General features: G+C 48.4%; 104 protein-coding genes, 6 tRNA genes, 1 other RNA gene and 4 pseudogenes (2 of these 115 only partly in view). 50 read left to right on the forward strand and 65 right to left on the reverse strand.

The window, feature by feature from the left end; translation table 11 throughout:
- The 3 genes from A4G20_09220 to A4G20_09230 form a co-directional block, all read right to left on the reverse strand.
- Positions 1 to 1,616 carry the 5' portion of a membrane protein insertase YidC gene (locus A4G20_09220; GenBank protein QIW16503.1) on the reverse strand. The gene continues 16 nt to the left of window position 1, outside the view, so only the first 1,616 of its 1,632 coding nucleotides appear in the window; the start codon lies at positions 1,614 to 1,616; its stop codon lies beyond the left edge, outside the window.
- Positions 1,617 to 1,792: 176 nt separating this feature from the next.
- The gene (locus A4G20_09225) at positions 1,793 to 3,382 is read right to left on the reverse strand and encodes a bifunctional phosphoribosylaminoimidazolecarboxamide formyltransferase/IMP cyclohydrolase (GenBank protein ID QIW16504.1); all 1,590 of its coding nucleotides are present in this window, start codon (positions 3,380 to 3,382) and stop codon (positions 1,793 to 1,795) included.
- A 204-nt stretch (positions 3,383 to 3,586) separates the two neighbouring features.
- Complete coding sequence (locus A4G20_09230; protein QIW16505.1) at positions 3,587 to 4,765, reverse strand: permease; 1,179 nt, start codon at positions 4,763 to 4,765, stop codon at positions 3,587 to 3,589.
- A gap of 235 nt (positions 4,766 to 5,000) precedes the next feature.
- On the opposite strand from A4G20_09230, the gene A4G20_09235 reads away from it, so the two are divergent.
- Positions 5,001 to 6,341, forward strand: a complete 1,341-nt coding sequence (locus A4G20_09235) for a glutamate dehydrogenase (protein ID QIW16506.1) — start codon at positions 5,001 to 5,003, stop codon at positions 6,339 to 6,341.
- Between the two features lie 122 nt (positions 6,342 to 6,463).
- On the opposite strand, the gene A4G20_09240 is transcribed toward A4G20_09235, so the two are convergent.
- Positions 6,464 to 7,126 carry a pseudouridine synthase gene (locus A4G20_09240; GenBank protein QIW16507.1) on the reverse strand — a complete coding sequence of 221 codons (663 nt, stop codon included), beginning with the start codon at positions 7,124 to 7,126 and terminating at the stop codon, positions 6,464 to 6,466.
- A 167-nt stretch (positions 7,127 to 7,293) separates the two neighbouring features.
- Between A4G20_09240 and A4G20_09245 the strand changes: the two genes are divergently transcribed.
- Positions 7,294 to 7,920, forward strand: a complete 627-nt coding sequence (locus A4G20_09245) for a DNA-binding response regulator (protein QIW16508.1) — start codon at positions 7,294 to 7,296, stop codon at positions 7,918 to 7,920.
- Positions 7,921 to 7,956: 36 nt separating this feature from the next.
- On the opposite strand, the gene A4G20_09250 is transcribed toward A4G20_09245, so the two are convergent.
- The 7 genes from A4G20_09250 to A4G20_09280 form a co-directional block, all read right to left on the reverse strand.
- On the reverse strand, positions 7,957 to 8,316 hold the full coding sequence (locus tag A4G20_09250) for a TIGR00156 family protein (GenBank protein QIW16509.1): 360 nt from the start codon (positions 8,314 to 8,316) through the stop codon (positions 7,957 to 7,959).
- Positions 8,317 to 8,339: 23 nt separating this feature from the next.
- A complete protein-coding gene (locus A4G20_09255) occupies positions 8,340 to 8,690 on the reverse strand; it encodes a hypothetical protein (GenBank protein ID QIW16510.1) in 351 nt (116 codons plus the stop codon).
- A 93-nt stretch (positions 8,691 to 8,783) separates the two neighbouring features.
- The gene (locus A4G20_09260; protein ID QIW16511.1) at positions 8,784 to 9,422 is read right to left on the reverse strand and encodes a phosphoribosylglycinamide formyltransferase; all 639 of its coding nucleotides are present in this window, start codon (positions 9,420 to 9,422) and stop codon (positions 8,784 to 8,786) included.
- A gap of 88 nt (positions 9,423 to 9,510) precedes the next feature.
- Positions 9,511 to 10,545 carry a phosphoribosylformylglycinamidine cyclo-ligase gene (locus A4G20_09265; GenBank protein QIW16512.1) on the reverse strand — a complete coding sequence of 345 codons (1,035 nt, stop codon included), beginning with the start codon at positions 10,543 to 10,545 and terminating at the stop codon, positions 9,511 to 9,513.
- 119 nt (positions 10,546 to 10,664) lie between these two features.
- Positions 10,665 to 10,762: signal recognition particle sRNA small type (gene ffs / locus A4G20_09270), an RNA gene on the reverse strand.
- Positions 10,763 to 10,905: 143 nt separating this feature from the next.
- Complete coding sequence (locus tag A4G20_09275; protein ID QIW16513.1) at positions 10,906 to 11,799, reverse strand: LysR family transcriptional regulator; 894 nt, start codon at positions 11,797 to 11,799, stop codon at positions 10,906 to 10,908.
- 354 nt (positions 11,800 to 12,153) lie between these two features.
- A complete protein-coding gene (locus A4G20_09280; protein QIW16514.1) occupies positions 12,154 to 12,927 on the reverse strand; it encodes a hypothetical protein in 774 nt (257 codons plus the stop codon).
- 111 nt (positions 12,928 to 13,038) lie between these two features.
- Between A4G20_09280 and A4G20_09285 the strand changes: the two genes are divergently transcribed.
- Positions 13,039 to 14,436, forward strand: coding sequence for a DNA (cytosine-5-)-methyltransferase (locus A4G20_09285; GenBank protein ID QIW16515.1), 1,398 nt, complete (start codon positions 13,039 to 13,041; stop codon positions 14,434 to 14,436).
- Between the two features lie 32 nt (positions 14,437 to 14,468).
- Here the strand turns inward: A4G20_09285 and A4G20_09290 are convergent, their stop codons facing one another.
- Genes A4G20_09290 through A4G20_09300 form a run of 3 tightly spaced genes read right to left on the reverse strand, consistent with a single transcriptional unit; the run spans position 14,469 to position 16,541 of the window.
- The gene (locus A4G20_09290) at positions 14,469 to 15,338 is read right to left on the reverse strand and encodes a hypothetical protein (protein QIW16516.1); all 870 of its coding nucleotides are present in this window, start codon (positions 15,336 to 15,338) and stop codon (positions 14,469 to 14,471) included.
- Between the two features lies 1 nt (position 15,339).
- Complete coding sequence (locus A4G20_09295; GenBank protein ID QIW16517.1) at positions 15,340 to 15,684, reverse strand: hypothetical protein; 345 nt, start codon at positions 15,682 to 15,684, stop codon at positions 15,340 to 15,342.
- Positions 15,684 to 16,541, reverse strand: a complete 858-nt coding sequence (locus tag A4G20_09300) for a hypothetical protein (GenBank protein ID QIW16518.1) — start codon at positions 16,539 to 16,541, stop codon at positions 15,684 to 15,686. The genes A4G20_09295 and A4G20_09300 overlap by 1 nt, the downstream gene beginning before the upstream one ends.
- A 212-nt stretch (positions 16,542 to 16,753) precedes the next feature.
- Between A4G20_09300 and A4G20_09305 the strand changes: the two genes are divergently transcribed.
- The gene (locus A4G20_09305) at positions 16,754 to 17,965 is read left to right on the forward strand and encodes an ATPase (protein QIW16519.1); all 1,212 of its coding nucleotides are present in this window, start codon (positions 16,754 to 16,756) and stop codon (positions 17,963 to 17,965) included.
- On the forward strand, positions 17,966 to 18,427 hold the full coding sequence (locus tag A4G20_09310) for a hypothetical protein (GenBank protein QIW16520.1): 462 nt from the start codon (positions 17,966 to 17,968) through the stop codon (positions 18,425 to 18,427).
- Between the two features lie 59 nt (positions 18,428 to 18,486).
- Here the strand turns inward: A4G20_09310 and A4G20_09315 are convergent.
- Positions 18,487 to 19,632: pseudogene (locus tag A4G20_09315) on the reverse strand (NADH-dependent flavin oxidoreductase).
- Positions 19,633 to 19,826: 194 nt separating this feature from the next.
- On the opposite strand from A4G20_09315, the gene A4G20_09320 reads away from it, so the two are divergent.
- On the forward strand, positions 19,827 to 20,678 hold the full coding sequence (locus tag A4G20_09320; protein QIW16521.1) for an acyl-CoA thioesterase II: 852 nt from the start codon (positions 19,827 to 19,829) through the stop codon (positions 20,676 to 20,678).
- Between the two features lie 94 nt (positions 20,679 to 20,772).
- Here A4G20_09320 and A4G20_09325 read toward each other — a convergent pair whose 3' ends face one another.
- Complete coding sequence (locus A4G20_09325) at positions 20,773 to 21,489, reverse strand: two-component system response regulator ArcA (GenBank protein QIW16522.1); 717 nt, start codon at positions 21,487 to 21,489, stop codon at positions 20,773 to 20,775.
- 271 nt (positions 21,490 to 21,760) lie between these two features.
- Between A4G20_09325 and A4G20_09330 the strand changes: the two genes are divergently transcribed.
- Genes A4G20_09330 through A4G20_09340 form a run of 3 tightly spaced genes read left to right on the forward strand, consistent with a single transcriptional unit; the run spans position 21,761 to position 24,400 of the window.
- The gene (locus A4G20_09330) at positions 21,761 to 22,585 is read left to right on the forward strand and encodes a hemin ABC transporter substrate-binding protein (protein QIW16523.1); all 825 of its coding nucleotides are present in this window, start codon (positions 21,761 to 21,763) and stop codon (positions 22,583 to 22,585) included.
- A gap of 25 nt (positions 22,586 to 22,610) precedes the next feature.
- The gene (locus A4G20_09335; protein ID QIW16891.1) at positions 22,611 to 23,600 is read left to right on the forward strand and encodes an iron ABC transporter; all 990 of its coding nucleotides are present in this window, start codon (positions 22,611 to 22,613) and stop codon (positions 23,598 to 23,600) included.
- Positions 23,597 to 24,400, forward strand: a complete 804-nt coding sequence (locus tag A4G20_09340; protein ID QIW16524.1) for a heme ABC transporter ATP-binding protein — start codon at positions 23,597 to 23,599, stop codon at positions 24,398 to 24,400. Before A4G20_09335 ends, A4G20_09340 begins: the two co-directional genes overlap by 4 nt.
- A gap of 5 nt (positions 24,401 to 24,405) precedes the next feature.
- Here the strand turns inward: A4G20_09340 and A4G20_09345 are convergent, their stop codons facing one another.
- Together A4G20_09345 and A4G20_09350 are read right to left on the reverse strand one after the other, a co-directional pair.
- Positions 24,406 to 24,804, reverse strand: a complete 399-nt coding sequence (locus tag A4G20_09345) for a plasmid maintenance protein (GenBank protein QIW16525.1) — start codon at positions 24,802 to 24,804, stop codon at positions 24,406 to 24,408.
- 8 nt (positions 24,805 to 24,812) lie between these two features.
- A complete protein-coding gene (locus A4G20_09350; protein ID QIW16526.1) occupies positions 24,813 to 25,046 on the reverse strand; it encodes an antitoxin in 234 nt (77 codons plus the stop codon).
- Between the two features lie 200 nt (positions 25,047 to 25,246).
- Between A4G20_09350 and A4G20_09355 the strand changes: the two genes are divergently transcribed.
- The 5 genes from A4G20_09355 to A4G20_09375 all read left to right on the forward strand — a co-directional run bounded on the left by A4G20_09355 (position 25,247) and on the right by A4G20_09375 (position 30,051).
- Positions 25,247 to 25,444: a hypothetical protein gene (locus A4G20_09355; protein ID QIW16527.1), complete on the forward strand. Its 198-nt coding sequence runs from the start codon at positions 25,247 to 25,249 to the stop codon at positions 25,442 to 25,444.
- A gap of 294 nt (positions 25,445 to 25,738) precedes the next feature.
- On the forward strand, positions 25,739 to 27,187 hold the full coding sequence (locus tag A4G20_09360) for a glycerol-3-phosphate transporter (protein ID QIW16528.1): 1,449 nt from the start codon (positions 25,739 to 25,741) through the stop codon (positions 27,185 to 27,187).
- A 107-nt stretch (positions 27,188 to 27,294) separates the two neighbouring features.
- Entirely contained in the window at positions 27,295 to 28,356 is a 1,062-nt protein-coding gene (locus A4G20_09365; protein QIW16529.1) for a glycerophosphodiester phosphodiesterase, read from the forward strand.
- Positions 28,357 to 28,433: 77 nt separating this feature from the next.
- Positions 28,434 to 28,982, forward strand: coding sequence for an ADP compounds hydrolase NudE (locus A4G20_09370; protein ID QIW16530.1), 549 nt, complete (start codon positions 28,434 to 28,436; stop codon positions 28,980 to 28,982).
- A gap of 466 nt (positions 28,983 to 29,448) precedes the next feature.
- Positions 29,449 to 30,051: a transposase gene (locus A4G20_09375; GenBank protein ID QIW16892.1), complete on the forward strand. Its 603-nt coding sequence runs from the start codon at positions 29,449 to 29,451 to the stop codon at positions 30,049 to 30,051.
- 215 nt (positions 30,052 to 30,266) lie between these two features.
- On the opposite strand, the gene A4G20_09380 is transcribed toward A4G20_09375, so the two are convergent.
- From A4G20_09380 to A4G20_09410, 7 genes are all read right to left on the reverse strand, one after another.
- Entirely contained in the window at positions 30,267 to 31,466 is a 1,200-nt protein-coding gene (locus A4G20_09380; protein ID QIW16531.1) for an integrase, read from the reverse strand.
- A gap of 429 nt (positions 31,467 to 31,895) precedes the next feature.
- Complete coding sequence (locus tag A4G20_09385) at positions 31,896 to 32,099, reverse strand: hypothetical protein (GenBank protein ID QIW16532.1); 204 nt, start codon at positions 32,097 to 32,099, stop codon at positions 31,896 to 31,898.
- A 58-nt stretch (positions 32,100 to 32,157) separates the two neighbouring features.
- The gene (locus A4G20_09390; GenBank protein QIW16533.1) at positions 32,158 to 33,084 is read right to left on the reverse strand and encodes a hypothetical protein; all 927 of its coding nucleotides are present in this window, start codon (positions 33,082 to 33,084) and stop codon (positions 32,158 to 32,160) included.
- Between the two features lie 326 nt (positions 33,085 to 33,410).
- Positions 33,411 to 33,596: a hypothetical protein gene (locus A4G20_09395; protein ID QIW16534.1), complete on the reverse strand. Its 186-nt coding sequence runs from the start codon at positions 33,594 to 33,596 to the stop codon at positions 33,411 to 33,413.
- Positions 33,597 to 34,077: 481 nt separating this feature from the next.
- Positions 34,078 to 40,218 (reverse strand): hypothetical protein, encoded by a 6,141-nt coding sequence (locus tag A4G20_09400; protein QIW16535.1) that lies wholly within the window; start codon positions 40,216 to 40,218, stop codon positions 34,078 to 34,080.
- Between the two features lie 699 nt (positions 40,219 to 40,917).
- Positions 40,918 to 41,553 carry a nitroreductase gene (locus A4G20_09405; protein QIW16536.1) on the reverse strand — a complete coding sequence of 212 codons (636 nt, stop codon included), beginning with the start codon at positions 41,551 to 41,553 and terminating at the stop codon, positions 40,918 to 40,920.
- A gap of 10 nt (positions 41,554 to 41,563) precedes the next feature.
- Positions 41,564 to 42,835: a hypothetical protein gene (locus A4G20_09410; protein QIW16537.1), complete on the reverse strand. Its 1,272-nt coding sequence runs from the start codon at positions 42,833 to 42,835 to the stop codon at positions 41,564 to 41,566.
- A 138-nt stretch (positions 42,836 to 42,973) separates the two neighbouring features.
- Here A4G20_09410 and A4G20_09415 point away from each other — a divergent pair, with 138 nt between their 5' ends.
- Positions 42,974 to 44,188: an aminotransferase gene (locus A4G20_09415; protein ID QIW16538.1), complete on the forward strand. Its 1,215-nt coding sequence runs from the start codon at positions 42,974 to 42,976 to the stop codon at positions 44,186 to 44,188.
- Between the two features lie 27 nt (positions 44,189 to 44,215).
- Here the strand turns inward: A4G20_09415 and A4G20_09420 are convergent, their stop codons facing one another.
- Complete coding sequence (locus tag A4G20_09420) at positions 44,216 to 44,659, reverse strand: hypothetical protein (protein QIW16539.1); 444 nt, start codon at positions 44,657 to 44,659, stop codon at positions 44,216 to 44,218.
- 80 nt (positions 44,660 to 44,739) lie between these two features.
- Between A4G20_09420 and A4G20_09425 the strand changes: the two genes are divergently transcribed.
- The 4 genes from A4G20_09425 to A4G20_09440 all read left to right on the forward strand — a co-directional run bounded on the left by A4G20_09425 (position 44,740) and on the right by A4G20_09440 (position 50,139).
- Positions 44,740 to 45,639, forward strand: coding sequence for a permease (locus tag A4G20_09425; protein QIW16540.1), 900 nt, complete (start codon positions 44,740 to 44,742; stop codon positions 45,637 to 45,639).
- Entirely contained in the window at positions 45,636 to 47,846 is a 2,211-nt protein-coding gene (locus tag A4G20_09430; GenBank protein ID QIW16541.1) for a primosomal protein N', read from the forward strand. The genes A4G20_09425 and A4G20_09430 overlap by 4 nt, the downstream gene beginning before the upstream one ends.
- 114 nt (positions 47,847 to 47,960) lie before the next feature.
- Positions 47,961 to 49,598, forward strand: a complete 1,638-nt coding sequence (locus tag A4G20_09435) for a CTP synthase (GenBank protein ID QIW16542.1) — start codon at positions 47,961 to 47,963, stop codon at positions 49,596 to 49,598.
- A 214-nt stretch (positions 49,599 to 49,812) separates the two neighbouring features.
- Complete coding sequence (locus tag A4G20_09440; GenBank protein ID QIW16543.1) at positions 49,813 to 50,139, forward strand: monothiol glutaredoxin, Grx4 family; 327 nt, start codon at positions 49,813 to 49,815, stop codon at positions 50,137 to 50,139.
- 38 nt (positions 50,140 to 50,177) lie between these two features.
- On the opposite strand, the pseudogene A4G20_09445 reads toward A4G20_09440, so the two are convergent.
- Positions 50,178 to 51,646, reverse strand: a pseudogene (locus A4G20_09445) (hypothetical protein).
- A 164-nt stretch (positions 51,647 to 51,810) separates the two neighbouring features.
- On the opposite strand from A4G20_09445, the gene A4G20_09450 reads away from it, so the two are divergent.
- The 15 genes from A4G20_09450 to A4G20_09520 all read left to right on the forward strand — a co-directional run bounded on the left by A4G20_09450 (position 51,811) and on the right by A4G20_09520 (position 66,099).
- The gene (locus A4G20_09450; protein ID QIW16544.1) at positions 51,811 to 52,857 is read left to right on the forward strand and encodes a galactose-1-phosphate uridylyltransferase; all 1,047 of its coding nucleotides are present in this window, start codon (positions 51,811 to 51,813) and stop codon (positions 52,855 to 52,857) included.
- Between the two features lie 106 nt (positions 52,858 to 52,963).
- Positions 52,964 to 54,118, forward strand: coding sequence for a galactokinase (locus A4G20_09455; GenBank protein QIW16545.1), 1,155 nt, complete (start codon positions 52,964 to 52,966; stop codon positions 54,116 to 54,118).
- Between the two features lie 96 nt (positions 54,119 to 54,214).
- Positions 54,215 to 55,189: a galactose mutarotase gene (locus tag A4G20_09460; protein QIW16546.1), complete on the forward strand. Its 975-nt coding sequence runs from the start codon at positions 54,215 to 54,217 to the stop codon at positions 55,187 to 55,189.
- Between the two features lie 138 nt (positions 55,190 to 55,327).
- Positions 55,328 to 55,987, forward strand: a complete 660-nt coding sequence (locus A4G20_09465) for an RNA chaperone ProQ (protein ID QIW16547.1) — start codon at positions 55,328 to 55,330, stop codon at positions 55,985 to 55,987.
- A 17-nt stretch (positions 55,988 to 56,004) separates the two neighbouring features.
- Positions 56,005 to 57,996, forward strand: coding sequence for a C-terminal processing peptidase (locus A4G20_09470; protein ID QIW16548.1), 1,992 nt, complete (start codon positions 56,005 to 56,007; stop codon positions 57,994 to 57,996).
- Positions 57,997 to 58,082: 86 nt separating this feature from the next.
- Positions 58,083 to 59,699 carry a L,D-transpeptidase gene (locus A4G20_09475; GenBank protein QIW16549.1) on the forward strand — a complete coding sequence of 539 codons (1,617 nt, stop codon included), beginning with the start codon at positions 58,083 to 58,085 and terminating at the stop codon, positions 59,697 to 59,699.
- 191 nt (positions 59,700 to 59,890) lie between these two features.
- A complete protein-coding gene (locus A4G20_09480) occupies positions 59,891 to 60,451 on the forward strand; it encodes a hypothetical protein (protein QIW16550.1) in 561 nt (186 codons plus the stop codon).
- A gap of 16 nt (positions 60,452 to 60,467) precedes the next feature.
- The gene (locus A4G20_09485; GenBank protein ID QIW16551.1) at positions 60,468 to 61,097 is read left to right on the forward strand and encodes an MBL fold metallo-hydrolase; all 630 of its coding nucleotides are present in this window, start codon (positions 60,468 to 60,470) and stop codon (positions 61,095 to 61,097) included.
- 180 nt (positions 61,098 to 61,277) lie between these two features.
- Complete coding sequence (locus A4G20_09490; protein ID QIW16552.1) at positions 61,278 to 62,078, forward strand: ABC transporter ATP-binding protein; 801 nt, start codon at positions 61,278 to 61,280, stop codon at positions 62,076 to 62,078.
- The gene (locus A4G20_09495; GenBank protein QIW16553.1) at positions 62,075 to 62,851 is read left to right on the forward strand and encodes an ABC transporter permease; all 777 of its coding nucleotides are present in this window, start codon (positions 62,075 to 62,077) and stop codon (positions 62,849 to 62,851) included. Before A4G20_09490 ends, A4G20_09495 begins: the two co-directional genes overlap by 4 nt.
- 123 nt (positions 62,852 to 62,974) lie before the next feature.
- A complete protein-coding gene (locus tag A4G20_09500; protein ID QIW16554.1) occupies positions 62,975 to 63,487 on the forward strand; it encodes an outer membrane lipid asymmetry maintenance protein MlaD in 513 nt (170 codons plus the stop codon).
- Positions 63,488 to 63,508: 21 nt separating this feature from the next.
- Entirely contained in the window at positions 63,509 to 64,144 is a 636-nt protein-coding gene (locus A4G20_09505; protein ID QIW16555.1) for a hypothetical protein, read from the forward strand.
- A gap of 10 nt (positions 64,145 to 64,154) precedes the next feature.
- A complete protein-coding gene (locus tag A4G20_09510) occupies positions 64,155 to 64,502 on the forward strand; it encodes an NTP binding protein (Contains STAS domain) (protein ID QIW16556.1) in 348 nt (115 codons plus the stop codon).
- Positions 64,499 to 64,756, forward strand: a complete 258-nt coding sequence (locus tag A4G20_09515) for a BolA family transcriptional regulator (GenBank protein QIW16557.1) — start codon at positions 64,499 to 64,501, stop codon at positions 64,754 to 64,756. The genes A4G20_09510 and A4G20_09515 overlap by 4 nt, the downstream gene beginning before the upstream one ends.
- A 65-nt stretch (positions 64,757 to 64,821) precedes the next feature.
- Positions 64,822 to 66,099: a UDP-N-acetylglucosamine 1-carboxyvinyltransferase gene (locus A4G20_09520; protein ID QIW16558.1), complete on the forward strand. Its 1,278-nt coding sequence runs from the start codon at positions 64,822 to 64,824 to the stop codon at positions 66,097 to 66,099.
- A 44-nt stretch (positions 66,100 to 66,143) separates the two neighbouring features.
- Here the strand turns inward: A4G20_09520 and A4G20_09525 are convergent, their stop codons facing one another.
- Entirely contained in the window at positions 66,144 to 67,082 is a 939-nt protein-coding gene (locus A4G20_09525) for a cell division protein FtsX (protein QIW16559.1), read from the reverse strand.
- 9 nt (positions 67,083 to 67,091) lie between these two features.
- Positions 67,092 to 67,745, reverse strand: a complete 654-nt coding sequence (locus A4G20_09530; protein QIW16560.1) for a cell division ATP-binding protein FtsE — start codon at positions 67,743 to 67,745, stop codon at positions 67,092 to 67,094.
- Positions 67,746 to 67,971: 226 nt separating this feature from the next.
- Here A4G20_09530 and A4G20_09535 point away from each other — a divergent pair, with 226 nt between their 5' ends.
- Positions 67,972 to 68,295 (forward strand): thioredoxin, encoded by a 324-nt coding sequence (locus A4G20_09535; GenBank protein QIW16561.1) that lies wholly within the window; start codon positions 67,972 to 67,974, stop codon positions 68,293 to 68,295.
- A gap of 73 nt (positions 68,296 to 68,368) precedes the next feature.
- Here A4G20_09535 and A4G20_09540 read toward each other — a convergent pair whose 3' ends face one another.
- Positions 68,369 to 69,262 (reverse strand): geranyl transferase, encoded by an 894-nt coding sequence (locus A4G20_09540; protein ID QIW16562.1) that lies wholly within the window; start codon positions 69,260 to 69,262, stop codon positions 68,369 to 68,371.
- On the reverse strand, positions 69,262 to 69,486 hold the full coding sequence (locus A4G20_09545) for an exodeoxyribonuclease VII small subunit (GenBank protein ID QIW16563.1): 225 nt from the start codon (positions 69,484 to 69,486) through the stop codon (positions 69,262 to 69,264). Before A4G20_09545 ends, A4G20_09540 begins: the two co-directional genes overlap by 1 nt.
- 100 nt (positions 69,487 to 69,586) lie before the next feature.
- Between A4G20_09545 and A4G20_09550 the strand changes: the two genes are divergently transcribed.
- Positions 69,587 to 70,381, forward strand: a complete 795-nt coding sequence (locus A4G20_09550) for a Fe-S protein (GenBank protein QIW16893.1) — start codon at positions 69,587 to 69,589, stop codon at positions 70,379 to 70,381.
- Positions 70,382 to 70,485: 104 nt separating this feature from the next.
- On the opposite strand, the gene A4G20_09555 is transcribed toward A4G20_09550, so the two are convergent.
- From A4G20_09555 to A4G20_09565, 3 genes are all read right to left on the reverse strand, one after another.
- Positions 70,486 to 71,637 carry a tRNA 2-thiouridine(34) synthase MnmA gene (locus tag A4G20_09555; GenBank protein QIW16894.1) on the reverse strand — a complete coding sequence of 384 codons (1,152 nt, stop codon included), beginning with the start codon at positions 71,635 to 71,637 and terminating at the stop codon, positions 70,486 to 70,488.
- Positions 71,638 to 71,804: 167 nt separating this feature from the next.
- Positions 71,805 to 74,504 carry a preprotein translocase subunit SecA gene (locus A4G20_09560; protein ID QIW16564.1) on the reverse strand — a complete coding sequence of 900 codons (2,700 nt, stop codon included), beginning with the start codon at positions 74,502 to 74,504 and terminating at the stop codon, positions 71,805 to 71,807.
- 115 nt (positions 74,505 to 74,619) lie between these two features.
- The gene (locus A4G20_09565; GenBank protein QIW16565.1) at positions 74,620 to 74,931 is read right to left on the reverse strand and encodes a hypothetical protein; all 312 of its coding nucleotides are present in this window, start codon (positions 74,929 to 74,931) and stop codon (positions 74,620 to 74,622) included.
- Between the two features lie 95 nt (positions 74,932 to 75,026).
- Here A4G20_09565 and A4G20_09570 point away from each other — a divergent pair, with 95 nt between their 5' ends.
- Together A4G20_09570 and A4G20_09575 are read left to right on the forward strand one after the other, a co-directional pair.
- Positions 75,027 to 75,347 carry a hypothetical protein gene (locus tag A4G20_09570; protein QIW16566.1) on the forward strand — a complete coding sequence of 107 codons (321 nt, stop codon included), beginning with the start codon at positions 75,027 to 75,029 and terminating at the stop codon, positions 75,345 to 75,347.
- 1 nt (position 75,348) lies between these two features.
- Positions 75,349 to 75,726 carry a hypothetical protein gene (locus A4G20_09575; protein QIW16567.1) on the forward strand — a complete coding sequence of 126 codons (378 nt, stop codon included), beginning with the start codon at positions 75,349 to 75,351 and terminating at the stop codon, positions 75,724 to 75,726.
- Positions 75,727 to 75,760: 34 nt separating this feature from the next.
- Here A4G20_09575 and A4G20_09580 read toward each other — a convergent pair whose 3' ends face one another.
- A complete protein-coding gene (locus A4G20_09580; GenBank protein QIW16568.1) occupies positions 75,761 to 76,240 on the reverse strand; it encodes a hypothetical protein in 480 nt (159 codons plus the stop codon).
- A gap of 10 nt (positions 76,241 to 76,250) precedes the next feature.
- On the opposite strand from A4G20_09580, the gene A4G20_09585 reads away from it, so the two are divergent.
- Together A4G20_09585 and A4G20_09590 are read left to right on the forward strand one after the other, a co-directional pair.
- Positions 76,251 to 76,688: a hypothetical protein gene (locus tag A4G20_09585; GenBank protein QIW16569.1), complete on the forward strand. Its 438-nt coding sequence runs from the start codon at positions 76,251 to 76,253 to the stop codon at positions 76,686 to 76,688.
- Between the two features lie 3 nt (positions 76,689 to 76,691).
- On the forward strand, positions 76,692 to 78,092 hold the full coding sequence (locus A4G20_09590) for a hypothetical protein (protein ID QIW16570.1): 1,401 nt from the start codon (positions 76,692 to 76,694) through the stop codon (positions 78,090 to 78,092).
- A 25-nt stretch (positions 78,093 to 78,117) separates the two neighbouring features.
- Here A4G20_09590 and A4G20_09595 read toward each other — a convergent pair.
- From A4G20_09595 to A4G20_09610, 4 genes are all read right to left on the reverse strand, one after another.
- Positions 78,118 to 78,193: transfer RNA gene (locus tag A4G20_09595), tRNA-Val, on the reverse strand.
- 28 nt (positions 78,194 to 78,221) lie between these two features.
- Positions 78,222 to 78,297 (reverse strand) — tRNA-Val (locus tag A4G20_09600).
- 59 nt (positions 78,298 to 78,356) lie between these two features.
- Positions 78,357 to 78,432: transfer RNA gene (locus A4G20_09605), tRNA-Val, on the reverse strand.
- A 34-nt stretch (positions 78,433 to 78,466) separates the two neighbouring features.
- Positions 78,467 to 78,542 (reverse strand) — tRNA-Val (locus A4G20_09610).
- 173 nt (positions 78,543 to 78,715) lie between these two features.
- Here A4G20_09610 and A4G20_09615 point away from each other — a divergent pair.
- The 5 genes from A4G20_09615 (at position 78,716) to A4G20_09635 (ending at position 82,083) form a co-directional block, all read left to right on the forward strand.
- Positions 78,716 to 80,158 (forward strand): glutamate--tRNA ligase, encoded by a 1,443-nt coding sequence (locus A4G20_09615; GenBank protein ID QIW16571.1) that lies wholly within the window; start codon positions 78,716 to 78,718, stop codon positions 80,156 to 80,158.
- 80 nt (positions 80,159 to 80,238) lie between these two features.
- A tRNA-Ala gene (locus A4G20_09620) sits at positions 80,239 to 80,314 on the forward strand.
- A 77-nt stretch (positions 80,315 to 80,391) separates the two neighbouring features.
- A tRNA-Ala gene (locus tag A4G20_09625) sits at positions 80,392 to 80,467 on the forward strand.
- 156 nt (positions 80,468 to 80,623) lie between these two features.
- Complete coding sequence (locus A4G20_09630; GenBank protein ID QIW16572.1) at positions 80,624 to 81,388, forward strand: bifunctional demethylmenaquinone methyltransferase/2-methoxy-6-polyprenyl-1,4-benzoquinol methylase; 765 nt, start codon at positions 80,624 to 80,626, stop codon at positions 81,386 to 81,388.
- Between the two features lie 74 nt (positions 81,389 to 81,462).
- Entirely contained in the window at positions 81,463 to 82,083 is a 621-nt protein-coding gene (locus A4G20_09635; GenBank protein QIW16573.1) for a hypothetical protein, read from the forward strand.
- Here A4G20_09635 and A4G20_09640 read toward each other — a convergent pair.
- The 13 genes and pseudogenes from A4G20_09640 to A4G20_09700 all read right to left on the reverse strand — a co-directional run bounded on the left by A4G20_09640 (position 82,080) and on the right by A4G20_09700 (position 97,780).
- The gene (locus tag A4G20_09640; GenBank protein ID QIW16574.1) at positions 82,080 to 83,318 is read right to left on the reverse strand and encodes a hypothetical protein; all 1,239 of its coding nucleotides are present in this window, start codon (positions 83,316 to 83,318) and stop codon (positions 82,080 to 82,082) included. The two genes, A4G20_09635 and A4G20_09640, sit on opposite strands and share 4 nt — an antisense overlap.
- 162 nt (positions 83,319 to 83,480) lie before the next feature.
- Complete coding sequence (locus tag A4G20_09645) at positions 83,481 to 84,185, reverse strand: nicotinamide riboside transporter pnuC (GenBank protein QIW16575.1); 705 nt, start codon at positions 84,183 to 84,185, stop codon at positions 83,481 to 83,483.
- Between the two features lie 135 nt (positions 84,186 to 84,320).
- Positions 84,321 to 84,941: a hypothetical protein gene (locus A4G20_09650; GenBank protein ID QIW16576.1), complete on the reverse strand. Its 621-nt coding sequence runs from the start codon at positions 84,939 to 84,941 to the stop codon at positions 84,321 to 84,323.
- 10 nt (positions 84,942 to 84,951) lie between these two features.
- Entirely contained in the window at positions 84,952 to 86,229 is a 1,278-nt protein-coding gene (locus tag A4G20_09655) for a histidine--tRNA ligase (GenBank protein ID QIW16577.1), read from the reverse strand.
- Positions 86,230 to 86,417: 188 nt separating this feature from the next.
- On the reverse strand, positions 86,418 to 87,533 hold the full coding sequence (locus A4G20_09660) for a 4-hydroxy-3-methylbut-2-en-1-yl diphosphate synthase (protein QIW16578.1): 1,116 nt from the start codon (positions 87,531 to 87,533) through the stop codon (positions 86,418 to 86,420).
- Between the two features lie 15 nt (positions 87,534 to 87,548).
- A complete protein-coding gene (locus A4G20_09665) occupies positions 87,549 to 88,550 on the reverse strand; it encodes a hypothetical protein (protein QIW16579.1) in 1,002 nt (333 codons plus the stop codon).
- 131 nt (positions 88,551 to 88,681) lie between these two features.
- Complete coding sequence (locus A4G20_09670; protein QIW16580.1) at positions 88,682 to 89,719, reverse strand: ABC transporter; 1,038 nt, start codon at positions 89,717 to 89,719, stop codon at positions 88,682 to 88,684.
- A 1-nt stretch (position 89,720) separates the two neighbouring features.
- A pseudogene (locus A4G20_09675) lies at positions 89,721 to 91,371 on the reverse strand (iron ABC transporter permease).
- Positions 91,372 to 91,609: 238 nt separating this feature from the next.
- Positions 91,610 to 92,620 carry an iron ABC transporter substrate-binding protein gene (locus tag A4G20_09680; GenBank protein ID QIW16581.1) on the reverse strand — a complete coding sequence of 337 codons (1,011 nt, stop codon included), beginning with the start codon at positions 92,618 to 92,620 and terminating at the stop codon, positions 91,610 to 91,612.
- Between the two features lie 117 nt (positions 92,621 to 92,737).
- Entirely contained in the window at positions 92,738 to 94,498 is a 1,761-nt protein-coding gene (locus tag A4G20_09685) for a potassium transporter (protein ID QIW16582.1), read from the reverse strand.
- 86 nt (positions 94,499 to 94,584) lie between these two features.
- On the reverse strand, positions 94,585 to 95,559 hold the full coding sequence (locus tag A4G20_09690) for a protein-export membrane protein SecF (protein QIW16583.1): 975 nt from the start codon (positions 95,557 to 95,559) through the stop codon (positions 94,585 to 94,587).
- A gap of 13 nt (positions 95,560 to 95,572) precedes the next feature.
- Entirely contained in the window at positions 95,573 to 97,384 is a 1,812-nt protein-coding gene (locus A4G20_09695) for a protein-export membrane protein SecD (protein ID QIW16584.1), read from the reverse strand.
- A gap of 102 nt (positions 97,385 to 97,486) precedes the next feature.
- Positions 97,487 to 97,780 (reverse strand): preprotein translocase subunit YajC, encoded by a 294-nt coding sequence (locus A4G20_09700; protein QIW16585.1) that lies wholly within the window; start codon positions 97,778 to 97,780, stop codon positions 97,487 to 97,489.
- A gap of 219 nt (positions 97,781 to 97,999) precedes the next feature.
- Between A4G20_09700 and A4G20_09705 the strand changes: the two genes are divergently transcribed.
- Positions 98,000 to 98,560: a hypothetical protein gene (locus A4G20_09705; GenBank protein ID QIW16586.1), complete on the forward strand. Its 561-nt coding sequence runs from the start codon at positions 98,000 to 98,002 to the stop codon at positions 98,558 to 98,560.
- Positions 98,561 to 98,592: 32 nt separating this feature from the next.
- Here the strand turns inward: A4G20_09705 and A4G20_09710 are convergent, their stop codons facing one another.
- The 4 genes from A4G20_09710 to A4G20_09725 all read right to left on the reverse strand — a co-directional run bounded on the left by A4G20_09710 (position 98,593) and on the right by A4G20_09725 (position 102,236).
- Positions 98,593 to 99,318, reverse strand: a complete 726-nt coding sequence (locus A4G20_09710; protein ID QIW16587.1) for a DNA repair protein RecO — start codon at positions 99,316 to 99,318, stop codon at positions 98,593 to 98,595.
- 31 nt (positions 99,319 to 99,349) lie between these two features.
- Positions 99,350 to 100,474 carry an alanine racemase gene (locus A4G20_09715; protein ID QIW16588.1) on the reverse strand — a complete coding sequence of 375 codons (1,125 nt, stop codon included), beginning with the start codon at positions 100,472 to 100,474 and terminating at the stop codon, positions 99,350 to 99,352.
- A 67-nt stretch (positions 100,475 to 100,541) separates the two neighbouring features.
- The gene (locus A4G20_09720; protein QIW16589.1) at positions 100,542 to 101,702 is read right to left on the reverse strand and encodes a Fosmidomycin resistance protein; all 1,161 of its coding nucleotides are present in this window, start codon (positions 101,700 to 101,702) and stop codon (positions 100,542 to 100,544) included.
- Positions 101,703 to 101,756: 54 nt separating this feature from the next.
- The gene (locus tag A4G20_09725; GenBank protein QIW16590.1) at positions 101,757 to 102,236 is read right to left on the reverse strand and encodes a diamine acetyltransferase; all 480 of its coding nucleotides are present in this window, start codon (positions 102,234 to 102,236) and stop codon (positions 101,757 to 101,759) included.
- 249 nt (positions 102,237 to 102,485) lie between these two features.
- Between A4G20_09725 and A4G20_09730 the strand changes: the two genes are divergently transcribed.
- Positions 102,486 to 103,505 carry a type I glyceraldehyde-3-phosphate dehydrogenase gene (locus A4G20_09730; GenBank protein ID QIW16591.1) on the forward strand — a complete coding sequence of 340 codons (1,020 nt, stop codon included), beginning with the start codon at positions 102,486 to 102,488 and terminating at the stop codon, positions 103,503 to 103,505.
- A 96-nt stretch (positions 103,506 to 103,601) separates the two neighbouring features.
- On the opposite strand, the gene A4G20_09735 is transcribed toward A4G20_09730, so the two are convergent.
- From A4G20_09735 to A4G20_09750, 4 genes and pseudogenes are all read right to left on the reverse strand, one after another.
- The gene (locus A4G20_09735) at positions 103,602 to 104,408 is read right to left on the reverse strand and encodes a tryptophan synthase subunit alpha (GenBank protein QIW16592.1); all 807 of its coding nucleotides are present in this window, start codon (positions 104,406 to 104,408) and stop codon (positions 103,602 to 103,604) included.
- Positions 104,408 to 105,601, reverse strand: a complete 1,194-nt coding sequence (locus A4G20_09740) for a tryptophan synthase subunit beta (GenBank protein ID QIW16593.1) — start codon at positions 105,599 to 105,601, stop codon at positions 104,408 to 104,410. The genes A4G20_09735 and A4G20_09740 overlap by 1 nt, the downstream gene beginning before the upstream one ends.
- Before the next feature lie 132 nt (positions 105,602 to 105,733).
- Complete coding sequence (locus A4G20_09745; GenBank protein ID QIW16594.1) at positions 105,734 to 106,582, reverse strand: co-chaperone YbbN; 849 nt, start codon at positions 106,580 to 106,582, stop codon at positions 105,734 to 105,736.
- A 106-nt stretch (positions 106,583 to 106,688) separates the two neighbouring features.
- Positions 106,689 to 107,632: pseudogene (locus A4G20_09750) on the reverse strand (malate dehydrogenase).
- A 180-nt stretch (positions 107,633 to 107,812) separates the two neighbouring features.
- Here A4G20_09750 and A4G20_09755 point away from each other — a divergent pair.
- From A4G20_09755 to A4G20_09765, 3 genes are read left to right on the forward strand one after another with little or no spacing between them, the layout of a single operon-like run.
- Positions 107,813 to 108,274 carry an arginine repressor gene (locus tag A4G20_09755; GenBank protein QIW16595.1) on the forward strand — a complete coding sequence of 154 codons (462 nt, stop codon included), beginning with the start codon at positions 107,813 to 107,815 and terminating at the stop codon, positions 108,272 to 108,274.
- Positions 108,274 to 109,155, forward strand: coding sequence for a TIGR01777 family protein (locus A4G20_09760; GenBank protein QIW16596.1), 882 nt, complete (start codon positions 108,274 to 108,276; stop codon positions 109,153 to 109,155). The genes A4G20_09755 and A4G20_09760 overlap by 1 nt, the downstream gene beginning before the upstream one ends.
- A gap of 1 nt (position 109,156) precedes the next feature.
- Complete coding sequence (locus A4G20_09765) at positions 109,157 to 109,462, forward strand: hypothetical protein (GenBank protein QIW16597.1); 306 nt, start codon at positions 109,157 to 109,159, stop codon at positions 109,460 to 109,462.
- A 44-nt stretch (positions 109,463 to 109,506) separates the two neighbouring features.
- Here the strand turns inward: A4G20_09765 and A4G20_09770 are convergent, their stop codons facing one another.
- From A4G20_09770 to A4G20_09790, 5 genes are all read right to left on the reverse strand, one after another.
- Positions 109,507 to 110,199 (reverse strand): ribonuclease T, encoded by a 693-nt coding sequence (locus tag A4G20_09770; protein QIW16598.1) that lies wholly within the window; start codon positions 110,197 to 110,199, stop codon positions 109,507 to 109,509.
- 8 nt (positions 110,200 to 110,207) lie between these two features.
- Complete coding sequence (locus tag A4G20_09775; protein QIW16599.1) at positions 110,208 to 110,468, reverse strand: ferredoxin; 261 nt, start codon at positions 110,466 to 110,468, stop codon at positions 110,208 to 110,210.
- An 82-nt stretch (positions 110,469 to 110,550) separates the two neighbouring features.
- Positions 110,551 to 111,918 carry a phosphatidylserine synthase gene (gene pssA / locus A4G20_09780; GenBank protein ID QIW16600.1) on the reverse strand — a complete coding sequence of 456 codons (1,368 nt, stop codon included), beginning with the start codon at positions 111,916 to 111,918 and terminating at the stop codon, positions 110,551 to 110,553.
- Between the two features lie 87 nt (positions 111,919 to 112,005).
- On the reverse strand, positions 112,006 to 114,810 hold the full coding sequence (locus A4G20_09785; protein ID QIW16601.1) for an isoleucine--tRNA ligase: 2,805 nt from the start codon (positions 114,808 to 114,810) through the stop codon (positions 112,006 to 112,008).
- Between the two features lie 77 nt (positions 114,811 to 114,887).
- On the reverse strand, positions 114,888 to 115,343 hold the 3' portion of the coding sequence (locus A4G20_09790; protein ID QIW16602.1) for an antitoxin/toxin system zeta toxin, signal recognition particle GTPase. The gene runs 192 nt beyond the window's last position; 456 of the gene's 648 nt are visible here — the last part of the coding sequence; its start codon lies beyond the right edge, outside the window; its stop codon occupies positions 114,888 to 114,890.

The following is a 115,343-nucleotide window of genomic DNA, read 5'->3' on the forward strand; positions in this document are numbered from 1 at the left end:
TGTAAGCCCTTCTTCTCCAGATTACGGTAGATCAACCACTGTTGGGCGATGGTAATCAGGTTAGAAGTGAGCCAGTAAAGTACCAGGCCTGATGGGAACCAGAGAAAGAATACGGTAAAGAGAACCGGCATAAAGGTCATGACCTTTTGTTGCACTGGGTCTGCCACAGGGGTTGGCGACATCTTCTGAAGCAAGAACATAGACGCACCCATTAAAAGCGGCAGGATGTAATAAGGGTCTTGGGCAGACAGGTCTTGGATCCAGCCGAAGAACGGGGCGTGGCGGAGTTCCACCGCTTCCATGAAGGTCCAGTAAAGGGCGATGAAGATCGGCATTTGTAGGAGGATTGGCAAGCAACCGCCCATTGGATTGACCTTCTCTTCCTTATAGAGCTTCATCATTTCTTGGCTCATACGCTGGCGGTCGTCACCAAAACGCTCACGCATTTCGGTTAAACGTGGTTGCAACATCCGCATTTTGGCCATGGAGGTGTATTGGGCCTTGGTGAGTGGGTAAAGGATGGTTTTAACCACAATGGTAACCCCAATAATGGCCAAGCCCCAGTTGGTCACTATGCTTTGGATAAAGGTGAGCAACCAGAAAAGCGGTTTGGCAATAAACCAGGCCCAGCCGTAATCCACGGTTAGGTCTAAATGGTTGGCAACTTCAGCCATTTCTTTTTGATCTTTCGGGCCGGTCCAAAGTTGGCTTGGAAGTGTGGCTTGGGAGTTTGGAGCTACAGTCACGACTGCACCACGATAACCAATAGTGCCAACACCATTGCTGGTGCGGGTGTAGAGGTTGTTGTCAGCATCTTGGTTTGGCACCCAGGCAGAAACGAAATAGTGTTGCAGGATAGCCACCCAGCCAGCCTTGGTTGGAATATCTAGGTTGGCCTTTTGCATTTCATCAAAGCTATATTTTTTATAGTTGGTCTCAGATGAAGAATAGGCACCACCGGTGTAGGTTGGCATGGCGAAGTTGCCTGAGCTTTCAACCAGGGTATGTTTAAGCTGGCCATAAGGCTGAACTTCGAGGGTTTCGCCTGTTTGGTTGTTGATAACGAAGTTTACGCCCACGTTGTAGCTGCCACGTTTAAGCACAAATTCCTTGCGATAGGTTACGCCATCTTTCTCAAAAACAAGCGGCACAACCAATTCATTTTGGCCTTCTGGTAGCACAAATTTATCGGCAGTGACGCTATATTGCGGGCGGCCAGCCGGGGTATCAATCCCGTTTTTACCCACCAAACCACTTTGGGCCACATAGGTTTTGCCTGTATTGGTTAAGAGTTCAAAAGGTGTGTTTGAATCCAATTCTGCATTGTGTTTAAGCAGGTCAGAATCCACCACGTCACCGCCTAGGGTGTCGATGGTTAAACGCAAGACATCACTTTCCACAAGGATGGTTTTGCCCTGGGTGGCTTGCTCATTGATGGCTGACGTGCTGCTAGAAGCAGGCACATCGCTGTTTTGAGCGGCTTGCACTTGTTGGGCTTGCTGTTGAGCTTGTCGCTGGGCTTGGATTTCAGGGTTAAAATCCTGCTGCCATTGGGTGTAAATTAAAAATGACACCAGCAACAAACCGAGGAGGAGTAAACTACGATTTGAATTCATTGGTAGGCTCTCAAAGGTTGTCAAAAAAGTAAAGAAAATAAAGTCGTTATTCTATAATAGCTTGCTCCCAAGGCCAAACATCTTTTGCAGCAAGCGGGCAGATTTTTGCAAAAAATCGCAAATTTCTGCCCGCTTGTAATAAAAATAAGGGGCAAATGTAATTTGCCCCTATTAACTTAGTGTCTAAAATGTCTCATTCCTGTGAGCACCATAGCCATTCCGTGCTCATTGGCTGCGTCAATCACTTCCTGATCCCGCATTGAGCCACCTGGATGAATCACACAGGTAATGCCCACCTGGGCGGCAGCGTCAATCCCATCTCGGAAGGGGAAGAAGGCGTCAGAAGCCATCACACAGCCGGCCACCTGCAAGCCCTCGTCCTCGGCCTTAATGCCAGCAATCTTGGCCGAATAAACCCGGCTCATCTGGCCGGCCCCAATGCCGATGGTCTGCTTGTTCTTGGCATAGACAATGGCGTTGGATTTGACATACTTGGCCACCTTCCAGCAGAAGAGCAGGTCTTCCATCTCTTCCTTGGTTGGCTTGCGTTCAGACACAAATTCCAGATCTTCAATATCCACCTGGCCCTGGTCTGCGTCTTGTACTAAAAGGCCACCATTAACCCGCTTGAAGTCTAAGCGAGCCTGGGCTTCGCTAAAGTCGCCACATTCTAGCACCCGCACATTTTTCTTCTTGGCCAGGGCTTCCTTGGCCTCTGCTGATACACGAGGGGCGATAATCACCTCCACAAACTGGCGGTCGGCAATGGTTTGGGCGGTTTGGCCATCTAACTCACGGTTAAAGGCGATAATGCCGCCGAAGGCTGAAGTTGGGTCGGTTTGGTAGGCTCGGTTGTAGGCCTCCAAAATATCGGCTCCTAGGGCTACGCCACAAGGGTTGGCGTGTTTAACAATCACACAGGCCGGCTCTTTGAATTCTTTTACGCACTCAAGAGCCGCATCGGTATCGGCAATGTTATTGTAGGAAAGGGCCTTGCCTTGGAGCTGCTTAGCCGTCGCAACACTTGCCTCTTTCACTTCATTTTCCACATAGAAGGCGGCATTTTGGTGGCTGTTTTCGCCATAACGCATGGTCTGTTTGCGGATGAAATTGAGGTTGAGGGTGCGAGGGAACTGGCCGCAAGGCTGGCTCAGATCTTCCTCTTCCGCCCCTTGGTAAGGTGGGACTAGCTTGCCGAAGTAGTTGGCAATCATAGAATCATACTGGGCCGTATGCTCAAAGGCCTTGATGGCTAGGTTGAAACGGGTTTCCAGCGTCAGGCTATTTTGGTGGGCATCCATCTCAGCCAAAATGGCTTCAAAATCACCATTATTGACCACAATAGCCACATCTTTATGGTTTTTGGCCGCAGATCGCACCATAGTCGGCCCGCCAATATCAATGTTTTCTACCGCATCGGCCAGCGTGCAATCAGGCTTGGCCACTGTTTGAGCGAAGGGGTAAAGATTAACCACCACCATATCAATGCGTTCAATATTGTGCTGGGCCATCACTTCATCATCGGTGCCACGGCGGCCTAAAATCCCACCGTGTACCTTAGGGTGGAGGGTCTTAACCCGGCCGTCCATCATTTCAGGAAAGCCCGTATAGTCAGACACTTCCACCACCGGCAGGCCAGCTTCCGCCAATAATTTGGCCGTGCCACCGGTTGAAAGCAGTTTCACCCCACGTTGGTGTAGGCCCTGAGCAAATTCGACAATGCCTGTTTTATCAGACACACTGAGTAACGCTTGTTGAATGGTCATTATGGTTCCTTTTACCTAAGAAAATCAAACGGCGGACATTATAACGCAAACGTTTGCGGATGGCATTAAGATCTTGGCAAGCGGGAAAGAGTTGGCGATTTTTTGCAAAAACCCCTTCGCCCATCTTCGATGGCGCCAGCGTCCTCGCTGGTGCCACTTTGCTAGAGCAGCACCAGCGAGGACGCTGGCGCTATCATAGGAGAGTTATTCATACCTCAAAGCATCCGCTGGTTCAACCTTGGAGGCTCGATAGGCAGGATAAAGGGTGCAAGCCAGGGAAAGTAGGATGGAAACGGCCATAATCACCGCCACCTGGCTGCCGACAATCTCTGTTGGAAGCTGGACGCCACTAGGGTTAATCAGGCTAATCACATGGCCCAAATAATGGGTGGCCAAGAGCCCCAAGAGGCCGCCCAGCAGGGAGCCAATAATCCCCACCACTGAACCCTGCCACATAAAGATCTGCATAACCTGGCCCTTGGTCAAACCTTGGGTTTGGAGAATGGCTATCTCGCCTTGTTTGTCCACCACCATAAGACTCAAGGAAGTCACAATATTGGAAATGGCCACAATAATAATCAGGCTGATCAAAAGCCCCATCATGTTTTTTTCCATGCGAACGGCCTGGAAGAATTCGCCCTTTTGCTCCCGCCAATCACTGACCTGCCAGAGGTCAGGCTTAAAGTACAGATCTAATTCGGTCACTAAGAAAGGATCGCTTAAAAAGAGCCGCTGGCCCTGGACTTCATTTTCAGGAATCCGCAAAAGCCGGCCTACATCGCTCAAATTAGCAAAAAGCGTGTATTCGCTGGCTTCATTGCCACTGTAGTAAATGCCTGAAACGGTAAAAAGCCTTTGCACCGGCACCCGGCCAAAAGGCGTGTACTGGCTGTTTTCGGTGATCATGAGCCGCAACTTGTCCCCCTGGCCCAAACGCAGTTTTTGGGCTAGACGGGAGCCAATCACCACCTTAAATTCACTGGCCGGCAAAAGTGTCTCAATATCAAGATTAGCAATCAGCGGATCATCAGAGGCCTGCTCCACCCCAAGCAGCTGGCCGGCATTGATGCCCTCTGCGCTTTGAATAATCACACTGGCTCGGTTGATGGGCACACTCTTGGAAGCAAAAGCAGGCAGATCAAGCGAGGCAGATTTGTCCAAATTTTGCAAGGGATTGGAGACCACAGCATGAGGCAAAACAGACAGCACATTGCGCTTTTGAGTGTTTTCCAGGCCATTCATCACCGAAAGCACAATGATTAGGGCCATAACGCCCAGCACAATACCTAGGCTAGCCAGGTTGGTGACCAAACGGCCGAAGCGGTCGGCACTTTTAGACCGCCAGTAACGCAGGGCAATAAAAAGAGGAGTTGTTACATTCATAAATCTGTTGCTAGGCCAAAAATGGAAAAATAATGGCATATTTTGAGGGCTTTCGCAAATGGGAGAGGCCTATTCTTGCCTTGCTTTCCTAAGTTAAATTATCATAGATTAGTTTTTTTTATCACAATCATAAATTTTTTTAAAAAAATCTCTAGACAAGCAAAATTTTCTTTGTTAAATTCGTCGCCACTTCAACAAACACAACATTTTAAATTTAAAAATACAAGGAGTTCCTATGAGCGATTTAAACGCCCTTTTCCAACAGATCAAACAACGTGACCCAGGCCAAGCCCCCTTCCACCAAGCGGTTGAAGAAGTCTTTGGCAGTCTTGCTCCCTTCTTAGCCAAGAACCCACAATACACCAAATATGGCTTGCTTGAGCGTATTGTTGAGCCTGAGCGTGTGATTACCTTCCGTGTGACTTGGGTGGACGACAAGGGCCAGGTTCAGGTCAATCGTGGCTACCGTGTGCAAATGAACTCGGCCATCGGCCCTTATAAAGGTGGCTTACGTTTCCACCCAACTGTGGACTTGGGCGTGCTCAAATTCCTGGCCTTTGAACAGGTCTTTAAAAATGCCTTAACCACCCTGCCTATGGGCGGTGGTAAGGGCGGTTCAGACTTCGACCCTAAAGGCAAATCTGATGCGGAAGTGATGCGTTTCTGCCAGGCCTTTATGAGCGAACTCTATCGCCACATCGGGGCAGACACAGATGTGCCAGCCGGCGACATCGGTGTAGGCGGGCGTGAAATCGGCTTCCTCTATGGCCAATACAAAAAATTACGCAATGAATTTACCTCGGTCTTAACCGGTAAGAGCTTAACCTGGGGCGGCAGCTTAATTCGTCCTGAAGCGACAGGTTACGGCACTGTTTACTTTGCTGAATCTATGCTTGCCACCCGTGGCCAATCCTTTGAGGGCAAGGGCGTGGTAATTTCAGGTTCAGGCAACGTGGCCCAATATGCGGCTGAAAAAGCCCTACAAAAAGGTGCACGAGTGCTGACCGTTTCAGACTCCAACGGCTATGTTCTCTTCCCTGAAAGCGGCATGACCGAAGCTCAATTAGCCGACCTCTTAGTGCTTAAAAACGAACGCCGTGAACGCTTGTCTGTTTATGCGACAGAACAAGGTCTCCAATACTTTGCTGGCCAAAAACCATGGGGCGTGAAATGTGATATTGCCCTACCGTGTGCCACCCAAAATGAGTTAGACGGCGAAGATGCTAAAGCCCTCTTAGCCAATGGTTGTGTGTGTGTGGCCGAAGGGGCCAATATGCCATCCACCCTGGCGGCGGTTGAAGTCTTCACCCAGGCCAAGATCCTCTATGCACCAGGTAAGGCATCGAATGCAGGTGGCGTGGCCACTTCAGGTTTAGAAATGAGCCAAAACGCTATTCGCCTTTCTTGGAGCCGTGAGGAAGTGGATCAACGCCTCTTCGACATCATGGCCAACATCCACCAAAACTGTGTGGAAAACGGCACAGAGGCAGATGGTTTCGTCAACTATGTGAACGGCGCTAACATCGCAGGCTTCAAAAAAGTGGCCACTGCTATGCTAGAGCAAGGTGTGGTTTAGGCCTAAGCCTTAAAAAAATAATCCCCTTTGGATGAAAATCTAAAGGGGATTTTTGTTGAGCTTCGACTAATGGTTCTGCAAGCGGGATAAACTTAGGGAAAATTTGCAAAAAATCCGCCACTTTAAACCGCTTGTAACCCAAGCCTTTTGTATAAACGCCCTTTTTCCTGCTCATTTAAGATCCGATACTGGCCGCAGCCCAGATCTCCCAGCTCAAAATCCCCCAAGCCAACCCGAATTAAACGTAGGGTTGGAAAGCCGATATGGGCGGTCATGCGGCGGACTTGGCGGTTTCTGCCCTCTCGGATTTGCAGCTCCAGCCAAGAGGTGGGAATGGTCTTACGTTCCCGAATTTTAGGGGCAATGGCCCAATCAAAGTGTGGCTCGTCAATGATTTTGGCCTTGGCGGGCAGGGTTGGGCCGTCTTTAAGTGCTAGGCCTTGTTCTAGGCGGAGCAAATCTGAGGCCTGGGGCTGGCCTTCCACCTGTACCCAGTAGGTCTTGAATTTTTCAAATTTAGGGTTGGCCAGGCGGTGTTGGATTTGGCCGTTGTTGGTTAGCAATAAAAGGCCCTCGCTGTCCCTGTCCAGCCGGCCAACTGGGTAGATCTGGGGCAGGGGCAGAAAATCCTTGAGGGTTTGCCGGCCCTGCTCGTCACTAAATTGGGTCAGCACATCATAGGGCTTATTAAATAAAACCACCACCGTGTCTGCAAAAGTGGGACTGGCCTTTTTAGGTTTGGAGGCAAAAAGGCGCTTTGAGCGGCTAAAGATTGGCTTTTTCATGATGAAGGCGTAGAATAAAAAATAAGAAACATTGTATAAAAGTCTGGAAGAATGATAAAGCCTTGGCTTAGATCAAACTTTTGTTAAATTACCCAAAATGAGTAGCTTGCATTTCAAACAGGATCTCAGCACAATCGCACCTTCTTTAGCCTAGAAAAGGGATAAACATGACCACACCATATCGTATTTTATTGATTGATGACCACCCACTGATGCGTCAGGGTATGCGCCAGTTACTGGAGTTAGAAAATAATTTTGAAGTTGTTGGTGAAGCCAGCAATGGCCTGGATGGCATTGAGCTTGCCCTTGAACAAGAGCCAGATGTGATCATTCTTGATCTTAACATGAAAGGCCTTTCCGGCCTAGACACCCTCCGCGCCCTGCGTAGCAAGGGGGTAGATGCCCGCATTGTGGTCTTAACCGTATCAGACGAGCCTAATGATATTTTTGCCCTTATGGATGCTGGTGTTGATGGCTATCTATTGAAAGATACCGACACGCCTGAACTCCTAAGCAAGATCCAAGAGGCCGCTTATGGCAAGATGGTCTTAAGTGATGCGGTGCGTGAACACCTCTTGGCCAGACAGCCTAAAACCGACCCGCTTGGTGGCCTGACCGATAGAGAAAGAGATGTGCTACAGTGGATTGCCACAGGTATGTCCAACAAACAAATTGCCGCCCAGCTCTTTATTTCGGAAGAAACCGTGAAAGTGCATATCCGCAACCTCTTGCGTAAACTCAACGTCCATTCTCGAGTGGCGGCGACCGTGCTTTATTTAGAGCAGCAAAAATAAGCAAAAGGGGCAATATTTGCCCCTTGGTTTTCTGGCCTACTGGGCCTTTTCTACACGGAATACATCAAGATCAGCCTTGTTCCATTCCTTGTCTAATTTACCCTGAATGCGGATCTTGTCTTGCGGCGTCACATTTAAGCCGTTCCAGGCATGATCTTCCACCTCGATCTTAATCTCGCCCGTGGCATCACGGAAGATGAACTCATCATTGTCAATTTGGCGAACAATATTGCCTTCTAAGAGAACAATGCTATCATCATTAAAAGTCTTAGCCTGAGCAATGGTGACCACCGTGTTGCTTTGTTGTGGGCCAAAAACCTGATTTGGGTTGTGATTTGGCTTTGAACAAGCGGCTAAACCTGCGCCCACTAGGGCAATCATCAGCAATTTTTTCATTGAATTTTCCTCTTTCTTAAATTTTAACGGCTGACACGATCAACATCAATGGTTGTGCCTTTTCTGTCCTTATCCACAGAGCCATAGAGCTTGATCTTGGTTTTCGGACTGGCGGTTACGCCTCTCCAATCCTCATTGTCGATCTCAACACGGATAGAGCCTGTTGAATCCTTGAACAAATAAGTATCTTCATCATACTGCTTCACAATGTAGCCACTGAGGCTAACAGGGGCATCGTCACGGGCTGCTTTGGCCTGTTTCACGGTTTTGATGGTGGTAGTTGCTTGGCTACTTGAACCATTGGCCTGAAAACCTTGTGCCATGGCAGCCGTTGAGAACAGGGCAAGGGATGCAAGTGCAAATAATTTTTTCATAAAATCTCCGATAATCGTTAAAATCACAGCCTCTCGGCTTGGTATGAACGCTATTAAAACAAAAACTTCTTAAACAAATCTTAAGAAAACACATTATTCATCACTATAGCCATGATCGGCCAATAATTGACCATCTAAATAGGCCCGGCCCTCGACTAAGGCCAAACGATCAGCACAGAACCAGCCCACAACCAGCGGATAGCAACGGTGCTCTTGCTCATGTACCCGCTCCATCACTTCCTCAAGGCTATCTTCAGGAAAAATAGGCACCTTGGCCTGGAGGATAACCGCCCCGCCGTCCACTTCTTCATTCACAAAATGGATGGACATCCCATGCTCACTATCCCCTGCTTCCATGGCCCGTTGGTGGGTGTGCAGGCCTGGGTATTTAGGCAAGAGTGAAGGATGAATATTGAGAATTTTGCCGGCAAAACGCTGGGTAAAGGCCGCGGTTAAGATCTTCATATAGCCTGCCAGCACAATTAAATCAGCCTGCAAGGCCTCAATCTGGCTGGCGATGGCGGCGTCCATGGCCGCATTGCTGTCAAAGGCCTTACGCTCAAAAACGAAGCTGGGAATGCCCGCTGCCTTGGCCCTTTCCAGCCCATAGGCATCCGCCTTATTGGAAATGAGGCCGACAATTTGGCCTTGGATCTTGCCAGCCTGCTGGGCGTCTAAAATGGCCTGGAAATTGCTGCCATTGCCTGAAATTAAGACTACAATTTTTTTCATCGCTTATCCTTCTTTGCAAATTTTTGGCAAAAAACAACCGCTTGTAAGGTGCTTTCTCCATTACAAGCGGTCTAGTTTTCATCAAAACTTACACAATTTCAACTTGTTCTGTGCCTGATCCTAAGTTTTCGATCTTACCAATCACCCAAGCCTTCTCGCCTGCTTGCTCTAGCAGGGCCAGAGCAGTTTCCACATCCTTTTCAGGCAGGGCAATCACCATGCCCACACCGCAGTTGAAGGTGCGGTACATTTCATAGCGGCTAATATTGCCCTTTTCCTGCAACCATTTGAAGGCTGGCAACCATTCCCAGCTGGCTTCATTGATAACGGCTTTGACGTTATTCGGCAACACCCGTGGGATATTTTCCCAGAAGCCGCCGCCTGTTAGGTGAGCGATGGAATGGACATCCACCTGCTTAATAAGCTGCAAGATGGACTTCACATAAATTTTGGTTGGAGCAAGGAAATGCTCGCTTAAAGGCTTGCCTTCCAGCTCATCGGTTGGCTTGGCACCGCTCACCTCTAGCACCTTACGGATAAGGGAATAGCCGTTAGAATGCGGGCCGCTAGAGCCCAAGGCAATTAGGGCATCGCCTGCACGGGTGGCAGAGCCGTCAATGATTTCAGCCTTTTCCACCACGCCCACACAGAAGCCGGCCAAGTCGTAGTCGCCCTCGTGGTACATACCCGGCATTTCGGCCGTTTCCCCGCCCACCAAGGCACAGCCCGACTGCTCACAGCCGTTAGCAATGCCCTTGATCACGGAGCTGGCCACATCAACATCCAACTTGCCTGTGGCATAGTAGTCGAGGAAGAAGAGCGGCTCGGCGCCCTGCACCACTAAATCATTCACACACATGGCCACCAAGTCGATGCCGATGGTGTCGTGTTTGTTCAGGTCAATCGCCAAACGCAGTTTTGTGCCCACACCATCCGTGCCAGACACCAAAATTGGCTCCTTATATTTGGTTGGCAAGGCACACAGGGCACCAAAGCCGCCCAAACCACCCATCACTTCAGGGCGGCGGGTACGTTTTACATCGCCCTTAATGCGTTCGACCAATTCATTCCCAGCGTGAATATCCACGCCAGCATCTTTATAACTAAGTTGAGTGCTGCTCACGATTGACCTCAAATCAAATGAAATTAACAAAAACGGCAGGATTATACCACCAAGCAAACGTTTGCGAAATGAAATTAAACAGAATTTTGAAGGGAGTAGAAGGCAGAAAAGGGTGAGGGCATTCCCAGCCAAACCTCGGCACACGGTGCTTTCAATTCTGGCTGCTTTCTTCCGAACCTGACCAAATAAACTGAAGACCATTGCGAGGAACCAGAAATGCCCTCATTGGATTGCATAAAGCAAGGCCTGCCATTATAGGGATTTTTCGCCCCAAGGCAACCCATTTCGCAGCAAGCGGTAGGGTTTTGCTTAAAATTTGCAAAAAACCTGGGATTTTAGACCGCTTGAAAGGGAGGGGATTTAGCGGTAGTCCGCAAACAGCCCCAACACCCACTCAATAAAGACTTCCAACCGCTTAGGGATAAACTCCCGTTGGGGATAGACCAGCCACAGGGGGCGTTTGGGGCTGTCGATGTGGGGCAGGATTCTCACCAGCTTGCCTTCATCTAGCTCTTTCTGCACCAAAATGGCAGGCAAATGGCCAATGCCGAAACCCGCTAAAAGGGCCTGCAAAAGGGCGGTGGAATCATTGACCAAAATTCGGCTGGGCAGTTTGACGGTCTGCACCTGTTTTTTGACCACAAAAGACCAGGGCAAGACCTTGCGGTGCTGGCCGAAAAAGTAGTTGATGACCCGATGATCTTCTAGCTCCGCCAGGGTTTGGGGTTCGCTGAACTTTTCCAAATAAGCAGGAGCAGCACAGGTCACCATATCAATCTCCCCCAAACGGCGGGCGATGTCGGACGAATCCGCCAAATTCCCCAGCCGCAGGGTGCAATCCAAGCCCTGATCGATAAGGTTATGGGTGTCGTCTGATGATGTAATCACCAAATCAATCTCAGGATAGGCCGCCTGAAATTCAGGCAAACGAGCCATCACAAAGGGCATTACCGCAGGTGGCATATCCAGTCGCAACTTGCCCTGGGGCAGCTGGGCCGAGCCCGACAGATCGTTAAAGGTCTGCTCCAGCTCCGCCAGCAGGTTCTGGCATTTCTCATAAAACACTTCGCCTTCAGCCGTGAGTGCAATCTTGCGGGTGGTACGGTTGAGTAGGCGTGAACCCAGCTGGGTTTCCAGATATTTCACCGCCTTAGACACGGCGGAAACGTGCAGATTAAGCTGGTCGGCAGACTGGGTAAAACTGCCTGTTTCCACCACACGGGCATAGATTTGTAGGGCTTGGATTCTGTCCATATTTTTGCTGGTTTTGAAAAAGAAAAGCGGGGTATTTTAGCAGATTGGGGAAGAAATAGGAAAATGATGATACAAGATCTTTTGCTATCTCTTACTTAAATCAAGTTTAATCCCACACGCCATATGGAATTAAACTTAATTTTGCATTTTTTTTACCGCTTGATTAACCCAAATAATACACAAAATCCCAAACCAAAGGCATATTGCACTTCTATCAGCGAAACAAGCGGGTGTTTTGTAAGAAAAACTTGCAAATTTTCGACCGCACTTTGGGGCGGTTTGGGTTGGATATTGCTGTCTGAACATTCATCAATCTTCAGACAGTATTTTGCTAGATGTAAGTCAATTAAGATATTACCTAAGGCTTTCGATTTCTCTTGTAGAATTTTTTTGAATGTAATCTAAATATTTTTCTTCTGTTAGTTGAGCAACTAACTCAGCATTAGCACTAATTAGAACGTGTAACTCCTGCCAATTAGATTCTGGCTTGAAACTTCCTGCCTTCGGTCTTTTTAGACGATTCCATTTTTTTATTTCAGTTCCCGCACGAATAGCCGAGCTAGAGCTGTTTTCTGTATTATATTTATTTTTGACTTGTAAAAGAATAATGCTATTTTCATTAAAGTAGCAGAAATCGACAGCTCGAAACACAGATCCTGCACACCAATACCAACCGTGAGATTCAAGAACTTGAGCTAAATATTCTTCTAAAATAGCCCCATTCATATTTTCTGCACTCATATATAGATAATGACCAGTTAAGTAGTATTGTAATATCTCATCACTTTGATCAGTTGATGCAGAAACCCTTTGCAATAGTGCGGCATCTTGTTCACCATAATTTTTTAGTGGTCGTTGTAGAGCTGAACTATCTCTGCTTAAAGTGTATTTTTTGCACCAACGCTGAAGATATTCAGTGCATAGTTGTTTAATATCATCGCTATCTTCTATTTTTATCTTAGGAAATAGAGATATTTCATTGTGTAAGGCAAAATCAAAAAGAGCTTTTAGTCTATTTTGATGTTGAGTGTTAGTCACCTGAGATACTACTGTTTGGTGGAATAGATTTGATATAGTGTCTAAACCAAGCACAACCAGCTCATCTAGACTTTTATTAATTTTAGCCATTTTGGATATTCTCTCCTGTAAAAATTGATCATTCTACTATAAAGTAGTCTTGTGATTCGAGAGGGGAAGTGTTAAAATTGGGGTCTAAAAAAAGTTTCGATAGGGATTGTTATGTTGAAGGTCGAAGAAATTGCTCAAAAATTAGAAGTTTCTGAGCAGTATGTGCGTAAATTGATACGAGATGGAAAAATTCAAGCGATAAGTAAAGGAAAAGTGTGGTATGTAACAACAGAATCCTTAGATGAGTTTTTAGAACAATATCATTATGTTATCAATCCACAAGATAGGAAACGTAAGGAAGATGACATACCTGATATTGTTGCTCTTTCTTTTTTTAGTGGTGGTATGGGGCTAGATATTGGTATTCAGCAAGCAGGAATTCATCCGTTGTTAGTGTGTGAAGTTAATAAGGAGGCTCGTGCAACGATTGTAGCTAATGACAATAAAGTCGGTCTTATTGGCGATATTTGGAAATATGATGCTAAAACGATCAGGGATTTTGCTAATTTACCCTTGGATCAAGAGATTGATCTTATTTATGGTGGCCCTCCTTGCCAAGCTTTTTCTACCGCAGGTAAACGTAAAGGATTTGAGGATGCTAGAGGAGATGTCTTTATACGCTATCTCGATTTGATTGAAGAACTCAAGCCTCGCTATGTGGTAATAGAGAATGTTCGGGGCTTACAGTCTACAGAGGCTGTGCTAGAGAATACACAAGGGCAAGGAGTTAAGGGTGGAGTATTATATTATGCTATGACTAGGTTAGAAAATTTAGGCTATGCAGTTTCCTTTGAGCTTTATAATGCCGCCAATTTTGGAGCTGCTCAAAAACGTGAGCGGTTTGTTATTATTGCTAAAAAAGGCAAACAGAAGGTTCCTTATTTGACTCCCACCCATTCAGAAACAGGCGATTTTGGATTACCACAATGGAAAACATTAGGCGATGCTATTTCTGATATTCAACATAAGCCAATGAATTATATAGAAATTCCAAAATCTAGAATTGAATGGTTTAAAAAAATTCCAGAAGGTGGAAACTGGCGTTCTTTACCTAAAGAAGAACAAAGAGAGGCAATGGGAAAAAAATATGATATGGGTGGAGGTAAGACAGGTTTTTATAGAAGGCTTTCGTTTTCTCAACCAAGCCCAACACTTGTTACCGTTCCTACTATGCCTGCAACAGATCTTATTCATCCTACAGAGTTGCGCCCCTTATCTGTAGAAGAATATGCCAGAATCCAAGGCTTTCCTGATGATTGGGTTTTCAAAGGAAATATTATGGAAAGATACAAGCAAATTGGAAATGCAGTTCCTATCAAACTTGGCGAGGCTATAGGACGGACAATCTATAATGATATCCATCAGATTCACAATCCAGCTTATGACGGATTCAAGTATTCACGCTATTGTAATACATCAGACATAAGTTTTCCCCGGCAGTACTTAAAAAATTTAGAAAGTGCATTAAAAGTAAATATAGAGCAATCACAATTAGCTCTTGAACTTTGAAACATATAAAAGGCTTGGTTAAGAGGCGGATTTTAGTCCGCCTTTTTAGTTTTGCTCGCAAACGCCCCACCACCGACCAGCTCAATTTCGCCCCTTTCCAACCAAGGCTCAAGCCACTTTCTCACATCATCTTGGCTTTCCAAACCAAAGGCATATTGCAGTTCAATCAGCGAAACAAGCGGGTGTTTTTGCAGAAAAACGTGCAGATTTTCGACCGCACTTTGGGGCGGTTTGGCTTGGATTTTGCTGTCTGAAATCTGCTCAATCGCTGCCATTAAATCCTTGTCCGTCGCCACGCCTTCAAGCAAGAGCGATTTACCTTGATATTCCAACAAGTAAGCAGGCAGGGAGCGGATTTGCAGTCTCGATCGCAAGACCCTGTCTTTTTCTAATTCGGCTTGTGCCGAGCCGTCTTGAAAATGGCGGATAAAGCGGTTTTTATCCACACCGACCAAGTCCGCCACACGCAGGATTTCTTCAAAATGCGTAATGGGGCGGGTTTCTACAATGAGAGCATAAGCCAGTCGGTATAGAAAAGCGTCCGCCCTTGCCTTATCCGCCAGTTCCACCGCTTTCACCGCCAGATTTAAGGGCGTGGATGAGCGGTGATTTTGGTCAAACAGTGCCAAGTTTTCAGGGCTGATATGAATGGGCATTCCGCTAATGCCTTGTTCCGCCTGATAGATCCTTGCCAGTCGGCGATTGTAGCGTTTGAGTGCTTGTTCATCGCCTTCTCTAAAATCATCGGCCATCATAAAATGGCCTACGTCTCGCACCAGCCCTGCCATTTTTGTTTCAAACTGGATTTGGTCGGCAAAATGGGTTTCGATTTTCCGCAGAAAAGGCTGGCTTTCATAGGTCAGCCCCATCATCGGATCGGTAAACAGGGTGATTTTTAGCATTTTATTTCTCCATCAGTCTGCCCGCCACAGCCCAGCTTTGCAGGTCATCAAATTTGATGTAAATGTTGGCGGCGGGAATGGCCAGTGTTTGGCTCACAATTTGAGTTAGGGCTTGGCTGAATGGGGCGTAGCCTTGGTGGCTGTCGTTGCCGAAAATGCTGATCTGCAAGAGTGCGGCAGGCTGTTTCGCCCCCCGTAAATACAGGCTTTGTCCGCCTTCCAAGCCCAAGAGCAAATAGTCCGCCGACTGCCCGATCAGCCCCATTGCCTGCCCGATTTGAGCTTGCAGGGCGTTTTCCTGCTCTGCCGAAAGGGGCTGGTTGGTTTTTAAAAGAATAAAGGCCATTAGTCGCTCCATTTTTTCACGAGTGTCAGTAAACGATCCGCCAATTCCTGCTCTTTTTTCTGGTAGGTATGGCCGGTCTGCTCAATAAAAATCAGCTCATTTTCGACCGCACTTGGGAAGTGGCTATTGATGGTTCGCAGAAAACCGCTCGGATCGCCGTAGGTAAAGCGATCCAGCGTGCCGATCAGCAAGGCACCCGAATGGCGGATTTGCTCGATCTGTGAATAATCGCCGTCGTCTTCCACGTGCACATTATTGAGCAGGGGCGAATAGAGCCATTGATAAGCCGTGTCCGCCAGGGCGGGCAACCAGCCAAAGAGTTCAAAGGGCAGCAGGGTTTGCCCCTTGCCCTGCTCGACCAAGGCACGAATATAGGCACGCTCTTGCTCGGTGACGCTGTTGGTCAGGTGGGTAACATTGGCCGGGCTGAGCAGGATAAATTTATCCACACGGTAGTCTTGGGTTTGGCTTAAGTAATAAATCACCTTGTTCGCCCCCAAAGAATGCCCCGCCAGAATGATTTTGCGGTAGCCCCGACTTTCCGCAAAATCAATGTAAGCGGTTAAATCTTCGATGGTTTTTGCAAAATCTTCGTTAAAGGAACCGATGATTTCAGGCTTGCCCGTCAAGCGATTGGTGTCTTGGAACTTGCCAAAGGCGTTACGAGTTTGGGCGTAGATAAAATCAATCCCGTTTTGGCTCAAGGTCTCACCGATGTTGTAGTAAAAAGGGTTGGAATAAAAATTGCCGTGAATGCCGGTGATGGCAATCACCACCGTGTCTGTTTGTTTTTGACTGGAAAATAAGGCCCCGTGTAGGACAGAACCGCTTTGGGTGGAAAGGTGTAGTTCTTGCATAAAATCGCTCCGTAACTTGTTTTGATAGAGCGTATTTTAGGGGGAGGATTGTTGTTGAAAAAGAAATGAAAAATTAAAGGACTTTTGATGATTTGGGAAAAATTAGTCTTGTTTTATAAATAAAACCTTTTAATGAATTAGAAAAAGCTTCAACTATACTTGAAACTTTTTTAATTTAAGCGTAAAGTTTCCAGTATAAAAATGGAGTTCTTATGAAAAAAGACCTAATTTGCCGCAAACGCTATCTAGATCGTGTTCGTCCCTTTATCAATAAGTCCCTAATCAAAGTCTTTACAGGGCAGAGACGGGTGGGCAAGAGCTACCTGCTTTTTCAGATTATGCAGGAAATCCGTACTCAAAATGAGCAAGCCCCAATTATTTACATCAACAAGGAAGATTTGGCCTTTGCCCACCTAAAAACCGCCCAAGAGTTGGCGGATTTTGTGTTGGAACAGAAACAATCTGGGCAGAAAAATTATGTCTTTATTGATGAAATTCAAGAGATTAGTGAGTTTGAAGTCGCCTTGCGTTCCCTGCTGTTGGACGATGAATTGGATCTCTACTGCACCGGCAGCAACGCCCATCTGCTTTCCCGTGACATTGCAGGCGTGCTCAGCGGTCGGGCGGTTGAAATCAAGGTGCATTCACTCTCTTATGTTGAATTTTTAGAATTTATGCAGCTAGACGACAGCGACAAGGCAATGGCAACTTTCCTAAAATACGGTGGTCTGCCTTATTTGAAGGACTTGCCCTTGCAAGATCATATCGTCTTTGAATACCTGCGGAATATCTATTCCACCATCGCCGTGCGTGATATTGCCAATCGCTACGCCATACGCAATGTGGCTTTTCTGGAACAGCTCACTCAGTTTTTAGCAGATAACATTGGCAACCTTTTTTCTGCTAAAAAAATCAGCGATTTTCTTAAATCTCAACGGATTTCAACGAGCGCCACGCAGGTACAAAACTATGCCGAATATTTGGCTAACGCCTTTTTAATCCACAAGGTGCCAAGGTACGATATTGAAGGCAAACGGATTTTTGAAATCGGCGAAAAATACTATTTTGAAGATCTGGGCTTGCGTAATGCTCTAATTGGCTATCGGGTGCAAGATCGGGGAAAACTGCTGGAAAACTGCATTTTCAACCATCTGCAAATTGCGGGGTTCGATGTCAAAATCGGTGGGCTTGCCAATCAAGAAATTGATTTTGTAGCAGAGAAAAACGGCGAACGGATTTATGTCCAAGCCGCACTCACCATCAATGAAGAAAAAACCTTAGAACGAGAATTTGGCAACCTGCTGAAAATTGCCGACAACTATCCCAAATATGTGGTAACGATGGATCAGTTTGATGGGAATAGCTTTGAAGGGGTCAAGTGTTTGAGTTTGAGAGAGTTTTTGTTGGGGTTGGAGAAAGAATAAATGGCAAAACTCAGAGATCAGCAGCATATATTAGAAATTACTCCTACAGGGCATTATTATGTTACTGATGGTAGTGACACCAATGAATTTTATTATGTTATATCTATTTATAAAGAAGGACAAAAACAAGCCTACCCATTAGGAGAAAAAGGAGAATTGCTCACGGAATTTGATGTTGAAACAATGGACTTTATGATATCTAAAACCTGTTTTGACGCAATTCAAGAGCATAAAGAAGATTTAGCTGATGATCTTTTTAATGGCGGATTTGCTTTATCATTTATACCAACCAATAATATATGGAAAGTCAAGTTGGAGCTATGGTCTCGTTATTCAGGTCAAAATGAAGAAGTTATTCTAGAATTGAATGTTAGCGAAGATGATTTATTTGATTTTGGGCGAAATCTAAGGGCAGAAGAATCGAGTGCAATGGCAGAGCCAAGGAAAGTAATTCCGTTTTAAGATTGTAAGCGGTGTAAATTTCACAAAATTTTACACCGCTTGTTTCGTTTAAAGTGCGGTTAAAAATGCTCCGATTTATACCTTACCCCCATCTGCTTTGACGGCGGATAGAAATCGTGCCCCATTCTGGTGCCCTGTAACATTGCCGGCGTGTAGCGGTAGAAATCCGCCTTGTCCCAGTCGAAGGTGGTTTGGATTTCATCTTCACGACCGTTTTCAATCAGCTCCACCAGATTCGGGTTGAGCATAATGCTCTTGCCGATGGAAACGCTTTCCACCCAGCCGGTTTGATAGGCCTTGAGCATATCGTCAGCGGTGTAAAGGTTGCCCGAACCGAAAAACGGCAGGCGGCCGGCAATGCGGTCGTGCACCACCTGCATACGGGTTAAATTCGGATCTGCCCCACGGCGGACTTTTTTGTAGAAGTCCCACAGGGAAATGTGCAGGTATTGCAAAGGTTTCTCGACCAAGGCGTCCACCAGTGCCAGGGTTTCCTTCATCGTAATGCCCTGTTCGCCTGGTTCTTCAGGCGAGAAACGGTAGCCGATGATGAAGTCAGGGCGGTTGTGTTTCTTCCGCATTTCATCGATGGCATCGACAATGGCCAGCGGGAACCGCATCCGTTTTTCCAAACTGCCGCCCCAGTAATCGGTGCGTAGGTTGGTGCTGGCGGAGAAGAATTGCTGGATCTGTCAGCCGTTGGCTCCGTGGATTTCCACCCCGTCAAAGCCTGCCTGCAAGACCAATTCCGCCGCTCTGGCATAGCTTGCCACCATTTCCCAGACTTCCTGCTCGGTCATGGTGCGGAAGTTGCCGTAGTAGTCGCCTGTGGCTGCCAGCAATTCTGCCCCTTGGGTCATGCTCGGGTCGGCGCGCAAACCGCTGTGGGCAATCTGCACCACCGCTTTCGCCCCTTGGGCGTGGGCGAGTTCGGCGTATTCACGCAGGGTCGGCAGGTGGCGTTCGTCAAAAGCGTTAGGGCTTTCAAAGCCGATACCGCTGGGGTGAACATTGGTAAAGGGCATAATGTAGAGCCCGAAACCTTCAAAGCGGTTGCGCCAAAAGCGGCGGCCGGCGTCGGTCATTTCACCGTCTGAGCCTGAGTCATAAATGGTGAGTGGGGCGACGGTGAGACGGTTTTTAATTTCTACGCCATTGTTAAGGGTGTAGGGTTCAAATAGGGGGGCATATTTTGGGTTCATGATTTACTCCAGTGTTTGTTTGATGGAGCCTATTTTAGGGGGGATTATTGCTAGAAAAAGCAAGAGAAAAACAAAAGACTTTTGCTAATTTAGGAAAAATTAATCATAAAGCCATATAATTTTTTGCAAAAAATCGTACAGATCCGACCGCTTGTAGGCCAATTTGGCGTACAATGCTTTTATTTAGGGAGCAAACCATGACCGCACTTGAAAAACTGATTGATATTTTAACCCTTTCTCCACTATCTCAAAATCGCTTTGAGGGAAAACACATTGACCTGGGCCTGCCCAATGTTTTTGGCGGGCAGATCATTGGCCAATCCTTGGCGGCAGCCATGCAATGCGTGCCTGCTGAGCGGGTGGTGCATTCCTGCCATATCTATTTTTTGCAGGCTGGCAAACTGGATGCGCCTTTGGAATACGAGGTGGAGGTTCTGCGGGAGGGTAAGAGTTTTACCACAGTGGAGGTTAAGGCCGAGCAATTCCAGCAAACCGTTAGCAAAATGTTGCTCTCCTTCCATGTGGATGAAGGCGGGCTAGAACATCAAGCATCCATGCCTGATGTGGCCGAGCCTGAGGACTTCGCCTCTGAAAATGAGCTTATTCAAGCCCTAGCCAAGTTCCTGCCGCCAGTGCTCCAGGAAAAATTCTTGGCCGAACGCCCTTTTGACATTCGGGTCAAACACGTCAATAACCCACTTCAGGGCCAAAAATTACCGCCTGAACAATTTGTTTGGTTTAAGGCCCAGGGCCAGGCACCTGCCAATTTACGCCTGCAACAATGTTTGCTGGCCTATTTCACGGATTTCCACAGCCTTATCACCGCCCTCCACCCACACGAAAAGGGCTTTATGCAGCAGGGGGTAAAAATTGCCACCCTCGATCACGCTATTTGGTTCCACCGTGAATTTAGTTTGAATGATTGGCTGCTGTCTGCCCTTGAGAGCAATAACGCCCGCAATGCTAAGGGCCTGACCCGTGGGCAGATTTTCGACAAAAATGGCCGCTTAATTGCGACCATTCAACAGGAAGGGGTAATTAGGGTTTAAGATAGCGCCAGCGTCCTCGCTGGTGCTGATAAGTCCTTGATAAATAAAGCACAAGCGAGGACGCTTGCGCCATCAATGAGGCCTTAAAAGGCCTCTATTCTAAATTCCCACAAAAACGATAACCCTCACCATGAATCGTGATGATGATTTCAGGCGTATTTGGGTGATCTTCAAAATGCTTGCGGATACGTCGGATGGTTACATCCACGGTTCTGTCGTGGGGTTTTAGTTCACGGCCGGTCATTTTAAAGAGCAGCTCTTCCCGGGTTTGGATCTTGCTTGGATTGTCGCAGAAGTGCTGCAAGAGGCGGAATTCGCTGCGGGGCAGTTTAATGCCCTCCCCTTCTGGGTTAATCAACATACGGCTATTGACATCTAGGGTCCAGCCGTTAAAGCGGTAGCAATCCACGCTGGCTTCCTCGCTCACAGCCTTTTCTTTTTCTAGCATAGTGCGCTGCAGGAGGTTGCGGGCGCGGATGGTCAATTCCCGTGGGTTAAAGGGCTTGGTAATGTAGTCATCAGCCCCAATTTCCAGGCCCAAGATCTTATCCACCTCATTATCCCGCCCTGTTAAGAAAATCAGGGCAATATCCCGCTCTTCCCGCAATTCCCGGGCCAGCATCAGGCCGTTTTTGCCTGGCAGGTTGATATCCATGATGATTAAATGGACGGTTTGTTTTTGGAGAACATCGTGCATTTCAGCGCCATTGACGGCTTCAAACACGTCATAGCCTTCGGCCTCAAAAATGCTCTTTAAGGTACTGCGGGTCACCGCTTCATCTTCAACAATAAGAATTTGTGGGTTCTGCATTGTGTGTCGCCTTTATACGAAAATTGAATTTGTTACAAAATTGTAAGTATTTTACTGACTATTTGCCCCTTCCTGCCACTTTAATTTGTGTTTTTATTACGTTTAATCAAATTTCTTCACATCTTTTGGCTTGATTGATGATTTTTTATCTACAAAATGTACACGAATTAAACCAAAAAGCCAACAGTAAAGCCATCATTTTTACATCTTGCTTATAAATAGCCATGCCGCTAGAATATGAGAATAATTCTTAAATCTATTAGAGGTATCTATGTCACTTATCCGTAGCCTGCTGGCCAGCCTGGCCCTCTTGCCCGCTCTCGCCCTTGCCCAAGAACGCATTATTTCCATCGGCGGCGACGTATCGGAAATTATCTATGCCCTCAAGGCTGAAAAAGACCTAGTCGGGCGGGACTCCACTACCCTCTTGCCAAAGGCCAAGCACCTACCTGATGTGGGTTATATGCGCCAGCTCAATGTAGAAGGGATTTTGTCCCTTAAACCCACTAAGGTGATTAGCTCGGTGGTGGCCCAGCCTTCGGTGGTGCTTGAACAGGTCAAAGCCACAGGGGTTATGGTTGAGATGATCCCAACAGGCCATACACCTGAAGCAGCCGTGGCCAAAATCACACAAGTCGGCCAGGCTCTTAACCAGCCTCAAGCCGCCCAAGCCCTGGCTGATGATTTCCAAAAACGCCTTGCCCAAGTGCCTAACTCCCTGCTTAAGACCAAGGTGCTCTTTATGATGAGCCGAGCAGCCAATAACGTGATGGTGGCTGGTCAAAACACGGTGGCTGATGAAATTATCCGCCAGGTGGGGGCAACCAATGCCGTGCAAGGCATGGTGCGTTACAGCCCCATTTCCCAGGAGGGTATAATCCAGGCCAATCCTGATCTGATTATCGTAACCAGCGAAAGCCTCAAAACCCTGGGTTCTATCGACAAACTCTGGGAGGTTGCTGGCCTTTCCCACACCAAGGCAGGCAAGAACAAGGCCTATGTGGTGGTGGACGATGTGGCCTTTATGACCTTCGGCCTGGGCATTCCTGAAGAAATGCTCAAGATCCGCCAGGCGGCTGAGCGTGCTGCCCCCTAACAAGCGGTAGATTTTCGTGGAAATCTTGCAAAAACGCCGCTGGGGGCTGATTGCCCTCAGCCTTGTCTTGGTGATCTGCGCTCTGGTTATGTCTAACATTGGGGCGCTGTCCCTGACCTGGACGGAACTAGCCAGCCTACCCTTTGACAACCCTGCCTGGCAGATCTGGCTGAATATCCGCCTGCCCCGCATTGTGCTGGCCATCACCGTTGGCATGGCCTTGGCCGTGTCGGGCACCCTCTTCCAAGGCCTCTTTCACAACCCCATGGCTGACCCTTCGCTGATTGGCGTAAACAGCGGGGCGGCCCTGGCCGTGGCCGTTGGCATTCTCCTGCCCAACCTCATTCCTAGCCAATTTGCCCTCTATAGTTCCATGTTAGCCGCCTTTATCGGCAGCACCCTGGTAGCCAGCTTTATCTACCTCCTCAGCCACCAATCCCAGGCCTCTATGAACAAGCTCCTCCTGGCCGGTATTGCCATTAACGTGATTTGCGGGGCAGCCATTGGGATTTTGAGCTATGTGAGCAGTGACCAACAGCTCCGCCAGTTCAGCCTCTGGACCATGGGCGGGCTGGGCCAGGTGCAATGGCAGGCCGTAATTGTGGCCAGCCTCATCATTGTGCCAGCCATCTTGTATAGCTTCCGCCTGGCTCAAGCCCTGAACCTATTGCAACTGGGCGATGAAGAGGCTCATTATTTGGGGGTGAGGGTTTTACGATTGAAACAAACCACCCTCTTGCTGGGAGCCTTGCTGGTGGGCGTGTCAGTGTCGGTCAGCGGGGCCATTGGCTTTATTGGCTTAGTCATTCCGCACTTGGTTCGCTTTAAGTTTGGGGCCGATCATCGGGGCGTTTTGCCAGCCTCTGCCCTCTGTGGGGCCATTTTGCTGCTCTGTGCCGACACCCTGGCCCGCACCCTCTTTGCCCCGCTGGAAGTGCCGGTTGGGATCTTAATCAGTCTGATTGGCGCTCCTTACTTCCTCTGGCTGGTCATTCGCTTTAAGGAGGCCCGATGATTTGCAAAAATTCCGCCCCAACCGACCGCTTGCTAGCAGCTCAAAACCTCTCGTTTAGCCTGGGCCACCAGCCCCTCTTGCAAGACATCAACCTTGAACTGGCAGAGGGCAAACTGACCGTGCTGATCGGCCCCAACGGAGTCGGCAAGTCCACCCTCATGCGGCTGCTTTCGGGCTATCTGGCTCCACAAGCGGGCCAGGTTTTATGGAAAGAAAGCCCGCTTGCCAGCCTGTCCAACAAGGAATTGGCTCTGAAGCGGGCCGTTATGCAGCAGCAGAGCCGGCTTAATTTCCCCTATTCGGTGGAAGAAGTGATCTTGATGGGGGCCTATCATCGCCCAGCCAAAGAAGTGGAAACACATTTAGAGGCCGTGATTGAAGCCGCCCAATGCCAGCCCCTGCGACATAAGACCTACCGCCAACTCTCAGGTGGGGAACAACAGCGGGTGCAACTGGCCCGTGCCTTGCTGCAACTGTGGAATGAGGATATGCAGAGCAAGCTACTCTTTTTGGATGAACCCACCTCCGCCTTCGATCTCTACCACCAACAGCACTGCCTACGCCTGATTAGCCAGCTCTGCCAGCAAAAGGGCTTGACGGCCTGTTGTGTCTTGCACGATCTGAACTTGGCCTCGCTCTATGCCGATCAGGTTATTCTGCTGGCTGAGGGCAAGATTCAAGCCCAGGGGCAGCCTCAAGAGGTCTTTACCCAGGCCTGTATTTGTCGCTGGTATCAAGCCGATATTGAGGTTATTGCCCATCAACAGACACAATGCCCGCAGGTGCAGTTTTTGAAGTAGGAAAGCTAGAGCCAGTTTTCTAAACGTAGGCCCTCAACCCGCTCAAACTCCCTAAGATTATTGCTGACCAGCACTAGCCCCTCGCTGCGAGCATGGGCAGCAATGTGCAAATCATTCTCGCCAATAATCTTACCTTGGCTGGCCAAGTCTGCCTTAATATTGCCAAAATGGGCTGAAGCCTTGGCCCCATAAGGCAGGATTTCAAGGCGGGAAAGAAAATCCTCAATAACAGCCAAATTCCGTTCAGGAAATTGGCTTTTTTCTGCCCCATAATAAAGCTCCGATACCGTAATAGCACTCACGCACATACGGCTAGCGTGACGGTTAAAGGCTTCTACTATTTCGAGAGGGCGGCGTTTGATAACATAAATCACAATGTTGGTATCTAACATATACTTAAGCATAGCCACCCCTAAAAATCTTCACGTTCAGGCTGAAAACTAACCTCTCTTTCAACCATAAAATCCTCGCTTGCGCCTTGTCCTGCCAAGAAAAAGCTGTCCCAGGTCTGATTAATGGGACTTAGAATCCGTTCCTGGCCCACCACTCTCACGGCTACTTTTTTCACATCATCATTAAAACGCACATCCACAGGCAATCGGACAGCTTGGGTGCGGTTGGTAATAAATACAGAGGCTTCAATCATCTTATGCTCCTTTTACTAATATTTTAGCCAGTATATCTCTTATGTATCTAGCTTGCTAGACCAAAGCAAAATATTTTCCTGAATGCAGTCTGAACAAACGGCCAAAGCGAATTATCTCTGGATAATAAAATAAACCAGCCTTAAGGTTTCCTTAATCTTTCCTTGGTTTAATAGGCCCATCTTTAAACCAAGGAGCCAATATGAAAACCCTATCTCGTCTACTTGCCCTCGTGGCCACAACCATCTTTTCCGCTCTCAGCCTAGGCCTGATCTTTTGTTTCACGGCCTTTTCCTTGCTGGCCACAGGCTTACTTCTTCTCTGGCGTAAGTTTTTCCCTGCCCAAGAACAACAAGCTGTATTTGAGGTGAAGCCAAACAGGGTTTGGTATGATACCTAACAGTGCACTTGAGTGAAAACGAAAACACTTAATCATATTTCCAACAAAATAAACCTTGTTATGGTGTGGCCTTATCCACACCATTTTTTGCAAAAAAACCTCTCTTCCCCACCGCTTGCCTCAAACAAAAGCAAACGTTTGCCTTTCATTTAACAAAATTGAAGTCAGGTTTTCTTGTGATCTGCTTCACAGTTTTAGATAAATTTACTGGTCGGATTTCAAATTTTCGCTATGATGGCAGGGCTTAATGTTCGTAAATGAACATTGCTTACTACACATTCACAGGAGAATCTTATGTTTGGTCCATTTAAACCTGCTCCGCATATTGCAGAGCTGCCGGCCGACAAGGTTGATGCCCGCTATAAATTCCTGCGTTGGCAGGTCTTTGCTGGGATCTTCTTTGGTTATGCGGCCTATTATTTCGTGCGTGCCAACTTCGACTTGGCTCAAAAGGGCTTGATTGAAGCGGGGCTTTATAATAAAGCTGAACTGGGTATCATCGGTACAGGGGCGGGCTTGGCCTACGGCCTGTCTAAATTCGTGATGGCCGGGATGTCAGACCGTTCTAACCCGAAAGTCTTCCTTCCATTTGGTCTTTTGCTGTCTGGTTTATGTATGACCATGATGGGCCTCATGCCTTGGGCAACCTCGGGCATTGCGGTGATGTTTATCATGATCTTCTTGAACGGCTGGTTCCAGGGTATGGGTTGGCCGCCGTGTGGCCGTACCATGGTGCATTGGTGGTCAAAATCTGAACGTGGCTCCATCGTATCGGTTTGGAACACGGCCCACAACCTAGGGGGAATGGTGCCAGGTGCCATGGTGCTTTTGGCCAGCGCCCTTTATTTCAGCACCCACGGGGTTGAAGCCACCGCCAAAGATGTTTGGCAACAAGCCCTCTACTTCCCAGGTATCGCTGCCATGGTGGCCGCCATTCCAATCTATTTATTGATGAAGGACACCCCGCAATCTTGCGGCCTGCCACCAATCGAAAAATGGCGTAACGACTACCCAGAAGACTACAACGAAAAAACCTACGAGCACGACCTCAGCACCAAGGAAATCTTTGTCACCTATGTGCTTAAAAACAAGCTCTTATGGTACATCGCCATTGCCAACGTTTTCGTTTACCTCATTCGCTATGGCGTGCTGAAATGGTCGCCAGTTTACTTGGGTGAAGTCAAACACTTCAACATCAAGGGCACAGCCTGGGCCTATACCATTTATGAATTGGCCGCCATTCCAGGTACGCTGCTTTGCGGTTGGGTGTCTGACAAGGTCTTCAAGGGTAAACGTGGCTTAACGGGCTTTATCTTTATGATTTTAACCACTGCGGCAGTGGTCGCCCTCTGGCTCAACCCGGCCACGCCTGAAAACGAAATCGCCCAATATGCCGGCCATGCCTGGTATGAGAACCCATATCAGCTTATGGATTTCATCCTCATGACCACCATCGGCTTCTTGATTTATGGCCCAGTGATGCTTATCGGCCTCCACGCCCTTGAACTGGCCCCGAAAAAGGCAGCCGGTACATCGGCAGGCTTTACTGGCCTCTTTGGCTACCTAGGCGGTACTGTGTCAGCCTCTGCGGTTGTGGGCTGGGCAGCCGAATACTACGGCTGGGACGGCGGTTTCTATGTGATGATCGCCGGCGGCGTGTTAGCTGTGCTTCTTATGTTTATCGTGATGATTGAAGAAGGCAAACACAAGGCTAAACTTGCCGAGCATTATGGCACTAAATAATCTTTAATATTAAGGGAGGCTGTGGCTTCCCTTTTCTTTATCTGTCACAAAAAGGTAATACACTCCATGTATATTGCCCAAAGAAAACCACTACAAAAGGAGACCTTATGAAACTAAAAAATCTTGTTGCAGTTACCACTTTAGCCCTGTCTTCCCTGGCCTATGCCGCAAGCGATAAGCTTATCATCGCCCACCGTGGGGCCAGTGGCTACCTGCCAGAGCATACCTTGGAATCCAAAGCCCTGGCCTTTGGCCAACAAGCGGATTATTTGGAGCAAGATCTTGCAATGACCAAGGACAACCGCCTGATTGTTATTCACGATCACTTCCTCGATGGCCTTACCGATGTGGCCAAAAAATTCCCTAATCGCGCCCGAGCAGATGGCCGTTACTATGTGGCCGATTTCACCCTGGCTGAAATCCAAACCTTGGAAATGACCGAAAACTTCAAACTCAAAGACGGCAAACAGGAGCAGGTTTACCCTAATCGCTTCCCTATGTGGCAATCCCATTTCACCATTCACACCTTTGAAGATGAGCTAGAATTTATCCAAGGCCTTGAAAAATCCACTGGCAAGAAAATCGGCATCTACCCTGAAATCAAGGCCCCTTGGCTCCACCACCAAGAAGGCAAGGACATCGCTTTAGAAACCTTAAAAGTCCTGAAAAAATACGGCTACGACAAAAAATCTGATCGGGTTTACCTGCAAACCTTCGATTTTAACGAACTCAAACGGATTAAAACCCAGCTTCTGCCAGAGCTAGGCATGGACATCAAGATCGTCCAGCTCATCGCCTACAGCGACTGGGGTGAAACCCAAGAAAAAGATGCTCAAGGCAAGTGGGTCAACTACGATTATGATTGGATGTTCAAGCCAGGTGCCATGGCCGAAGTGGCTAAATATGCCGATGGCGTAGGGCCTGGTTGGTATATGTTAATTGATGATAAGGCCTCCACCCCAGGCAAGATCAAATACACCCCACTGGTGCAGGAGCTTGCCAAGCACAATATGGAAGTTCACCCCTACACTGTGCGTAAGGATGCCCTGCCTGCCTTCTTTAACGATGTAAACCAGATGTATGATGCCCTCTTAAATCAGGCAGGTGCAACAGGAGTTTTTACCGATTTTCCTGATACGGGCGTGGAGTTTCTTAAAGGCAAGAAATAAACCTGCAAATTGCAAATAAAGCATGAAAAATTCCCACTATAGGTCATAATAGTGGGAATTTTTTTATTGGAGGCAATATGTCAAAACACCTTCCTGAAATCCTCAAGGTTGAGGTCGTGGCCAAGAGTCGGATTTTTGAAGTACAGGCTGTCGATTTACGTTTTTCCAATGGGGAGCAACGCACCTATGAACGCCTAACCCCGCAACGAGGCTCGTCTGTAATGGTGATTCCCATCCAAAATGATGAGCTGATAATGGTCAAAGAATATGCGGTGGGGCCGGAACGTTACGAGCTGAACTTTCCAAAAGGCATTGTCGATAAGGGTGAAGAACCCATTGAAAGTGCCAACCGTGAGCTGCAAGAAGAAATCGGCTTTGGGGCCAAAAGGCTGGATTTTTTGCGATCCCTATACTCCTCTCCCAGCCACATGTATGGCCTGATGCATATTTTTGTCGCCCAAGACCTCTACCCCTCTTGGCTGACAGGCGATGAACCTGAACCGCTGGAAATTGTGCGTATTCCCCTTAGCCAAATCGACAGCCTCTTGGCCGACCCAAGTTTCAGCGAGGCCCGCAACCTAGCGGCGCTCTTTATGTTGCGGGAGTATCTCAAGCAAGCGGGGTGATTTGAGGGAAAATTTGCAAATTTTGGCGGAATGCTCACCGCTTGTAAGGCTCTAGCATTAGGATTGGGCATAATAGACAAAATAGTTGCTAAAAAGTGGCTTAAAGCCTTATAGTACAAGGCTTTAAGCCCTCTTTTGAAAATGAACAAAAAACTGCCTTTTCTGCCAAAGTGCGAATATCAAGAAACATGGTAAACAAAATAACATTCAGCGTTATTATTGTAATCAATGCCATAAAACCTTTACCCATCAAAAGAAATTAGACCCAATACAGATCTGGGATGATTACACTTCAGGAAAACAAACTTATCAACAGCTTGCCAATAAGTATCATTGTTCGGTTAGAACTATCCAAAGATATATTGATAAAGCTCCTAAAACATTATTACATCCACCTCAAAGCACATCGCTTAATATAATTATGGACACTACCTTTTTTAAGCGTAATTTCGGCGTATTAGTGTTAATGGACTCTCATACAAAGAAAGTGGTATTTCACTGTTTTGTAAGAACAGAAAAAGACGTTTACTATAAGCTGGCACTTAATAGATTGAGAGAAAAAAGCTATATAATACAATCCATTACCTGTGATGGTAGGCGAGGTCTGATGAAGGACTTGTTCAATGCACCTGTGCAGATGTGTCAGTTTCATATGGTTGCAATAGTGATGAGAAAACTCAGAAAAAAGCATCAATCACAAGCGGGAAAAGAATTAAAAGTTATCGTAAAAACACTGGTGGAGAGTTCAAAAAATGAATTTTACAAACGCCTTCATTATTGGTATTTAAAACATGAAGAGTATTTAAAAGAAAGAAGTGATAAGCCAAATGAAAAGGGATATTTACCTTATAAGCATCGTAGTGTTAGAGGGGCTTATGCAAGCCTTAAATGGTATATGAAATATTTATTTACTTTTGAAGAACGGTCAGATTTAAATATAGAAAGGACAACAAATAGGCTTGAAGGGCTATTTAAACATATGAAGCGACAGTTAAATAATCATAATGGATTAAGCAAAAAACATAAAGCCATGTTTATAAAGGATTTTTTGAATAAAAATAGCTGCTAACATTTTAGAAAATAAACATTAGCAACTATTTTGTCCACTTGGCATAGTTTTTGACGAATCAGCAACTATTTTGTCTACTATGCCTAGGATTGAGCAAATGAGAACACGTCCTAGAGGCTGTTGATAATTCAGAAAATTTGCGGTTGTCGTGATCTCTGATGAACTAGAGATTGTACAACATAAACATCCTTTACATTTTTCTCTAAGGACATCGTTTACATTGTATGGTTAATATGCCAGCTACTTGCTGGAGTAATTTTCTTCTCTCGGTCATCCATTTGACCCAGAAAATGAAAACGGTAATAAATGTGCCAAATACCATCGGCGTAAGGCACAAAAGCAACGGTTTCTTGCTTTAAAATTTGGCTCAGGTAGTAAATTTCACCTTGCCAACAGAGTTCGCCACTGGGTTTAACTCGACGAAGTTCAACACCTTGACCGTAGTCATAGTCTTCAATCTTGCCGGTATAAATACGACTTGAGGGCTGATAAAGACTTGCTGGCGTCTGACGTTTTTTGTCATCATCAAGCAGGCTTTCGTGGCTACGCTCATGGTTATATTCGTGCACAAAAGCATCGAACATGGCCTGTTGGTCTGCAAGATTCCCTGCAATGGCCTCACGCTTGAGTAAACAAGCCTTGAGGCTACGGTGCATTCGCTCATGATGCCCATTTTGTTCGGGGTGGGCGGGGCGAATACGCTCGGGCCGAATGCCCAGGTCAATCCACCATTTGGCCAGCTTGCTTAAGCCACCCAGGGCAGTTGAGGCAAAGGGCGAGCCATTGTCGCTACGAATATTCCAAGGCAGCCCGAACTCGTAAAAAAGTCGTTCAAACTGGGCTTTTACAGGGTCACCCAAGGTATTGGGCAGGGCCTGACAAAGCAATAAGTAACGGCAAAACTGGTCGCTCACCGTTAGCGGGTAGCACCATTTCTGGTCACCTAGCTGGAATTGCCCCTTGAAATCCACGCACCAGGTTGTATTAGGGGCGTCACATTCGGCAAAGGGCAAGCTGTCTGCTGGCGTGTGACGGCGAACCTTGCGGGGCTTGACCAGTCCTGCTCGAGCCAAGATTAAATCGCCTGTGCTATCAGCCGGTTTCTTGGCTTCAGGAAAGCGTTGCTCAAACAGGTCAAGCAGCTTTTTTGCCCCCCAATCGGGGCGTTTGCGTCGCTCACTGACCAGCCACTCAACAATCCATTGTGGCGTGGCATTGGGCGAATAATGTGGCTTTCTGGATAGCTCTTGCAAACCAGGAAAGCCGCCTTGTTTAAAGCGTTCAATCCATTTATTGGCTGTTGGACGACTGATTCCGAACTGTTCACACAGGTCGGATTTTGTAAAGCGTTGGGACAACCAAGCCTTGATAAATAACGTTTTTTGTTCCATAGGATTCGTTTGTTTCCAAGCCATTTTCTTCACCAAAGATAAGATGTTTGGTGCGATTTTACGGCAAAGAATGTAAACGATGTCCTTGGGTTATGATGTAAAGGATGTTATCAGGTTGTACCGATGTAATTCCCCTCTTTAGCAAAGAGGGGGTAGGGGAGATTTGGCAGGAGTAATAACGGAGTGAGGGAATGATTAGTCAGAATTATCTTGTTTGTTTTTTCTCTGAAAATAGCCCTCTCGTTGCAATTTCTTCTGCCAAATCTCCCCCTACCCCTCTTTGCTAAAGAGGGGAGTGGATCTCAGAGGTTGCCACATTCCTCTTTCTTCTCTAACAAACATTTTTCTTGAATTATCAACAGCCGCTAGAGCCTTAGCGATGATTCACTAGCCAACATAGATACCAAAAGGGTATTCAAACTGATGCGATCTCGATCAGCTAACTGGCTAAGGTTACGGTGCAGGGAAAGCACGGTTTTGGGCTTGATACATCTGCATTGCAACAGAAAGCGTATCTAGCACTAATTTTCGGGCTTCTTCGGCACTGTCGGCAAATTCCATCACGTCAGGTAATTCGTCCACTCGCCTCACATAACAAGGCTCTCCCTCAATCTCTTCAAAGCGGACGGAAATAGTGTATTGTTCTGGCTTATACATAAGATTTCTCGCTAAGTTGGGTTAATTCCACTTGATATTTCCCTGCTGTCGCTATCACTTAACGTGACCCAATCAACCCCAAAGCCACCTTAAAAAGATCATAAACCCGCTCATAACAGGCCTTATCTTCCGACAAACTTGGGTTAAACTCCGTCAGCTCAAACATGGCCAATTTAGGCAAGGGTAAGATGGCCTGGAAGATCTGCTCAACCTCATCAACTGTAAAACCCTCAGGCTCAGGCGTGCCTGTTGCGGGAATCAGGGCGCTGTCTAGAGCGTCCACATCGAAGGTGACATAAAGCAAGTCCACTGCCTCAAATTGCTGCTTGACCTGGTCTAGCACGGCCTCAAAACCCTGCTCCCGCATTTGTTGAACAGAAAAGGCTGGGATCTGGTGTTGCTGGAGCAAGGCAGCCTCCTCCTCCTCAAAGCTACGCAGACCAAGGAAGCAGAGGTCTTCCAACAAAATCCCCTGGCTTTGTGGAGCTAGGTTTTTCAACTGCTGCCAGTAGGCCTGAATGGCAGGGCTTGGTTGGCGGCTTTGGCAGGCCAGATTGTCTTGGCGAGTGGCCGCCGCCAGGGACATCCCGTGCAGATTGCCCGAGGGCGTGGTGAAAGGGGTATGCAAATCGCAGTGGGCATCAATCCAAAGCACGCCAATGCGTTTATCGGGATTGGCTGCACAAAGGGAGGCAAGTGTACCAATGGCATTGGAATGATCGCCGCTTAAAATGATGGGGAAGGCTGGCTTTTGTAGGTCTGCCGTAAGCTTAGGCACCAGATCTGACTGGAAAAAATGGGCAAGCTGGTCGATATTTTTAGCTTCTAAGAAATCAGTTTCGACAGGCGCTTTCAGCTCAAAAACCGCACTGCCTTTTGGGCCAAATTCGGCCTCATAACGCCGCCACAGCCAGTCCACTCCCTGGCTGGTTCCTAATTTTCCTGCACCCATTTCTGAACAAATTCTTGTAAAAGCCAAGGCCATATTACTTCCTTATGTCTAAATCAAAACGCTGCGTATCATATAGAAATTGTGGGCTACTTTGTTAATTTTTTGTTAATTTTGCGAGAGGGATCACAGTTTTTGCAAGAAATGAAGATAAGTTGGCCGCTTGTTGCATCTAAAAAGTAGGGGCAAATTATATTTGCCCCGCTGGCGCCAGCCTCCAGGCTGGGTGCCTTATCTATCAAAGCCTTATCAGCACCAGCGTGGATGCTAGCGCTATCAGATTATAGTTCAGGAATAATCGCCATGGTTTGCAAATTATGCTGACTGTCTAAGGTATCTAACTGCCTAAAGCCCTCTGCTATCTATGATTTCTGCCAGCCCAAACGTTTCTCTAATGCATATAAAAGCTCCTTCTTAAATTTCTCATGCACCTCTGGATCGGGCATTTTAGCCACTTCCACCTTCACAGGGTTTTCCATTGCCTCAAGTAACTGTCGGGCGCCCTTATCGCCGATAACGAATTCTCGGCTAAATGATGATGTTGCCATAATTTACCTCTCTTTTAGAACATCTTTAATACGGTTCACAATATATCACAAGCGGTCAAATTTTCATAAAAACTTGCAATTTATTACCTAGTAAGGCTTTACCGTGTTGGGGGAAAGAATTAGATAAACCTTGCCATTGAACTTAAATAGCCTTTTGTAGGGACGCATTGCATGCGTCCGTTGCGATATTTATGCCTCATCAACCTTTGATGTAATGCCTTGTTTACGGACGCATGCAATGCGTCCCTACCGATCACGCTTAATCACATTTTGAGGTTTTGAACAGTTGTAGCGAGGACGCTGGCGCTATCAGAAGGCGAATGTAATTCTCCGCTGGCGCCAGCCTCTAGGCTGGTGCCTTATCTATCAAAGCCTTATCAGCACCAGCGTGGACGCTGGCGCTAGCAATGTCCTTAAATAACAAAAAAACCCAGGGTTTCCCCTGGGTTTGGTTGCTTTAAGTTTAACTTAAGGTGCTAGATTACCACTGGTAGCCTACACCCACGGAGCCACCGAAGTCGCCACGGGTGTTGGTGTTACCTTGAAGTTTCAAGATAAGTTTACCGTTGTCGCTTGCACGAGAGTAACCCACTGCCAAGGCGCTTTCGCCTTTGAAGTGACCGGCAGAGGCGGCAACCATGGATTTACCTGGAATGTAAACCTGTGGTAGGCCTGCGGCGGCGTTAGCACCAGCGATACCTGCACGTAAGTTTTTGTTGTTGCGGTTGATCTTGTTGTCAAGATGGTTTACCGCGCCTTTTAATTGGCTTACGTTTACGGCGTCAGTGTCAGCTGTACCTGCTTTCACGTTGTGGACTTGGTTTCCGCCCATATCCACATTACCACCTGGATTAACCGTTAGGTTATTGGTTGTGGTTGTGCCTGCGTTCACAGTGTTGGCTGTAACAGAGTTCAGGTCAATATCAGCAGCCAAGCCGTAAGTGATGGTGGTGCCAACCTGTTTAACTGCAAGGTTCTTACCTGCATTGTAAGTTACGGTATCACCTGCTTTCACTGCGGTTGGTGAGCCAGTGCCTGCTACCACTTGCTCACCAGTGTTGCTCACAGTTACGTTGTGTGAAGCTTCATTGATCAAGTTGGTTACAGTGGTTGCATTGTAGTAATTGTTACCACCATTAGCTGGAGTGGCTGGAGTATCTACTTTGCCGTTTGTTACTGTACCACCAACGGTGTCCACATCAAAGGTAACATTGTAGCCTGTACCATTTACGGTTACGTTGGCTTTAGTGCCGCTACCATCAACGAAGCTCACCGCATCACCTGGGTTTACAAGGCCATCAGAACCTGCTGGAGCTTTACCTTCATTGTTGGTAATTGCCCAGCCAGAGTTGTTGATTGCATCAGCAATATTTTGAGCTGTTGCAACCTGGTTTCCGCCACCTTGGTTGTATGCTGTTTGTGCAGCATCTACTGCATTTTGAGCCGCTGTTTTATCAGCGTCTGTTGATGCTGGGTTGTTGTTTACTTCTGTTAGGTTTGCTTTTGCCTCATCTAAAGCCTTGATTAAGTCTTCAGATACAGGGCCTTTTACATCACCTTTTGGTTGAGCAGTTACTTCACCCTTGTCGATGTTAAAGGTTACGTTGGTTACTGTGCCAGCGCCTTCGCCTGTTACAGAAACTTTTGTGCCGTCGCCATCTACAAAGTTCACAACATCATCAGCATTGATGGTGCTCTTAACTGTATCAGGCTTAGCAGCATCATATTTCTCTGCAACTTTGAAGATCGCATCTTTACCGTCAACACCATCTTTACCGTCTTGACCATCTTTAACAGTGGTCGTGGTTACTGTGCCGTCGCCGCTGGTTATGGTCACAGTGTGAGTGCCATCACCATTGTCTTTAACGGTAGCTTGGGCGTCTTTACCATCAGCACCATCATTGATGGTTAGGGTTTTCTCAGAGCCAGCGATTTCTTTGCCGTCAGCGTCTTTCTCTACAAGCGTAACAGTAGTTGTACCGTCAGCTTTAGTGGTTTCTTTGACTGCAACAGAGTTACCGTCTTTACCATCGTTGATGGTTGTCTTGGTTACTGTGCCATCACCACTGGTTACGGTTACAGTGTGAGTGCCGTCGCCATTGTCAACAACTTCAGCTTTAGAGTCTTTACCGTCTTTACCGTCAGTACCATCATTGATGGTCAGGGTCTTCTCAGTGCCAGCGATTTCGTTACCGTCAGCGTCTTTCTCTACAAGCGTAACTGTGGTTGTGCCATCAGCTTTGGTGGTTTCTTTAACTGCAACAGAGTTACCGTCTTTACCATCAGTACCATCGTTGATGGTTAAAGTCTTCTCAGATCCAGTCACTTCAGTGCCATCTGGGTTCTTTTGAACAAGAACAACTTCAGTGGTGCCATCAGCTTTGGTAACGCTCTTAACTTCTACAGACTTGCCGTCTGCACCGTCTTTACCGTCTTTACCGTCTGCACCGTCTTTACCGTCTTTACCATCAGCACCGTCTTTACCGTTAGCACCATCTTTAACAGTGGTGGTGGTTACTGTGCCGTCGCCACTGATTGTGGTGATGGTGTGAGTGCCGTCGCCATTGTCTACAACAGTAGCTTGAGCATCTTTACCATTTTCACCATCTTTACCATCTTTAACTGTGGTAGTTGTAACTGTGCCGTCACCGCTTGTAGTGGTGATGGTGTGGGTACCGTCGCCGTTGTCTACAACTGTAGCTTGAGCGTCTTTACCGTTTTCACCATCTTTACCATCTTTAACTGTGGTAGTTGTAACTGTGCCGTCACCGCTTGTGGTGGTGATGGTATGAGTGCCGTCGCCGTTGTCTACAACAGTAGCTTGAGCGTCTTTACCATCTTTACCGTCAGTACCATTAGTACCGTCTTTACCATCTTTTAAGGTTGTAGTGGTTACAGTACCATCACCGCTGGTTACGGTTACAGTGTGTGTGCCATCGCCATTGTCTACAACTGTAGCTTGTGAATCTTTACCGTCAGCACCGTCTTTACCGTTAGTACCATCTTTAACAGTAGTAGTGGTTACTGTGCCGTCACCGCTTGTGGTGGTGATGGTGTGGGTGCCGTCGCCGTTGTCTACAACAGTGGCTGAAGCGTCACGACCGTCTTGACCGTCTGCACCGTCAGCACCGTCTTTACCGTCAGCACCGTCTTTACCATTAGCACCGTCTTTAACAGTGGTAGTTGTAACTGTGCCGTCACCGCTTGTGGTGGTGATGGTGTGTGTGCCGTCGCCGTTGTCTACAACAGTGGCTGAAGCGTCACGACCGTCTTGACCGTCTGCACCGTCTGCACCGTCTTTACCGTTAGTACCATCTTTAACAGTAGTAGTAGTTACAGTGCCGTCACCGCTTGTGGTGGTGATGGTGTGTGTACCGTCGCCGTTGTCTACAACTGTGGCTGAAGCGTCACGACCGTCTTGACCGTCTGCACCGTCAGCACCGTCTTTACCGTTAGTACCATCTTTAACAGTAGTAGTGGTTACTGTGCCGTCACCGCTTGTGGTGGTGATGGTGTGGGTGCCGTCGCCGTTGTCTACAACAGTGGCTGAAGCGTCACGACCGTCTTGACCGTCTGCACCGTCAGCACCGTCTTTACCGTCAGCACCGTCTTTACCATTAGCACCGTCTTTAACAGTGGTAGTTGTAACTGTGCCGTCACCGCTTGTGGTGGTGATGGTGTGTGTGCCGTCGCCATTGTCTACAACAGTGGCTGAAGCGTCACGACCGTCTTGACCGTCTGTACCGTTAGTACCGTCTTTACCGTCTTTACCGTTAGTACCATCTTTAACAGTGGTAGTTGTAACTGTGCCGTCGCCGCTTGTGGTGGTGATGGTGTGGGTGCCGTCGCCATTGTCTACAACAGTGGCTGAAGCATCACGACCGTCTTGGCCGTCCGCACCGTCAGCACCGTCTTTACCGTTAGTACCATCTTTACCATCTTTACCATCTTTTAGGGTAGTTGTGGTTACAGTGCCGTCACCGCTGGTGAAGGTTACAGTGTGGGTGCCGTCGCCGTTGTCTACAACTGTGGCTGAAGCGTCACGACCGTCTTGGCCATCTTGGCCGTCTGCACCATCTGCACCGTTAGTACCGTTTGTACCGTCCTTACCATCTTTACCGTCTTTTAGGGTAGTGGTGGTTACAGTACCATCACCGCTGGTGAAGGTTACAGTGTGAGTGCCGTCGCCATTGTCTACAACAGTAGCTGATGCGTCACGACCGTCTTGGCCATCTTGGCCGTCTGCACCATCTGCACCGTTAGTACCGTTTGTACCGTCCTTACCATCTTTACCATCTTTTAGGGTAGTAGTGGTTACAGTACCATCACCGCTGGTGAAGGTTACAGTGTGAGTGCCGTCGCCATTGTCTACAACAGTAGCTGATGCGTCACGACCGTCTTGGCCATCTTGGCCGTCTGCACCATCTGCACCGTTAGTACCGTTTGTACCGTCCTTACCATCTTTACCGTCTTTTAGGGTAGTAGTGGTTACAGTGCCGTCACCGCTGGTGAAGGTTACAGTGTGAGTGCCGTCGCCGTTGTCTACAACAGTAGCTGAAGCGTCACGACCGTCTTGACCGTCTGTACCATTTGCACCGTCAGCACCGTCTTGACCATCTTTACCATTTTTAACCTTGGCTTCTTCTGTTGTGCCGTCGGTGTTGGTGATGGTGATGGTTACGCCTTCATCGGTTTCGGTTGCGGTGATTTTCGGGCCTTCCACGTCAAAGGTAACGGTGGTTACGCCGTTGGCTTCGGTAGTGGTGTTTACCTTGGTGTTTTTGCCATCAACGAAATTGATGGTGTCGCCTGGGGTTACGTTGCCGATGTTGTTGCCTTTATCCGCCACCCAGAAACCTTGGTTTACATAGGTGTTTAGGTTGGTTAGGGCATCGCCTACATTGGTGGCTGGTGCGCCAAACAATGTCGTGCTGCTGCCTGCTGTGTTTGGTGCAACGTTACCTGTGTAGGTGTTGTAGGTTGGCGCGGTTAATGAACCGTTCGGGTTCACTGTTACGCCACCGCCCAAGTGGTTGGCTGTGCTGTTGGCCAGTCTGCCTAGGGCTTCTTGAGTTAGGTAGAGCTGTGAGCCGTTGATGGCGTCTGTTGAATCCGCGTTGATACGGCCTGCGGCTACGTTGATAAGCTGACGGGCGTTGCCATCAGTACCAATACTGACCACAGAAGTTGGTGAGTTGCCTGCAAAGCCTGAATAAGTAATGCCTTCAACCGTGGCGGTGTTTGTACCAACAGCACCAGCAGTAGTAGAGCCTTGACCAAGGGCAACTGAGTTTTCATGAGTGGCTTGAGCACCTGTACCAACAGCAACCGCATTTTGTGCTGAAGCGGCGGCTGATGTACCCATAGCTGTGGCGCTTTCTGCTGAAGCATTAGCACTACGACCGATGGCAGTAGCGTTTGGTGAGTTGGCAGCTACAGTTGCACCATGACCAATGGCATTTGAACCAACTGATCCTGCTTGAACATTAGCATCACGGCCGATGGCACTACTTTGACCTGAAAACACTTTTACATTGGTACCGATACCCACACCGTCACCAGCATTGCCTACGGTTACATTGTTAAAAGCACCCATTGAGATGGCAAAAGTACCGTTTGCAGTGTTGTTATAACCGTATGTTTGGGCGGCTTGGCCGATTGCTGTGCTGACCGCACCCATGCTAATAGCATAGTTGTCTTGAGCTAGGTTGTTAGCACCGATAGAGAGCGCAACTTCACCAGTGGCAGTTGCCAACTGGGTGTTACCAGAGATGTTGGCTGATGCACCAAGAACCATCGAACCGATGCCTGAAGCAGTGGTGCCGTTACCAATAGCAGTTGCACCTTGGCCTGATGCTTTGGCATTGTTACCAATCGCCATTGTACCAAGTTCGCCTGTCGCATTGGTGTTGTTACCAATGGCGATCGCACCTTGACCTTGGGCGTATGAGCTATTACCTGTTGCAACTGTGTTGTTGCTGGCGGCGGTTGCATTACTACCAACAGCAACAGCGGCATTGCCTTGGGCTCTAGAAACCACGCCGTTACCTGCACTGATAGCAACCGCTCCTTCGTGGTCTGCCACAGCACCTGCACCAAGAGCAGTCGTATATGCAGAAGCGCTTGCTTGTTTACCTAAAGCGACTGCATTTACACCGCTAGCCTGGGCTCGATCACCAATAGCTACAGCAGAGGTTCCTGCCTGAGTAACTGAGGCACCACGGCCAACAGCAATTGCAGCTTCGGCAGCAGCACTAGGAAGTAAGCCGTTACCCGAACCAATAGCGATGGCGGATGCATTGTTTGCAACTGCACCAGAGCCAAGAGCAACAGAATAATCCCCCGTTGCATCAGCTCCTGTTTCATTAGGACCAGCACCACCGATGGACACAGATTTGTTGCCTTGAGAACCACCTACGTTTTGACCGATGCGGACAGATGTGCCGTCGTTTGTGATGATGGCGGCGGTGGCGAGTTGGGAAACGCCTGATGCAGCCAAGGCGACTGCGGTTAATTTAGCAAGTTTGCTGGTTTTGGTTTTACCCTTTGAACGGCCTAATTCTGAAACGGCAACCCAAGATTGCGTTGCGTGATTCCAAATGACTTTAAAGACTTTGTTCATAAAATCCTCTAAAAGTGAAATAAGATTGAACTTTCTTCCACAATTTGTTACTGAAAAACAAGAGAAAGCACCCGAAAACGGGTGCCTTCCTTTGCATAAAAAATAAACTACGCTTTCCTTGAAGCGCACGGAGCCAAATGTAGCAAAAACATGCAACAAAATAAAGCTTATCTTCACTAATTTACATAAAGTGTCTTATTTGTCCTTTTCTTTACAATCAAATTGATATCCTGCGGCTATAACTTAACTCTTTAGGGGTAGATAGTTGTTAAATATTTGTAAAATATGGGGTTTTGAGGGCCGCTTGTGGGGGGGCTGTGGGGGGTGGTTTACCGCACCGATGACCTTACGAGGCTCTGATAGCGCCAGCGTCCTCGCTGGTGCTGATGGCTTCTTGATATAAAAGGCACCTGCCTGGAGGCTGGCGCCAGCGGGGGCAAGAAAAATTGACATTTCTCTTTTCCCAACATAGGATTAAATACATATAGAAGAGGAATAACAATGAGGAGGCTCAATAATACAAGCAACTTTCGGACTCGCCATCTTCGCCTGTATTATGGTCGGTTTTGCTTATGTAGCTTACCGTATTAGCGATACATAAATAGCTAACCTAGAATGTACAGATAGCGCCGCCAGGCTGGTGTTGGTAACTTGTTGATATATAAGGCACCAGCGAGGACGCTGGCGCCATCAGTGCAGCTATTTCAAGCCCTTCCCATCATTCCAAGACACCGTATAGTCCACAGGCAAACGGCTACTTTTAAGCGGTTCCGCGGCGGGTTTGCCCAGGGCAATCAGCATCACAGGGGTATAGCGTTCTGCATTAACGGATAGGATTTCTAAGACCTTTTCACGATCAAAAATCCCGATGGCATGGGTGTCAAAACCCTTGTCCTTGGCCACCAACATAAGCTGCATAGAAGCTAGGCTGGTATCAATCAAGACCTGATCCCGAACGGATTCAGGCGTGGCATTATTATGCACCCCCAGAAGGAAGTTGTACTTGTTATCACGAAAGCCTTGAGCCAGGCAGTTTTCTGCCACTTCCTTGTCTAAAATATCGTCTAGGGCCAATTCATAGCGTAAATCTGCCAAGACCAAAATCAGGGCAGAGGCCGTTTCACAGGGCAGGGTATTAAAGGCAACGTGGTTGCTTAGCTCATTTTTAATGGCCTTGTCGTCCACCACCACAAAACGCCAGGGTTGCAGATTGGCCTTAGAAGGGGCCTTTTGGGCCTGGTTGATGATCTCGCTTAAGGTCTCTCGGCTGATGGTGGCTTCTCGGTCAAAGGCCTTGATGGTTTTACGTTGGTTGATTGCGTCTAATAGTTCCATTGTCTTTCCCTTAATGATTGTGATTAAAAAGTTGGATCATGGCCAGTGCCTTGCGCTCAATTTCTCGCCATTCGGTTTCAGGCTCAGAGCCTTCCACAATGCCAGCGCCAGCATACACCCTGGCCTGGTTTGCTTGCAGCTGGGCCGAACGAATGGTCACGCAAAATTCGGCTGCTTGGGGCGAAAAATAGCCTAGAGTGCCGGCATACCAGCCCCGCTCAAAGGGTTCGACCGCCTGGATAAAATCAAAGGCGCTCTGATAGGGAATGCCGGCCACAGCCGCCGTTGGGTGGAGGTGGGCTAGAATCTGATTGTCTTGCACGCCTGGCTCTAAATGGGCCTGAATGCTGCGATAAAGGTGTTGCACCAGGCTTAGGCGTTTGATTTGCAGGTCGCTGACCTCAATATCCTTGACCAGCTCAACCAGGTTCTCTTGGATTTCCTCTACCACCAGCCAATTTTCGTAGCTGTTTTTTAGGTCGTGCAAGAGCCAGTCGGCATTGGCCTGGCTTTGGGCTTCATTTTCACCCACTGCCACCGTCCCTGCCAGGGCTTCAGTTTGCAAGTGATGGCCTGTGCGGGCATAGAGCCGTTCAGGGCTGGAGCCGATAAAGGCACGCTCCTTATTTTCCGCCCATAAGAAATGGTAGCTATGTGGGTTTTTGGCCTGGCTGGCATTCAGTAGGCTATAAGGACAAAGGGGCTGGGCGAAGGTCAATTCGGTGGCATTGGCCAGCACCACCTTGTTAAAGGCCTTTTGGGCCATGCCCTGAATGGCCTGGCCGATATTGGCCTGCCAACGCTCAAAATTGCAGAGGGCGTGCTGGTTAAGCAGGGTATTTTGCCCCGTTTGTAGGCTGGCAAGCTCTTCAAAATCGGCCAGAAAATCCTCAATGGAGGCGATTTCGCTGGCCTTTAAGGTCAAACAAGCGGTCAAAATTGGGCCTTTTTTTACAAGCAGGAGGCGGGGCAAAATAAAGCTGGCCTGGTTGTTAAATTGCAGGCCGCCGACTAGGGCGAGACCATGGGCCTGGCTAAAGGCTTGGGCGGAGGCAAGAGAAGAAAAGGCTTCCACGGCCCCGCTGGCAAGGAGGGTACACTCATCTTCCCGTTGCTGCCAGAAAAAATGCGGATAGGCCGATTTTGCCCCAAGCCAACCCAAGAGTTCTGAACCAGACAGGCTTTGCTTGGCTTGAACCTGAAGCTGCACATAGTCTTTGCCCTGCAAATCGGGCAAGGCGGTTTGGCTAAGTGCTTGTTTTAGTTGGCTAAATATCTTCATTTGCAAAAAATCGTCAATCTCGACCCGCTTGTGATAAAAAAGACCAACATTTTACCGCATTTCCCCTTTTTTTTCCTACCAAATAGGAGTAAAGTTCGACAATTATTTGATCAAAACACAACAGGTAAAAGAATGAGTATGGATCGCTTCCCAAAATCCGATAAATTATCCAACGTTTGCTACGACATCCGTGGCCCGGTGCATAAAGAGGCCCTGCGTTTGGAAGAAGAAGGCAATAAAATTTTAAAACTCAACATCGGCAACCCGGCCCCCTTTGGCTTTGAGGCGCCAGATGAAATCTTGGTGGATGTGATCCGCAACCTGCCAACCGCCCAGGGCTACTGCGATTCCAAGGGGCTTTATTCTGCCCGTAAAGCCATTGTGCAGTATTACCAATCAAAGGGCCTACGTTCCATTGATGTAAACGATGTTTATATTGGCAACGGGGTGTCGGAGCTGATCACCATGGCCATGCAGGCCCTCTTAAACGATGGCGATGAGATCCTCATTCCTATGCCAGACTACCCCCTTTGGACGGCAGCCGCTACCTTAGCAGGCGGTAAACCTGTGCATTATTTATGCGATGAGGACAATGAATGGTTTCCAAGTGTGGAAGACATCAAAGCCAAGATTACCCCTAAAACCAAAGGGATTGTGATCATTAACCCTAACAACCCGACAGGGGCGGTTTATAGCCGTGCCCTTCTGTTAGAAATTGCCGAAGTGGCCCGCCAGCATAATCTCATCATCTTTGCCGATGAAATTTACGACAAGATCCTCTACGATGGGGCAGTTCACCACCATGTTGCAGCTTTGGCGCCTGATCTCTTAACCGTCACCTTTAACGGGCTTTCCAAGGCCTACCGTGTGGCCGGCTTCCGCCAGGGTTGGATGGTCTTACACGGCCCGAAAAACCAGGCCAAGGGCTATATTGAGGGCTTAGATATGTTAGCTTCCATGCGGCTTTGTGCCAACACCCCTATGCAGCACGCCATTCAAACGGCCCTGGGTGGCTACCAAAGCATTAATGAATTTATCCTGCCAGGCGGGCGTTTATTGGAACAACGTAATAAGGCCCATGAGCTTTTGGTGCAAATTCCTGGCATTACTTGCGTGAAACCAAAAGGGGCCATGTACCTCTTCCCGAAAATTGACACCGAAATGTACGGCATTAAGGACGACCAAAAATTTGTCTTTGATCTGCTCCAACAGGAAAAGGTGCTATTAGTGCAAGGCTCTGGCTTTAACTGGCACAAACCTGACCATTTCCGTGTGGTCAGCCTGCCTTATGTCCACCAGCTTGAAGAAGCCCTGGGGCGTTTGGCAAGGTTTTTGCAGACTTATCGACAATAGGAAAAAGTCGGGCTTGGCCCGACCTTTTTAATTGAGAAGAGGAAGAAAATCTGGGTTTAAGATCTGTTCTAAAGACCAAATTGGGGTTTGTGGAAAGGTATTTTCATCTAAACCGGTTTCTCTCGCACAGGAGATGAGGGCTAATTCCCAAATATCAGGCAAAAACTGCTCATCATAGAGGCGGGATTTTAGGGAAGGTGAACGCTTGAGGCGTTTTTCAATCCGTGTACGCTGTTCCTTGATGGTTAAAAGCCAGCTTCTGCCCTGTCTGTTGGGTTGAAATTGCCATTTAAGCAGGTGCATAATCAAAATTTCTAGGCGGCTTTCTAATTCAGACAGTTCAGAATTACCCATGATTTCAAGCTCCTCGGCAAGATGTTGTATATCAATTTTATCGAACTGCTGGTGGTGAAGGAACCTTGCCTGCTCATTGACCCAGCCATAGAGATCGCTTTGATAACTAATGGTCATAATCACTCCTTTTTATGAGGAAAACGCTTGGATTATAACCCTAAAAACCCATTTCACCATCATTATTTTTGGAGCTTAATGTGCTAAAAGGCGTTGTACTTTCTATTTTTGCGAGCTTTTGCTTTGGGGCCATTTATTATATCTCCACCCTTATGCAGCCCCTTTCAGGCCAGGCTGTGCTGGGTTTTCGGATCGTGGCCATTATTCCCTTTATTATCTTTGCCCTCATTTTATTTAAACAGCAAAAGGCTTTTGTTGATTTAGTCCGTTCTTTTAAGCAAAAACCGCAATTACTGTTAGTGCTTTTTATCACTGGCCTCAATACTGGCTTTCAAATGTGGCTTTTTATGTGGGCGCCCAATAATAACAAGGGCATTGATGTATCCATCGGTTATTTAATTATGCCCATTGTGATGGTAATCATTGGGAAATTTCTTTATAAGGAATATCTTTCCCGCCTTAAATTACTGGCCATTTTTTCTGCGGTGCTGGGTGTGGCTGTTAATGTGATTTTAACCCAAACCATTTCTTGGGAAATGCTGGCTGTTTGCCTGGGCTATCCCCTCTATTTCACCCTGCGTAAGGCCTTTAATTTAAATAGTTTGGCGGCTTTTTTAGTGGAACTCTTGGTTTTATTGCCTTTTTGCCTCTATTTTATTTGCCAGGCCAATCTGGAATTTGCCGTCCTCCACAATCCCAATATTTATTATTTTATTGGCCTCTTGGGCCTGGTTAGTGGTGTGGCCTTTACGGTTTATATTGCCTCCAGCAATTTATTGCCCATGAATTTACTGGGCATGCTCAGTTATTTAGAACCCTTTTGTATGCTAGCGGTTTCTTTTTTCATTGGTGAAACCCTGGATACCCGTTCCTATTTCTTAATGATCTGTTTGACCATCGCCATTGGCCTGCTTTCCCTAGATGGCCTGGCCAAGCTGAAAAAACAAAAACAATCCCTGCCAAATGAGGCGGCACAATGAAATTAGTCCGCATCGCCCTAGCCCTGCCCCTTAATCGTGATTTCGATTACCTCCTGCCGCCTGATTGCCCTGCTCCAATCGGGGCCAGGGTGCTTGTGCCCTTTGGCAACCAGAAGAAAGTAGGGATTGTGGTTGGCTTCCCATTGCAGAGCGAGGTGCCGGCCGACAAGCTCAAGCCTGTGCTGGCGGTGCTGGATCAAGAGAGCATTTTTGATAAGGAAAGCTGGAGCCTGCTTAATTGGGCAAGTCGCTACTATCATGCCCCGCTGGGCGAAGTTTTGTTATCTGCCCTGCCGACTAAACTTCGGCAAGGGGAAAGCAGCCAGCCTAGCCCGCCCGACTATTTTCAGCTGACCGAAATCGGCCAAAAAGCCCTGCAAAATGGCCTACTCAACCGTGCCAAAAAACAGCTGGAATGGCTGACGATTCTGTCTAAATTTGCAAGTTTCTTTGAAAAACCGACCGCTTGTCCGTCAAGTATTTGGAAGGCCCTATTAGAAAAAGGCTACCTTGAAAGGGTGGAGGTGCCGCTTCAATCGTTTTCTTGGCAGGAAAAATTAGGCAACCAGCCCCAGTGCAACAAGGACAACCGCCTAGTCCTTAATAAGCAACAATGCCTAGTGGTCAGTCGCCTGATCTATCAAGAGGGCTTCGGGGCCTTCTTGCTCAACGGGGTGACTGGCTCGGGCAAGACCGAGGTCTATTTGCAGGTGATTGAGGCCGTGCTCAAGCGGGGCCAACAGGTCTTGGTCTTAGTGCCGGAAATTGGCCTAACCCCCCAAACCATCTCCCGCTTCCAGGCCCGCTTTAATGTGGAAATGGATGCCCTGCACTCCAACCTCAACGACAACCAGCGGCTGACGGCCTGGCTACGGGCCAAACAGGGGGAATCGGCCATTGTGATCGGCACCCGTTCCGCCCTCTTTAGCCAGTTTGCCAACTTAGGGCTCATTATTATTGACGAGGAACACGATAGCTCCTTCAAGCAGCAGGAGGGCTGGCGTTATAACGCACGGGATCTGGCGGTTATGCGGGCCAAGCACCGCAACATTCCCATTATTTTGGGCTCAGCCACCCCTTCGCTAGAAAGCCTGCAAAATGTTGCCAACGGCAAGTTTACTCAATTAGAACTGCAATATCGGGCGGGCCAGGCACAAAGTGTCCAAGCGCAACTGATTGATCTTAAGACCCAGCGGGTCTATCAGGGCTTATCCGAAAGCCTGCTTTCCCTGATGAAGAGCCATTTGGAACGGGGTAATCAGGTTATGCTCTTTCTTAACCGCCGTGGCTTTGCCCCTGTCCTGCTTTGCCATGAATGCGGCTGGGTGGCCCAGTGTGCCTCCTGCGACAAGCCCTACACCTACCACCAAAAAATGCGGGTGCTGCGTTGCCACCATTGCAGCTCACAGCGCCCCATCCCCCGCCAGTGCGGGCATTGTGGCTCTACTCATCTAATTACAACCGGCATTGGCACAGAACAGCTGGAAGCCGTTTTAGCGGAACGCTTCCCCGCCTACCAAATCAGCCGGATTGACCGGGACAGTACTGCCCGCAAGGGGGCTTTGGAAGCCCATCTTAACGACATTCAACAGGGCAAGAGCCAAATTTTGATTGGTACGCAAATGTTGGCCAAGGGACATCATTTCCCTAATGTGACCTTAGTTGCCCTTGTGAATGTGGACAGCAGCCTCTTTTCCACCGATTTTCGGGCCGAGGAACGCCTGGCCCAGCTCTATGTGCAGGTGGCCGGCCGGGCCGGGCGGGCCGAAAAGCAGGGCCAGGTGGTCTTGCAAACCCACTATCCTGATCATCCCCTACTTAAGACCCTGTTAGAAAAGGGCTATGCTGATTTCGCCCAAGAGGCCCTGAAAATGCGGCAACTGATGAGCCTGCCGCCTTTTTCCTCACAGGTGCTCTTTCGGGCCACGGGGCGGGATAATGAAAGGGTTGCAAATTTTTGCCAAGAATTGACCGCTTGCTTGCAGGGTATCATTGCTCAAAATGGCTGGCAGGGCTTCCAGCTCCTAGGGCCTTTTAATGCACCTATGGCCAAAAAGGCCGGGCATTTCCGCTGGCTCTTGTTGGTGCAACACGCCTCAAGGGGCAATTTGCAGGCCCTTTTGGCGCAGTTTGACTCTTATAAGGAACAGTTTTTACGCAGTGATATTCGTTTTTCCATGGATATTGATCCGCAGGAAATGGGTTAGGGCGTAGCCCTAAATTTTATTAGCCAAAATCCCCCTTTTCCTGTAAACTGTTTTCCCGTCCTGATGGTTTATACCATTCACTTTTTTTCCTTTCAATCATTCAAAGGCACGACAATGACAACCAATTATATTTTTGTGACGGGCGGTGTTGTTTCTTCTTTAGGGAAGGGCATTGCGGCAGCCTCTCTGGCCTCCATTCTTGAAGCACGTGGCTTAAATGTTACCATTATGAAGCTGGATCCTTACATCAATGTCGATCCAGGCACCATGAGCCCAACCCAGCACGGTGAAGTTTTTGTAACCGAAGACGGGGCCGAAACCGACCTTGACCTAGGCCACTACGAGCGTTTTATCCGCACCAAAATGACCAAGGCCAACAACTTTACCAGCGGTAAAATCTACTCTGAAGTCCTGCGTAAGGAACGCCGTGGCGACTACTTGGGCGCAACCATTCAGGTTATCCCGCATATCACCAATGAAATCAAGGCCCGTGTGATTGAGGGCGGTAAGGGCCATGATGTAGCCATCGTTGAAGTGGGCGGCACCGTGGGCGACATTGAATCCCTACCATTCCTAGAAGCCCTCCGCCAATTAGCCGTGGATGTGGGCCGTGAGCACACCCTCTTTATGCACTTAACCCTGGTGCCTTACATCCCAACTGCAGGCGAGGTCAAAACCAAACCGACCCAGCACTCGGTGAAAGAATTACTCTCTATTGGTATTCAGCCAGATGTGCTTATCTGCCGTTCTGACCGAGCCATTCCAGCCAATGAGCGTTCAAAAATCGCCCTCTTCTGTAATGTGCCAGAACGTGCGGTGATTTCGCTCAAAGATGTGGGATCAATCTACCAAATTCCTGCCTTATTGAAATCGCAAGGTTTAGATCAGTTTATCTGCGATCGCTTCCGTTTGACTTGTAAAGAAGCCGACCTGTCTGAATGGGAACAGGTGCTCTACCAACAGGCCAACCCGACTGGAGAAGTCACCATCGGTATGGTGGGCAAATATGTGGAATTGCCAGATGCCTATAAGTCAGTCAATGAAGCCCTCAAGCACGCCGGCCTGAAGAACCGCCTAAGCGTGCATATCAAATACATCGACTCCCAAGATGTAGAAACCAAGGGCGTTGAAGTGCTTAAGGGCGTGGACGCCATTCTGGTGCCGGGTGGCTTTGGCTACCGTGGTGTAGAGGGTAAGATCCGCACGGCTCAATATGCCCGTGAGAACAAGATCCCTTACCTAGGTATCTGCTTGGGTATGCAAATTGCCCTGATCGAGTACGCCCGCAATGTGGCCGGCCTCCATCACGCCAACTCCAGCGAGTTCGACAAGGACTGCAAAGAGCCTGTAATCGGCCTGATTACCGAATGGCAGGACAAGGACGGCAATGTGGAAGTCCGTTCTGACGAATCCGACCTAGGTGGCACCATGCGTTTGGGTGCTCAAGCCTGTCACTTGGTGGAAGGCACGCTTGCCCGCAAGGTTTACGGGGCAGAAACCATTTTTGAACGCCACCGCCACCGTTATGAGGTCAATAACACCCTGCTGCCACAAATTGAAGCGGCGGGTTTAAAAGTGTCTGGCCTCTCAGCAGATAAGAAATTAGTGGAAATCATCGAAGTGCCAAACCACCCGTGGTTTATCGCCGCCCAATTCCACCCAGAATTTACCTCCACCCCTCGTGACGGCCACCGCCTCTTTGAGGGCTTTGTGGCAGCGGCCAAGGCTTATCAGGACGGGCAGGCTAAATAAAATCTAAAGATAGCGCCAGCCTCCAGGCTGGTGCTGAAAAATCTTGAATATAGGCACCAGCCTAGAGGCTGGCGCCATCAATCTACAAGCGGGTAAAAATTGGGATTTATTTGCAAATTTTCACCCTAAATCAACCGCTTGCAGGTATTGGGAAATTGGCCAAACTCTGTTAGACTTGCCCCACCTTAACCCATTTTTAACAACGAGGATCCTCATGGAAACAATCGACAAAATCAAAAAACAAATCAGCGAAAACCCAATCCTTCTTTATATGAAGGGTTCGCCAAAATTTCCATCTTGCGGCTTCTCTGCCCGTGCGGTGGAAGCGGTAATTAACTGCCAAGTGCCATTCGGCTATGTGGACATTTTAAGCAACCCAGATGTGCGTGCCGAATTGCCAAAATACGCCAACTGGCCAACCTTCCCACAATTATGGGTGGACGGCGAATTAGTCGGCGGTTGTGACATTATTTTAGAAATGTTCCAAAAGGGCGAACTCCAAACCCTCTTAAAAGAAACGGCAGCTAAATATCCTGCCTAATCGACAAAAAACCTTGCCACTGGCAAGGTTTTTACTTTTTAGAAGCGCTTACTCAACTCCACATAAACACGGTGCTTGTCGTAGCTGTAAAAGGCATGGTTGCTTTTAACCTTATTATAAGACCAAGTCAAACGTGGGGTAATGCCCTTAAAGTGCAAGGCTCGGTGCCAGATGCTGGTGTGGATGCCGTATTCCTTGTTGCGTTGCACCACCCCAAAAATAGGCATTGGCCCCTTGTGGTTTTTCTGGGCGTAGCTTAGGACGATACGGGTCGAAAAGCCCTCGCCCCATTCCTGGCCCCAGCCTAAACGCAGGCTCTTGCGGACGTAGCTGTCGTCCTTATCTCGGGTGCTGGTGCGGTTGTAGTCTAGGCCTCCCAGCCAGTATTGCTTGGCATTGGCATAGTAAATGAGAGAACTTGAAACAAAAGCATAGTTGCCGTTGAGGTGCTTGCGGCTGGCATAGCGTTGCTCACCGTATTCAAAGGTGTTATCCGTCAGCCATTGGGGAGAGAGCCAGTAAGACCAGCTTAGGCGAGCGCCACCCGACTTGGAAAAACGCTTGAGGGTTTCGCTCTTATTAGAACCGCCCGCATAGAAGGTCTGCTCCATAAAGGGGGCCAGGCTGATATTGTGCTTGGCGTTTTGAAAGCCCAGGCCTAGGCTGCCACGGGCATTGGCCTCGTTGTATTTCTTGTTGTCCCAATAGTATTTCCCGCCCAAATCCCCCGGATTTCATGATAAAAACCATTGCCCCAAGACCATTTCTTGCCCAGGCTAAAGTGGCCACCCAGCCCGTGGGCCGATTCCCGTTCAGGGCCTGTCCAGTTGCCGATTCGAGTGCCTGCTTTAGGGGCGTTGTTGATGTTGGGGTCGTGCAAGTAGGTCAGCCCGCCGCTAAATTCCCAGCGGTCACGGTTGGCAATGGCAGTCAGGTATTGTTCAATCACCTGAGCCAGTTGGCTAGGCAGTTCAGGTTCGCTACGCAGTTTTTGGAATTGGTCTTGAGCGGCATCTAACTCATTGTTTTCAAATAAAACTTGGGCTAACTGAAAACGCACCAAGCCTAGATCTGCCTGCTTGGCAATGATGTTGCGGTAGTGTTGGATAGACTGGCCATAATCCTGCTTGGCATGAGCCAAAATGGCCTCGGCCCACTCTGTTAAAATAGGGTCGTGAAAGTCGGCTGGGATCTCCTGATAAATCGGAAAGAGCAGGGCCACGTTATCCGCATTGTTCTGCGACACAGCTGGAATCAGGGCACGCACCACCAAATCAGGGTACTGGGCCAGTTCTTCCTTGCTCATGGAAACGCTCTTGCCTTCCTTTTTTGCAACTTCTTGCGGTTTTTGAACCGCTTGCACAGGCTGCGGAAGGGGTTTTTCCAGTTCATTGAGGGCGCGTTGATCGTTTAGGCGTTGGTTGATGGTTTGGGCGTCTTGTTGGCTGTTGGCATAGGCTGTGCCGGCCAAGAGCAGGGCCAGGGTAGAATAGGTGAAACTTTTCATTTTTGTTGGTTGTTGATAATAAATGTTGTTTAGGATATAAAGATTTAAGTTAATTTGCAAAACTTACTTTTAAAAATTTAAGAAAGTTTGTGATCTCCATCACAAACTTTACTCCAGAAATGCCTTATAATTTAGAGTAAAATTTCAAAGAAAAGGAGCCTCTGATGAGTGAAGTATTTGTGCAAAACGACCACCCCCATCGCCGTTTTAACCCCTTGAAAAACCAATGGGTTTTGGTTTCCCCCCACCGGGCAAAACGCCCTTGGCAGGGCCAGGAAGAAGAGGTGGTGCAGGATGATAAACCTGCCTACGACCCAACCTGCTACCTCTGCCCTGGCAATAAGCGCATTACTGGCGAGGTTAATCCCACTTATACCCAGCCCTTTGTCTTTAAAAACGACTTTTCAGCCCTCTTAAGCGACACGCCCGCCCCGCCTGAAAGCAAAGATCCGCTTTTTAAGATTGCCCACACCCAGGGTGAAAGCCGGGTGATCTGCTTCTCGCCCGATCACAGTAAGACCCTGCCCCAATTAAGCTTGCCTGAAATCGCCCAAGTGGTGGAGGTTTGGCAAGAACAGGCAACCGAGCTAAAAGAACGCTATCAGTGGGTACAAATTTTTGAGAACAAGGGAGCTATGATGGGCTGCTCCAACCCCCACCCTCACGGCCAGATCTGGGCCAGCAACTTCCTGCCCAATGAAATTGAAATTGAAGACCAGTGCCAGCGGGACTATTTGGCCCAATATGGCTCGCCCCTCCTGCTAGATTATGCTAAGCGTGAATTAGAAAAAAATGAGCGGATTGTGGTGGAAACCCAAGACTGGATAGCCGTCGTGCCCTACTGGGCCAGCTGGCCTTTTGAAACCCTGCTCTTGCCCAAGGCCAAGCACTTTAAGCGAATTACCGATCTGAATGAAACCGAACGGGAAGACTTGGCCCTAGCCCTGAAAAAGCTGACCACCCGCTACGATAATCTCTTTAAGATCAGCTTCCCTTATTCCATGGGCTTTCATTTTGCTCCTTTTAATGGGAAAGAAAATGATCACTGGCAGCTCCACGCCCACTTCTACCCGCCGCTCCTGCGTTCAGCCACTGTGCGGAAATTTATGGTGGGCTATGAAATGATGGCCGAAACCCAGCGGGATCTGACCCCAGAGCAGGCGGCTGAAAGGTTGCGGGCGGTTAGTGAAGATAGGCATTATAAAGAATAAATAGGCCTAAAAAGATAGCGCCAGCGTCCACGCTGGTGCTGATATATGATTAAAAAGGCACCAGCGAGGGCGCTGGCGCCATCATAATGAGATAAAAGGACACCCTATGAAACCCCAAGCACTCTCCCAAACCAAATTTATAGAAATCTATGGAAATCAGCCCGCTTGCACCGTCTTTGCCCCTGGCCGGGTCAATATTATCGGCGAGCATACCGACTACAATGACGGCTTTGTAATGCCTTGTGCCATCAATTATGGCATGGCGGTCAGTTTTTCTAAGCGTGAAGACAGCCTCTGGAAGGTCTATGCCATTGATATTGACGCCCATGATGAATTTGATCTCACCCAGCCGCTTGAGCCAAGTGCCGACAAGTGGAAAAACTATGTGCGGGGCGTGGTTAAGTTTATCCAGGCCCGTTGCCCGAGCTTCAAGCAAGGGGCCAATATCGCCATGACCAGCGATGTGCCTATGTCTTCGGGCCTTAGTTCCTCTGCTGCCCTGGAGATCTCCATCGGCAAAACCTGCCAAATTTTGGGAGATCTGCCCTTAAGCCATACCGACATTGCCCTAATTGGCCAAGAGGCGGAAAATAAATTCGTGGGGGCCAACTGCGGCAATATGGATCAGCTGGCCTCCGCTCTTGGCCAGAAAGATCACTTGGTGATGATTGACTGTCGCAGCCTTGAAATCAGCCCAACGCCAGTGCCAGAGGGCTATTCCATCGCCATTATCAACTCCAACGTCAAGCACGACTTGGTTACAGGCGAATACAACAGCCGCCGCCAAGAGTGCGAAAAGGCCGCAGCCTTCTTTGGGATTAAGGCCCTTCGGGATGTCAGCCCTGAAGCCTTTATTGAGCGGGCAGCGGAGCTTCAGGTTCTAGATGAGCTGGCCTACAAACGAGCCAAGCACGTGATTAGTGAAAACCATCGGGTGCTAGAAGCGGTGGAAGCCCTGAAACATCAGGATATGGTCAAGCTGGGTCAGCTGATGGCCGACTCCCATGATTCTATGCGGGATGACTTTGAAATCACCATTCCTGAAATTGATTATTTGGTGGAACTGGCTCAAGTGGCTATTGGTAAGGACGGCGGGGCCAGAATGACGGGCGGCGGCTTTGGTGGTTGCATTGTCTGCTTGGTGCCAAATGATAAGGTGGAGGCTTTACGCAAGCTGGTGGCCGATAATTATGAAAAGCAAACCGGCATTAAGGAAACCTTCCACCTCTGCACGGCTTGTGATGGGGTACATATCATCTAACTGAGATGGCGCCAGCGTCCACGCTGGTGCCTTTTTAATCATATATCAGCACCAGCCTGGACGCTGGCGCTATCTTTTTTACCATAGGGAGCGCCTATGCAACTCTTTACCCTCGAAAACCAACACCTAAAAATCACCCTAAGCGACCTGGGTGCTTCTTGGCTGTCTTGTGTCGTGAAATTCCCTCATGAAGAACGGGAGGTTCTAGTCACGACCACACCTGACCGCTGGCAAGAACAATCCGCCTACTTTGGGGCCACCATCGGCCGCTATGCAAACCGCATTGCCCAGGGGCGTTATAGCCTAAATAATCTGACCTTCCAACTGGCCCAAAACAATGGCCCCAATAACCTGCACGGCGGGGAAAAGGGGGCGGATAAGTGTATCTGGCAAGTGGTCGAACAAGGCCCGCAAGCGGTTAAATTTGCCAAGATTTTTGCAAATGGGGAAGAGGGCTTTGGGGGCGAGGTGCAGGCAACAGTCAAATATGGTTTGGAGGGCAACCAAGTTCGCCTCGCCTTTGAGGCCGTGAGCGATCAGGACACCCCACTTTGCCTAACCAACCACGCCTATTTTAATTTAAGTGGTGAACAGGACATTAAAAACCACCGCTTGCAGATCCAAGCCCAGCGCTATTTGCCCGTGGCGGCAGACGGCATTCCGAGTGGGGATTTAAAAGCCGTAGAGGGCACGGGCTTTGATTTCCGCCAACCTAAAGCCATTGGCCAAGATCTTCTCAAGGATGAAGATCAAAGGCTGGTTAAGGGCTACGACCATGCCTTTGAACTTGCAAAAAATACGACTGATGGCCCTGCTTGTTGCCTAGCCGTGGAGGATTTACGGCTAGAACTGAACACCTCCCTGCCTGCCTTGCAGGTCTATACGGGCAACTGGCTAGACGGCCAGCCTGATTTGACGGGCGGGCAATATGGGGATTATGCCGGTGTGGCCTTGGAGCCCGAGTGCTTCCCAGATAGCCCCAACCACCCCGAGTGGTGGGACTTGGGTGGCATCCTCCGTGCAGGGGAAACCTACCAGCAGCATATTTCTTATCGATTTTTGAAACCATAGGCCAATTTAGGGGTCGAAGCCAGCAGGATTTTCTCCTTTTCGCTGGTAATTTGAGTGGACGAATTGGCCTAAATAAAATATAGTGAGCGCCATCTTTTTCACTTTCTTACCCCCTTAATTTTTCACACGGAACAGGTTATGTCAGAACAAGAACAACAGATCACAACTGAAGCAGAAAACACAAAAACCAGCATGACTTCAAAAGAGGCCATTGCCTATCTGGTACAAAAATTCCCGCTTTGTTTTTCCCTAGAAGGCGAGGCCAAACCACTTAAAATCGGTCTTTTCCAGGATCTGGCAACAGCGCTAGAAAATGAAGACATCAGCAAAACCACCCTACGCCAGGCGCTTAGGGTGTACACCATGGGCTGGCGCTACTTGGCGGCCTGTCAGGCCGATGCCGTGCGGGTGGACTTAGAGGGCAACCCAGCAGGTGTGGTCGATGCCCAACAGGCCGAACACGCTGCCCAATCTCTGGCTGAAGCCAAGGCAGCCTATGCCCAAAGACGTGAAGAACAACGCAAGGCAGAACGCAAGGCCTTCTTTAAGAAAAAAGCCCGTGAAGAAAAGGCTCAAGCTCGCCCAGCTCATAAGGCCAAAAAACCAGCCCCGCAAAAAGCGGCTGAAAACTTAACCGCTTTGGATAGCTCAAAAGTGGTTAAGGGCCAGGCCGTTAAGGTCTTAGTTGGTTCCCAAAGCCAGGCGGCCACCATTCTTGATGTAGAAAAACAAGGCGTGCGGGTGCAGTTAGCCACTGGTTTAACCGTCACGGTCAGCCAAGATCGCCTCTTTGCCTAATCACCCAAGAGGTCTTGATGAAGAAAAGCTATACCATGTTATTAGGCCTGCTCTTTGCAGGCTCTCTTTATGCGGTTGAGCCAAAGCTCAAGGAAGCCGATTTGGTTATTCCTAAGCCGACTGCCGAACAATCGCTCTCGGCCCAACGGGTAACGGCTCGCTTGACCCAGTCCCACTACCGCACCATTAAGCTGGATGACGAATTTTCGGAAAAGATTTTTAACCGTTATATCGACTGGCTAGACCCATCCCATAACACCTTCTTACAGGAAGATGTGGATCAGATGCGTCAATTATATGCCCACCTCTTTGATGATGATTTGGTAGCTGGCAAGCTGGATAATGCCTTTGCCATGTATGAACGCATGACCAAGCTGCGTTATGAGCGCTACAAATATGCCCTGTCGCTCTTGGACAAGCAGCCCGATCTCAAGGGCCAAGATCAGATTGAAAATGATCGTGAAAAAGCTCCTTTCCCGCAAACCGTGGAAGAGGCCAACAAACTTTGGGAGCAGCGAGTCAAAAACGACATTATTTCCCTCTATCTCAAAGACAAGAAATGGCCAGAAATCAAGAAAACCCTGACCAAGCGTTATGACCTGGCCATTCGCCGCCTGACCCAAAGCACCTCAGACGACATTGCCCAAACCTTCCTCAATTCCTTTGCCCGTGAGATCGACCCGCACACCAGCTACCTGTCGCCACGCTCGGCCAAGCGTTTTGAAGAAAGCATGAACCTCTCCCTAGAAGGGATTGGGGCAACCTTGACCATGGAAGATGATGTTACCACCATCAAATCCTTGGTGACAGGTGCGCCGGCTGCCCGCAGCAAGAAAATTCAGGTGGGCGATAAGATCATCGGTGTTGGCCAGGAAAAGGGCGAAATCGAAGATGTGATCGGCTGGCGTTTAGATGATGTGGTCGATAAGATCAAGGGTAAGAAGGGCAGCAAGGTTCGCCTGGAAATTGAGCCTGCCAAGGGCGGCAAATCCAAGATCATTACCCTAGTTCGGGATAAGATCCGCCTTGAGGACAGTGCAGCCAAATTAACCGTTCGCAAGGTGGATGGCAAGAATATTGCCAGCCTTAAGATCTCAACCTTCTATTTGGGCTTGACCAAGGATGTCAAGGCGATTTTAACTGAAGCGAAAAACCGTGATATTGACGGCCTGATTATTGACCTGCGTAACAACGGTGGTGGCTCGCTACAAGAGGTGATTGAGCTAACAGGTCTCTTTATTGACAAGGGCCCGGTAGTTCAGGTACGTGATGCCTTTAACCGCATTAAGGTGCATGAAGATGTGAATGCCGGCACCATTTATGATGGCAAAATGATGGTGATGATCAACCGTTTCAGCGCCTCGGCTTCCGAGATTTTTGCCGCTGCCATGCAGGACTACAACCGAGCCATTATTCTGGGCCAAACCACCTTTGGCAAGGGCACGGTGCAGCAAAGCCGTCCGCTTAATCTCATGACGGACTTTAACCGCGATCCGCTGGGCATTGTGCAATACACCATTCAGAAGTTTTACCGCATCAATGGCGGCAGCACCCAGCTCAAGGGCACAGAGGCAGATATTCTCTTCCCATCTCTCATTAACGCAGAGAAAAATGGGGAATCTTTTGAAGACAATGCCCTGCCTTGGGATAAGATTCCGCCGGCCACCTATCAAGAAGTCGGCAATGCCCGTGCGGATGTGGCTGAATTGACCGCCAAGCACCAAGAGCGGATTGCCCAAGATCCTGAGTTTATCGTCCTGAATGAAGACATCGCCCGTAACAAAGAACGGGATGATCGCAAGTTTACCTCCCTTAACCTGGCAGAGCGTAAACAGGAAAATGATGCCGATGAACAAAGACGCTTAAAGAACCTCAACGAACGTTTCAAGCGTGAGAAGAAAAAGCCTCTGAAGAACTTGGATGCGCTACCAAAAGACTATGAAGCCCCTGATTTCGTACTCAGCGAAACAGAGAAAATGATGGTGGATTGGTTAAATTTAAGTAAATAATTTTAAAATTCAGACCGCTTGTAGTAAGCTATTGAGCGGTCTATTTTTTTATATTGATTACCTATATCGATTTTCGAGGATATTTTATGATTAAGGTGAAAGCCTTTAAGTGGTTACCCTTATTAACCCTATCAGGTGCAGCTTTAGCAGAAACAGGCGCCCCTGTTGTCGAAGCCAATATGATGCCAAGCCAGCCAGTACAAGCCGCCCCCGTGCTTGCCAGTGCTGAACCTGCTGCTCAAGCGGCTAACAATGGCACTATTGTTGATAATGTCTTGCCTTTGCTTAGTTTAGAGGCCCAGCGTGCCCGTGATGCAGCGGCGGAAAGAGCCCGCTTGTTAGAAGAAGAGCGTTCTCAAAAATTGGCTCAGGCAGAAAGCCAGGTTCGTCAAGAAGTGGGGGAGAGCTCCCTCCTATTGGCCCGTGATGTGGCCAAACTTTATTTGGATAACGATTTTGGCCTTATGTGGCAGGATCAAAAGGCTCAACGCACCTTTATTCGGGAATATGCAGTCTTTGCGGCCAGTGGTGTATCTAAGTCAGCCGATAAGGCCCTGCAAAATATCCTCAGCAAGCCTCAGGGAGAATTGGCCCGTGATATTCTCTTAACCGATGCCCTGCTTGATTTTCTTTACTATCAAGGCAATGTGGCCAAGCAGGCCAATAACTGGCTCTATCAGTTGGGTAGCTACCGTACCCGCTCACCTAACGAAGCCCAACAGCAACGTTGGTTAAGTGCCGTGAAAAATGGCAGCACAGCCCAATTTATCAGCAACCTGGTGCCAAGAAACCATATTTACCAAGAAACCGTACAAAGATTGATGTCTATGTCACCAAATGGCACAGCAAGCAATCAAAATACGGCTGAAACAGGCAAAAAAGGTACAAAAGGTAAGAAATCCAACAAGGCAAGCGGGACAAACAGCGCCACTTTTGCCAAATTAGCCCTGAATGCCCAACGTTTGCGGATTATCCCGAGTTTTGATAACGGGATTTTCGTCAATATTCCAAGCTACCAGCTTTACTACTTCCGTGATGGCAAGTTGGCCCTCCAATCTAAGGTGATTGTGGGCAAGGACGAGCGCAGAACGCCAGTTATGTATAGCAAATTAAGCAATGTCGTGGTTAATCCGCCTTGGACCATCCCACCAACGATTTTAAGCAAGGACTTTATTCCAAGAATGGCCAAGGATCCAGGCTATGCTGAACGCCGTGGCTTTGAGATTTTTGATTCTAAAGGCAACAAAGTTAATCCACGCAGCGTAAACTGGGCTTCTTATGTAAACAGTAAGAGCTTCCCTTACCGCATCCGCCAAAAAGCAGGTGATGATAGTGCCCTTGGCCGTTATAAGTTTAATATGCCAAGCTCGGATGCCATTTTCTTACACGACACCCCAAACCGTGGCCTCTTTAGCAAAACCGATCGGGCTTTGAGTTCAGGTTGTGTGCGTGTGGCCAAAGCCGATGAACTGGCCACCATCTTGCTCAAGGAAGCAGGTTGGTCAGAAGGGCGTAAGAGAAATGTCTTAGACAGCAAGAAAACCACTTCTGCCCAAATTCGTTCAGATAACCCTGTTTATCTCTACTATGTGACAGCCTGGGTAGAAAATGGTAAAGTGCATACCCTGCCAGATATTTACAAGTTTGACAGTCAAATCAAAAGAACCAATATCAACTGGGCAGCAGTCAAAAACAATATTTAGTGTGATCTAGATCACAATTCGGATATGTTCCAACAAATTTTTGAAATTTGTTGGAACTTTTCGATTTTTTTGCACTCTGATTAGCGTTTTTGTCAGAAAAAAAAGTACAAATGGTTGATAATAAAAAGCAGAGGTATCTTTTTGTTATCCATCATTATGATGAACCAATTTCAATTTTAAAGGTATGAAAAATGAATTTAATTGATCAAGGCCGCCGTAAATGGCTCTCATTAGGTGGAATCGTGCTGGGTGCCAGCTTGCTACCAACCAATGTGCTGGCCAAATTAGCCACCCCCAAGCCCCTGACCCTGCGTTTATATAACGCCAACACAGGCGAACGCTTGGTCACCAACTTCCACAATGGTTCAAAGTTTGTTTCCAGCGAGCTATCTAAACTAAACCACATTATGCGTGACAGACGGAATAACCAAGTCAGACGCATCGACCCTAATCTCTTTATGCGCCTTTATCAGGTGCAACGTCGCTTGGGCCTAAAAAACCCTGAAATCACCCTCTTAAGTGGTTACCGTTCTGCCCAAAGCAATGCATCACTTCGCCGTAACCATCGTGGTGTGGCCAGCAATAGCTACCACATTCGTGGCCAGGCCATGGACTTCCGTATTGCCAGCGTTTCAACCGCTAAAATCCGCAATGCTGCACTTTCCTTAAGCAATGGCGGTGTAGGCTACTACCCTCGTAGTAACTTTGTCCACATCGACACAGGCCCAGATCGCAGCTGGCGTGGTGTTTAACAAGCGGTTGAAAAATATGTTTAACCTGCAAATTATCCCTGTTAGCCCCTTTCAGCAGAACTGTGCCATCATTTGGGACGAAGACAAAAATGCGGCGGTCATTGATTCGGGTGATGATGCCCCAAGCCTGATTCGCTTTATTGAGGAGAATCAGCTAAGGCTTCAAAAAATCCTCCTGACCCACGGGCATTTGGATCACATCATGGCCGCAGATAAGCTCCGCCAACATTTCAAGGTGGAGATCTTCGGCTCTCATCGGGCCGATCAGCCCCTCTTTGAACACCTTGGTGACATCTGCCGTGAATACGGTATGCCAGCGGTGGAGGGCTTTCTGCCTGACCATTGGCTGAATGAGGGCGATCAAGTCCAGGTAGGCAAGCTTACCTTTCAGGTTCGCCATCTGCCAGGCCACGCCCCGGGCCATATTGGTTTCTTTGATTTTGCCAATAAAATTGCCTTTAGTGGCGATGTGCTTTTTAAGGACAGCATTGGACGGACCGATCTCTACATGGGCAATTTTGATGAGCTTATCAGCACCATTCGGCATAAGATGTTTGATCTAGAGGATGATTTCATTGTTATGCCAGGCCACGGGCCCCATACCACCATCGGCCGTGAAAAGCAGCATAATCCCTTTCTTAAGTAAGATGTAAACCGCTGAAACAAGCGGTTTAATTTTCAGGATTATTTGCAAAAAAATGCCTTTTTGGCTCCGCTTGTAATTTGTCTAGAGATTGTCAAAAGATTAAAGTCAATTGACTTTGCCCACCAGTTCAGGGATTATCCCCACCATTTTGTGATTAACCCTTTATAAGTGAAACTTTCAATGCGTGATATGGAAAACTTGATTGAAGTGAAAAACCTGACCTTTAAACGGGGCGAGCGGGTGATTTATGATAAGCTCAACCTGCAAGTCAAAAAAGGCAAAATAACGGCAATTATGGGGCCATCAGGCATTGGAAAAACGACCTTGTTACGTTTAATTGGTGGGCAGATTGTGCCCGAATCAGGCCAAATTTTATTTGACGGCAAGGACGTTTGCACAGCCAATAACAAGGAACTCTATGAGCTGCGCCAGCGTATGGGTATGCTCTTCCAATCGGGGGCGCTTTTTACCGACCTTTCCACCTTCGACAATGTTGCCTTTCCCATTCGGGAACACACTCGCCTGCCAGAGGCCTTAATTCGTAAGCTCGTACTCATGAAACTGGAAGCTGTTGGCCTGCGTGGGGCAGCTGATTTAATGCCATCCGAATTATCCGGCGGTATGGCCCGCCGTGCCGCCCTGGCCCGTGCCATTGCCCTTGACCCTGACTTGATCATGTATGATGAACCCTTCACCGGCCAAGACCCTATCAGTATGGGCGTGATTGTGGAACTGATCAAACGCCTTAACCAGGCCCTAAATTTAACCTCCATTGTGGTTTCCCACGATGTCACCGAAGTGCTCAGCATTGCTGATTATGCCTATATTGTGGCCGACAAGCGTATTATTGCCGAAGGCACATCAGAGCAACTCTTGGCCAGCCAAGATCCGCAGGTGGTACAATTCTTAGCAGGAAAATCGGACGGCCCTGTCCGCTTCCACTATCCTGCCCAAAACTATACAGAGGAGCTCTTTCAATGATGGGCTTTATTTCCAACCTTGGCGCCAGTGTGATTAATCTTATCCGCACCTTTGGCCGAGCCAGTTTTATGTTGTGGGGCGCCCTCATCGGCAAGCCACAATTTCGTAAGCACAGCCCGCTCTTGATCAAGCAGCTTCATGTTTTGGGCGTGCAATCCCTCTTGATTATTATGCTCTCTGGGCTTTTTATCGGCATGGTGCTTGGCCTGCAAGGCTATGTGGTCTTGGTGGACTTTTCTGCCGAAACCAGCCTGGGCCAACTGGTCTCCCTTTCCCTTTTACGAGAGCTTGGCCCTGTGGTCACCGCCCTCTTGTTTGCCGGTCGTGCAGGTTCCGCCCTCACCGCTGAAATTGGCTTGATGAAGGCCACCGAACAGCTTTCCAGCCTTGAGATGATGGCCGTTGATCCCCTTAGACGGGTCATTGCCCCCCGCTTCTGGGCAGGTATCATCGCCATGCCAATTCTGGCCATTATCTTTACCGCCATTGGCATTTGGGGCGGATCGTTAGTCGGCGTGGACTGGAAGGGCGTGGATTCAGGCAGCTTCTGGTCGGTCATGCAAAATAGCGTCACGGTGAGCGACTTATGGAATGGCTTTGTCAAAAGTGCAGTCTTTGCCTTTGCCGTGGTTTGGGTAGCCCTCTTTAACGGTTATGATGCCACCCCAACTTCAGAAGGCATCAGCCAGGCCACCACCCGCACGGTGGTGCATGCCTCCCTCTTGGTCTTGGGCTTAGATTTTGTGCTAACGGCCATTATGTTCGGCGGTTAGTTCTCAACAAGCGGGGCAAAAAGGCCTTTTTTCTGCAAATGCAAAAAATCAGACTTTTTGCCCCGCTTGTAATACAATACGCTTTCTGCCTTGGGCAGAGCGGATTTAGCATAGGAAAGAAAAATGCGTCAATCAATTAAATATGAATTCTGGGTGGGCTTGTTTGTGCTACTCGGATTGGGAGCCTTGGTCTTCCTAGGCTTGCGTGTAGCGAATGTACAGGGTTTTTCCTCGGAAAAAACTTACACTCTTTACGCAACTTTCGATAATATCGGCGGACTAAGAGTACGCGCGCCGATTAAGGTCGGTGGCGTGGTGATAGGCCGTGTGGCAGACATTCAACTTGATGCCCAAACCTACACCCCAAAAGTGACCTTGGCAGTGAACCAAGAATTTGACAAGATTCCAGATTCCAGTTCCCTGTCTATTAAAACGTCAGGACTACTTGGCGAACAATATATTGCGTTAAATGTGGGCTTCGTAATGGAAGGCGAAACGCAAATGTTGAAAGAAGGCGACAGCTTTGTTGATACAAACTCAGCAATGGTGTTGGAAGATTTAATCGGTCAATTCTTATATGGTGATAAGAAAACCGAAAACACAGAAGCACCCGCTTCTGAACCCAAAACTGAATAGTTTTACTAATTGGAGTAACCAATGTTAAAAAACCTTAAAAATCTTTTTGTGGCAGGCTTAGTTGCAGTTTCCGCTTTATTTTCAAGCAATGCTTTTGCAGAAACCAACCCTTATGTCTTAATGCAAAAAACAGCGGACAAATTATTTGGTGATATTCGAGCAAATCAAAGCAAGATCAAGGCAGATCCAAACTACTTGCGCACCATCGTGCGTAACGATCTCATGCCACATGTGCATGTAAAATATGCTGGCCAGTTAGTTTTAGGTAAAAACCTTGCCTCTGCGACTGAAGCCCAGCGCGAAAAATTCTTCGATGCTTTCGGCCAATTTATTGAGCAATCTTATGCTCAGGTCTTAACCCAATATACAGACCAAAAAGTGCAGATTGAAAATGAAAAATCTGTTGAAGGCAAGTCTATCGTCAGCATTCGTGTAAACGTGCTGCAAAACGGCAATGCTCAACCGATTAAATTAGATTTCAAATGGCGTAAAAACAGCCGTACAGGCGAATGGCAGGCCTATGATATGGCGGCTGAAGGCGTAAGCATGGTAGCAACCAAGCAAAATGAATGGAGCGGCACCCTACGCCAAAAAGGCATTGATGCCCTAACGGCCCAAGTTGCTCAATCTGCCAAACAGCCTATTACCCTAAAATAAAAAACGTTTTATGCAAAGCCAAAAACCATTACAATGGGCCATTGTGCAAAACAATGAAAGCCTAATGGTTCAGTTATCAGGCGAGCTGACTCGTGACACGTTGCTTCCGCTTTGGAAGCAGCGTGCTTCTTTTTTATCGCCCAAGGCCCAGCAGCATATCTACTGGGATCTGCGCCAGCTTGAACGGGTCGATTCCGCAGGCTTTACCCTCTTGGCTGAACTACTGAACCATTACCAAAAAACCTCCCAGAACTGCCTGATCAATACGCCTGCCACGGTCAAATCCCTGGCACAGCTCTTTGATTTGGAAGACTGGTTTCATCAATTTTTAATTTGTGAGAAACATTACAAGGTATGAAAGACACCATCGAACAACTCTTGCTCAACAGCGATTTAGCCCTTGATGAAGTGCATGTACAGGGCGAAGGCTCACACTATGGCGTCATCGCCGTCAGCGATAGCTTTGCCAGCCTGTCCAAGGTTAAACAGCAGCAAATGATCTATGCCCCCTTAACCGAACTCTTTTCAACTAATGCTATTCATGCGCTCACCATTAAGACCTTTACCAAGGAGCAGTGGAAAAGAGAGCGTTTGCTCAATATGGCAGGTTAATCCTATTTTTAAGGGCGAAACCTTTCGCCCAATTTCTGAATAATCAAGCCTTCTAAGGAATTACAATGGAAAAATTTCGTGTTCACGGACCTTTCAGATTAAGCGGTGAAGTTCAAATTTCAGGGGCAAAAAACGCCGCCCTGCCGATTCTTTTTGCAGCCATTCTTGCCACCGAGCCTGTCACCTTAACCAATGTACCTGCCCTTAAAGATGTGGATACGACCTTTAAGATCCTGCGTCAATTAGGTGTGGTGGTTGAGCGTGATGCAGACAGCGTGGTGCATTTAGATGCCAGCGGCATTGATCACTATGTTGCCCCTTATGAACTGGTTAAAACCATGCGGGCTTCCATTTGGGCCTTAGCACCACTCTTAGCCCGCTTCAAACAAGGCCAAGTTTCCCTGCCAGGTGGCTGCACCATCGGCGCCCGCCCTGTGGATATGCACATTGCAGGCCTGGAAAAAATGGGTGCTCACATCACCCTTGATGAAGGCTATGTAAAAGCAGAAGTCAGCAACCGCCTCAAGGGTGCACGTATTCTGATGGATAAGGTCAGCGTAGGCGCAACCCTATCAGTAATGATGGCTGCAACGCTTGCCAAGGGCACAACCGTCATTGAAAACGCAGCCCGTGAACCAGAAGTGGTCGATACCGCCCTCTTCCTCAACAAATTAGGCGCTCAAATCCACGGAGCTGGCTCAGATACCATTACCATTGAAGGCGTTGAGCGTTTAGGCGGCTGCCAGCACCATATCGTTCCAGATCGTATTGAAACAGGGACTTTCCTCGTTGCTGCGGCCATTTCAGGCGGACGCATTACCTGCCGTGGCACCAAGGCCGATACCCTTGATGCGGTGATTGAAAAACTGCGTGAATCAGGAATGCAGGTGGATGTGAGCGAAGACTCTATCACGCTTGACTCTTTCGGCTTCCGTCCAAGAGCGGTTAATATCCGCACCATGCCACACCCAGGTTTCCCAACCGATATGCAGGCCCAGTTTACTCTGCTTAATGCCGTAGCAGAAGGGACTAGCAAAATCACCGAAACCATCTTTGAAAATCGCTTTATGCACATTCCAGAGCTTATCCGCATGGGAGCAAAAGCCGAAATCGAAGGCAACACAGCCATCTGTCAGGGTGTTGAGCGTCTTTCAGGTGCAGAAGTGATGGCAACCGACCTGCGTGCTTCTATCAGCCTAGTGCTTGCAGGCTGTATCGCCAACGGCGAAACCATTGTGGACAGAATCTACCACATCGACCGTGGCTATGAACACATTGAAGAAAAACTACGCAAGATTGGCGCCCGAATCGAACGCTTTGATGAACCTTTCACAGGCGAATAAGCCAACAAAAAAACCTCATACTGTGTATGAGGTTTTTTTTCGACTTAATACTTAGACCCAATCTTCTGAATATAACGATTGGTTGCAATCTTAGCCGAGAGCCAGCCAATAAAAATACAAATCACACAGAGCAATAAGATTTCACTTACCCCTAGGCCATTAAACTCAAACTGGACCACAAACATATCAGTCACATATTTAAGCACATTGGAAAAATAGCCCATCACCAAGGCACTGAGCAAGATGGCTATCAGGCTACCTAGGAAGCCGTAAACCATACCCGTATAAAGGAAAGGGCGGGCGATAAAGTGATCGGTTGCCCCCAAAAGTTGCATAACCTCAATGGAAGCCTTGCGGTTGGACACATCCGAACGCACGCTGTTGCCAATCACTAAAAAGACCGCAATAAACATCAAGAGGGTACAAATCAAGGCAATGCGGCCGATGAGTTGAGTGAGAGCTGAGAGTTTTTCAATCCAGCCATTGTCCAAACGGACCTCTTGCACTCCCTTAATGGCCTGTAAGCCATTACGCAGGCTCAAGATGGTTTCATTGCCCGTAAAGCCCTTTTTAGGCCGAAGGACTGCCACGGCTGGCAGGGGGTTGTCCTCTAAAATGTCCAAGGCCTCGCCAAAACCCGCCCAGGTTTTAAACTCATCCAGGCTTTGCTGGCGGGAAATGTAGTTTTTCAGCTCCAATTTTTCAGGCTCAAACTGACGAATTTTCTCCACCAAAAGATCGGCTTCTTTTTCAGACAGGTTCTTATGCAGATAGACAGTTAATTCAGGTTCTGGATAGAACTCGGAAGCCGCCTTGCTGGTGTTTTTCCATAAGAGATAGCTGACGGTTGGAATGGCCAAGGACACGGCAATCACTAAAACCGTCATAAGGGTGGCGAATTTACGCAACCAAAGATCTTGCCAAACCGAACGCAAAATATAGCGGGTTTGGGCACCAAATTGGGTATTAAAACGACGACTCATTGCAGTTCCTTAGTGCTTTAAATGCCCTTCTTCTAGCACCAAACAAGGTTTTGGTCGCTGGGCAATAATATTGGTGTCGTGGGTGGCAATCAGCACGGTGGTGCCAGCCTGATTAAATTCTTCAAAGAGGCGGAAAATTTCAAAAGAAAGCTTGTCATCCAGGTTGCCAGTTGGTTCGTCAGCCAAAAGGAGTTGGGGGCGATGCACAATGGCTCGGGCAATATCCACCCTTTGCTGCTCCCCGCCTGAAAGATGCAGCGGATGATAATTGGCCTTATGTTGCAGGCCGACTCGTTCAAGGGCCAGGCGGGCTTCCCGCTCGACAATGTGCTGGCTCACGCCCATAATGATGAGAGGCAGGGCCACATTGTCCAAGACCGTGCGGTCATTTAGGAGGCGGTAATCCTGGTGAACCATGCCAATTTGGCGGCGCAGGAAGGGCAACTCCCGTTCTGACAGGCGGGTGATGTTATGCCCATTAAAGAGGATCTCGCCGCCATTGGCCCGTTCAATGCCCATAATCAGTTTTAACAAGGTGCTTTTGCCTGCCCCTGAATGGCCTGTCAGGTAGGCCATGCTGCCCACGGGTAAATGGAAGCTGATGCCCTGCAAGGCGGGTTTCCCCCCCATATAGGCCTTATTCACATTGGTAAACTTAATCATCTTTCGCTATTTCAAGTTAAAATTGGGCTGTATGATACCATAGCTGCTCCCCGCTTGGGCCAACAAGTGGTCTGATTTTGGCAATTTTTTGCAAATTTTAGTGAGGCGCAAACGGGGAGTGATTACTGTAATTGGCAAAAACACTTGAATTTTTGTGGAGAATCCCTATATTGATGCCCAAGCGACGCCACTGGCGTTTTCTTTTTTATTTCAATAAGGACCTTATATGAGCAACGTCGTTCACACAACAGATGCAACATTTGAGCAAGATGTTTTAAAATCAGATGTACCCGTTTTATTAGACTTTTGGGCACCATGGTGTGGCCCTTGCCGTGCCATCGGCCCAGTATTGGATGAATTGGCAGCCGAGTTTGGCGACAAGGTTAAAATCGTCAAAATGAATGTGGATGAAAACCAACAAGCCCCAATGCAATTTGGCGTGCGTAGCATTCCATTCTTACTGCTTTTCAAAAACGGCGAAGTGGTTGCCCAACAAGTTGGCGCCCTGCCAAAAGCCCAACTGGCGGCTTTCGTGCAACAAGCCCTCTAATTTGAGCGCTTTTTTGCAAAAACAAAGGGGAAAGAACCACTTGGTCTTTCCCCTTTTGCTTGACTAAGATACGCTAACTTTCACGACTGACAATAAACTTGGCCAGCTCTCTTAGAGCAAGTGTCTCAAAAGGCAGGCTGTCTAAGGCTTTTAGGGCAGTTTGATAGAGGTCTTCTGCCTTTTGTTTGGCACCCTCTAGGCCTAATAATTTAGGATAGGTGCTCTTATGCAGGGCTTCGTCCGCCCCCACGGTTTTGCCGATTTTCTCGCTTTCGCCCACCACATCTAAAATATCGTCCTGCACCTGGAAGGCCAGACCAATGGCTCGGGCATATTGGCTTAGGGCCTCTTGGATTTGTTCGCTCTTGGCGTGGGCAGACAGATTAAAGCCCATGAGGATGGAAGCCTCAATCAAGGCGCCTGTTTTGTTGCGGTGAATTAGCTCCAGCTCTGCCAAAGAAACGGCCTTGTCTTCAGCAAGAAGATCCAAACTTTGGCCGATACACATGCCCCTTGCCCCTGCGGCCTTAGCCAAGAGGCCGACTTGGGTGACCTTTTGTTGGTCACTTAAATGTGGATCGCTGGCCAAAAGTTCAAAGGCAAAGCTCTGGAGGCTGTCGCCCGCTAAAATGGCCGTGGCTTCATCAAAGGCTATGTGGCAGGTTGGCTGGCCACGGCGGAGCTTGTCATCGTCCATGGCCGGCAGGTCGTCATGCACAAGGGAATAGGCATGAATGGCCTCCATGGCGGCGGCGCTGTGATCCAAATGTGCCAAGTCCACGCCTAACATTCGGCCGGTGGCATAAATCAAAAAGGGCCGAACCCGTTTGCCGCCTAAAAGCACAGCATAGGACATGGCCTCAATCAGGGGCGAACCGTGATGGACATAGCCCTCCAATTTTTGGGCTAAGAAGTCATTGACCCGTGTTTGCAGGGCAGCCAAATCGCTTGAAAGTGTGTATTGCATTATTCGTAGTCCACCAGTTCTGCTTGTTGGTTCTTGGCCAAGAGAATTTGAATACGCTGCTCGGCCTTTTGCAGGCGTTCTTGGCCCTGTTGAACCAGCTTGATGGCTGCTTCAAACTCGCTCAAGGCCTCCTCCAGAGGCAGATCGCCAGCCTCAAGGTGGGTGACAATGCTTTCTAATTCTTTTAGGGTTGTCTCAAAATCAGGTGTGGGTTTCTTGGCCATGCTCTTCGCCTCTTGGGTTAAACAAGCGGTCATTTTACTTGAGAATTTTGCAAATGTGGATCTTTTCAGGTATCTTGAGCCAAATTTCTTTGGAGGCCCTATGCAAGTAACCCAACTCAACCTTTTTCCTATCAAATCCACTCGTGCCTATGAGGTGCAACAAGCCTTTGTTCAGCCCCAAGGCCTCAACTTCGACCGTGAATTTATGATCACCGAACCCGATGGCAAATTCATCAGCGCCCGTAAGGACATGGAACTCTACCGCCTTTCCGCCCTTCCGATTTCCACCGGCCTGGTCATTCAACACGATGAGGGCGAGCGTTGTGTAGCCCTTTATCAAGACTTCAGCCAAAGCCAAGATTCGGAGGTTTGGGGGACGCATTTTGATTCATTGGTTGCCCATGAGGCCGTTAATCAATGGTTAAGCGGGATTTTTAAGCGAGAAGTGCAGCTGCGTTGGCTGGGCCAAAAGAGCCAGCGTGTGGTCACCCATTTCGAGCCCCACCCTATGAGCTTTGCCGACAGCAACCCGCTCTTGTTAGTCTCTGAAGCCTCGCTTAAACAAGTCCAGGCCTGGTCGCCTGTGCCAGTTGAAATGGGCCAATTTCGGGCCAATGTGGTGATGGATGGCCAGCAGGCCTTTGAAGAAGAAGGCTGGCAACGTGTGCGGATTGGCCAGGTGGATTTCACCGTCAGCCAGCTCTGTACCCGCTGCATTATGATTACCCGCAGCCTTGAAACCTTTGAGCTAGACCCTAAAGCTGAACCCTTCCGCACCCTTAAAGAGGAGCATAGTAATGAGAAGGGCAAGCCCGTGTTTGGTATTCATTTGGTGCCAGAAAATAGCGGGATAATTCGGGTGGGGGATGAAGTTCTCCCGCTGCAAGCGGGTTAAAAAAGGCCATTTTTTGCAAATCGTGATGGCGCCAGCCTCCAGGCTGGTGCCTTATCTATCAAGGCCTTATCAGCACCAGCCTGGAGGCTGGCGCTAGCATTTCTTTACTTAAGCTGCTCCTCAATCACCCCACCGCCTAAGCAAACTTCACCTAAATAGAAAACAGCAGACTGGCCAGGCGTTACCGCAATTTGTGGCTCATCAAACACCACCTTAATGGTTTCATCATCGATAGGCTGAACCTCACAGGCCACATCGGTTTGGCGGTAGCGGGTTTTGACCGTGCAGCGGAGGTTTTCACGAATGGGCTGCCTGTTCACCCAGTGCAACTGTTTGGCGATTAAGCCTGTGGAGAGCAAGGCTGTGTGGTCGTGGCCCTGGGCGACGATCAGCTCATTTTTGACTAAATCCTTTTCCACCACATACCAGGCGTTTTCGCCCATGCCTTTGACACCGCCAATACCCAGGCCCTTGCGTTGGCCCAGGGTGTGGTACATAAGGCCATCATGGCGGCCAATCACCTCGCCCTCTACGGTGCGAATATCGCCTGGCTGAGCTGGCAAGAAGCGGGCCAGGAAGTCCTTAAACTTGCGTTCGCCAATAAAGCAAATGCCAGTCGAATCCTTTTTCTTGGCGGTCGCTAGCCCCAAATCATCGGCAATGGCTCGTACAATAGGCTTTTCAATTCCGCCTACTGGGAAGAGGCTTTGGCCCACCTGCTTGTGGCTGAGGGTATAGAGGAAGTAGCTCTGATCCTTATTGCTGTCCAAGCCCCTTAGGAGCTGGGCATTTTGATCGTCACCCGAGCGGCGAACATAGTGGCCTGTGGCGATATAATCTGCCCCTAAATCTTCAGCGGCATATTCCAAAAAGGCCTTAAACTTGATTTCCTTATTACAAAGAATATCAGGATTTGGTGTGCGGCCTGCCTTGTATTCGCTTAGAAAATGCTCAAAGACATTGTCCCAGTATTCAGCCGCAAAGTTGATCTTATGTAGCTTAATGCCTAGCTTGTCACAGACCGCTTGGGCATCAGCCAGGTCGGCGGCTGCTGTGCAGTAGTCGGTGTCGTCATCTTCTTCCCAGTTTTTCATAAAGAGGCCTTCAACTTGGTAGCCCTGTTGTTGGAGGATAAAAGCCGACACGGAGGAATCCACCCCGCCAGACATACCGCAGATAACCTTTTTCTGGGCGTTTGCCGCCAGTTCTTCTGGGCTGAGCGGGGGGAAGTGTTGGTTGTAGGTTGGTGAAATCATCTTTTTCTCAATATCAAAATTTTTTACATCTAAAAATGATAGCGCCAGCCTCCAGGCTGGTGCTTTTATATTCGAGTAATCAGCACCAGCCTGGAGGCTGGCGCTATCAATGAAGATACAAGCGGTGGATTTTTGCAAAAAACTTGCAAATTCCGCCCGCTTGTTGGCTATGAATATCTGGCCTTATTACCATGGCAGTGCTTAAACTTCTTGCCTGATCCACATGGGCAAGGGTCGTTGCGGGAGACCTTCGCATTGGCAAAGTCCTCATCGGCCTTTTGGACATTTTCATCCACATTTTCATAGCCTGTCGCTTCTTGCTCAGCGGCGGCCTGGCGTTCACGTTCGGCCTGCTCCACTTCTTCTTGGCTGCGAACTTGAATGCGGCTGAGAATGCTGATAACTCGAGATTTAAGCTCATCCAGCATGGCGGTGAACATCTCGAAAGACTCTTTCTTGTACTCCTGCTTCGGATCCTTTTGGGCATAGCCCCGCAGGTGGATGCCCTTACGCAGGTAATCCATGGAAGATAAATGCTCTTTCCAAAGCTCGTCTAGATTCTGCAACATCATGCCTTTTTCAAAGTTACGCATCATCTCGCTGCCCACAACGGCTTCTTTTTCAGCGTAAGCGGTTCTGGCAATGTTGAGGATACGCTCACGCAGGCTTTCTTCGTGCAGATCTTTTTCTTCTTCCAACCAGTGAACAATCGGCAAGTCCATGGCGAAATCTTGTTTGAGGCGGGCCTCAAGGCCTGGCACATCCCACATTTCTTCGATGGATTGTGGCGGAATGTACTGGCTGATAACGTTGTTGAAGACATCCTCACGGATGGTTTCGATCATGGTGGAAATATCATCGGTTTCCAATAAGTAGTTACGCTGCTCGTAAATGGCCTTACGTTGTTCATTGGCTACGTCATCGTATTGGAGCAACTGCTTACGGCCGTCAAAGTTGTGGGCTTCCACCTTGGCTTGGGCAGAGGCAATGACCTTGGCCAACATCTTGGACTCCATGGCCTCGCCTTCCTCGGTAAAGGCCTTACGCATCATATTGAGCTTGCCCTCGTTGAGGTAGATCCGCATAAGCCCATCGTCTAAGGAGAGGTAGAAGCGGGACGAACCTGGGTCGCCCTGACGGCCTGAACGGCCACGGAGCTGGTTGTCGATCCGACGGGATTCGTGGCGTTCGGTACCGATAATATGTAAGCCGCCAGCCTCCATCACGATGTCGTGGCGTTTTTGCCATTCGGCCTTGATGGCTTCGATTTGCTCTTCGGTTGGATTTTCCAGCTTGGCTACTTCCGCCTTCCAGTTACCACCTAAAACAATATCGGTTCCCCGGCCGGCCATATTGGTAGCCACGGTAACCGCACCCGGGTAGCCGGCATTGGCCACAATTTCGGCCTCTTGGGCGTGGAATTTAGCATTGAGGACGTTGTGTTTAATCCCTGCCTTGTTGAGGGCTTCAGACAACATTTCCGATTTTTCCACCGAAATGGTACCGACCAAGACCGGCTGATTGCGGCCCACGGCCTCCTGAATGTCCTTGATAATGGCCTGAAACTTTTCAGGCTCACTCTTGAACATGAGGTCGGTGCGGTCGTCACGGATCATCGGGCGGTTGGTTGGGATAACGACGGTATTGAGGCCATAAATTTGTTGGAACTCAAAGGCTTCGGTGTCGGCCGTCCCGGTCATTCCCGCCAATTTTTCATAGAGGCGGAAGTAGTTTTGGTAGGTAATAGACGCTACCGTTTGGTTTTCGCCCTGAATATTGACCCGCTCCTTGGCTTCAATGGCCTGGTGCAGGCCGTCTGACCAGCGGCGGCCCGCCATGGTACGGCCAGTGTGTTCGTCAATAATCACTACTTCGCCATCTTTAACGATGTAGTCCACGTCCTTCTCAAAGAGCTTATGGGCACGCAGGGCGGCATAAACGTGGTGTAAAAGACCAATACGGGCTGGCGAATAGAGGCTTTCATGTTCCTGCATTAGGCCCATCTGGGTGAGCAGATCTTCCACCTTGACCTGGCCACGCTCGGTTAAGTGGGCCTGTTTGTTTTTCAGATCAAGCGTAAAGTCGCCCTCACCCGTGTATTCCTCGGTGTCCTCTTTTTCTTGGAAAACAAGGTGTGGAATAACCTGATCAATGGCCTGATAGATTTGAGTGGCATCTTCGGCTGGGCCTGAAATAATCAGTGGAGTACGGGCTTCGTCAATTAAGATAGAGTCCACCTCATCGACCAAGGCATAGTGGAGCGGGCGTTGGAAGCGTTCTTCCTTGCTGTGAGCTAGGTTATCACGCAGGTAGTCAAAGCCTAGTTCGCTGTTGGTGGCGTAGGTAATGTCGGCGGCATAGGCAGCACGTTTAACCTCAGGCGGCAGGCCTGGCACATTGACAGCCACGCTGAGCCCTAAGAACTCAAACAGTGGGCGGTTGGTTTCGGCATCTCGGCGGGCCAGATAGTCATTGACGGTAACCACATGTACCCCCTTGCCAGTTAGGGCGTTGAGGTAGCAAGGCAGGGTTGCAGTGAGGGTTTTACCCTCACCCGTTCTCATCTCAGCAATGTTGCGGTTGGTCAGCACCATACCGCCGATAAGCTGAACATCAAAAGGACGCATACCCAGCACACGCTTGCTGGCCTCACGCACGGTGGCAAAAGCTTCTGGTAGGAGGCTGTCTAAGGTCGCACCATCGGCCAAACGCTGTTTAAATTCGGCCGTTTTGGCCTGGAGCTGCTGGTCTGATAAGGCTTCAAATTCAGGTTCTAATTTATTGATCTTGGCGACCTGCTTTCTTAACACTTTCAGGGTGCGGTCGTTGCTTGAGCCGAAAATGGCAGTGATGATTTTTGTAAGCATAATTTTTATTATTCCAGTAATTTAGGTTATTGAATGAATGATTGATAGCGCCAGCCTCCAGGCTGGTGCTGATACCAAGGCACCAGCGAAGACGCTGGCGCCATCATAGATACAATTAAACCACTGGCCCAGCCCGAATGGGGTGACTTACAAAACGATACAAGCGGGGCAAATTTGCAGAAAATTTGCAAAATTCAACCGCTTGAGGAAGAACATCAACCGCAATCTCTTGCTGCTGACTGAGGAAAAGTTGCTGTTCAATTTCGTTAAACTGAACAGCTTCTTGCTGGCATTCCACCGACTGATTAATAACCGTCTGCTCCCGCTCTGCCGTTGCCAGCGCTTGAGGCAAGGCAAAAATCGCAACCATCCCTAGGACGAATTGCGACCAAAAAGCAGATTTGTGTAAGTGACGGAATAGGCTCATAATAGTCAGTGAAAAGAAATCTGTGTCGATTATACGTTAAATTGGTTAGAATTGCGAAATTATGTGGGCAAAACCAGGAAATTCAAGAGGGCCTTATGAAAAATCGACAAACACAAAATATTGTAGAGGTTTTACAGAACTCAAGCCTGTCCCGTGTGGTCGAAAAAGCTAATCAACTCAATGAAATTGCTCAAAAAATCGCACAAAACCTGCCCCAAAACTATCGTGGGCTTTACCGCATTGCAAATTTAGTTGATAATCAACTGGTCTTTGAGGTGCAAAATGGCACCGTTAAGCAAGGATTTCTCTTACAAGAACAGGTTTTACTCAACCTGATTTCGCAGGATTTTCCGCATATTCACGCCCTTGTGTTTAAGGTTAATCCCAGTTTTTCATCACTAACAAGAGGAAGATGATATGAAAAAAATCGCATTGATCGCGCTCGCCGCCCTGCTTGGCGCCTGTTCTTCGCTCGCTCCGCAAAAAACCGTTTCAGGCACCTTCAAGGGCGTCTTGCCTTGTGCTGATTGTGAAAAAATTCAGGCGGAATTGATTTTAAACCCAGACAATACCTATGTTTACAACACGGTTTATTTTAAAAATAAAAAACAAGAACCCTTTACCGACACAGGCTCCTTTAGCTGGGACAAGAACAAGGAAAATGTGATTTCACTTGATGAAAATGCAGGCAATCTCAAACTTCAAGTTAATGATACCTATGTCGAAGTTTGCGATGCCAACGGCAATGTGGCCAAGAGCACACTCAATTATAAGCTCCAAAAAGTTACTCAATAAACACAAATGCACTCGGTTTCGGGTGCATTTTTTCTTATAGAAAGAGTGACAGGGAATAGGCTAAAACCGCATAACGGCCTGCCTTGCCCAGAAACATGGCCACCAAGGCAGCTTTGGCATCGAGCCGCAGCCAGCCGGCTAGGCCGCATAAGAGATCGCCAACCAGCGGCACCCAGCTCAATAAGAGAGCCAAGTTGCCGTAGCGATTTAAGGTCTTGAGACTCCAGCGCACAGTAGGCTTGGTTTGTGTGGTTATTTGAGGGCTGGGGAAAAACCGGCCCACATAATAGGTGGTCATCCCGCCCAGGGTATTGCCTAAGGAGGCCACCAGCCAGAGCCAGGCTAGATCCTGCCAATTTTTTTGCAACAAATGCGGGCTGGCCAGAGTGCTAAAAATGATTTCAGAATTAGCAGGAATAAGGGTAGCACTTAAAAAGCTGCTTGCAAACATCATCAATAATTGACCCGCTTGCGAGGCAAAAAGGGCAGGAAAAGAGAGTAAAAATTCAGGCATAAGAGGTTCTATGAAGCTAAAAATTCCACCGCCAGCGGTGTTTGTGATCACAGCGATTTTAATCTATTTCAGCCCAGTTGTCGGCACCTTTGAAGCGCCTTTTCTTGTAGCTAGTTTCTTGATCATTGCTGCCATAGGCCTAGATATGCTGAGCCTTTGGCATTTTTTCAAGGCCAAAACCACCATTAACCCACTCAATCCCAAGCAAACAACGGCTTTAATCACCACAGGCCTTTATCGCTTGAGCCGCAACCCTATGTATTTGAGTTTGAGCCTATATTTACTTAGCTTGGCCCTGGTGCTAGGCAATGCCTTGGCTTTTCTTTGGGTAGCTGTTTTTATCTTGTTAATCAATAAGTTACAGATTGAGCCTGAAGAAGCTATCTTGGAAGCGAAATTTGGACAAGATTATCTTGAGTATAAAGCGAAAGTGAGAAGATGGATTTGAGATATGCATGGCATGTTTATTTTATTTGACTCTCCTTCACTTAACCGCTCATTCATCTTAGTTATGCTAGCCTTTATGCTAACTATAATTTTATATTTAAAGAAAAGAAATTTTATTCACCTCGGGTTTTTTAATTTAATCATTGCCATCAATATATTTATTGACACATATAGAACCACCCATCTAGAAAAATTCTATTTTTCATCATTTCTAGCATGGATATTCATAAACTCCATTATTTGCCTGTTATTTTTTAATCCTAAAAATCTAAAAAAGCACAAATCTGCTTACATAGCCATTCTTATTTTTACACCTATAACTATCACCTTTACCAATCTCTATGTCCCATATATAACTATAGAAAACTACGCTAATATTCAATCTGGACCAAGTGTATTAGGAGAGGCAATCGCAATAACCATTCTAATATTTATTATATGCCCCATATACCTAATCATTTCTTTTCTTGAAATCATAGAGAAGTATAAAAAACCCGAATTTAATCTATTCTTAACAGCTAGTTTTACATGTATTATCACCATTCCTATTATTTCCTCTCTATACTCGCTCTTAATTATTCAAGATTACCACTTAGAGAGAGTTTATTCAAAGTATCTTTCAGAAGATAAGCAGCTTAATCAACTCAACCTATCCAAAGGAACATTTATATCTTCCCTTATGAATGGTAGAGTTGTTAAAATTGAAATTCCTGATAATCTTCCTGCACTTATCTGGAATAAATCACCGGTACAATCTTTACAGTTACAAATAGAAAACAAACACCTTCAAAAATATTCAGATCTAAATAACCTTCAGAGTGGCTACCTTGAGGTAAAGATGCGAGAACATTTTATTATCAATAATAGAATATGTGACAAGGATAAGGAAATTTACTTTGAGTTTTTAACCAACAATCAAGATTGGTCAGAATACAACACTAGACTTGTAGAGTGTAATTTAATTCCAAATAACTCACTTAATTTTGTTACTACATTACCTGAAATAAGAAACTCTTATAATATTAAATTAAGGCATCACTCTCTGTTAAATAATAAAAGTAGTTACCAAGATCTACCTAATACTAAATATGGCAAAATAAAATGGCAGTGGGAAATCTCGCCCTCTATATCCAAAGATATCTTAAGTGAGTATGGAATAGATACACAAATAGAAGCTATTTACTTTGATTTTTATGATCGCCTAGCAGCCCTTAGATTTTATACTCATACACGCAACGATCACCCTAATATTGGAACTTGTTACTATGAACCTTATGATATAAGGATAGCATTTTTTTATGGCCTTAAAATTGACCAACAGTATTTCATTGAGTTTCCCTATGTAGAGGATTTAAAGTGCAAATATATACCTATTTCATTAAAAAGGTTATTTACCACAGAGTAAGAAAATTAAAATTGGAGCAAAGAAGTGGTGGGCGATACCGGTCTCGAACCAGTGACCCCCTCCTTGTAAGGGAGGTGCTCTCCCAACTGAGCTAATCGCCCGCAGTGCGGTAACAGTTTAAGGCTTAAGTGGTGGGCGATACCGGTCTCGAACCAGTGACCCCCTCCTTGTAAGGGAGGTGCTCTCCCAACTGAGCTAATCGCCCACTTAAGAGACTTAAACTATCTTGGGTGAAGTTTGAAAGGTTGGTTTCTTAAAAAGAAGTGGTGGGCGATACCGGTCTCGAACCAGTGACCCCCTCCTTGTAAGGGAGGTGCTCTCCCAACTGAGCTAATCGCCCTTTTCAAACTCTCAACAGCGCAGCCACAAAAAAGTGGTGGGCGATACCGGTCTCGAACCAGTGACCCCCTCCTTGTAAGGGAGGTGCTCTCCCAACTGAGCTAATCGCCCGCTGTTGTGGGGTGGCATTATAGAGCTTTGATTTTTCTCGTCAATCGCTTTTTACAGAATTTTGGGCCATTCGTTTTAAAAATCGCCAAAAGGCCTAATTTTTTGCTATTCTTCAGCGATTATAGTAGTAAAATACCGAAATCTATTTGTTTTAAAAATCTAGGCGAGAGAACATGAAAATTGAAACCCTATTTCCCCTTGACCCGTCTGTTAAGGTACGCACCCGTTTTGCACCCAGCCCAACCGGCTACTTACACGTAGGCGGGGCCAGAACCGCCCTTTATTCTTGGTTATATGCCAAACACAACCAGGGCGAGTTTGTTTTACGCATTGAAGATACTGACCTTGAACGCTCCACTCCTGAAGCCACAGCTGCCATTTTAGAAGGCATGGAATGGCTTAATTTAGCCTGGGAACACGGCCCTTACTATCAAACTCAACGTTTTGATCGTTATAACCAGGTTATCGACCAGATGATCGAAGAAGGCCTGGCCTACCGTTGCTATTGCTCAAAAGAGCGTTTGGAAGGCTTGCGGGCTGAACAGGAAGCCAATAAGGAAAAACCACGTTATGACCGCCACTGTTTAGGCGATCACAGCCATTCTGCTGACGAACCACACGTTGTGCGTTTTAAAAACCCACAAGAAGGCTCGGTGGTCTTTGAGGATGCAGTGCGCGGGTGGATTGAAATTAGCAACAGCGAATTGGACGACTTAATCATCCGCCGTACCGATGGCTCGCCAACCTACAACTTCTGCGTAGTGGTGGACGACTGGGATATGGGCATCACCCACGTTGTACGGGGCGAAGACCATATCAACAATACACCACGTCAAATCAACATTTTGGCTGCCCTGGGTGCGCCGATTCCGACCTACGCCCACGTTTCTATGATCAACGGCGATGACGGACAAAAACTCTCCAAACGCCACGGCGCGGTAGGCGTAATGCAGTACCGTGATGACGGCTACCTGCCAGAAGCCCTGGTAAACTACCTCGTGCGTTTGGGCTGGGGACACGGCGATCAGGAAATTTTCTCCCGTGAAGAGATGATTGAGCTCTTTGATCTCCATTCAGTCAGCAAGTCGGCCAGTGCCTTTAACACCGAGAAACTCCAATGGCTCAACCAGCACTATATGCGTAGCCTGCCAGCCGACCACGTTGCTGGTTACCTCCAATGGCATATGGACAATCAAGGCATTGACACTGCAAATGGCCCAGCGCTCGCCGATATTATTCCTGTACTTAGCGAACGAGCCAAAACCCTTAAAGAATTAGCGGCCAGCAGCCGTTACTTCTATGAAGAATTTGAAGCCTACGATGAAAAAGCAGCAGCCAAGAACTTCAAACCAGAAGCAGTAGCTCCACTTGCAAAACTCTTGGAAAAATTGACCGCTTGTAATGATTGGACGGTTGAAGCCATCCACGAGGCCATGAACCAAACGGCTGCCGAGCTTGAAATTGGTATGGGCAAGGTGGGTATGCCTTTCCGTTTGGCCGTAACGGGTTCTAGCCAATCGCCATCTATGGATATTACGGCCAAATTAGTGGGTAAGGATCGTACTTTAGCCCGCCTAGAAAAGGCTATTCGTTTTATTAACGAACAAAATAGCTAATTTTTAGGCATTTAAGTGGGGTTGGGCATTTTTCTGTTTGACGGCTTAGCCAGTCTTACCTATAATGCCTCCCACTTCTTGGGGGTATAGCTCAGCTGGGAGAGCGCTTGCATGGCATGCAAGAGGTCAGCGGTTCGATCCCGCTTATCTCCACCAATTTTCAAATCTTTGTTGTAAAACGAAGTCATATGTAGGTTAATCAGCTAAGGCCTGCATAATAAAACAAACCTTTTGGGGGTATAGCTCAGCTGGGAGAGCGCTTGCATGGCATGCAAGAGGTCAGCGGTTCGATCCCGCTTATCTCCACCAAAAACCAAACCTTGAAATAGTCTATTTCAAGGTTTTTTTCTTTTTTAGCCCCTCCTTATTTTTGTCGGCCTCTTCAAAAAATTTGCAAAATCTTGAGGAAATCTTACCGCTTTTTTGGTAAGGTAACGCCTATCTTTTTTGCATAGAAAAATCAGTATGAGCGAAACCAAGCCAACCCCAAACGAAACCACCCATTTCGGATTTAAAACCGTTGCCAAGGAAGAAAAGCAACAACTGGTTGCCCAAGTTTTCCATAGCGTGGCGGGCAAGTACGATCTGATGAATGATTTACTTTCCTTCGGCATTCACCGTGTCTGGAAGCGTTTTACCATTGATTGCAGTGGGGTGCGTAAGGGGCAGAAGGTCTTGGATTTGGCCGGCGGCACAGGCGATTTCACCGCCAAGTTTTCCCGCATTGTAGGCGAAAGTGGCCAGGTAGTCTTAGCTGATATCAACAGTTCTATGTTGGAAGTGGGCCGGGAAAAACTGCGTAACTTAGGCATTGTCAATAATGTGAGCTATGTGCAGGCCAATGCCGAATGCCTGCCCTTTGCGGACAACACCTTTGATTGCATTGTGATTAGCTTTGGCCTGCGCAACGTGACGGATAAGGACAAGGCCCTGCGTTCCATGTATCGGGTGTTGAAACCAGGTGGCCGCCTCTTGGTGTTGGAATTTTCCAAGCCTGTGATTGACCCCATTAGCCAGCTCTATAACTTCTATTCCTTTAATATTCTGCCTAAGGTGGGTGAAGTGGTGGTCAATGATGGGGAGAGCTATCGCTACTTGGCTGAGTCCATTCGTATGCACCCTAAACAGGACGAACTCAAGGCCATGATGGAAGCTGCTGGCTTTGACAGTGTCAGCTATTACAATTTAAGTGCGGGCATTGTGGCCCTACACCGAGGCTATAAATTCTAAAAAAGCAGCAAGCGGTTTGCAAAAATTAGCCTAATTTAGCCCGCTTGCACCTTGATTTACCACTGGACAAGACTGTGTTATCCCAACTCAAACAAAACCTCATGCTACCCCAACTGCTCTTGGGCGGCATAGAAACCCTCTTTAACCAACTCTTAAACCGTTCGCCCCATACGGCAGCTCAACTACGCAAGCTGGCAGGCAAGGTGCTACACATTGAGCTGAACTCGCCCCAATTAAACCTTTTTCTGCTTTTTAGTGAAAAACAAAGCGACTGGCTTTCGGTTTATGAGGGTGAAGCCGATTGTGCGGTCAGTTTAAGCCTGCAAACCCTGCCCAAGCTGGCCAAGAAACGGGAGCTGACCGAATTGATCAACAATCAATCCTTGATTTTAAAGGGCGATATTGAGGTTTTGCAGCACTTTGCCAGCCTCTTGGAAGGGCTTGAAAAAGACCCTGCGGAACTGCTCTCCCCTCTTTTGGGTGATGTGGCCGCCCAGGCTAGCACAGACTTGGCCAGTAAGCTCTTCCAAAAGGCCAAAAAACAAGCTCAAACCAATCAAGCCCATCTGGTGGAAAACCTTTTGCAAGAGCGGCCTGTCTTGGTTCACCGCCTCCAGCTCCTCCATTTTTATGATGAGGTAGAGGCGCTTAATCAGCGACTAATCCAGCTTGAAGAGAAGATAAAAGGACTTTAGTCTTCTATTTTACGAAAGCTAATTCTTGAGGTTTTATCGTCAAAACCACGAGCATAAACCCTCAGTATATTGCCCGAAAATTCTCCTTGCTTCGTCACTAGGGCGCTATATTCACAAATTAAGCGCTCTTCCCTCAAATTATGCGACAGATCTGGATTAAGGAAGGGATCAATTTTACTATATAATTGCCAACGTACTCGGCAACCCATAGGCAATTCTTCAGGATTTTTTGAACGAAGGTTAAATGTGGTTCCTCCTTCAGCACAGCCTATATGGGTAATGCTATAATTAAAAAATGCTTGGTCAGGTATAGGATGTGCATTCATAAAATGGAAGATACGATCACTAGCATAAACGTCTTGTCGGGCATAGGGCCAGATTTTATCCCCTAAGAAAAATTGATCACTAAAACGGTGATGCACTGGATTTTCCTGCATATAGGCTAGCATCTTACCCCACATATCTGGTACGCTCTGAGCCTTAGCCCCCCATAGCCCTGCTAAAATAAGCGCAGTATGGGAGCCTGAATCCCGAATGGTATGAAAACGCTGTCCGCTTTGGATCCACTCCGCCACGGCATGGGCTTCACGCCGAGAAATTACAGAATCCGCATCACGAAAAAGCACATAATTAGCACCAACTTCATTCATAGCCAAGAAACGCCACATAGTGCCAGGTAATTTTGCCTGTTCATCAGTTACCTTAATAATCTTGGTATAGGGATTTTTCAAGCGTTGTATAGCCTCTTCAGGCACACTGTCATCCACATAGAAATAAGCTATCCAACCAGGATAAATTTTATTTACTAGTTCCGCATTTAAAACGGCCGGCTCAAGATAAGCAGGCTTATCTCCATAGAGAGAAAAAGATAGGATATTTTGCCCCTGATTAGGCGACATTGGCAATAAAACAGGAGGGGTTGGGCAGTCTCTGGCAATCTCTCTGTCTCGTAGCTGGAGAGCCAAACTACCATAAATCGAGCACTGCTGCCAATCATGTTTAGCACCATAGGCGTGACTTAGTGCATCCAATATATTGATATGCAAGGCATCAATATGAAAGGCTTTTTTAGCTGTTTCAATGGCCTCATCCCATTTTTCTAAACGAACAAATAAAACTGCCATATCATTTAACACATCAATGTCTTGCGGATCGATTTGGTGAGCATGTTTAATTAACATTAAGGCAGTTTTCAGATCATTATCCCGCTTACATTGGTAAAAACCCTTTAGTATGAGGCTTTTTTGTTCTTGGAGAGATTGAGCGGGGGGGGGGGGGGGGGAGAAGGAAGAGTGTGATTTCTAGTATCGAATAAAGCCATATAAAAATAAAAAAGTGGTAAAATTGAACTACCTAATTTTACCACAAGAAAAAGCAATGATCAGTAAACTTATTACCTAACTAGCCTGAGGCTTCTGCAATTTTGTCCAGTTATAGAAGCCATAAACTGAGTTAAGCAGGTAGGCAATGTACATAACCATCATGGCAGCCGATCCCTCTTCAGCCTGGGACCAAAGGACAATGGACAAGACATTCAAGCCAATCCACAAGATCCACTGCTCACGGTAGCGTAAGATCATAAGCAACTGTGCTGCCACCACCACAATTGTCGTCAAACCATCTAGGCCGGTTGAGCTGCCGCCCGCTGCTTGGAGGGCTTGAATAAAGAGTAAGGTACCCAAGCTAATAGCTGCAAGTAAGATAATCCAGCCCTTGAGGCTAAGGGATTTGGCAATAACCGTTTCGCCCCCCTGGTCTTTTTGCATATTGGCCTTCCATAAGAAGTAGCCAATAAATTGGGCAGGAATATAAACATAAAGCACGGTGTTCATCTCGCCCAGGTAATTAGCCCCCCAGGCCACATAGAAATAGCTATAGGCAAAAATCAGACCGAAGAAGTAGTTACTCACCTTGCCCTTACCCACGAAAACCACGCAGATAATGCCTGAAATACCCGCAATCATCCCCAGAAGGGAATCTGGCGATTGGATATAGACCCCAATTTGGGCCAAGACAAAGAGCGCCAACCAAAAGACTTCAAAGGGTTTCCAGCCTCCAAAAAATTCCTGTTTGAGTTGCGCAACCCAGTTTTGTTGATTCATATACATACCTCATTTAATGTGATCTAAAACGGAGGCTATTTAACGCCTTTTTGGGTAAAAATGTCAAGTATAAATACCATTTTTGTGAGCTTTATCACAAAAAAAGAGGCTGTCCGTGACAGCCTCTTTTCATACTTATAGATTATTCAAGCGAGCCTCAATTTGTGCCTTATCTTGCTCAGCCTCTGCATTAGCCTTGGCCTGCTCATAGGCACTTTTAGCCGCAGCCTTATCTCCCTTGGCCACCAAAATATCCCCCGTTAGCACCTGCTTACGCAGCTCCCAGGCCTTGTCCTTAACTTGTCCCAAGGTGGTCAGCGCCTCATCAAAGTTCTGAAGCTGGAAATCTACCGCAGCCAGGCGCATACGGATCAGATTCTGCAAGGTGGCATCGCTAGTGTTAGCCAGTGCCGTTTGCAGAGCCGCCTTGGCCTTGGCGAAATCGCCTGCCACAACCTGCTCTTTGGCCAGTCCTAATTGGGCAAAGGTGGCATAGGCCGAGCCTTGGTTTTCTGCAATAAACTTCTCAACAAGCGGGGCATTTTTGGCAGGATCTTGCAAATAGCTTTCAAACACCTGTTGGTAAGTGGCCGAGGTTTCTTGGGCAGATTGGAGCTGGTGATTTTTCCAAAAATTCCAGCCAAAAACACTGCCTGAAATCACGACCAAGACCAACAAAATGGCCGTGCCGTTTTTCTTAAACCACTCTTTAACGTCGTTAAATTCTTGTTCTTCGGTCTTGTTAAAATAATCCATCTTGATCCTCTTAGGCAAAACGTTGGGTTAATTCATTGATCAGATCAGCCTGTTTGACAGTGACTTGCTCCGTCTCTCCAAACAGATCCTTGACCACCACAGTCTGATCGGCCACTTCACTCTCGCCTAAAACTAGAGCGATCTTGGCCCCAGACTTGTCGGCCCGCTTAAATTGCTTCTTGAAGTTGCCACCTGAACAGTGGAGCATGGTACGCAGGTTTGGCAGGGCGGAACGCAGTTTTTCTGCCAAGCCAAAAGCGGCAATGTTGGTTCCCTCTCCCGCATAAACCACATAAATATCGACAGGATTTGGCAGGCTTAGGCTCTGGTTCACTTCCTGAACTAAAAGCACCAAGCGCTCAATCCCCATGGCAAAGCCCACACCTGGGCTGGCGTGTCCGCCGAGTTGAGCAACCAAGCCATCGTAGCGGCCACCACCACAAACCGTCCCTTGGGAGCCCAGGGCTGTGGTGACCCATTCAAAGACGGTCTTATTATAGTAATCCAGGCCTCGCACTAACTTCTGATTGACCTCATAGGCAATGCCCATTTGATCAAGAATATGGCAAAGCTGCTCAAAGTGGGCCTTGGCTTCTTCATCTAGGAAGTCGTGCAGTTTTGGCGCATGATTAAGGACTTCTTGGATTTTTTCGTTCTTGGTGTCCAAGATCCGCATGGGGTTAGTGTCTAGGCGGCGTTTGCAGTCTTCATCTAAAATATCTAAATGATCTTGCAAGAAAGCGACCAAGGCTTCACGGTACTTGATTCGAGTTTCCAAACCACCAATTGAGTTAAGCTGTAGGCTAACGTGTTGGCGAATGCCCAGTTTTTCCCAGAGGCGAGCGGTGAGAAGAATAAGTTCGGCATCGGCTTCAGGGTTGGCAATGCCAAAGACTTCCACACCACATTGGTGGAACTGGCGGTAGCGGCCCTTTTGTGGACGTTCATAACGGAACATAGGCCCCATATACCACATACGTTGTTCGTTGTTGTAGATCCAGCCGTGTTCAATGGCTGCCCGCACACAACCGGCCGTGCCTTCAGGGCGAAGGGTCAGGCTTTCATCATCTCGGTCTTTGAAGGTGAACATCTCTTTTTCCACGATGTCGGTTGCCTCGCCCACACCACGGGCAAAGAGGTTGGTTGCCTCTAAAATAGGGCTACGCATTTCGCTGTAACCATAACTGGCCAGGGTGTCACGAATCTGCCCTTCCACCCACTGCCAGAGTGGGCTTTCGGTCGGGGCCAGATCGTTCATGCCCCGAATTGCTTGAATGGTTTTTGCCACTGTTTGTCCTTTATCTTCTCTATGTTACCCACGCACGGCAAGCCGTACGTGGTTACGAATAAGTGAGGGGCTTTGCCCCTCTAAAACCTTTTGATAGCGCCAGCGTCCTCGCTGGTGCTACTTTCCTCTGATTTATCAAGAAAACTTTGGCACCAGCGAGGACGCTGGCGCCATCAGAGAAAATTTTGTTATAACTGCTCCACCGGAATCCGATTAGCCTCGCTCTGCATGGCCACCTTGGCTCGGATCTTAGCCTCTAACTGGTCGATCAATTTTTCGTTGTCGAAACGCTCTTTCTGGCGTACGCCGTCAAGGTAGTAGCCGCTCATCTTATTGGCTCCAGTTACGCCTAAGTCTGACACCAGGGCTTCGCCTGGGCCATTGACCACGCAACCGATAATGGAGACATCCATCGGGGTGATAATATCTTCCAAACGCTGCTCCAGGGCATTGACCGTGCCAATCACATCAAACTCTTGACGAGAACAGGTTGGGCAGGCGATAAAGTTGATGCCACGGGAACGAATACGGAGCGACTTAAGAATATCAAAGCCCACCTTGATTTCTTCCACTGGATCGGCCGCAAGCGAAACCCGCAAGGTGTCGCCAATGCCTTCTGAAAGCAGTAAGCCTAAACCAATGGCTGATTTAACGGCTCCGGCTCTGGCACCACCTGCTTCGGTAATCCCTAGGTGGATAGGCTGCTTAATGGCCTTGGCTAACAAGCGGTAGGATTCCACCGCCAAAAAAACATCTGAGGCCTTCACGCTGACCTTAAATTGGTCGAAGTTAAAGCGATCTAAAATTTCCACATGACGCAGGGCAGATTCCAAAAGAGCTTCTGGAGTTGGCTCACCAAATTTTTCCTGGATATCCCGCTCCAGTGAGCCGGCATTTACGCCAATGCGGATAGGAATATTCTTATCCTTGGCACAGTCCACCACCGAGCGGATCCGCTCTTCATTGCCGATATTGCCTGGGTTGATCCGCAGGCAGTCCACGCCGTATTCAGCCACTTTCAGGGCAATGCGGTAGTCAAAGTGAATATCGGCTACCAGAGGCACATTGACCTGTTGCTTAATGAGCTTAAAGGCCTCAGCCGCGTCCATGGTCGGGACGGAAACCCGTACAATATCGGCTCCCACTCTTTCCAGGGCCTTAATCTGGGCCACGGTTGCTTCCACATCGGTGGTTCGGGTGTTGGTCATGGATTGCACCGCAATCGGTGCATCGCCCCCCACAGGCACCTTGCCAACATAAATTTTGGTCGATTGACGACGTTTAATAGGTGATTCTTGTAGCATATTCTTCAAATCAAATTATTGTGCTAAAGGCAGGCGTAAACGAACCACACGGCCATCTACCTTCAAAGGAATTTCCTTGCCCTTGTAATAAAGTTTCACATTGGCCGGTGCGCCAATGGTCAGGCGGTATTGCTCGTTGCCGTTAAAATTCAGCACCTCGCCCGCATTGTAGGTTTTTTCTGCCAAGCGCTTGCCCTTGGCCCCCCGCACGGTTAGCCAGCTGGTTGCTTGGGTCACTTCAATGCGTAACTCATCTTCAATTACCGCAGGAGCAGGAGCTGATTCTGCCGCCGTTTCATTTGCACCTTCAAGAGGCACGGCAATTTCAGTCGGCTGGTTTTGCATTAAGACATTTACCGCCTCATTTGCTACGGGTAGCTGTGGCTGCTCTGTTTTAACTTCCGAATTTGCAGGTTCTGACGAATTTTCTACCGCTTGTTGGACAGCCAGCTCGGCTTCAACAGGGGCGACAGGAGCCACTTCAGGGTTAGTCTGCACTGCTGCGATGGCATTGGTTTGGCTCTCGCTTGGTGTGGTTTCTGTAGCAGTTGGCAAATTGATGGCCACACTGTTGTCTGCTGTAGCTTGTGTGCTTGAGCTCGTGGTTTGGGCCACAAGTTGCTCACGGTTTTGCTGATCTTTTTGATGTTCCTGCCACCACCAAAGGCCGGTCATACCAAAGGCAGCCAAGAGGACTAAGACCGTGAGGGTTTTAAGCACCTTGCCATGGGAGCGGGAATGGTGATTGATCATAGGCTTTTTAGCCACAGGTGGGATTTTCACCTCGCCATAATTGACCGAACCAATCAATTCTTCAGGCAAGCGTAAGAAACGCACATAATTACGCACATAGCCACGCACAAAGGCTGGGGCAACATTGGGCAGGATGAAAATATCATTTTCAAGGGAATCAATATGAGCCTGTTTGAGCTGGGTTTGCTTGGCCACCTCTTCAATCGTTAGGTTTAGGGCTTCTCGGGCTTGTTTAAGCTGCTGCCCTAAGGAAAGGTTCTCCATCTTTATGACCTTCTTGGTTGGTTTTAGGAAAAAATTAGGCGGAATTTTACCTTAAAAATCTAAAATTCGCTATCAATAAAAGCCCCACCGCTTATCTTTTCCTATGGGTAAACCAGCCTAAAGGCCCAAGCCTAGCTATCTAAAAGCACAGCCCTCTGCCCCACAAAACCAAGCTCCACTCGCTGCCCTTTTTCCAACCTGGTGCTATCAAACACGGTCAAGACAAAACCTGCCAAGTCCACTTCATAGCGGAAATACTGGCCCAAGAAAAGGCGGTTTTGAATAGTGGCAGGGCCATTTGGATTGGGCTTTAAGCAGAGTGCTTCCGGGCGAATGAGCCAGGTGTAGCCTTGGCCTACAAGCGGTGGAGTTTGGTCAGTTTTTTGCAAAGGCGCCTCAAACTGAATGAGGCCCAAGGCACTTTCTAGCTGGTTCGGGCTAAGACAGGTGCAAGGCAGGTAGTTGGTTCCGCCTAAAAATTCGGCCACAAATTTGCTGATGGGTTGGTGATAAAGTGCTTCTGGCAGGCCAAATTGGACGATCTGGCCGCCCTCCATAACCGCAATCTTATCAGCAAAGGCAAAGGCCTCTTCCTTGCTGTGGGTGACGAAAATGGCTGGCACGCCCTGGGTTTTGAGGATAAGGCGAATCTCCTGAATCATGGCATAGCGGGTTTGGCTGTCGATATTGGAGAAGGGTTCATCCAAAAGGAGCAGATCAGGCTGACAGGCCAAGGCCCGGGCAATGGCCACCCGCTGTTGCTGCCCGCCTGAAAGCTCATGGGGATAGCGTTGTTCCAAGCCTGTTAGGTGGGTCAAGGCCAAGAGGTCTTGGGTGGTTTTTTCCTGCTCGGCTCGGCTTAGGTGGCCGATGCCAAACTGGATATTCTGGGCCACGTTCAAATGGGGAAAGAGGGCGTAGTCTTGGAAGATAAAGCCAATCTTGCGGGCCTCAATCGGGGTTTGGAGCAGGTTGCAATTTTTAAGCGAAATTGACCCGCTTGTAAGCGGGATCAGGCCGGCAATGGCCTTGAGCAAGGTGGTTTTGCCACAGCCACTGGCCCCCAAAAGGCAGACAATTTCCTTATCATAAACGGCTAAGTCCAGCGATTTGAGCACGGCCTCTTGGCCAAACTGACAGCTGAGGTTTTGAATATCTAAAATTTTCATCCTATCTTTCCTTGTCTGACTGGGAGAGAAGCGACTTGGTCAGCCACATCACGGGATAAGCCCCACTAAAACTAGCACGATGGCTGGCAGGGCAGCCCGCTCTAGCTGTTCATCCGAGGTAAAGGTAAACACATGGGTGGCCAGGGTATCGAAATTGAAGGGGCGAAGCAGGAGGGAGGCATTGAGCTCCTTCATGCTCTCAATAAAAACCATCAGGCCAGCGGTTAAAATTCCCTTGTAAATCAGGGGGATATGCACACTACTCAACATTTTCCAACCGTTCTTGCCCAGGGTCTGGCTGGCCATATCCAGGGAAGGGGAAATTTTGCCTAGAGAACTTTCCAGGCTGCCAATGGCCATGGCCAGGAAGCGGATACAGTAGGCCACCACCAAAGCAAAAAGCGAGCCTGAAAAAATCAGCCCGACTGTGGGCAGCTCCAGGCTTTTAAGCAGAGCGTGGAGCTTGTGATCAGCCAAAGTCAGGGGCGAGAGCAGGCCGATGGCCAGCACCGTGCCGGGAATGGCATAGCCCAGGGAGGAAATTTGCAGGGGCAAGCGGTTGAATTTGGCCGAAAATTTGCAAGTATCGGATTTTAGTCGCTGGGCAAAATGCAGGATAAGAGCAAGCCCTACAGTAATCATCGAGGCCAGCACCGACACCAGCAGGCTGTTTTGGGCGTACTCAACAAAATCCGCATTCCAAGACTGTTCAAAATAATCATAGGCCCAATAGAGCAAGCGGGCCAGGGGCAGGAGGAAGGCCAAGGAAACCAGGCCCCAGCACCAAAGCTGGGCCAGCCAGAACTTCCAGCCGGTCAGCACTTGCAGGCTGGCCTTTTTTTCATAGCCCCGCTGGTAGGTTTTCTGCTTGCGGCGGCTGTACTGCTCCAGGCTAATCAGGAAGAAGATGAGGCCTAGCATAAAGAGGGAGATTTGGCTGGCCGTGCCCAGGTCGTGAAAGCCCAGCCAGGTGTCGTAGATGGCCGTGGTCAGGGTGGGCACGGCGAAATAGGCCACCGTGCCGAAATCCCCAGGGTTTCCATGGCCACCAGGGCCATACCGATGGCGACTGCCGGGCGAATCAGGGGAAAGGTAATACGAGAAAAGACCTGCCAGCGGCTGGATCCTAATAGGCGGGCCGATTGCACCAGGTTTTCTGATTGTTCTAAAAGGGCAACCCGGGCTAGTAAAAAGATGTAGGGATAGAGCACCAGGGCCAGCACAAAGCAGGCACCATAGAGGGTGCGGATTTGGGGAAACCAGTAGTCCTGCGGCCTTTGCCAGCCGAAAATGGCCCGTAGGCTTTCTTGAAAGGCCCCGGAATAGTCCAGTAGGTCGGTGTATAAATAGGCGATCAAATAGGCCGGCATAGCCAGGGGCAGGCAAAGCAGCCATTGGAGGATCTTCTGGCCTGGGAAACGGTAATGAGCCACAATCCAGGCACTGGGCAGGGCAAAAATCAGGGAAAGAGCAACCGTTCCTAGCACCAGGAGAAAGGAATTAGACAAGTAGCGGGGCAACATGGTCTGCCAGAGATGTTGCAGGTTCTCCCACTGGCCGCCAAAGCTATGAAACAGAATGGCCAAAAGCGGCAAGGCGACAAGCAGGCAGATGGAAAAGGAAGAAAGTTGCCAGGAGAGGGATGGTTTCATTCTATTTATTATTATGCTGATTAAAGATCCCCTCCCCCGCCTGCGGGGGAGGATTGTCAAGTTCTAAAAAATCAATTCAGTGTGATTGGTAGGGACGCATTGCATGCGTCCGCAAACGAAATAAATACACTTTTTCGGTTATGATATATCGTAATGGACGCATGCAATGCGTCCCTACTATAGAACTTGGCAACCCTAGCTTGTGGGGGAGAGGGTTGCTCATTAAGGAAGTTAAATGTTACTTCACATCATCAAACTTGACTTCATCCACTAATTTAAGGGCTTTTTCATAGTGGGAAGCGATGGTTTCGAGTTTGATGGCATCTGGTGAGAAGCTACCCCAGCCTTTTACTAAGGCAGATGGTTCCACGCCCTCTTTTACTGGGTATTCGTGGTTGAGTTCTGCGTAAAGGTGTTGAGCTTTATCGCCACTGAGATACTCAATCAATTTCACCGCATTGGCCTTGTTAGGGGCGTGCTTGGCCACGGCCACGGCACTGATGTTTACATGGGTGCCGAAGTTGCCTGATGGGAAGTTGATAACCGCAGATTCCGCCCAAGCCTTTTGTTTTTCATCGTCTAACATTTTGCCGTAATAGTAGCTATTGCCTAAAGAATAGTCACAAACGCCCTCTTTGATGGCTTTGACTTGGTCACGGTCGCCGCCCTGTGGTTTTTGGGCCAGGTTGGCTTTAAGGCCTTCTAAGTAAGCCTTGGTATTGGCTTCGCCGTAGTGTTCGATCATAGAGGCAAAGAGGGAGACGTTGTAGGCATTTTTACCTGAACGCACGCAAACCTTGCCCTTGTATTCTGGTTTGGCGAGGTCTAAGTAGTCAAAACCGGCTGGCAAGGCACCAACACGATCTTTAGATGAATAAATCACACGGGCTCGTTTGGTTAAGCCGAACCATTCGCCCTTGGAATCACGGAAGGCAGCTGGGATGTTTTTCTCAAGCACCTTGGAATCGATTTTTTGGGCCAGACCAGCATTAACGATTTCCATCACACGGCTGATGTCCACGGTTAAGAGCACATCTGCTGGGCTGAGTTCGCCCTCGTTTTTGACACGATCAACCAAACCCTTGTCGGCAAAGATGACGTTTACCTTGATGCCGGTGTCCTTCTCAAAGTTCTTGAGCATTGGCTCAATTAAGTAGGGTTGGCGGTAGGAATAGACATTGACTTCATTGGCTGCAAGGGCAGAGCTTGCACATAGGGCCAGGGTTAAAGCGGATAGGGCTTTTTTCATTGGGGTCTCCTTTTTATACATAAAAATAATCTCTCCCTACCTTTTAATGTAAAGAGAGATTAAAGAGATTGTACAAAAATTGACAACATTGTCAATAGGAATTGTTACTATTTACTTTTAATGCTGCTTGATGTTACCAAATAAAAGCGCGCGACCTTCAAATTCATCGCCTGCTTGCTCAAGGGCAAAACGCTCGGCATCACGCTGGCGAACCTGCTCCTCAATCACGGTGATTTCTTCTTCATCTACGCCCAAGGCCTTAAGGGCCTTGTTGCCTAGGCGAATAGAAGCATCAAAGGTTTCACGCAGGGTGAAGTCAGCATCGGCCTTAACCAATTCCAGTTCGTTTTTGCGATCATAGGCACGGGCCACAATCTTGACCTTCTGGCAGAGGTGGCGGCAGTTGTCCACAATCTGCACCGCGGCTTTCGGGTCATTAACACAGACAATCACGCAGTCCACATTGGTTACGCCCGCATTGCGTAGCACATCCAAGCGGGTGCCATCGCCATAATAGACCTTAAAGCCATATTGCTTGGCACCACGGATAACATCTGGGTTATTGTCGATGATGGTGATTTCAGAACCATAAGCAATCGGCGCCTGGCTGGCAATTTGACCCACTCGGCCAAAGCCCACAATCAAGACATTACCCCGCAATTCTTCGGCATCTTCAATATGCTCTACCCCATCTAGATCGAAGCCCACCTTGCTGCCGAAGCGTTTGAGTAGGATGATCATCACAGGGGTCAAGGCCATGGAAAGCACCACAACGGCCGTCATATTGGCATTGACCGTGCTGTCGATCACACCACTTTTGGCTGCCGCTGCAAAGAGAACAAAGGCAAATTCACCCCCTTGGGCCATCAAGACCGCACGGTCTAGGGCTTCGGTGTGGCAGGCCTTGAGCAGGCGGGCAATAACGTAGATACAGATAAATTTAGCCGTCATAAAGGCAAAGAGGGTGGAGGCAATTAAGACCCAGTTCTCGGCCACGACATGCAGATCCAAAGCCATGCCCACGCCCAAGAAGAAGAGGCCTAAAAGCAAGCCACGGAAGGGCTCAATATCCACTTCCAACTGGTGGCGGAAGCTGGATTCAGATAAAAGCACGCCAGCCACAAAGGCCCCCATGGCCATCGACAGGCCGCCCACTTCCATTAAAAGGGCTGAGCCTAAGACCACTAGGAGGGCGGCAGCCGTCATCACTTCACGGGCCTTGGACTTGGCCAGCATCTTAAAGAAGGGGTTGATGAGGTAGTGACCAATCACCAACAAGGCTACCAAGGAACCACCTGCAATGCCGATTTCCGTTAAGATCTCAGCTGTGGTCTTGGCTGGCACATTAGGATCGGTTGGGGCAATAAAGGTGACCACCGCCAAGAGAGGCACAATAAGGAGGTCTTCAAAGAGAAGAATGGACACCATCTTCTGACCACGAGGGGCTGACATTTCGCCCCGTTCGCTCAAGACCTGCATCACAATGGCTGTTGAAGTCAAAACAAAGCCTGAAGCAGCCACAAAGGCGATCTGCCAAGGGAAGCCGGCCATAATGCCGATCAGGGTTAAGATCACGGCTGCTGTGATCACCTGCATGGTGCCCAGCCCGAAAATCTGCCCCCGTAATTCCCAAAGGTGGGCAGGCTTCATTTCTAGGCCGATAATAAAGAGGAACATAACCACACCCAGTTCTGCGGTGTGGATAATGGTTTGCGGGTCTTGGAAAAGCCCTAAACCAAAGGGGCCGATAACCAGGCCTGCGGCCAAATAGCCTAAAACCGAGCCAAGCCCTAAGCGTTTAAAGAGGGGGACGGCAATCACTGCTGCCCCAAGGAGGGTAACGACCTTCACCAGTTCGTGTGCGCCTTCTGCTGCCATAATTTTCCTTACAATAAAAACCGAGATAAAAGAGAAAACAAGCGGTCGAGATTTGCAGAAAATCTACAAATTTCAACCGCTTGCGCCTAATAATCAATAAAGGAGGTTGAATCTGCTCCTTCTTTTTCCACCACAGGCTGAACCATATGCTCACGCTTCAAGCCAAATTGCAGGGCCAGGCCGACTGCAACATAAATGGAAGAATAGGTCCCGAAGACAATACCAATCAAGAGGGCCAAAGAGAAGCTATGCAGGGTCGGGCCGCCCAACCAGAGCAAGGCCAAGACCACGAAAAGCGTGGTGACCGAGGTCATCAAGGTTCTTGAGAGGGTTTGGCTCAAGGAGATGTCAATCACTTCCTGGGCGCTGACCCGGCGGATCCTACTGAAGTTTTCCCGCACACGGTCGAAAACCACGATACTGTCGTTGAGGGAATAACCCACCACCGAAAGAATGGCCGCCACGAAGGTCAGGTCCACTTCAATTTGGAAGAAGGAGAAGACCCAAAGGGTCACCAATACATCGTGGAAGAGGGCCATAACCCCGCCCAAGGCCAGGCGTTTTTCAAAGCGCATGCCCACATAAAGCAGGAGCATGGCAAGCGTGGCAAGCGTGCCGTAAATAGCGCCCTCAGTTAGCTCCTTACCCACGTTTGGGCCGACAAATTCAATGCCTTGAATTTTGGCATCAGCGTCTAGGCTTTGGTGGATAATGCCCATGACCTTATCGCCCAGGCCTGGTTCTGCCACCGAGGCAGGCAGGCGGATCATCACATCCTTGGTCGAACCAAAGGTTTGCACCAGAGCACTGGAATAGCCGTTAGCATCTAGCACATCACGCACCTTGCCTAGGTCGGCTGGCTGGGAGAAGTTGGTTTCAATTACCGTGCCACCGGTAAAATCCAAGCCCCAGTTAAAGCCCTTGGTAGCAATGGTCAAGATACAGAAAATCGTCACCAGGGTTGAAAAGATAAAACCGACATAGCGGTATTTCATAAAAGGAATGAGTTTATAAGGAAGTTTGACTTCTGACGCATTCACTTCAATCGGTTGAGTTGCCATAAGCTAAGCCCCCTTAAATCCAAAGTTTTTTGACACGTTTGCCACCATAGACCCAGTTTACCAACATACGGGTGCCCGTAATGGCGGTGAACATGGAGATCAAGACCCCAAGCGAGAGGGTGATGGCAAAGCCCTTGATTGGGCCAGTTCCCACACCATAAAGCACAAGAGCGGTTAAGATGGTAGTGAGGTTGGAGTCAAAGATACTGCTGAAAGCACCATTATAGCCCTCTTGAATAGCCTGCTGTATGGAGCGGCCATTACGCAGTTCTTCCTTGATCCGTTCATAAATTAGTACGTTGGCATCAATGGACATCCCGACCGATAAAACCAAACCTGCGATCCCTGGCATGGTTAAGGTGGCACCAATGATGGACATTGCACCTACGGCGAGGATCATATTGGCTAAAAGCGCAACCGAGGCAAAAATGCCGAAGACCTTATAGTAAACCAAACAAAAGAGAATGGTTAAGCCCAAGCCCAAGTAGCTGGCCTCCATCCCTTGCTTGATGTTATCTGCCCCCAAGGAGGCCCCGATGGTGCGTTCTTCCACGATCACAATCGGCGCAATCAAGGCACCTGAACGAAGAAGCACAGCTAAGTTTTGGGCTTCAGCGGCAGAGTCCACACCTGTGATTTGGAAGTGGCTGCCAAAACGGCCTTGGATGGTGGCCACGTTAATGACTTCTTCATGCTTGTCTAGGATAACCTTGCCATTTTCGTCCTTACGGCCTGAATCCTTATACTCACGGTAAAGGGTGGCCATGGGCTTGTGGATAGAGCGCTTGGTTTCTTCCGACATAATGCTGCCGCCCTCAGCATCAAGGGTAATGCTAACCTGCGGGAGGCCACGGTCGTCCTTGCCAGATGAAGCATCAATAATATGCTCCCCGCCTAAAACTACCTTCCGTCTTAAGATAACTGGGTTGCCGTTACGATCCATCTTCATTTCCGAATCGGCAGGCACAATGCCCCGTGCTAACTGGGCTGGATCAACATCGTCTTTGACCATACGGAACTCAAGCGTGGCTGTTGCCCCCAAGATCTCTTTAGCTCGGGCAGTATCTTGCACACCTGGCAATTCCACTACGATCCGCTCTGCCCCTTGGCGCTGAATGGTTGGCTCAGATACCCCCAACTCCTCTACCCGCTTACGCAAAATGGAGAGGTTCTGCTCAATGGCCGAAGCACGGGCTTCAGACAGGCCTGTGTCAGATAATTTCAGGGCCAATAAATTTGGCGCAGCAAGTTGCACATCTAAGGTTTGGTGCTGACGGCGAATAAAACGAGCAGCTTTTTCAGCGCTGTCGCTGTCCTCAAATTCGACTTCTGTGACGAAATTTTCCTGTTTTTTGAAGGACTTAGGCTGCAACTTCTCACGGCGTAACTCATTACGCAGGCTTTCTTGTAGGCTATCCTGCATTTTGGACAGGGCGGTGTTCATGTCCACTTCCATCAGGAAGCGTACCCCACCCCGCAAGTCCAAGCCCCGCTTCATGGGGCTACCGCCAATGCTGGTCAGCCAGTCTGGCGTGGCAGGTGCCAGGTTAAGGGCTACGGAATAGTTGTTGCCTAAGACTTCTGAAATTTTATCCTTGGCTGGTAATTGCTGTTCGTCTTGCTCAAAACGCACCAAAATCGAGCCATTCTCAAGATTCAGCGCCTTGGGCGTGATGTTCATGGAAGCAAGTACCTGCTGTACTTGAGTCAGGGTTTGACTGGTAGCTTGCTGACCCCGTGTGCCTGAAATTTGCACAGACGGGTCTTCGCCATAAAGGTTAGGAAGGGCATAAAGGCCACCGATGGCAACAATAAAGATGACCATCAGGTTCTTCCAAAGGGGAAAACGGTTTAACACAATGTTTACCTGTATTAAAGACGAAAATGAGCAGGCAGAAGCCCGCCTAGCTCATTATCAGGGTTGAAATTAAAGGGTTTCGATAGAACCTTTTGGTAGCACGGCTACCACGAAATCACGTTTAATGGTCACTTCTGTGTTGGCGTTTAAAGCAAGCACGATGTTGTCGCTGTCGGCTTTTACTTTGGTGATTTTGCCAATCAAACCGCCACTGATGAGGACTTCTGTGCCCTTTTCAAGGCTGGCCAATAGTTCACGTTGTTGTTTTTGACGCTTGGCCTGTGGACGATAGATCATAAAATAGAAGATTAAACCGAAAATCACCAGAATAAAGATCATTTCCATTCCGCTACCTTGTTGCATAAAAGCTCCTTATAAATCAATGAGTTAAATTAAAAATGAAATTTTTCTTATTAGGCTTCAAACGCCAAGAAAAATTGGGGACTACCATAGCATAAAATCGCCTGATTTTCGAGAAAAAAATCAGGCCAGGACAGATCAGCTCTGTTTGCTTTGACTTTTAGGCTAGAATGGGGATATTGTGTTCCTCCCCTTTCATTTCAATATATCATAGGAAAAAAGATGAAAAAATATCTCCTGCAAGCGGGCCTGCTGGCCGCTTTTTTTGCAAATTCTGCCCTGGCCCATAATGTTCAAGTGAATGCCAACTTACCTGCCGTGTCGGTGGCTGACAGCGGCGAATTGCTGGTCAAGTCTGGCAAGGTCAGCTATCAAAGCTGGTCTGCCAATCAACTCAAGGGCAAGGTGCGGGTGGTGCAGCACATTGCCGGGCGCAGCAGCGTCAAAGAGAAAAACCAGGCCCTGATGGATGCCATCAAGGCGGCCAAGTTCGATGGCACAAAATACCAAACCACCACCATTATCAATGCCGATGATGCCATTGTTGGCACGGGGATGTTTGTGAAAAGCAGTGCAGAAGACGGCAAACTGGCCAACCCTCATTCTCAAGTCGTGCTAGACCAAGAAAGCAAGGTTAAAAAGGCTTGGGCCCTTAAGGATAAAGAAAGTTTTATCGCCGTGCTAGACAAACAGGGCAAGGTGCAGTTTGTGTCTGAGGGCAAGCTGTCTTCAGCCCAAATCAAGCAGGTGATTGAGTTGGTTAATCACTTACTTGGCCAGTAACAAGCGGGCAAAAAAGCCTGATTTTTTGCAAATCAACCAGCTTTTAGGCGGTTGGGCAAAATGGCTTGGAAAAGCTCCCGGCTCTTAAGGGGCTGGGAGCCTAAATAGGGTTTGAGGGCCATGCGGGTAAAACGCTTGGCTGCCTGCTGGGTGGATTTTTGGCTGAAGTCCAATCGGTCGAAGGCCAGTAAATCTTCCCCCAGAAAGCTATTGTTATTTTGCAGAAGGGAGGCCATAAAGCCCTCTTCTTCCCGGAATTGATAGGTCATGGTGGGGGAAATCTCCTCCCCTGTGGCACAACAGTGGGCGAAATCTACCGCATAGCCCATGGCTTTCAGCACCTGAAATTCAAAGGTGCGTAAGGTAGGCTCGATCTGCGTAGGCTGTATAGCTAACTGGGTCACACAGCTTAAGTAGTGCTGAAAGAGTTCAGGATAGGCCGTTTGCGGCTCCAGCACTCGGCTCAAGACTTCATTGACATAAAAGCCGCTATAGAGGGCTAAAGTCTGCATGGGCAGTGCCAGGGAGGCGGGTTCGGCCTTGGTCAGGGTTTTAAGATCGCCCTTGCCCGTCCATTTAAGCAAGAGGGGAGTAAAGGGCTGGAGAACCGATTTCAGAGGCGAACGCACCCGCCTGGCCCCCTTGGCCAGCAGGGTAATCCGCCCCTCATATTCGGTGAAGAAATCCACCAAGAGGCTGGTTTCGCTATAGTCCCGGCGGTGGAGCACAAAGCCCCGCTGCCATTGTTCGCTGTTCATTTGCAAAATAATCTCAATATCTCGCCGCTTGTTAGTCCCTATATTCCGTAATCACCCTCGGGGTCAATTTGGTAATCAATTCATAATTAATCACCCCGATAGCCTCAGCCACTTGTTCGATCAAGAGATCTTCGCCCCATAAAATAACCTCATCGCCCACCTTATCCTGGCTGTCAGGGCCAAGATCGACCGTCATCATGTCCATAGAAACCCGGCCGACAATAGGCACAATGCGGCCATTGACCAGCACAGGCGTGCCTTCAGGTGAATTGCGGGGGTAGCCGTCGCCGTAGCCAATGGCTACCACGCCGATTTTGGTGTCCCGTTCGCTGACCCAAGCTCCGCCGTAGCCAACGGGTTCGCCGGCCTTGTGTGCCCTAACTGCAATCAGGGAGGAAGACAGGGTCATAACAGGCTTAAAGCCTAGATCGGTAATGGGCTGATTGTGGGGAGAGATGCCATGCATAATAATGCCGGGCCGAACCCAGTCGTAGTGGGCCTGTTGCCAATAAAGAATACCGCTGGAGGCAGAAATGCTCCGCTCCCCTTCAAAGCCCTGGGTGGCCTGCTCAAAGGTGGCGATTTGCTTTTCGGTATAGCCGCAGTCTAGCTCATCAGCTCGGCTAAAGTGGCTGACAAAATTGATTTGATTAACCAGGGAGCAGGCCTTGAGGCGGTCATAAAAGGTTTGAACCTCCTCAGGCTGAACCCCCAGGCGGTGCATACCCGTGTCGATTTTAAGCCAAACATCGACTGGGAAATAGATCTTGGTCTTGCGTTTCCAAAAGCTTTTTCCCTCCTCCCTTTCATGTTCTTGCGAAACAGCCTCCAGGAGTTCTAATTGCTCCTTGCAATGCACCACCGTATCAAAACGGCGGGACAGGGTTTTAAGCAGTTCATTACGGTCAAAAAAGCCTTCCAAAAGCACAATCTTGCCCGCATAGCCGCTTTCCTGAATGCTCAAGGCTTCCTTGATGCGTGCCACCCCAAAGGCATCCACCAAACCTTCTAGGTTTTTGGTCACACGGCGAATGCCCTGGCCGTAGGCATTGGCCTTGACCACGGCACAAAGTTTGCTGTTTGGTGCGAGGGATTTAATCAGTTGAATATTATGGCGCAGGGCAGCGCCATTGATGGTAACAGTTGCGGGCTTCATTGGCTTTCCTAGGCATGAATAATGATGCGGGGGATTATACGCCTATTTTTGTGGAAGGTGTAGCAACTCATCCCCGCTTGGGCAACCACAAGGCCGCAAGCCCCAAGATAGGCAGGTAGCCACACCAGGTAAAGATGGCTTGAATGCCATATTGATCCGCCAAGAAACCCAGGAGGGCGGCGGCAATGCCACTGATGCCGAACATAACCCCAAACATAAGCCCTGAAATCATGCCCACTCGGCCGGGTACGGCTTCTTGGGCATAGACCACCATGGCAGAAAAGGCGGAGGACATGATAAAGCCTGCTAAAATAGCAAACACGATGGTGAAGGCGAGGTTGGCACTGGGGAGCAAGAGAGCAAAAGGAGCCATGCCAATGAAGGAGAACCAGATGACCTTGTTGCGGCCGATTTTATCGCCAATCGGCCCACCTGCGAAGGTGCCCAGGGCGACAGCCCCTAAAAAGGCGAAAAGATAGAGCTGGGCAGAGGCTAAGGTCAGTTGAAACTTGTCCATCAAATAAAAGGTGAAATAGTTGCTAAGGCTGGCGATGTAGGTAAATTTGACGATCATGAGGAGCATGATCACCCCAAGGGCCCGCAGCAGGGTTTTGCCTGCCAAGCCTGCCTGTGCGGCCTGTTTGGCTTGATTGACGGTTTGTGGCTGGGCACGCACCCAGAGGCTAATTCGATAAAGCACATAGAGCAAGGCCAGGGCAAGCAGGCCAATGGACACGATGGCAGATTGGCCCAGAGGCACAATAAAGAGGGCGCAAACCAGTGGCCCGAGGGCGGAGCCACTGTTGCCACCCACCTGAAAGAGGGATTGGGCGGTGCCGAATTTACCGCCCGAAGCCATTCTGGCTACCCTTGAGGCTTCAGGGTGGAAGATGGCTGACCCCATGCCAACCAAGCAAACTGCAACCAATAAAAAAGCAAAGTTGGGCGCAAGGGCCAGCAAGAGAATACCGGCCAACGTTAAGAGTGTGCCTGCGGGCAGCAAGAGGGGCTTGGGATGTTTGTCGGTATAAAGGCCAATCCAGGGTTGAATGAGGGAAGCTGTGACTTGATAGACAAAGGCCAGCAGGCCGATTTGGCTAAAACTGAGAGCGTAATTGTCCTTCAGCATAGGGTAAACCGCCGACACCACGGCCTGAATCAGGTCGTTTAATAAATGGGCCAGGGCAACAGACAGCAAAATCGACATAACCATTTTTTCGGCTTTCATAGATTTCCTCTTGGTGATGGGCGGTTTTAGGGAATTTGCAAAAAAGAAGCAAAACTAGCCCGCTTGTGGGCCTTGTTCTTCTAGCTTCCATTCATAGTTGAGCCAGCTATTATCCTGCTTGGCACCGAGGCGGGCATAAAAGCGTTTGCCAGCTTCATTCCAAGGGGCAACAGTCCATTTGATTTGCAGGCAATTATGGGCCTTGGCCTCTGCCTGTAAGGCCAGCATAAGCTGCTCGCCTACCTTTTGGCCACGGTAGGCTGCATCTACATAAAGCTCCTTGAGATAAATAGCGGGGCGATTTTGGGCGGTAAAAGGCAGGAAATAATAGACCGCAATCCCAATCAACTTGTCGCCATCAAGGGCAACCAGGCTGTAGAAATCGGGCGGATTTTTGTTAAACCCACTCTCTTCGACAATGTCAGGGGTAATGGCAAAGCTATCAATATAGCGTTCAAAAATCGCAAGTTCACGCATTAAACGCCACATTTGGGCGCAGTCTTGTCTTTGGGCTGGACGGATGTGAAGGGCCATGATCTTCCTTACATAAGAGTGGAGAATGGGGATTAGCCTACACTATTTTTGCTGGAAAAACCATGGCTAAGGTAGAAGCCCATTTGGAGGCCTGAGCAGGACGAATTTTGACATAGATCAGACAAGATTTATCTGCTATAGTGCGAACGGTTCTTAACACTTAGCAGATGTGAAAGATTGTGCTATAATCCACCCGTCTTCTGAGTTTGAAGAAATCTTTTGTTTAACTTTAATATAGGTGAAAAATCTATGGCTATTAAAATTGGTATTAACGGCTTTGGCCGTATCGGTCGTATCGTATTCCGTGCTGCTCAACTTCGTGATGACATCGAAGTAGTCGGTATCAACGACTTAATCGACGTTGATTACATGGCTTACATGTTAAAATACGATTCAACTCACGGCCGTTTCAACGGTACGGTTGAAGTGAAAGATGGTCAATTAGTGGTAAACGGCAAAACCATCCGTGTGACTTCTGAGCGTGACCCTGCCAACCTTAACTGGGGTGCAATCGGTGTTGATATCGCTGTTGAAGCAACAGGTTTATTCTTAGACGATGCGACAGCCCGTAAACACATCACTGCTGGCGCCAAAAAAGTGGTTTTAACTGGCCCATCTAAAGATGCTACCCCAATGTTCGTTAAAGGCGTAAACTTCTCTGCTTACGCTGGCCAAGACATCGTGTCTAACGCATCTTGCACCACCAACTGCTTAGCCCCACTTGCTCGTGTTATCCACGAAACATTTGGTATTAAAGATGGTTTAATGACCACTGTTCACGCAACAACAGCCACTCAAAAAACCGTAGATGGCCCATCTGCTAAAGACTGGCGTGGTGGCCGTGGTGCTTCACAAAACATCATCCCTTCATCAACTGGTGCTGCTAAAGCGGTAGGTAAAGTATTACCAGCCTTAAACGGCAAATTAACTGGTATGGCCTTCCGTGTACCAACAGCTAACGTGTCTGTAGTTGATTTAACTGTAAACCTTGAAAAACCAGCTTCTTATGAAGAAATCAAGGCTGCTATCAAAGCCGCTGCCGAAGGCCAAACCTTCAACGGTGAATTAAAAGGCGTTTTAGGCTACACAGAAGATGCTGTTGTTTCTACAGACTTCAACGGTGCCACTGAAACCTCAGTATTTGATGCCAACGCAGGTATCGCCTTAACAGATACTTTCGTGAAACTTGTTTCTTGGTACGACAACGAAGTTGGCTACTCAAACAAAGTATTAGACCTTGTAGCTCACGTTTATAACTACAAAGGTTAATTCGAGTTTAATCTGATTAAAAAGCCTTGCTATTAGCAAGGCTTTTTTGTTATAGAAAGACCGTACCTCAAGCCTTTGAAAAACAAGGGCTTGAACCTAGCAGGAAGCAGCCTTCATGGCTTTGACAAAGTCGCCTAACTCCGTCAGCAACTTGGCCTGATCATCCAAATTTCGCTCAATGATTTTCACAATAGCTGAACCTGAAATAGCACCATCTGCCCCTAATTTGAGGGCATCAGCCACCTGTTGAGGTTCAGCAATCCCAAAGCCTTGCAAGATTGGGGCGGAATTGGCCCGCTTGAGGGCTTGAACCAAACTGTCTAAATTTTCCGCACTACTCTGGTTTTCGGCACTGGTTACGCCTGCCCGGGAAACCAGGTAGGTGTAGCCCTGGGTTTCTTGTGCGATTTGCTCAATGGTTTGCTCATCAGCATTAGGCGGGCAGATAAAGACCGGCGCAATGCCGTGGCGCTGGGCGGCCTGGGTAAATTCCTTTCCATATTCCACAGGAATATCGGCTACGAGCACCGCATCCACGCCTGCTTCTTGGCAGCGGGCATAGAAGTTATCAATCCCCGGCACAAAAATCAGGTTGGCACAAAGCAAGAGACCAATAGGGATATGAGGATATTTCGCCCGAACCTGGGCCAACAGGTCAAAGCAGGCATCGGTGCTATAGCCGCCGTCCAAGGCCCGCTTATTGGCGGCCTGAATAACTGGGCCGTCTAGGAGTGGATCGGAAAAGGGGAAGCCCAGCTCTAGGGCGTCAGCACCATTGGCAACCAGGGTGTCGATGATCTCTAGGCTGCGGTCAAAATCTGGATCGCAGAGGGTGACAAAGGGAACAAAGGCACCTTGGCCTTTGGCCTTGAGATCTGCAAATAGGGTGTCAAAACGGTTCATTATTCCTCTCCTTTGCCGTTTAAAATCTTATCCACTGTGAAAATATCCTTGTCGCCCCGGCCTGATAGATTAACCACCAGAAGCTGCTCTTTTTCAGGGTTTTCCGCAATCATTTTGAGTGCATGAGCCAAAGCGTGGGAGCTTTCCAGGGCAGGAATAATCCCCTCATGCTTGGCCAGGGCCTGGAAGGCATCTAGGGCCTCTTGGTCGGTAATGGAAACATAATCTGCCCGGCCTGTGGCATTGAGGTAGGCATGTTGTGGCCCAACCGAAGGGAAGTCTAGGCCGGCTGAAATGGAGTAGGACTCCTCAATTTGGCCGTCTTTGGTCTGCATAATAGGGGATTTCATGCCGAAATAAATGCCCACTGTGCCATGTTTGAGCGGTGCCCCGTGCTGGCCGGTGGCAATCCCCTTGCCGGCTGGCTCTACGCCAATCAAGCGCACGCCCCGCTCTTCGATAAAATCAGCAAAGATCCCAATGGCATTAGAGCCACCACCCACAGCCGCAATTACCGCATCAGGCAGGCGGCCTTCACGCTCTAAGATTTGCTGTTTGGCCTCTTCTCCAATCATTTTTTGGAACTCACGCACAATAGTAGGGAAGGGGTGAGGGCCGGCTGCTGTGCCTAGGAGATAATGAGTGGTTTCATAGTTGGCCGCCCAGTCCCGCATGGCCTCACAACAGGCATCCTTGAGGGAGCAAGATCCCTTTTCAACCGCAATGACTTCAGCTCCCATCAAACGCATACGAAAGACATTAGGCGATTGGCGCTCTACATCCTTGGCTCCCATATAAATGCGGCAGGGCAAGTCCAACATGGCGCAGGCCAAGGCCGTGGCTACCCCGTGCTGGCCGGCACCCGTTTCAGCGATAATCCGGGTCTTGCCCATACGTTTGGCCAAGAGAGCCTGGCCTAGGACTTGATTGGTCTTATGGGCGCCGCCATGGAGTAAGTCTTCCCGCTTGAGGTAGAGCTTGGTTTTGGTCCCTTTGGTTAGGTTGCGGCAAAGGGTCAGAGCAGTCGGGCGGCCTGCATAGTTTTTTAGCAAGTCGGTAAACTGGCGTTGGAAATCTGGATCTTGCTGGGCCTCAACAAAGGCGGCTTCCAGCTCTTTTAAAACAGGCACGAGAATTTCGGGCACATACATGCCGCCAAATTCGCCAAAATAAGGATTGAGTTGTGTGGTCATAGGGCTTCCTCTTGAAGTTTTGCACTACTATACTAGTACAAAATCAAGATTTCAAGTAGAAATCAGAAAATAAGCGGGAAATCAGGCCAAGAAAAATGCCCCGCCACTGACGAGGCAAATTGAGGACACGCCCTAATAAAGCAAGGAATAAAGCTGACGTCTAAACTTGACCACCAGCGGGTCAGCATTGCCCATGGCCGCTAGAATGGCCAGGAATTGGCTTTTCACCTCGCCATCACCTGCGTTTAGATCGGCTTGCAGCCATTCAAATAAGAGGGTCAAGGCTTCTTCATTCTTATGGGCCTGATGAAGCTGATTGGCCAGTTTCACCGCAATTTCAGGACTGCGGTTCTGGGCATAGTCTTTTTGTAGCTGCTGGAGTTCTGGCGAGTCACTGGCCTGCTCCAACAAGTCAATTTGAGCCTGCAAGCCCTTCCAGCGGCTGTCCCTGTCCTGAATAGGAATTTGAGCCAAAATCTCCTTGGCAGGTTCGATCTGCTTCATGGCCACATAGGTTTCGGCATAAAGTAAGGCAAAATCGCTATTCTTCTTATCACTTAACTCCCAGGCCGCCTTCAATAAGGGCAGGGCCTTGTCGTACTGTTCATTTTGCAAATGCTCCAAGGCCTCATTGAATTTTAGCTCGTCTTCTTTGGGCAAGATATTGGCCAAGCGAATACGTAATTCCTGTTCTGGTAGCGGGCCTGAAATGGCATCAACAGGCTGGCCTTCTAGAAAGAAATAAGAGGTTGGCACAGCCTGAATGCGAAATTGGGCGGCAATCATCGGTTGCTCGTCACAATTGACCAAGGCCAAAATAAATTGATGAGCATATTCATCGGCTAGGCGGCGAAACAGGGCATCCATCTCCAACGAGGCAGGATCACGGGGGGAGGAAAAGTGAAAAACGACTGGGCGGGTGGCCGTTTGGTCTAAGACCTCACGGAAATTGTTTTCGGTAACTTGGACGATATATTCCATACAAGCGGCTCCATTTTGATAGATTTTTGCAAATTCTAACAGAAAGGGAACCGCTTGCCTAAAAAAATCAAGGCGAGCCGCAGCCCGCCTTGTTGGTTATGAGAGATTATTGAACAAACTTCTCACCCAATTCAATATCTGCACGCAGGGTAGCTAACATGCCTTGTACTGCGTCTTTTTCAAATTGGCTGATTTCGCCGAAGGAAAGGACCTCTTCCACACCGTTGCGGCCTAAACGCACAGGTTGAGCGAAGAAGCGGGCGAATTCGCCTGGGCCTTCAACGTAGGTGTATTCAACCACTTCTTCACCTGTTAGGCCTTTTAAGATGGCACGGGCAAAGCGGGCTGCGGCTTGGGCCATAGAGAGAGTAGCTGATCCGCCGCCGGCCTTGGCTTCAACCACTTCTGTACCTGCATTTTGAATGCGTTTGGTCAGTGAGGCAATTTCTTCATCGCTGAAGGTAATGCGTTCTTCTGCGGCATAGGCTTGGGAAAGAAGCGGGAGGATGGTTACGCCAGAGTGGCCGCCGATCACAGGCACGGTCACGCTATTGACATCCTTGCCTTTTAATTCGGCTACGAAGGTTTCAGAGCGGATAACGTCTAAGGTGGTCACGCCGAATAATTTACGTTTGTCGTACACGCCGGCTTTTTGAGCACTTCTGCGGCAATAGCAACCGTGGTATTGACTGGGTTGGTCACGATACCGATACAGGCTTTCGGGCAAACTTGAGCGGCTTTTTCCACCAGGTTACGCACGATACCGGCGTTGATGTTAAAGAGGTCTGAACGATCCATACCTGGCTTACGGGCCACGCCTGCGGTGATGATGACTAAGTCCGCACCCTCAAGGGCTGGAGTTGGGTCTTCACCAGAAAAGCCTTCTGCTTTGACAGCAGTTGGGATATGGCTGATGTCCACCGCCACACCAGGAGTCACTGGAGCGATGTCGTATAAGGCCAATTTAGTGCCTTCTGGCAACTGTAATTTTAATAATAGGGCGAGGGCTTGGCCGATGCCGCCTGCGGCGCCTAATAATGCTACTTTCATGGAATACTCCTCTTTAGGTACAAAATTAACTAGAGCAAGTCTAAGCAAAAGGCAAGTAAAATTCAAACACCAAAATGCAAATTTGAGAGGTAACGCAAATTTTTAATAAAAAAAGTCGGTTTACATTGCTTTTTTTGCATAAACGGGCAAAAATTCTGACTATTTATAAGAGAGAAAAATATGGAAAAAACCGAAAGCCTGTCTGAGGCCTTTAAGGCCCTCTTAAGAGAAGAAAAATTTGGCTCGCAAAGTGAGATTGTCCAAGCCCTGCAAGAGCTGGGCTTTGATAATATCAACCAGTCCAAGGTCTCCCGTATGCTGACCAAATTTGGGGCCGTTAGAACCCGTAATACCAAGATGGAAATGGTTTACCACCTGCCGCCCGAGCAAGGCATTCCAACCAGCTCCAGCCCCTTAAAAAACCTGGTGCTAGACATTGATCATAATGAGATGATCATCGTGGTCAAAACCAGCCCAGGTGCCGCCCAGCTTATTGCTCGTATGTTAGACTCCATGGGCAAGGCCGAGGGCATTTTGGGCACCATTGCAGGCGATGACACCATTTTCATCACGCCCACCCGCCAAACCGCCATCCAGGACTTGTTGCGGGCCATTACCGAACTTTTTGAGAACTCTTTCTAATGCAGATATTTATCACAGGCGGCACGGGCTTTATCGGCCAAGCCTTGGTGGAAGCACTCTTGGCCCAAGGCCACCAGCTCACCCTCTTAACCCGCAAGCCCAGGGCCGATAAACAAGGGGTCAAATATTGCCAAGATCTTGCAAGGTTCCCTGACTTCAATGGCTTTGATGCGGTGATCAACCTAGCAGGCGAGCCGATTTTTGATAAGCGTTGGACGCAGGAACAAAAGGCCAAGCTGGTTGCCAGCCGTGTGGATTTAACCCGCCAAGTGGTTGCCAAAATCCAGCAGAGCAGCCAGCCGCCCCATACCCTGATTTCAGGCTCGGCCACAGGCATTTACGGCAGCCTTGCAGAAAAAGGCGATGAAACAACCGCTTGTAGCCAAAACTTTGCCGCCCAACTCTGCCAAGCCTGGGAGGCTGCGGCTCTTGAGGCCCAAAGCGAGCAAACCCGAGTTTGCTTGGTGCGAACAGGCATGGTTATGCACCCTAAAGGTGGCGCACTTAAACGGATGCTGCCCCTCTACCGCCTAGGCTTGGGGGGTAGGCTGGGTTCAGGCCAACAACATTGGGCCTGGATTTCCTTGGCCGATCAGGTCAAGGCCCTGCTCTTTTTACTGGAAAACCCTGCCTGCCAAGGTGCCTTTAATTTTGTTGCCCCCAATCTACTGACTCAGGCTGATTTTAACCGCACCCTGGCCCAACAGCTCAAACGCCCGGCCTTTTGCCATGCGCCAGCCTTTATGCTCAAGCTGGTTTTGGGCGAACGTGCCCACCTCTTGTTGGATAATCAACCACTCGTGCCACAAAAATTGCTGGATGCGGGATATAAATTCACTCACCGCAGTCTAAGTGAAGCCCTTTTACAACCAAGGATTTAAGATGAAAAAATTATTACTTATTCTGGCCCCGGCCCTGCTCCTTACAGCCTGTGCCACGCCCACCCAAACCAGCAGCGTGCCTATGGACATGAAGGCCGTAGAAGACTACAACCGCCGAGTGGCCACAGGCAATACGGTGACCGAACGCCCAGCCTACAAGCAGGAAAATTGGGAGCTGAACCAAAGTGACCGCCAGCCTAAGCAGCAGGCTCGCCCGGTTTACCACCCTCGTATTTATCCCTCTATCGGTGTCCATCGAGGCTGGGGCCGTACGGGTCTAGGTGTGGGTCTAGGTGGTTATTACTAGAGATAAAAAAACGCTTTGAAAATGATCTTCAAAGCGTTTTTCTTTTACTGGTAGCGGTTTCTTGGGCAATCCATCGGCTCCCATTCCTTGGTGTAGCAGATAAAAAGTTCGCTCTTGCTAGCGCCCATATAGGCGCCATTGAGTTGCGGGTTGTTGTTGCGCATCCACTTAAAAAGCTCTGACTTATTCAGCTGAAACTTAGGCAGGCTGAGGGCAAGGAAAAGCTCCTTTTGCTTAGCAAAATATTCATCTGCCGTGTCAAAGGCACAGGCTCCGTGCTTTTCCCATTGGCCCTGGAGGAGGGTGGCACTTGGCGACTCAGGCAGGTATTGCTCAATGGTGGCTTCCGGCAGTTCGGCTAAATCCCCCTTACAAAAACGTGGATGTTCAGAAATCCTACGTGCCTTGGCATTCTGTGGCCAAAGGCCGTGGATAACCCAGCCAAACTCTTGAAAACCACCACACTGATAGAGCTGGTTCTTAGGCACATTGCCGTCATTACGTTGCTTTTGCAGATCGCAAAAAGCAGGCGACCAAGACAGGGCCAGGGTGTAGTAATCCACAGGTGCCTTCTTATTGGGGCCGTACTTGTCATATTTCATGACCGTATCGTAGTTGCCCGAAATGGTAGCCGTCAGAGATTGCTGCTGTTTGTCGCTGAAATACCAGCCTGCAATCACCAGGCCCATAAAGAGGACAACAAAGACGGAAAGATGCGACAGTTTCTTTTGGGTCATAGGCTTCCTTAAATTTTATCAGGGTGGTGGATCATCACAAAACGCTCCCAAAGCTGCTCCTCGGTTTCCACATGGTCTGGATCGTTGATGATGCAGTTATTGATGGGGCAGACCTTGCGGCAGGTGGGCGTGTCATAGTGGCCGACACATTCCGTACAGAGGACGGGGTCGATCACATAGATCTCATCGCCCACTGAAATGGCATCATTGGGGCACTCGGGCAGGCACATATCGCAGTTGGTGCATTTGTGGGTGATCAGTAAGGCCATAGGTTCCTAGTCGTGATAAAAAGAGCGAATTATACACAGTCTGCACCCAACAAGCGGGGAAAAATGCGTAAAATTTTGCAAATTAAAGCAACATCTTCACAATCTTATCCAGCTTAACCCGCCCAAAACGCTTGAGTAGCTGCTGAACCTTGTCTGGGTAGTCCCGCTGCTGTTCCAAGTCGCTATAGTGGCTGAGTACCGTAGTATGGGTGCGGATTTGGGCCAACTCTGCCGCAGCCTTTTCGGCCAGCTCGGCTTGAGGATCTGAAATCAAGACAGCATTTTCCGCATCCAGCCCCCAAGCCCGTGGGTTGAGGTTGTTGCCTGTGAGCAAGAGATAGCGGCTATCAATCCAGACGCCCTTGAGGTGGTAGCTGTTGTCCCCGTCCTTCCAAAGCCGAATGGTCAGCTGGCCATTTTGCAAGTAAGCATCGAAACGCTTGCTAAAGGCTCGCAGGTTCTTCTCATACAAATAAGGCAGGGCCGAGGCCATAGTAAAACGCTCATGAGGCGGCGTGTAGAAGTCGTTGGCCGTTTTGTCGCCCACAATAATTTCCACCTGCTTGCCCCGCTCCAGGAGCCATTTGAGGCGGCTGCGCAGGGAGCGTGGGAAGTTAAAATAAGGGGTACAAATAGTTAATTTTTGCTCCACCTGATAGAAAAGCGCCTCAATGGTTTTATTGAGTGGGTTCTTACGCCCCAGGCCGGCCAAAAGGGCTAAGCTAATGCCCTCTTGTGCCTGCTCTGCGCCTTGATAGGCATAATTCTGCTGGCTCAAGTAACGGCGAAAGGCTCTGATGTCAGGGCGGATCTCTGCCGTTTTAGGCCGCTGGGCCTGGTCTAAACGATTGACCGCCACATTGGGCAGAATATGGTTTTGAGTGAAGTCCACTACCGCATCGGCCAGCTTTTTATTGGTGATAGTATGGTAGCGGTCGTAGCGGTAGCGCTCAAACTGTTGCAAATAAACATTGTTGATGCTGGCCCCACTGTAAAGCAGGGTGTCATCAAAAACAAAGCCCTTGAGGTGCAGGACGCCAAAGACCTCTCGGCCGTTAATAGGCACTCCCCAGCATTGGATTTCCTGATCTTCTGGCAGGGCATATTTTTCCCGCATTTGGGTGTAGAAATCCGCATTGGATCCGCTGGCCGCCTCGCCAATCCGCCCCCGCTGGGCACGGTGCCAATCCACCAGAATCTTGATGTCTAGCTCAGGCTTGGCCTGCTTGGCCTGGTACAAGGCCTCTAAAATCTCCTGCCCGGCTTCGTCTTTTTCAAAATAGAGGGCGGTCAGGTAGATACGGTGTTGGGCCTGCTTGATCAGGTCTAAAATCTGGCTTTTAAAGGCTGACGAACCCGATAAAAAAGCCACCTGATCCGCTGCCTGTGGCACATAGGACAGGTTGGCCAAATAGCGTTTGGCTCGTTCAACTTTATTTAAAATAAGCATATTCGCTCTCCAATTTAACAAGCGGGCGAAAAATTGCAAAAATTTGCAAGTATCCGACCGCTTGTTATCAACTGCGAAAGTCTGGATTTAGGCAAACTGACGTACTTCGCCACTGCCGTTTACATTCTCTTCACAACGTGAGCAGAGGCTTTCATCAGCAACGCTGGTGGAATAATGCCAGCAGCGTGGGCATTTCTCGCCCTCGGCTCGTTCCACTTTCACCGCCAAGCCTGCTAATTCGCCCTCGGCCACATCAGCCTCATTCAATGGCTTAACAATGGCTTGAGAGGTAATAAGTACAAAGCGGAGTTCGTTGCCAAGCTGTTCCAAGAGTGGACGGATTTGCTCGTTGGCATAAACCGTGACCTTGGCTTCTAAACCTGCCCCGATCAGTTTGTCGTTACGGGCCTGTTCTAGCACACGGTTTACTTCCGCACGCACTTTAAGCAGCTGCTGCCAGTAGTTGTCGTCTAGGCTTTCACCCTCATTCAAACCGAATAAGCCTGTGTAGAACTCCTCGGTAAAGACAAATTCTGGGCGGCCGTCCACTTGTGGCAAGTAGCCCCAAATTTCATCGGCCGTGAAAGAAAGGATTGGAGCAATCCAACGCACCAGGGCTTCAGAAATATGCCAAAGGGCCGTTTGACAGCTACGGCGGGCTAGGCTGTCCGCTTTTGTTGTATATTGACGGTCTTTAATGATGTCGAGGTAGAAAGAACCCATCTCAATTGAGCAGAACCGCATTAGACGTTGTACTACCGTGTGGAATTGGTAGTTATCGTAGGCGTCCTTGATCTCTTTTTGGGCTTCCAAGGCACAGCTAACCGCCCAGCGATCCAGGGAGATCATCTCTTCTGGTTTCACCTGATCCCGTTTTGGATCAAAGCCGTTTAAATTCGCTAATAAGAACCGAGCGGTGTTACGGATACGGCGGTAGGAATCGCCAGCACTGTTTAGGATCTTGTGGGAAACCGCAATTTCGCCAGTATAGTCGGTTGAAGCCACCCAAAGACGGAGAATATCCGCCCCGTTCTTGTCCCAGACCTCACTTGGTACAATCACATTACCAAGGGATTTAGACATTTTTCTGCCCTTTTCATCTACGGTGAAGCCATGGGTCAGCACTTGTTTGTAAGGGGCTTTGCCTTTTGTCGCAGTTGAAAGCATGAGGGAAGACATAAACCAGCCACGGTGTTGGTCTGAACCTTCGAGATACATATCGGCTTCGTTGCCGTGAAATTCTGGGCGAACGTCCACCACTGAACCAAAGGTCGATCCTGAATCGAACCATACGTCTAAGGTGTCTGGCACTTTGCGATAGATTTCTGCATCAGCTTCGCCTAACACCTCTTTCGGATCTAAATCCCACCAGGCCTGAATGCCTGCGCTTTCCACCCGTTTGGCCACTTCTTCTAGGATTTCGAGCGTACGTGGGTGGAGCTCTTCGGTTTCCTTATGGACGAACATTGTCATCGGCACGCCCCAGGTACGTTGGCGAGAAATACACCAGTCTGGACGGTTGGCCACCATTGTGTCAATACGGGCTTCGCCCCAGCTTGGGATCCAGCGGACTGACTTGATTTCGCCCAGGGCTTGCTTGCGTAAGCCCTGGGTTTCCATTCCGATAAACCATTGCGGGGTGGCACGGAAGATAATCGGGGTCTTGTGTCGCCAGCAGTGTGGATAGCTGTGTTTAATGCGGGCAAGCTTGAGTAAAGTGCCTGTTTCTTTGAGTTTTTCGATAACCAAATCATTAGACTCAAACACGCCCTTGCCGGCGAAGAAAGGCACGTCGGACTTGAATTTGCCATCGTTGGCAACTAAGCCCGCCATTTCAATGCCGAACTTGCGGGAGACGATATAGTCATCCTGACCGTGGTCTGGGGCGGTGTGTACCAATCCTGTACCGCCGTCAGTGGTGACGTGATCGCCTGTGATAAAAGGCACGGAGAAATCGTAGAAAGGATGGTTAAAGCGGAGCAATTCCAGGTCTTTACCTGTGGCTTCACCTAACACTTCAACCTTTTCCACACCTACAGCCTGAGCGACACTTTCTACTAAGTCCTTGGCTAGGATTAAACGCTCATCGCCAAATTGGAGGAGTTGATAATCGAGGTTTTCATTAAGAGAAATGGCACGGTTAGACGGCAAGGTCCAAGGGGTTGTAGTCCAAATGACCGCTGAAATCTGACCGCTTCCCTTGCCCACGGCATTGAATTTTTGTTCGATTTCTTGCGTCTTGACCGCCGGGAAACGTACATAAATAGACGGCGAAACCTTGTCTTCATATTCCACTTCGGCTTCGGCCAGTGAAGAACCGCAGTCCAAGCACCAATGAACCGGTTTTGAACCCTTGTAAAGGTGGCCATTTTCAATCACCTTGCCCAGAGTGCGGATAATGTTGGCTTCGGTGTTGAAGTTCATTGTGAGATAAGGATTATCCCAATCGCCCAAGACCCCCATACGGATAAAGTCCGCCTTCTGGCCTTCAACCTGCTCTTTGGCATAGTCACGGCAGGCTTGGCGGAATTCTGCGGCCGAAATTTTCTCGTTCGGCTTACCTACCAGGCTTTCTACCTTGAGCTCAATCGGCAGGCCGTGGCAGTCCCAACCTGGGATATAAGGAGAATCGAAGCCTAAAGCAGTTTTAGACTTGATAATAATGTCTTTGAGGATCTTATTTACGGCGTGGCCTAGGTGGAGATTACCGTTGGCATAGGGAGGGCCATCGTGCAAGATAAAGGTTTTCTTGCCCTTGGAGGCCTCACGGATTTGCTGGTAGAGCTTCTTCTCATACCAATTTTTCAGCATAGCTGGCTCACGCTTGGCCAAATCGCCACGCATAGGAAAACCTGTTTCAGGCAGGTTAAGGGTGTTTTTGTAATCAGTCATTTTGGTTTCCAGTTAATTTAAATTCGTTTGGTTACTTTCTTTGCTTCACCAAAGAAAGTAACCAAAAGTAAAATATTCTAATTTACTTCTTTTAATATAGATAAGGCAACTTTACTGTCGCTTACCTCAAACAAGTTTATATCTCTATCTTCTTTAATCTGTTGAATACAGGCCTGATAATTTTCTGCCATTCTTATAATTACCTCTTTTTCAACAATTCGAGGTAAGGTTCCATCAAGGGTTAATTTATCAATAAATCGTTGTTGATTTCGCTCTATACTGAGTTCTGTATTGGTAGGTAAAGCAATTACGATAATTTGATAACCAGCCTCTTTTAAAACAGTCAATAAATCGTTAGCTGTTTCAATATTATTAAACGTAGTCTCATAAACAACATTCAATTTTTCTTCAGTTGCTTTGGCTAATAAAGCTCTTGCAAACCGATGAGCGAAATTACCAGTTTTCTTATGTGCTTCTTCCCTACCATATCTTTCAATAAATGAATGGATTTTAGGGTGAGCACGGCGATAGTC

It is taken from the genome of Pasteurellaceae bacterium RH1A (assembly GCA_012221805.1).
Taxonomy (GTDB): Bacteria; Pseudomonadota; Gammaproteobacteria; order Enterobacterales; family Pasteurellaceae; genus RH1A.

Coding starts and splice junctions, on each gene's coding strand:
- A4G20_09280 (QIW16514.1), bottom strand. CDS start 12,927: ATGGCTAAAATTAATAAAAGTCTAGATGAGCTGGTTGTGCTTGGTTTA.
- A4G20_09710 (QIW16587.1), bottom strand. CDS start 99,318: ATGAACAGCGAACAATGGCAGCGGGGCTTTGTGCTCCACCGCCGGGAC.
- A4G20_09375 (QIW16892.1), top strand. CDS start 29,449: ATGGACTCTCATACAAAGAAAGTGGTATTTCACTGTTTTGTAAGAACA.
- A4G20_09495 (QIW16553.1), top strand. CDS start 62,075: ATGATGGGCTTTATTTCCAACCTTGGCGCCAGTGTGATTAATCTTATC.
- A4G20_09500 (QIW16554.1), top strand. CDS start 62,975: ATGCGTCAATCAATTAAATATGAATTCTGGGTGGGCTTGTTTGTGCTA.
- A4G20_09680 (QIW16581.1), bottom strand. CDS start 92,620: ATGAAAAAAGCCCTATCCGCTTTAACCCTGGCCCTATGTGCAAGCTCT.
- A4G20_09730 (QIW16591.1), top strand. CDS start 102,486: ATGGCTATTAAAATTGGTATTAACGGCTTTGGCCGTATCGGTCGTATC.
- A4G20_09505 (QIW16555.1), top strand. CDS start 63,509: ATGTTAAAAAACCTTAAAAATCTTTTTGTGGCAGGCTTAGTTGCAGTT.
- A4G20_09700 (QIW16585.1), bottom strand. CDS start 97,780: ATGCAACAAGGTAGCGGAATGGAAATGATCTTTATTCTGGTGATTTTC.
- A4G20_09240 (QIW16507.1), bottom strand. CDS start 7,126: ATGAAAAAGCCAATCTTTAGCCGCTCAAAGCGCCTTTTTGCCTCCAAA.
- A4G20_09770 (QIW16598.1), bottom strand. CDS start 110,199: ATGACCCAAAAGAAACTGTCGCATCTTTCCGTCTTTGTTGTCCTCTTT.
- A4G20_09715 (QIW16588.1), bottom strand. CDS start 100,474: ATGAAGCCCGCAACTGTTACCATCAATGGCGCTGCCCTGCGCCATAAT.
- A4G20_09545 (QIW16563.1), bottom strand. CDS start 69,486: ATGGCCAAGAAACCCACACCTGATTTTGAGACAACCCTAAAAGAATTA.
- A4G20_09515 (QIW16557.1), top strand. CDS start 64,499: ATGAAAGACACCATCGAACAACTCTTGCTCAACAGCGATTTAGCCCTT.
- A4G20_09720 (QIW16589.1), bottom strand. CDS start 101,702: ATGAAAGCCGAAAAAATGGTTATGTCGATTTTGCTGTCTGTTGCCCTG.
- A4G20_09735 (QIW16592.1), bottom strand. CDS start 104,408: ATGAACCGTTTTGACACCCTATTTGCAGATCTCAAGGCCAAAGGCCAA.
- A4G20_09420 (QIW16539.1), bottom strand. CDS start 44,659: ATGACCATTAGTTATCAAAGCGATCTCTATGGCTGGGTCAATGAGCAG.
- pssA (QIW16600.1), bottom strand. CDS start 111,918: ATGCTTATTTTAAATAAAGTTGAACGAGCCAAACGCTATTTGGCCAAC.
- A4G20_09590 (QIW16570.1), top strand. CDS start 76,692: ATGCATGGCATGTTTATTTTATTTGACTCTCCTTCACTTAACCGCTCA.
- A4G20_09665 (QIW16579.1), bottom strand. CDS start 88,550: ATGGAGAACCTTTCCTTAGGGCAGCAGCTTAAACAAGCCCGAGAAGCC.
- A4G20_09415 (QIW16538.1), top strand. CDS start 42,974: ATGGATCGCTTCCCAAAATCCGATAAATTATCCAACGTTTGCTACGAC.
- A4G20_09330 (QIW16523.1), top strand. CDS start 21,761: ATGTCACTTATCCGTAGCCTGCTGGCCAGCCTGGCCCTCTTGCCCGCT.
- A4G20_09740 (QIW16593.1), bottom strand. CDS start 105,601: ATGACCACACAACTCAATCCTTATTTTGGCGAATTTGGCGGCATGTAT.
- A4G20_09485 (QIW16551.1), top strand. CDS start 60,468: ATGTTTAACCTGCAAATTATCCCTGTTAGCCCCTTTCAGCAGAACTGT.
- A4G20_09325 (QIW16522.1), bottom strand. CDS start 21,489: ATGCAGAACCCACAAATTCTTATTGTTGAAGATGAAGCGGTGACCCGC.
- A4G20_09400 (QIW16535.1), bottom strand. CDS start 40,218: ATGAACAAAGTCTTTAAAGTCATTTGGAATCACGCAACGCAATCTTGG.
- A4G20_09685 (QIW16582.1), bottom strand. CDS start 94,498: ATGGCAGCAGAAGGCGCACACGAACTGGTGAAGGTCGTTACCCTCCTT.
- A4G20_09230 (QIW16505.1), bottom strand. CDS start 4,765: ATGAATGTAACAACTCCTCTTTTTATTGCCCTGCGTTACTGGCGGTCT.
- A4G20_09565 (QIW16565.1), bottom strand. CDS start 74,931: ATGAGCCTATTCCGTCACTTACACAAATCTGCTTTTTGGTCGCAATTC.
- A4G20_09530 (QIW16560.1), bottom strand. CDS start 67,745: ATGATTAAGTTTACCAATGTGAATAAGGCCTATATGGGGGGGAAACCC.
- A4G20_09290 (QIW16516.1), bottom strand. CDS start 15,338: ATGCTAAAAATCACCCTGTTTACCGATCCGATGATGGGGCTGACCTAT.
- A4G20_09490 (QIW16552.1), top strand. CDS start 61,278: ATGCGTGATATGGAAAACTTGATTGAAGTGAAAAACCTGACCTTTAAA.
- A4G20_09470 (QIW16548.1), top strand. CDS start 56,005: ATGAAGAAAAGCTATACCATGTTATTAGGCCTGCTCTTTGCAGGCTCT.
- A4G20_09410 (QIW16537.1), bottom strand. CDS start 42,835: ATGAAGATATTTAGCCAACTAAAACAAGCACTTAGCCAAACCGCCTTG.
- A4G20_09690 (QIW16583.1), bottom strand. CDS start 95,559: ATGGCAACTCAACCGATTGAAGTGAATGCGTCAGAAGTCAAACTTCCT.
- A4G20_09460 (QIW16546.1), top strand. CDS start 54,215: ATGCAACTCTTTACCCTCGAAAACCAACACCTAAAAATCACCCTAAGC.
- A4G20_09695 (QIW16584.1), bottom strand. CDS start 97,384: ATGGTCATCTTTATTGTTGCCATCGGTGGCCTTTATGCCCTTCCTAAC.
- A4G20_09760 (QIW16596.1), top strand. CDS start 108,274: ATGCAGATATTTATCACAGGCGGCACGGGCTTTATCGGCCAAGCCTTG.
- A4G20_09560 (QIW16564.1), bottom strand. CDS start 74,504: ATGCTTACAAAAATCATCACTGCCATTTTCGGCTCAAGCAACGACCGC.
- A4G20_09370 (QIW16530.1), top strand. CDS start 28,434: ATGTCAAAACACCTTCCTGAAATCCTCAAGGTTGAGGTCGTGGCCAAG.
- A4G20_09785 (QIW16601.1), bottom strand. CDS start 114,810: ATGACTGATTACAAAAACACCCTTAACCTGCCTGAAACAGGTTTTCCT.
- A4G20_09320 (QIW16521.1), top strand. CDS start 19,827: ATGACCGCACTTGAAAAACTGATTGATATTTTAACCCTTTCTCCACTA.
- A4G20_09285 (QIW16515.1), top strand. CDS start 13,039: ATGTTGAAGGTCGAAGAAATTGCTCAAAAATTAGAAGTTTCTGAGCAG.
- A4G20_09275 (QIW16513.1), bottom strand. CDS start 11,799: ATGGACAGAATCCAAGCCCTACAAATCTATGCCCGTGTGGTGGAAACA.
- A4G20_09245 (QIW16508.1), top strand. CDS start 7,294: ATGACCACACCATATCGTATTTTATTGATTGATGACCACCCACTGATG.
- A4G20_09355 (QIW16527.1), top strand. CDS start 25,247: ATGAAAACCCTATCTCGTCTACTTGCCCTCGTGGCCACAACCATCTTT.
- A4G20_09295 (QIW16517.1), bottom strand. CDS start 15,684: ATGGCCTTTATTCTTTTAAAAACCAACCAGCCCCTTTCGGCAGAGCAG.
- A4G20_09765 (QIW16597.1), top strand. CDS start 109,157: ATGAAAAAATTATTACTTATTCTGGCCCCGGCCCTGCTCCTTACAGCC.
- A4G20_09540 (QIW16562.1), bottom strand. CDS start 69,262: ATGCAATACACACTTTCAAGCGATTTGGCTGCCCTGCAAACACGGGTC.
- A4G20_09350 (QIW16526.1), bottom strand. CDS start 25,046: ATGATTGAAGCCTCTGTATTTATTACCAACCGCACCCAAGCTGTCCGA.
- A4G20_09395 (QIW16534.1), bottom strand. CDS start 33,596: ATGGCAACATCATCATTTAGCCGAGAATTCGTTATCGGCGATAAGGGC.
- A4G20_09555 (QIW16894.1), bottom strand. CDS start 71,637: ATGATTTCACCAACCTACAACCAACACTTCCCCCCGCTCAGCCCAGAA.
- A4G20_09255 (QIW16510.1), bottom strand. CDS start 8,690: ATGAAAAAATTATTTGCACTTGCATCCCTTGCCCTGTTCTCAACGGCT.
- A4G20_09440 (QIW16543.1), top strand. CDS start 49,813: ATGGAAACAATCGACAAAATCAAAAAACAAATCAGCGAAAACCCAATC.
- A4G20_09525 (QIW16559.1), bottom strand. CDS start 67,082: ATGAGTCGTCGTTTTAATACCCAATTTGGTGCCCAAACCCGCTATATT.
- A4G20_09360 (QIW16528.1), top strand. CDS start 25,739: ATGTTTGGTCCATTTAAACCTGCTCCGCATATTGCAGAGCTGCCGGCC.
- A4G20_09250 (QIW16509.1), bottom strand. CDS start 8,316: ATGAAAAAATTGCTGATGATTGCCCTAGTGGGCGCAGGTTTAGCCGCT.
- A4G20_09615 (QIW16571.1), top strand. CDS start 78,716: ATGAAAATTGAAACCCTATTTCCCCTTGACCCGTCTGTTAAGGTACGC.
- A4G20_09725 (QIW16590.1), bottom strand. CDS start 102,236: ATGGCCCTTCACATCCGTCCAGCCCAAAGACAAGACTGCGCCCAAATG.
- A4G20_09450 (QIW16544.1), top strand. CDS start 51,811: ATGAGTGAAGTATTTGTGCAAAACGACCACCCCCATCGCCGTTTTAAC.
- A4G20_09475 (QIW16549.1), top strand. CDS start 58,083: ATGATTAAGGTGAAAGCCTTTAAGTGGTTACCCTTATTAACCCTATCA.
- A4G20_09510 (QIW16556.1), top strand. CDS start 64,155: ATGCAAAGCCAAAAACCATTACAATGGGCCATTGTGCAAAACAATGAA.
- A4G20_09585 (QIW16569.1), top strand. CDS start 76,251: ATGAAGCTAAAAATTCCACCGCCAGCGGTGTTTGTGATCACAGCGATT.
- A4G20_09305 (QIW16519.1), top strand. CDS start 16,754: ATGAAAAAAGACCTAATTTGCCGCAAACGCTATCTAGATCGTGTTCGT.
- A4G20_09705 (QIW16586.1), top strand. CDS start 98,000: ATGAAAAAATATCTCCTGCAAGCGGGCCTGCTGGCCGCTTTTTTTGCA.
- A4G20_09550 (QIW16893.1), top strand. CDS start 69,587: ATGCAAGTAACCCAACTCAACCTTTTTCCTATCAAATCCACTCGTGCC.
- A4G20_09310 (QIW16520.1), top strand. CDS start 17,966: ATGGCAAAACTCAGAGATCAGCAGCATATATTAGAAATTACTCCTACA.
- A4G20_09645 (QIW16575.1), bottom strand. CDS start 84,185: ATGAATCAACAAAACTGGGTTGCGCAACTCAAACAGGAATTTTTTGGA.
- A4G20_09435 (QIW16542.1), top strand. CDS start 47,961: ATGACAACCAATTATATTTTTGTGACGGGCGGTGTTGTTTCTTCTTTA.
- A4G20_09630 (QIW16572.1), top strand. CDS start 80,624: ATGAGCGAAACCAAGCCAACCCCAAACGAAACCACCCATTTCGGATTT.
- A4G20_09455 (QIW16545.1), top strand. CDS start 52,964: ATGAAACCCCAAGCACTCTCCCAAACCAAATTTATAGAAATCTATGGA.
- A4G20_09465 (QIW16547.1), top strand. CDS start 55,328: ATGTCAGAACAAGAACAACAGATCACAACTGAAGCAGAAAACACAAAA.
- A4G20_09755 (QIW16595.1), top strand. CDS start 107,813: ATGGAAAAAACCGAAAGCCTGTCTGAGGCCTTTAAGGCCCTCTTAAGA.
- A4G20_09670 (QIW16580.1), bottom strand. CDS start 89,719: ATGAAAATTTTAGATATTCAAAACCTCAGCTGTCAGTTTGGCCAAGAG.
- A4G20_09480 (QIW16550.1), top strand. CDS start 59,891: ATGAATTTAATTGATCAAGGCCGCCGTAAATGGCTCTCATTAGGTGGA.
- A4G20_09345 (QIW16525.1), bottom strand. CDS start 24,804: ATGCTTAAGTATATGTTAGATACCAACATTGTGATTTATGTTATCAAA.
- A4G20_09775 (QIW16599.1), bottom strand. CDS start 110,468: ATGGCCTTACTGATCACCCACAAATGCACCAACTGCGATATGTGCCTG.
- A4G20_09300 (QIW16518.1), bottom strand. CDS start 16,541: ATGCAAGAACTACACCTTTCCACCCAAAGCGGTTCTGTCCTACACGGG.
- A4G20_09385 (QIW16532.1), bottom strand. CDS start 32,099: ATGTATAAGCCAGAACAATACACTATTTCCGTCCGCTTTGAAGAGATT.
- A4G20_09535 (QIW16561.1), top strand. CDS start 67,972: ATGAGCAACGTCGTTCACACAACAGATGCAACATTTGAGCAAGATGTT.
- A4G20_09235 (QIW16506.1), top strand. CDS start 5,001: ATGAGCGATTTAAACGCCCTTTTCCAACAGATCAAACAACGTGACCCA.
- A4G20_09340 (QIW16524.1), top strand. CDS start 23,597: ATGATTTGCAAAAATTCCGCCCCAACCGACCGCTTGCTAGCAGCTCAA.
- A4G20_09225 (QIW16504.1), bottom strand. CDS start 3,382: ATGACCATTCAACAAGCGTTACTCAGTGTGTCTGATAAAACAGGCATT.
- A4G20_09430 (QIW16541.1), top strand. CDS start 45,636: ATGAAATTAGTCCGCATCGCCCTAGCCCTGCCCCTTAATCGTGATTTC.
- A4G20_09520 (QIW16558.1), top strand. CDS start 64,822: ATGGAAAAATTTCGTGTTCACGGACCTTTCAGATTAAGCGGTGAAGTT.
- A4G20_09390 (QIW16533.1), bottom strand. CDS start 33,084: ATGGCCTTGGCTTTTACAAGAATTTGTTCAGAAATGGGTGCAGGAAAA.
- A4G20_09575 (QIW16567.1), top strand. CDS start 75,349: ATGAAAAAAATCGCATTGATCGCGCTCGCCGCCCTGCTTGGCGCCTGT.
- A4G20_09580 (QIW16568.1), bottom strand. CDS start 76,240: ATGCCTGAATTTTTACTCTCTTTTCCTGCCCTTTTTGCCTCGCAAGCG.
- A4G20_09650 (QIW16576.1), bottom strand. CDS start 84,941: ATGGATTATTTTAACAAGACCGAAGAACAAGAATTTAACGACGTTAAA.
- A4G20_09745 (QIW16594.1), bottom strand. CDS start 106,582: ATGGAATATATCGTCCAAGTTACCGAAAACAATTTCCGTGAGGTCTTA.
- A4G20_09365 (QIW16529.1), top strand. CDS start 27,295: ATGAAACTAAAAAATCTTGTTGCAGTTACCACTTTAGCCCTGTCTTCC.
- A4G20_09405 (QIW16536.1), bottom strand. CDS start 41,553: ATGGAACTATTAGACGCAATCAACCAACGTAAAACCATCAAGGCCTTT.
- A4G20_09570 (QIW16566.1), top strand. CDS start 75,027: ATGAAAAATCGACAAACACAAAATATTGTAGAGGTTTTACAGAACTCA.
- A4G20_09260 (QIW16511.1), bottom strand. CDS start 9,422: ATGAAAAAAATTGTAGTCTTAATTTCAGGCAATGGCAGCAATTTCCAG.
- A4G20_09380 (QIW16531.1), bottom strand. CDS start 31,466: ATGGCTTGGAAACAAACGAATCCTATGGAACAAAAAACGTTATTTATC.
- A4G20_09660 (QIW16578.1), bottom strand. CDS start 87,533: ATGCTACAAGAATCACCTATTAAACGTCGTCAATCGACCAAAATTTAT.